The sequence below is a fragment of the Xanthomonas sp. F10 genome (assembly GCF_014206815.1).
In the GTDB taxonomy this organism is placed as follows: domain Bacteria; phylum Pseudomonadota; class Gammaproteobacteria; order Xanthomonadales; family Xanthomonadaceae; genus Xanthomonas_A; species Xanthomonas_A indica.
On the sequence record NZ_JACHNP010000001.1, the window covers coordinates 2,445,267 to 2,557,185 of the forward strand.

98 protein-coding genes, 11 tRNA genes, 1 other RNA gene and 1 pseudogene (2 of these 111 only partly in view) are annotated in these 111,919 nt (G+C 69.7%); 33 read left to right on the top strand and 78 right to left on the bottom strand.

The genetic code is table 11. From position 1 onward, the window contains the following. The 6 genes from FHR56_RS10675 to hflK form a co-directional block, all read right to left on the bottom strand. Window positions 1-315, bottom strand: the start of a protein-coding gene (locus FHR56_RS10675) for a GGDEF domain-containing protein (protein WP_160947601.1). It extends 1,914 nt beyond the left edge of the window; the window shows 315 of its 2,229 coding nt (coding positions 1-315); the start codon lies at window positions 313-315; the stop codon falls past the left edge of the window. A gap of 290 nt (window positions 316-605) precedes the next feature. Continuing rightward, entirely contained in the window at window positions 606-1,841 is a 1,236-nt protein-coding gene (locus FHR56_RS10680) for a hypothetical protein (protein WP_160947685.1), read from the bottom strand. 307 nt (window positions 1,842-2,148) lie between these two features. Next, window positions 2,149-3,441 (bottom strand): adenylosuccinate synthase, encoded by a 1,293-nt coding sequence (locus FHR56_RS10685; protein ID WP_010340110.1) that lies wholly within the window; start codon window positions 3,439-3,441, stop codon window positions 2,149-2,151. A 257-nt stretch (window positions 3,442-3,698) separates the two neighbouring features. Further along, complete coding sequence (locus FHR56_RS10690; protein WP_160947600.1) at window positions 3,699-3,884, bottom strand: DUF2065 domain-containing protein; 186 nt, start codon at window positions 3,882-3,884, stop codon at window positions 3,699-3,701. Between the two features lie 179 nt (window positions 3,885-4,063). Beyond that, on the bottom strand, window positions 4,064-4,930 hold the full coding sequence (locus FHR56_RS10695; protein WP_160946347.1) for a protease modulator HflC: 867 nt from the start codon (window positions 4,928-4,930) through the stop codon (window positions 4,064-4,066). Further along, entirely contained in the window at window positions 4,927-6,078 is a 1,152-nt protein-coding gene (gene hflK / locus FHR56_RS10700) for an FtsH protease activity modulator HflK (RefSeq protein WP_160946348.1), read from the bottom strand. Before hflK ends, FHR56_RS10695 begins: the two co-directional genes overlap by 4 nt. 142 nt (window positions 6,079-6,220) lie before the next feature. On the opposite strand from hflK, the gene FHR56_RS10705 reads away from it, so the two are divergent. Beyond that, entirely contained in the window at window positions 6,221-7,225 is a 1,005-nt protein-coding gene (locus FHR56_RS10705) for an acryloyl-CoA reductase (RefSeq protein ID WP_160946349.1), read from the top strand. Window positions 7,226-7,307: 82 nt separating this feature from the next. After that, entirely contained in the window at window positions 7,308-7,685 is a 378-nt protein-coding gene (gene pilH, locus FHR56_RS10710) for a twitching motility response regulator PilH (protein ID WP_010340114.1), read from the top strand. Window positions 7,686-7,903: 218 nt separating this feature from the next. Here the strand turns inward: pilH and FHR56_RS10715 are convergent, their stop codons facing one another. Both FHR56_RS10715 and FHR56_RS10720 read right to left on the bottom strand, forming a co-directional pair. After that, complete coding sequence (locus tag FHR56_RS10715) at window positions 7,904-8,791, bottom strand: DnaJ C-terminal domain-containing protein (RefSeq protein WP_160946350.1); 888 nt, start codon at window positions 8,789-8,791, stop codon at window positions 7,904-7,906. Window positions 8,792-8,927: 136 nt separating this feature from the next. After that, complete coding sequence (locus FHR56_RS10720) at window positions 8,928-9,395, bottom strand: Hsp20/alpha crystallin family protein (protein WP_160946351.1); 468 nt, start codon at window positions 9,393-9,395, stop codon at window positions 8,928-8,930. 169 nt (window positions 9,396-9,564) lie between these two features. Between FHR56_RS10720 and FHR56_RS10725 the strand changes: the two genes are divergently transcribed. Both FHR56_RS10725 and FHR56_RS10730 read left to right on the top strand, forming a co-directional pair. Then, a complete protein-coding gene (locus FHR56_RS10725) occupies window positions 9,565-10,047 on the top strand; it encodes a peroxiredoxin (RefSeq protein ID WP_160946352.1) in 483 nt (160 codons plus the stop codon). Window positions 10,048-10,080: 33 nt separating this feature from the next. Then, entirely contained in the window at window positions 10,081-10,665 is a 585-nt protein-coding gene (locus FHR56_RS10730; protein WP_160946353.1) for a ferritin-like domain-containing protein, read from the top strand. 558 nt (window positions 10,666-11,223) lie between these two features. On the opposite strand, the gene pbpC is transcribed toward FHR56_RS10730, so the two are convergent. The 16 genes and pseudogenes from pbpC to prpB all read right to left on the bottom strand — a co-directional run bounded on the left by pbpC (window position 11,224) and on the right by prpB (window position 38,381). Then, entirely contained in the window at window positions 11,224-13,617 is a 2,394-nt protein-coding gene (gene pbpC / locus FHR56_RS10735; protein WP_160946354.1) for a penicillin-binding protein 1C, read from the bottom strand. A 307-nt stretch (window positions 13,618-13,924) separates the two neighbouring features. Next, window positions 13,925-14,131: pseudogene (locus FHR56_RS10740) on the bottom strand (ATP-binding protein); the annotation flags it as partial. Window positions 14,132-14,298: 167 nt separating this feature from the next. Beyond that, on the bottom strand, window positions 14,299-15,240 hold the full coding sequence (locus FHR56_RS10745) for a glycerophosphodiester phosphodiesterase family protein (protein ID WP_160946355.1): 942 nt from the start codon (window positions 15,238-15,240) through the stop codon (window positions 14,299-14,301). Between the two features lie 19 nt (window positions 15,241-15,259). Further along, complete coding sequence (locus FHR56_RS10750; protein WP_160946356.1) at window positions 15,260-18,172, bottom strand: TonB-dependent receptor; 2,913 nt, start codon at window positions 18,170-18,172, stop codon at window positions 15,260-15,262. A 211-nt stretch (window positions 18,173-18,383) separates the two neighbouring features. Beyond that, window positions 18,384-19,175 (bottom strand): DeoR/GlpR family DNA-binding transcription regulator, encoded by a 792-nt coding sequence (locus FHR56_RS10755; RefSeq protein ID WP_160946357.1) that lies wholly within the window; start codon window positions 19,173-19,175, stop codon window positions 18,384-18,386. Then, window positions 19,172-19,831 carry an HAD family phosphatase gene (locus FHR56_RS10760; RefSeq protein ID WP_184502490.1) on the bottom strand — a complete coding sequence of 220 codons (660 nt, stop codon included), beginning with the start codon at window positions 19,829-19,831 and terminating at the stop codon, window positions 19,172-19,174. The genes FHR56_RS10755 and FHR56_RS10760 overlap by 4 nt, the downstream gene beginning before the upstream one ends. 28 nt (window positions 19,832-19,859) lie before the next feature. Next, window positions 19,860-21,020: an MFS transporter gene (locus FHR56_RS10765; protein ID WP_160946358.1), complete on the bottom strand. Its 1,161-nt coding sequence runs from the start codon at window positions 21,018-21,020 to the stop codon at window positions 19,860-19,862. Between the two features lie 459 nt (window positions 21,021-21,479). After that, a complete protein-coding gene (locus FHR56_RS10770; RefSeq protein ID WP_184502617.1) occupies window positions 21,480-26,369 on the bottom strand; it encodes an alpha-2-macroglobulin in 4,890 nt (1,629 codons plus the stop codon). 503 nt (window positions 26,370-26,872) lie between these two features. Beyond that, complete coding sequence (locus tag FHR56_RS10775; protein WP_160946360.1) at window positions 26,873-27,871, bottom strand: nucleoside hydrolase; 999 nt, start codon at window positions 27,869-27,871, stop codon at window positions 26,873-26,875. Window positions 27,872-27,941: 70 nt separating this feature from the next. Beyond that, a complete protein-coding gene (locus tag FHR56_RS10780) occupies window positions 27,942-30,161 on the bottom strand; it encodes a TonB-dependent receptor (protein WP_160946361.1) in 2,220 nt (739 codons plus the stop codon). 863 nt (window positions 30,162-31,024) lie between these two features. Continuing rightward, entirely contained in the window at window positions 31,025-32,218 is a 1,194-nt protein-coding gene (gene prpF, locus FHR56_RS10785) for a 2-methylaconitate cis-trans isomerase PrpF (protein WP_160946362.1), read from the bottom strand. A gap of 39 nt (window positions 32,219-32,257) precedes the next feature. After that, window positions 32,258-32,761, bottom strand: coding sequence for an SRPBCC family protein (locus FHR56_RS10790; RefSeq protein ID WP_160946363.1), 504 nt, complete (start codon window positions 32,759-32,761; stop codon window positions 32,258-32,260). A gap of 30 nt (window positions 32,762-32,791) precedes the next feature. Further along, entirely contained in the window at window positions 32,792-35,407 is a 2,616-nt protein-coding gene (acnD, locus tag FHR56_RS10795; protein WP_160946364.1) for a Fe/S-dependent 2-methylisocitrate dehydratase AcnD, read from the bottom strand. 242 nt (window positions 35,408-35,649) lie between these two features. Further along, a complete protein-coding gene (prpC, locus tag FHR56_RS10800; RefSeq protein WP_019800603.1) occupies window positions 35,650-36,813 on the bottom strand; it encodes a 2-methylcitrate synthase in 1,164 nt (387 codons plus the stop codon). A gap of 40 nt (window positions 36,814-36,853) precedes the next feature. Beyond that, on the bottom strand, window positions 36,854-37,462 hold the full coding sequence (locus FHR56_RS10805) for a DUF1003 domain-containing protein (protein ID WP_160946365.1): 609 nt from the start codon (window positions 37,460-37,462) through the stop codon (window positions 36,854-36,856). Between the two features lie 31 nt (window positions 37,463-37,493). Then, complete coding sequence (gene prpB / locus FHR56_RS10810) at window positions 37,494-38,381, bottom strand: methylisocitrate lyase (RefSeq protein WP_019796619.1); 888 nt, start codon at window positions 38,379-38,381, stop codon at window positions 37,494-37,496. Between the two features lie 118 nt (window positions 38,382-38,499). On the opposite strand from prpB, the gene FHR56_RS10815 reads away from it, so the two are divergent. The 5 genes from FHR56_RS10815 (at window position 38,500) to FHR56_RS10835 (ending at window position 45,687) form a co-directional block, all read left to right on the top strand. Continuing rightward, the gene (locus FHR56_RS10815; RefSeq protein WP_160946366.1) at window positions 38,500-39,741 is read left to right on the top strand and encodes a citrate synthase family protein; all 1,242 of its coding nucleotides are present in this window, start codon (window positions 38,500-38,502) and stop codon (window positions 39,739-39,741) included. 73 nt (window positions 39,742-39,814) lie between these two features. Beyond that, entirely contained in the window at window positions 39,815-40,423 is a 609-nt protein-coding gene (gene lexA, locus FHR56_RS10820) for a transcriptional repressor LexA (RefSeq protein WP_160946367.1), read from the top strand. Continuing rightward, window positions 40,423-41,043 carry a translesion DNA synthesis-associated protein ImuA gene (gene imuA / locus FHR56_RS10825; protein ID WP_160946368.1) on the top strand — a complete coding sequence of 207 codons (621 nt, stop codon included), beginning with the start codon at window positions 40,423-40,425 and terminating at the stop codon, window positions 41,041-41,043. Before lexA ends, imuA begins: the two co-directional genes overlap by 1 nt. A 10-nt stretch (window positions 41,044-41,053) precedes the next feature. Continuing rightward, window positions 41,054-42,478 carry a DNA polymerase Y family protein gene (locus FHR56_RS10830; protein ID WP_160946369.1) on the top strand — a complete coding sequence of 475 codons (1,425 nt, stop codon included), beginning with the start codon at window positions 41,054-41,056 and terminating at the stop codon, window positions 42,476-42,478. Further along, entirely contained in the window at window positions 42,475-45,687 is a 3,213-nt protein-coding gene (locus FHR56_RS10835) for an error-prone DNA polymerase (RefSeq protein WP_237473096.1), read from the top strand. The genes FHR56_RS10830 and FHR56_RS10835 overlap by 4 nt, the downstream gene beginning before the upstream one ends. Before the next feature lie 87 nt (window positions 45,688-45,774). On the opposite strand, the gene FHR56_RS10840 is transcribed toward FHR56_RS10835, so the two are convergent. Further along, window positions 45,775-46,224, bottom strand: a complete 450-nt coding sequence (locus tag FHR56_RS10840; RefSeq protein WP_160946370.1) for a nuclear transport factor 2 family protein — start codon at window positions 46,222-46,224, stop codon at window positions 45,775-45,777. 121 nt (window positions 46,225-46,345) lie between these two features. Here FHR56_RS10840 and FHR56_RS10845 point away from each other — a divergent pair, with 121 nt between their 5' ends. After that, a complete protein-coding gene (locus tag FHR56_RS10845) occupies window positions 46,346-47,071 on the top strand; it encodes a helix-turn-helix transcriptional regulator (RefSeq protein ID WP_160946371.1) in 726 nt (241 codons plus the stop codon). Between the two features lie 87 nt (window positions 47,072-47,158). Here the strand turns inward: FHR56_RS10845 and FHR56_RS10850 are convergent, their stop codons facing one another. Beyond that, window positions 47,159-47,917 (bottom strand): DNA-formamidopyrimidine glycosylase family protein, encoded by a 759-nt coding sequence (locus FHR56_RS10850; RefSeq protein WP_160946372.1) that lies wholly within the window; start codon window positions 47,915-47,917, stop codon window positions 47,159-47,161. A gap of 157 nt (window positions 47,918-48,074) precedes the next feature. Between FHR56_RS10850 and FHR56_RS10855 the strand changes: the two genes are divergently transcribed. Both FHR56_RS10855 and FHR56_RS10860 read left to right on the top strand, forming a co-directional pair. Beyond that, a complete protein-coding gene (locus FHR56_RS10855; RefSeq protein WP_017907919.1) occupies window positions 48,075-48,326 on the top strand; it encodes a type II toxin-antitoxin system prevent-host-death family antitoxin in 252 nt (83 codons plus the stop codon). Further along, on the top strand, window positions 48,323-48,580 hold the full coding sequence (locus tag FHR56_RS10860; RefSeq protein WP_017907918.1) for a Txe/YoeB family addiction module toxin: 258 nt from the start codon (window positions 48,323-48,325) through the stop codon (window positions 48,578-48,580). The genes FHR56_RS10855 and FHR56_RS10860 overlap by 4 nt, the downstream gene beginning before the upstream one ends. Before the next feature lie 102 nt (window positions 48,581-48,682). Here FHR56_RS10860 and FHR56_RS10865 read toward each other — a convergent pair. The 14 genes from FHR56_RS10865 to FHR56_RS10930 all read right to left on the bottom strand — a co-directional run bounded on the left by FHR56_RS10865 (window position 48,683) and on the right by FHR56_RS10930 (window position 60,184). Beyond that, a tRNA-Val gene (locus FHR56_RS10865) sits at window positions 48,683-48,757 on the bottom strand. An 87-nt stretch (window positions 48,758-48,844) separates the two neighbouring features. Beyond that, on the bottom strand, window positions 48,845-49,198 hold the full coding sequence (locus FHR56_RS10870) for a PilZ domain-containing protein (protein WP_010342469.1): 354 nt from the start codon (window positions 49,196-49,198) through the stop codon (window positions 48,845-48,847). Continuing rightward, a complete protein-coding gene (locus tag FHR56_RS10875) occupies window positions 49,195-50,157 on the bottom strand; it encodes a DNA polymerase III subunit delta' (RefSeq protein ID WP_160946373.1) in 963 nt (320 codons plus the stop codon). The genes FHR56_RS10870 and FHR56_RS10875 overlap by 4 nt, the downstream gene beginning before the upstream one ends. Next, window positions 50,154-50,825: a dTMP kinase gene (tmk, locus tag FHR56_RS10880; protein WP_160946374.1), complete on the bottom strand. Its 672-nt coding sequence runs from the start codon at window positions 50,823-50,825 to the stop codon at window positions 50,154-50,156. Before tmk ends, FHR56_RS10875 begins: the two co-directional genes overlap by 4 nt. Then, window positions 50,822-51,889, bottom strand: coding sequence for an endolytic transglycosylase MltG (gene mltG, locus FHR56_RS10885; protein WP_184502491.1), 1,068 nt, complete (start codon window positions 51,887-51,889; stop codon window positions 50,822-50,824). The genes tmk and mltG overlap by 4 nt, the downstream gene beginning before the upstream one ends. 68 nt (window positions 51,890-51,957) lie before the next feature. After that, complete coding sequence (locus FHR56_RS10890) at window positions 51,958-53,307, bottom strand: aminodeoxychorismate synthase component I (RefSeq protein WP_160946376.1); 1,350 nt, start codon at window positions 53,305-53,307, stop codon at window positions 51,958-51,960. A 185-nt stretch (window positions 53,308-53,492) separates the two neighbouring features. Beyond that, window positions 53,493-54,728: a beta-ketoacyl-ACP synthase II gene (fabF, locus tag FHR56_RS10895; RefSeq protein WP_160946377.1), complete on the bottom strand. Its 1,236-nt coding sequence runs from the start codon at window positions 54,726-54,728 to the stop codon at window positions 53,493-53,495. A 129-nt stretch (window positions 54,729-54,857) separates the two neighbouring features. After that, window positions 54,858-55,097, bottom strand: coding sequence for an acyl carrier protein (gene acpP, locus FHR56_RS10900; RefSeq protein WP_010342475.1), 240 nt, complete (start codon window positions 55,095-55,097; stop codon window positions 54,858-54,860). Between the two features lie 201 nt (window positions 55,098-55,298). Then, complete coding sequence (fabG, locus tag FHR56_RS10905) at window positions 55,299-56,042, bottom strand: 3-oxoacyl-ACP reductase FabG (RefSeq protein WP_160946378.1); 744 nt, start codon at window positions 56,040-56,042, stop codon at window positions 55,299-55,301. A gap of 91 nt (window positions 56,043-56,133) precedes the next feature. Next, entirely contained in the window at window positions 56,134-57,078 is a 945-nt protein-coding gene (gene fabD / locus FHR56_RS10910) for an ACP S-malonyltransferase (protein WP_043092930.1), read from the bottom strand. 342 nt (window positions 57,079-57,420) lie between these two features. Further along, window positions 57,421-58,209: a serine/threonine protein phosphatase gene (locus FHR56_RS10915; RefSeq protein WP_160946379.1), complete on the bottom strand. Its 789-nt coding sequence runs from the start codon at window positions 58,207-58,209 to the stop codon at window positions 57,421-57,423. 88 nt (window positions 58,210-58,297) lie between these two features. Further along, window positions 58,298-59,281 (bottom strand): beta-ketoacyl-ACP synthase III, encoded by a 984-nt coding sequence (locus tag FHR56_RS10920; RefSeq protein WP_160946380.1) that lies wholly within the window; start codon window positions 59,279-59,281, stop codon window positions 58,298-58,300. Between the two features lie 97 nt (window positions 59,282-59,378). Beyond that, window positions 59,379-59,573 carry a 50S ribosomal protein L32 gene (rpmF, locus tag FHR56_RS10925; RefSeq protein ID WP_010342479.1) on the bottom strand — a complete coding sequence of 65 codons (195 nt, stop codon included), beginning with the start codon at window positions 59,571-59,573 and terminating at the stop codon, window positions 59,379-59,381. A 101-nt stretch (window positions 59,574-59,674) separates the two neighbouring features. Then, complete coding sequence (locus tag FHR56_RS10930; protein WP_010342480.1) at window positions 59,675-60,184, bottom strand: YceD family protein; 510 nt, start codon at window positions 60,182-60,184, stop codon at window positions 59,675-59,677. A 131-nt stretch (window positions 60,185-60,315) separates the two neighbouring features. On the opposite strand from FHR56_RS10930, the gene FHR56_RS10935 reads away from it, so the two are divergent. Beyond that, on the top strand, window positions 60,316-60,888 hold the full coding sequence (locus FHR56_RS10935; protein ID WP_160946381.1) for a Maf family nucleotide pyrophosphatase: 573 nt from the start codon (window positions 60,316-60,318) through the stop codon (window positions 60,886-60,888). 1 nt (window position 60,889) lies between these two features. Here the strand turns inward: FHR56_RS10935 and FHR56_RS10940 are convergent, their stop codons facing one another. From FHR56_RS10940 to FHR56_RS10950, 3 genes are all read right to left on the bottom strand, one after another. After that, window positions 60,890-62,731 carry a glycosyltransferase 87 family protein gene (locus FHR56_RS10940; RefSeq protein WP_160946382.1) on the bottom strand — a complete coding sequence of 614 codons (1,842 nt, stop codon included), beginning with the start codon at window positions 62,729-62,731 and terminating at the stop codon, window positions 60,890-60,892. Continuing rightward, the gene (locus FHR56_RS10945) at window positions 62,728-63,714 is read right to left on the bottom strand and encodes a glycosyltransferase family 2 protein (RefSeq protein ID WP_160946383.1); all 987 of its coding nucleotides are present in this window, start codon (window positions 63,712-63,714) and stop codon (window positions 62,728-62,730) included. Before FHR56_RS10945 ends, FHR56_RS10940 begins: the two co-directional genes overlap by 4 nt. A 211-nt stretch (window positions 63,715-63,925) precedes the next feature. Beyond that, on the bottom strand, window positions 63,926-65,770 hold the full coding sequence (locus tag FHR56_RS10950) for a glycosyltransferase family 39 protein (RefSeq protein ID WP_160946384.1): 1,845 nt from the start codon (window positions 65,768-65,770) through the stop codon (window positions 63,926-63,928). A gap of 36 nt (window positions 65,771-65,806) precedes the next feature. On the opposite strand from FHR56_RS10950, the gene FHR56_RS10955 reads away from it, so the two are divergent. Genes FHR56_RS10955 through FHR56_RS10970 form a run of 4 tightly spaced genes read left to right on the top strand, consistent with a single transcriptional unit; the run spans window position 65,807 to window position 70,179 of the window. Then, window positions 65,807-66,760 carry a MoxR family ATPase gene (locus tag FHR56_RS10955; RefSeq protein WP_160946385.1) on the top strand — a complete coding sequence of 318 codons (954 nt, stop codon included), beginning with the start codon at window positions 65,807-65,809 and terminating at the stop codon, window positions 66,758-66,760. Window positions 66,761-66,765: 5 nt separating this feature from the next. Next, window positions 66,766-67,722: a DUF58 domain-containing protein gene (locus FHR56_RS10960; RefSeq protein ID WP_160946386.1), complete on the top strand. Its 957-nt coding sequence runs from the start codon at window positions 66,766-66,768 to the stop codon at window positions 67,720-67,722. After that, the gene (locus FHR56_RS10965; protein ID WP_184502492.1) at window positions 67,715-69,664 is read left to right on the top strand and encodes a DUF3488 and transglutaminase-like domain-containing protein; all 1,950 of its coding nucleotides are present in this window, start codon (window positions 67,715-67,717) and stop codon (window positions 69,662-69,664) included. The genes FHR56_RS10960 and FHR56_RS10965 overlap by 8 nt, the downstream gene beginning before the upstream one ends. After that, window positions 69,661-70,179 carry a Slp family lipoprotein gene (locus tag FHR56_RS10970; RefSeq protein ID WP_184502493.1) on the top strand — a complete coding sequence of 173 codons (519 nt, stop codon included), beginning with the start codon at window positions 69,661-69,663 and terminating at the stop codon, window positions 70,177-70,179. Before FHR56_RS10965 ends, FHR56_RS10970 begins: the two co-directional genes overlap by 4 nt. A gap of 83 nt (window positions 70,180-70,262) precedes the next feature. Here the strand turns inward: FHR56_RS10970 and FHR56_RS10975 are convergent, their stop codons facing one another. From FHR56_RS10975 to dnaX, 4 genes are all read right to left on the bottom strand, one after another. Beyond that, window positions 70,263-70,610: a histidine triad nucleotide-binding protein gene (locus tag FHR56_RS10975; protein WP_010342491.1), complete on the bottom strand. Its 348-nt coding sequence runs from the start codon at window positions 70,608-70,610 to the stop codon at window positions 70,263-70,265. A gap of 74 nt (window positions 70,611-70,684) precedes the next feature. Further along, complete coding sequence (gene recR / locus FHR56_RS10980; protein WP_019802203.1) at window positions 70,685-71,299, bottom strand: recombination mediator RecR; 615 nt, start codon at window positions 71,297-71,299, stop codon at window positions 70,685-70,687. 212 nt (window positions 71,300-71,511) lie between these two features. Continuing rightward, window positions 71,512-71,832 (bottom strand): YbaB/EbfC family nucleoid-associated protein, encoded by a 321-nt coding sequence (locus FHR56_RS10985; RefSeq protein ID WP_017909282.1) that lies wholly within the window; start codon window positions 71,830-71,832, stop codon window positions 71,512-71,514. 6 nt (window positions 71,833-71,838) lie between these two features. Next, window positions 71,839-73,692, bottom strand: coding sequence for a DNA polymerase III subunit gamma/tau (gene dnaX / locus FHR56_RS10990; protein WP_184502494.1), 1,854 nt, complete (start codon window positions 73,690-73,692; stop codon window positions 71,839-71,841). Between the two features lie 234 nt (window positions 73,693-73,926). On the opposite strand from dnaX, the gene FHR56_RS10995 reads away from it, so the two are divergent. Then, window positions 73,927-74,019: transfer RNA gene (locus FHR56_RS10995), tRNA-Ser, on the top strand. 257 nt (window positions 74,020-74,276) lie between these two features. Beyond that, an RNA gene (gene ffs / locus FHR56_RS11000) (signal recognition particle sRNA small type) lies at window positions 74,277-74,373 on the top strand. A gap of 437 nt (window positions 74,374-74,810) precedes the next feature. Here the strand turns inward: ffs and FHR56_RS11005 are convergent. The 7 genes from FHR56_RS11005 to FHR56_RS11035 are packed head-to-tail and all read right to left on the bottom strand — an operon-like array spanning window position 74,811 to window position 78,969. After that, window positions 74,811-75,257, bottom strand: coding sequence for a molybdenum cofactor biosynthesis protein MoaE (locus FHR56_RS11005; protein ID WP_184502495.1), 447 nt, complete (start codon window positions 75,255-75,257; stop codon window positions 74,811-74,813). 3 nt (window positions 75,258-75,260) lie between these two features. Further along, complete coding sequence (locus FHR56_RS11010) at window positions 75,261-75,506, bottom strand: MoaD/ThiS family protein (RefSeq protein WP_184502496.1); 246 nt, start codon at window positions 75,504-75,506, stop codon at window positions 75,261-75,263. Then, window positions 75,503-76,021, bottom strand: coding sequence for a cyclic pyranopterin monophosphate synthase MoaC (moaC, locus tag FHR56_RS11015; RefSeq protein ID WP_184502497.1), 519 nt, complete (start codon window positions 76,019-76,021; stop codon window positions 75,503-75,505). Before moaC ends, FHR56_RS11010 begins: the two co-directional genes overlap by 4 nt. Window positions 76,022-76,052: 31 nt before the next feature. Further along, complete coding sequence (locus FHR56_RS11020) at window positions 76,053-76,427, bottom strand: nuclear transport factor 2 family protein (protein ID WP_184502498.1); 375 nt, start codon at window positions 76,425-76,427, stop codon at window positions 76,053-76,055. Window positions 76,428-76,430: 3 nt separating this feature from the next. After that, window positions 76,431-77,465 (bottom strand): GTP 3',8-cyclase MoaA, encoded by a 1,035-nt coding sequence (gene moaA, locus FHR56_RS11025; protein WP_184502499.1) that lies wholly within the window; start codon window positions 77,463-77,465, stop codon window positions 76,431-76,433. Further along, entirely contained in the window at window positions 77,462-78,220 is a 759-nt protein-coding gene (locus tag FHR56_RS11030) for an MBL fold metallo-hydrolase (protein ID WP_184502500.1), read from the bottom strand. The genes moaA and FHR56_RS11030 overlap by 4 nt, the downstream gene beginning before the upstream one ends. After that, the gene (locus tag FHR56_RS11035; protein WP_184502501.1) at window positions 78,220-78,969 is read right to left on the bottom strand and encodes a 3-deoxy-D-manno-octulosonic acid kinase; all 750 of its coding nucleotides are present in this window, start codon (window positions 78,967-78,969) and stop codon (window positions 78,220-78,222) included. Before FHR56_RS11035 ends, FHR56_RS11030 begins: the two co-directional genes overlap by 1 nt. Before the next feature lie 20 nt (window positions 78,970-78,989). Here FHR56_RS11035 and FHR56_RS11040 point away from each other — a divergent pair, with 20 nt between their 5' ends. Continuing rightward, on the top strand, window positions 78,990-80,045 hold the full coding sequence (locus tag FHR56_RS11040) for a glycosyltransferase family 9 protein (protein ID WP_184502618.1): 1,056 nt from the start codon (window positions 78,990-78,992) through the stop codon (window positions 80,043-80,045). A gap of 199 nt (window positions 80,046-80,244) precedes the next feature. Beyond that, entirely contained in the window at window positions 80,245-80,499 is a 255-nt protein-coding gene (locus FHR56_RS11045; RefSeq protein ID WP_184502502.1) for a DUF2798 domain-containing protein, read from the top strand. 47 nt (window positions 80,500-80,546) lie between these two features. Here FHR56_RS11045 and FHR56_RS11050 read toward each other — a convergent pair whose 3' ends face one another. Then, window positions 80,547-80,951 carry a DUF6165 family protein gene (locus FHR56_RS11050; protein WP_184502503.1) on the bottom strand — a complete coding sequence of 135 codons (405 nt, stop codon included), beginning with the start codon at window positions 80,949-80,951 and terminating at the stop codon, window positions 80,547-80,549. Between the two features lie 283 nt (window positions 80,952-81,234). Next, window positions 81,235-81,325, bottom strand: a tRNA-Ser gene (locus FHR56_RS11055). 209 nt (window positions 81,326-81,534) lie between these two features. Here FHR56_RS11055 and FHR56_RS11060 point away from each other — a divergent pair. Continuing rightward, a complete protein-coding gene (locus FHR56_RS11060; protein ID WP_048490132.1) occupies window positions 81,535-82,239 on the top strand; it encodes a protein phosphatase 2C domain-containing protein in 705 nt (234 codons plus the stop codon). A 196-nt stretch (window positions 82,240-82,435) separates the two neighbouring features. On the opposite strand, the gene dnaQ is transcribed toward FHR56_RS11060, so the two are convergent. Genes dnaQ through FHR56_RS11075 form a run of 3 tightly spaced genes read right to left on the bottom strand, consistent with a single transcriptional unit; the run spans window position 82,436 to window position 84,334 of the window. Next, the gene (gene dnaQ / locus FHR56_RS11065) at window positions 82,436-83,173 is read right to left on the bottom strand and encodes a DNA polymerase III subunit epsilon (protein WP_184502504.1); all 738 of its coding nucleotides are present in this window, start codon (window positions 83,171-83,173) and stop codon (window positions 82,436-82,438) included. Window positions 83,174-83,202: 29 nt separating this feature from the next. Beyond that, window positions 83,203-83,661: a ribonuclease HI gene (gene rnhA, locus FHR56_RS11070; protein WP_017907823.1), complete on the bottom strand. Its 459-nt coding sequence runs from the start codon at window positions 83,659-83,661 to the stop codon at window positions 83,203-83,205. 13 nt (window positions 83,662-83,674) lie between these two features. Next, window positions 83,675-84,334, bottom strand: coding sequence for a hypothetical protein (locus FHR56_RS11075; protein WP_184502505.1), 660 nt, complete (start codon window positions 84,332-84,334; stop codon window positions 83,675-83,677). A 12-nt stretch (window positions 84,335-84,346) separates the two neighbouring features. Here FHR56_RS11075 and gloB point away from each other — a divergent pair, with 12 nt between their 5' ends. Together gloB and FHR56_RS11085 are read left to right on the top strand one after the other, a co-directional pair. Further along, window positions 84,347-85,114 (top strand): hydroxyacylglutathione hydrolase, encoded by a 768-nt coding sequence (gloB, locus tag FHR56_RS11080; protein ID WP_184502506.1) that lies wholly within the window; start codon window positions 84,347-84,349, stop codon window positions 85,112-85,114. Beyond that, window positions 85,111-86,322, top strand: coding sequence for a lytic transglycosylase domain-containing protein (locus tag FHR56_RS11085; protein WP_184502507.1), 1,212 nt, complete (start codon window positions 85,111-85,113; stop codon window positions 86,320-86,322). Before gloB ends, FHR56_RS11085 begins: the two co-directional genes overlap by 4 nt. A 432-nt stretch (window positions 86,323-86,754) precedes the next feature. On the opposite strand, the gene FHR56_RS11090 is transcribed toward FHR56_RS11085, so the two are convergent. The 14 genes from FHR56_RS11090 to FHR56_RS11155 form a co-directional block, all read right to left on the bottom strand. Continuing rightward, on the bottom strand, window positions 86,755-88,743 hold the full coding sequence (locus FHR56_RS11090) for a peptidylprolyl isomerase (protein ID WP_184502508.1): 1,989 nt from the start codon (window positions 88,741-88,743) through the stop codon (window positions 86,755-86,757). 185 nt (window positions 88,744-88,928) lie between these two features. Beyond that, a tRNA-Asp gene (locus FHR56_RS11095) sits at window positions 88,929-89,005 on the bottom strand. 117 nt (window positions 89,006-89,122) lie between these two features. After that, a tRNA-Asp gene (locus tag FHR56_RS11100) sits at window positions 89,123-89,199 on the bottom strand. Window positions 89,200-89,226: 27 nt separating this feature from the next. Further along, window positions 89,227-89,301: transfer RNA gene (locus FHR56_RS11105), tRNA-Val, on the bottom strand. Between the two features lie 11 nt (window positions 89,302-89,312). Continuing rightward, window positions 89,313-89,726, bottom strand: coding sequence for an HU family DNA-binding protein (locus FHR56_RS11110; RefSeq protein WP_157835168.1), 414 nt, complete (start codon window positions 89,724-89,726; stop codon window positions 89,313-89,315). Window positions 89,727-89,814: 88 nt separating this feature from the next. After that, window positions 89,815-92,283 carry an endopeptidase La gene (lon, locus tag FHR56_RS11115; RefSeq protein ID WP_184502509.1) on the bottom strand — a complete coding sequence of 823 codons (2,469 nt, stop codon included), beginning with the start codon at window positions 92,281-92,283 and terminating at the stop codon, window positions 89,815-89,817. A 177-nt stretch (window positions 92,284-92,460) separates the two neighbouring features. Then, window positions 92,461-93,747, bottom strand: coding sequence for an ATP-dependent Clp protease ATP-binding subunit ClpX (gene clpX / locus FHR56_RS11120; protein WP_184502510.1), 1,287 nt, complete (start codon window positions 93,745-93,747; stop codon window positions 92,461-92,463). A 128-nt stretch (window positions 93,748-93,875) separates the two neighbouring features. Next, on the bottom strand, window positions 93,876-94,502 hold the full coding sequence (gene clpP, locus FHR56_RS11125; RefSeq protein WP_017907831.1) for an ATP-dependent Clp endopeptidase proteolytic subunit ClpP: 627 nt from the start codon (window positions 94,500-94,502) through the stop codon (window positions 93,876-93,878). Window positions 94,503-94,643: 141 nt separating this feature from the next. Beyond that, entirely contained in the window at window positions 94,644-95,939 is a 1,296-nt protein-coding gene (tig, locus tag FHR56_RS11130) for a trigger factor (RefSeq protein WP_184502511.1), read from the bottom strand. A gap of 191 nt (window positions 95,940-96,130) precedes the next feature. Next, window positions 96,131-96,215: transfer RNA gene (locus FHR56_RS11135), tRNA-Leu, on the bottom strand. 89 nt (window positions 96,216-96,304) lie between these two features. Next, window positions 96,305-96,380: transfer RNA gene (locus FHR56_RS11140), tRNA-Lys, on the bottom strand. 76 nt (window positions 96,381-96,456) lie between these two features. Beyond that, window positions 96,457-96,533 (bottom strand) — tRNA-His (locus FHR56_RS11145). Between the two features lie 36 nt (window positions 96,534-96,569). Next, window positions 96,570-96,646, bottom strand: a tRNA-Arg gene (locus tag FHR56_RS11150). 44 nt (window positions 96,647-96,690) lie between these two features. Further along, window positions 96,691-96,767, bottom strand: a tRNA-Pro gene (locus tag FHR56_RS11155). 154 nt (window positions 96,768-96,921) lie between these two features. Here FHR56_RS11155 and FHR56_RS11160 point away from each other — a divergent pair. Beyond that, entirely contained in the window at window positions 96,922-97,722 is an 801-nt protein-coding gene (locus FHR56_RS11160; protein WP_184502512.1) for a Bax inhibitor-1/YccA family protein, read from the top strand. Window positions 97,723-97,865: 143 nt separating this feature from the next. On the opposite strand, the gene FHR56_RS11165 is transcribed toward FHR56_RS11160, so the two are convergent. The 3 genes from FHR56_RS11165 to grxC all read right to left on the bottom strand — a co-directional run bounded on the left by FHR56_RS11165 (window position 97,866) and on the right by grxC (window position 99,758). Then, a complete protein-coding gene (locus FHR56_RS11165; protein WP_019797148.1) occupies window positions 97,866-98,873 on the bottom strand; it encodes an isocitrate dehydrogenase in 1,008 nt (335 codons plus the stop codon). A gap of 163 nt (window positions 98,874-99,036) precedes the next feature. After that, window positions 99,037-99,450 carry a carboxymuconolactone decarboxylase family protein gene (locus FHR56_RS11170; RefSeq protein ID WP_184502513.1) on the bottom strand — a complete coding sequence of 138 codons (414 nt, stop codon included), beginning with the start codon at window positions 99,448-99,450 and terminating at the stop codon, window positions 99,037-99,039. Beyond that, window positions 99,447-99,758, bottom strand: a complete 312-nt coding sequence (gene grxC / locus FHR56_RS11175; RefSeq protein ID WP_017907836.1) for a glutaredoxin 3 — start codon at window positions 99,756-99,758, stop codon at window positions 99,447-99,449. Before grxC ends, FHR56_RS11170 begins: the two co-directional genes overlap by 4 nt. 149 nt (window positions 99,759-99,907) lie before the next feature. Between grxC and FHR56_RS11180 the strand changes: the two genes are divergently transcribed. From FHR56_RS11180 to lpxH, 8 genes are all read left to right on the top strand, one after another. Then, the gene (locus FHR56_RS11180; protein WP_184502514.1) at window positions 99,908-101,551 is read left to right on the top strand and encodes a M48 family metalloprotease; all 1,644 of its coding nucleotides are present in this window, start codon (window positions 99,908-99,910) and stop codon (window positions 101,549-101,551) included. Window positions 101,552-101,634: 83 nt separating this feature from the next. Then, window positions 101,635-102,324: a phosphate regulon transcriptional regulator PhoB gene (phoB, locus tag FHR56_RS11185; RefSeq protein ID WP_160959358.1), complete on the top strand. Its 690-nt coding sequence runs from the start codon at window positions 101,635-101,637 to the stop codon at window positions 102,322-102,324. Between the two features lie 64 nt (window positions 102,325-102,388). Next, window positions 102,389-103,714 (top strand): phosphate regulon sensor histidine kinase PhoR, encoded by a 1,326-nt coding sequence (gene phoR, locus FHR56_RS11190; RefSeq protein ID WP_184502515.1) that lies wholly within the window; start codon window positions 102,389-102,391, stop codon window positions 103,712-103,714. 11 nt (window positions 103,715-103,725) lie between these two features. Beyond that, complete coding sequence (gene ppk1 / locus FHR56_RS11195; RefSeq protein WP_184502516.1) at window positions 103,726-105,822, top strand: polyphosphate kinase 1; 2,097 nt, start codon at window positions 103,726-103,728, stop codon at window positions 105,820-105,822. A gap of 55 nt (window positions 105,823-105,877) precedes the next feature. After that, a complete protein-coding gene (ppx, locus tag FHR56_RS11200) occupies window positions 105,878-107,404 on the top strand; it encodes an exopolyphosphatase (protein ID WP_184502517.1) in 1,527 nt (508 codons plus the stop codon). A gap of 387 nt (window positions 107,405-107,791) precedes the next feature. Beyond that, a complete protein-coding gene (locus FHR56_RS11205) occupies window positions 107,792-108,925 on the top strand; it encodes a glycosyltransferase family 1 protein (protein ID WP_184502518.1) in 1,134 nt (377 codons plus the stop codon). Then, window positions 108,909-109,436, top strand: a complete 528-nt coding sequence (locus tag FHR56_RS11210; protein ID WP_184502519.1) for a phosphatase PAP2 family protein — start codon at window positions 108,909-108,911, stop codon at window positions 109,434-109,436. The genes FHR56_RS11205 and FHR56_RS11210 overlap by 17 nt, the downstream gene beginning before the upstream one ends. Window positions 109,437-109,602: 166 nt before the next feature. Beyond that, the gene (lpxH, locus tag FHR56_RS11215) at window positions 109,603-110,340 is read left to right on the top strand and encodes a UDP-2,3-diacylglucosamine diphosphatase (protein ID WP_184502520.1); all 738 of its coding nucleotides are present in this window, start codon (window positions 109,603-109,605) and stop codon (window positions 110,338-110,340) included. Window positions 110,341-110,628: 288 nt separating this feature from the next. On the opposite strand, the gene FHR56_RS11220 is transcribed toward lpxH, so the two are convergent. After that, on the bottom strand, window positions 110,629-111,114 hold the full coding sequence (locus tag FHR56_RS11220; RefSeq protein ID WP_184502619.1) for a hypothetical protein: 486 nt from the start codon (window positions 111,112-111,114) through the stop codon (window positions 110,629-110,631). Between the two features lie 141 nt (window positions 111,115-111,255). After that, a protein-coding gene (locus FHR56_RS11225; RefSeq protein WP_184502521.1) for a zinc-dependent metalloprotease crosses the window boundary here: on the bottom strand, window positions 111,256-111,919 show its 3' portion. It continues 581 nt past the right edge of the window; only the last 664 of its 1,245 coding nucleotides appear in the window; its start codon lies beyond the right edge, outside the window; the stop codon is at window positions 111,256-111,258.

The window sequence follows — 111,919 nt, forward strand, 5'->3', positions numbered from 1 at the left end:
CGGCGACAACGGCTGGGTGAGCAACGCCGAGCCGATGGACACCACGGTGTCCGGCTGACCCGCCGCGGACGCCGCGTCCACCAGTTCCAGGCCAAGGGGAATCAAACCTTGCTTGTCGGCCGCGGCCTCCCACGCCGGCAAGCCCATGCGCAGCGCAGCCGCCGGGTCTTCGGCGCGCACGGCCTCCACGCAGGCCGGCAAGGCCTGCGCCGGCGCGCATACGGGCGCTGACGCTGTCTGTGCCACCGCGCACGGCACCAGCACGCCCCACCACAGCAGCGCCCCGAGCGACTGCCAAACCAAGCGACTGCGCACTGCCTTCTCCCCCAAGATGCCGCGGCGCACGCCGGAGCCCTGGGCACGGCAACTGCCGGCGCAATCTGGTTCCCCGCGTGTCGCTGCCGATGTGCAGCGACGCCGACCCGTGCGCTGCTATCGGCCGCGAAGGCGATTTCTTGAGTCCCATCCCGCGCTGGAACCGACGTAGCGCACGCTATGCCCGCACCAGCCTGGACCGCAGCTAGCCCCTCTCCGGGCAGGAGAGGGGTTTGGGTGAGGGTCGGGAGCACGCCGCGCAACACATATCTCGGATCCCGACACCCCCATCACAGCGGCGTCAGCTGCCGGAGCTGTGCGTCGTCGGGAAACGCCCGCACCCGGTAGCGCGGCGGATACAGCGGCGGCTGCGGCTGCATCAAGTCGCCGAATGCAGTAATCGCCTCGTCCCAGGCCACCACGACGACCTCGTCCCCCTCGGCGTCGTCGCGCGGGACGATCAAGGCAATCCGGTCGGCCCTGGGCAGCAACGTCTCGACGCCCTTGGTCCAGGTACAGAGCGAAAACTGCCGTGCACCGTCGTCGCGCTCCTGGTAGACGCTGAACGATGCGACGAAGATGTCCTGGCCGGTGGCGTCGTGCAGCTTGTCCAGCGCCGCCTGCTGGTCGGCATAGGCAGGCGCGTCCAGCAGCCGGCGCAGGTCCGCCTGGCGCTGGCGCTGCTCGGGCAACGCCAGCGCGAACGGCACGATGCGGCGCGCTTCGTCGTAGGTGAACACCAGCGCCGACACGCTGCGACCGTGCGCGGCCGCTTCCACGCTCAGCTCCAGCATCGCGCCGATGGCGGCCGCGTCGCGATCCCCCACCACCAGCAGGCAATCGCGCGCCGGCAGCATGAACAGCGGATTGCCCGCCACCGGAACGCGGTACAGCACGTCGGGGAGCAAGGCACGACTGGTGTCGTAGGCGTCCTGCCATGCGCCGCGGAACACGCCCGGTGCGACTTCGACGAAATGGTCGGCGGTTGCCTCGCGCAGATTGTCGCGGGCGATGGCCAGGCCTTCGTCCAGGGTGATCCCCCATGCCGCACGCGGCCCCTGGAACAGCGTGGAAATGGTGTCCGGCAGATCCAGCGCCAGCAGCTCGACGCAATCCTCGGCAATGTCGCGCCATGCATACGGGAATGGCGCATCGAGGCCCTTCTCAAGGACGTGCTCCAGCCGCAGCTCCTCGAACATGCCGCGATTGCGGATCACCGGCATCAGCGTCGGGCGCACCTCTTCGAATGTCTTTTCCCGGCCACTCTCTTCCTGCGCGTTGAGCGATGACGTCACATAGCCGCGCAATGCCTCGGCGCGGCCCTTGCGCGGCGCGGTCTTGTAGGCCTGATAGGCGTTGTGCAGATAGATGGTGTAGCCGTTGCCGCCGACCAGCCGGAACGCGCCGGGCTGATAGACCAACTCCTCGCGATAGCCGCGCGCGCGCAGGGCGTCGGTATACATCCTGGCGAAGGCATCGGGGCTGGGCGTGCGGTTGAACAGCGTATCGAACAGTGCAGCGAACATCGGCGGTCGTCCTTGTCGAATGGCGGCATGCGGGTGCCGCGGAATGCTAGCGCAACTGTGCTGTCGCGCAGATGGACATGGGCTGCCGCTTGCGCGAAGGCAACCCGGCAACTCCGATAGCGCGAAGCCGCCAGCAGGCACGCGCGCGCTGTTCGATCAGCCGTCCACACGCCCGCACGCATTCCCGGCGCGATGCCTCACGCAGCTCGGTGCGTGCAAATAAAAAAGCCCCGCTGTCGCGGGGCTCTTTGGAGACTCGGCGCTTCCTTCTCCCGCGTACGGGAGAAGGAGCCGCGTGCCACCTGCGTCAGGCAAACGGATCCTGCAGCACCATGGTGTGCTCGCGGTCCGGGCCGGTGGAGACGATCGAGATCGGGCAGCCGGCCAGCTCCTCCAGCGCGCGCAGGTAGGCGCGGGCGGCGGGCGGCAACTCGTCCCACACGGTGATGCCGTGGGTGTTCTCGCTCCAGCCCGGGAACTCGAGATACACGGGGGTGCACTCTTCCCAGCCCTGCGCGTCCAGCGGCGCGTATTCGGTGCGCTTGCCACGGTATTCGTAAGCGATGCAGACCTTCAGCTTCTCCATGCCGTCGAGCACGTCGAGCTTGGTGATGCAGAGGCCGGAGATGCCGTTGATGGCCACCGCGCGCTTGAGCGCGACGATGTCCATCCAGCCGCAGCGGCGCGGGCGGCCGGTGGAGGCGCCATACTCGGCGCCACGGTCGCGGATGCCCTGGCCGATCTCGTCGTCCAGTTCGGTCGGGAACGGGCCGCCGCCGACGCGGGTGGCGTAGGCCTTGGCGATGCCCAGCACGTAGTCGATGTCCTGCGCGCCCACGCCGGTGCCGGCCAGCGCGCCGCCGACGGTGGTGTTGGAGCTGGTGACGTAGGGATAGGTGCCGTGGTCGATGTCCAGCAGCGCACCCTGCGCGCCTTCGAACAGCACGCGCTTCCCCTGCTTGCGCAGGTCGTGAAGGATGCCGGCGACGTCGGACTTCATCGGCTGCACGTACTCGCCGAAAGCGAGCGCTTCGTCGAAGGTCTTCTGGAAGTCGACCGCTTCCACGCCCAGGTACTTGGTCAGCACGAAGTTGTGATAGTCCAGCGCGGTGCGCAGCAGCTCTTCCAGCTGCGGCGGGTAATGCAGGTCGGCGACGCGGATGCCGCGGCGCGCCACCTTGTCTTCGTAGGCCGGACCGATGCCGCGGCCGGTGGTGCCGATGGCCTTGCCGCCGGCGGCCTTCTCGCGGGCCTGATCCAGGGCGATGTGGTACGGCATGATCAGTGGCGCGGCCGGCGAGATCTTCAGGCGCGAACGCACTTCCACGCCAGAGGTCTCCAGCTCCTCGATCTCCTTGCGCAGCGCGGCCGGGGAGATCACCACGCCATTGCCGATCAGGCACAGCGCGTCGGCGCGCAGGATGCCGGACGGGATCAGGTGCAGGACGGTCTTCTTGCCGTTGATGACGAGGGTGTGGCCGGCATTGTGGCCGCCCTGGAAGCGCACGACGGCGCCGATTTCCTCGGTGAGCAGATCGACGATCTTGCCTTTGCCTTCATCGCCCCACTGGGCGCCGAGCACGACAACTGACTGACCCATGGCTGGGTAACTCCTGGTTTGCTGCGCGACCGTCGGGGCCACGCGGATGTGGTGGCCGTGCGGGGACCGACTGCCGCCAGTGCGGTTGCTCCATCGGGGAGCGTCCAGGCGGCGGCGGACCCATACACGGAAAAAGCCGGTCGAGACGCTCGCGTGGAGCGGGCCCGGCCGGCTTTTGTGCATTATCCGGGTTTTGGGTGGCGGTCACCACCCCCTGGCCGGTTGCGTTCAGGCCCGGCGGTCGCAACCCGCCTGGCTCAGCCGCGCACCCACCACAGCGCCAGCAGGCCCAAGCCGACGGCAATGGCGCCGGCCCCACGCAACTGCCGCGGCGGCATGCTCAACATCTGCTGGACCATCCGCCGCCATGCCTCCGGCGCGGCGAACAGCAGCAGGCCTTCGAGGATCACCATCAGACAGACCGCGGCGATGAGATCCTGCATGGCGGTCTCCGGTGACGCTGGGCCGCAGCCCGGTGATGCCTGTAGGAGCGGCTTCAGCCGCGACCGGGCATTCCAAGTAACGCCTGTCGCGGCTGAAGCCGCTCCTACAGATGCCTGGCGACCGGGAACCCGCTCTTACGAATCCCCAATCCCGACTCCCCACTCCCCAATCCCACCCCTCAGCGATCGCTCTTGAGGTACTGCAGGAACGGATCGTTCTTGTCGAGCACGATCACGCCATTGCCGTCGGCCATGGCGCCACGGTAGGCCTCCAGGCTGCGGTAGAAGGCGTAGAACGACGGGTCGGCGGAGCCGGCCTTGCCGTAGACGCTGGCGGCCTCGGCATCGCCTTCGCCGCGCAGCTTCTGCGCGTCGCGCTCGGCCTCGGCGACCAGCACCGTGCTCTCGCGGTCGGCCTGGGCACGGATGGTCAGCGCCTGCTCCTCGCCCTCGGCGCGCAGCTTGGCGGCTTCCTGCTTGCGCTGCGCGCGCATGCGCTCGTACACGTCGGTGATCACCTGGCTGTCGGTCGGCAGGTCGATCTGCTTGATGCGCAGGTCGACGATCTGCATACCCAGGGTCTTGCTGGCCGCGTTGATCGCCACCAGCTGCTTGGCGATCAGTTCGCTGCGGTCGCCGGACACCAGCTGCTGCAGGGTGCGCGAGTTGATCTGGTTGCGCAGCGAGTCGGTGATGATCGGCGCCAGCAGGCTGTTGGCCACCTTCTCATCGCCGCCAGTGGTGGCGCGGTAGAAGGCGCGCACGTCGGAGATGTAGCCGATGGCGAAGAAGCTGACGCTGACGTCCTTCTGTTCGGCGGTGAAGTAGCGCGCGGGGGTGGTGTCGATCACCTGGAAGCGGCGGTCGAACATGCGCACCGACTCGACCAGCGGCACCTTGAAGTGCAGGCCCGGCTTGAGGTCGGCGCGTACCACACGGCCCAGGTTCAGCACCATCGCCGCCTTGTCCTCGGGCACCACGAACACCGAGCTGAGCAGCGCGAACAACGCGACGACGGCAATGCCCGCCCACAATGACAGTTTCATCGCTGGATCTCCTCACGACCGGTCGGGCGCGGCGTGCGCTCCGGGTTGCGGACACTCTCGGCCGAACTGCTGTTCAAGGACGGCATCAGCACCTCCTGCGGCACCGTCGGCAGCGATCCGCCGGTGGTCGGCGAGGTCGGCGGGGTCGACGTGGCCGGCGCCTTGCCCTCGGCCGGCATCGGCACGTAGATCAGCTGGCGGCCGTCGCCGCCGATGACCTTGCGGTTCTCCGCCAGCACCTGCTGCACGGTCTCCAGCCACAGCCGCTTGCGGGTGACCTCCGGCGCGTTCTGGTACTGCTGCTGCAGCAGGGTGAAGCGCTCGGCGTCGCCCTGCGCGCGGGCGATCGCCGCGTCCTTGTAGCCTTCGGCGACGGTGCGGGTGCGTGCCGCCTGGCCGCGCGCCTCCGGCACCACCTTGGCGGCGTAGGCCTGGGCCTCGTTGATCAGCCGCTCCTTGACCTGCTGGGCACCGTTGACCTCGTCGAAGGCCGACTTCACTTCCTCCGGCGGACGTGCGTCGGGCAGGGTCAGGCCGGTCACGATCAGGCCGGTGTGATAGGCCTTCAGCGCAGCCTGCAGGCGCTCGCGCGCGGCCACCGCCATCGGGCCGCGGTTGTTGAGCACCGTGTTGAGATCGGAACGGCCGATCTGTTCGCGCACCGCGCTCTGCGCGGCCTGCTCCAGCACCAGGTCGGCGTTACGCGCGCCGAACACGTAGGTACGCGGGTCCTCGACCCGGTACTGCACGTTGAGCGAGACGTTGACGATGTTCTCGTCGCCGGTCAGCACCGGCAGCTGGCTGTCGAAGGTCTTGATGCGGGTGGCATCGACCTTGCGCACGGTCTCGATCGGCCACGGCAGCTTGAAGTTCGGGCCGGGCTGCAGGATCCGCGAGAACTGGCCGAAGCGCAGCACCACGCCGCGCTGCTGCTCGCCGATCAGCTGGAAGCTGCTGAACAGCAGCAGCAGCACCACCGCGCCCAGGATCCAGCGGCCGATGCCGCCGCCGTCGCCGAACAGGTCCTTCAACGGACCGGGCAAGCCGCCCCACTTTCCTCCCCCACTGCCGCCACGCGGCGGCCAGGGACCGCGCCCGTGATTGTCCGGGCCGTCTCCGCCCTTGCCGCCAGGTGTGTTCCAGGCCATGCATGCTCCAAGAAGGAAGGTGGCGACGCGTCGGTCACGCGCCGGTCACCGGATAATGAGTCGCCGATTCTACAAGATGGGGCAGGCCCGCCGTTTCGAAAGGGTATCTTGGTGCATTCCTGCGTGCCGACCAAGGTGTTCCATGTCCGTTCCCGCCCAGTTCTCCGCCTTCCGCATCCACCAGGACACCAGCGGCTACCGCGCCGGCATCGCCCCGCTGTCGTTGGACCAGCTCAACGACGGCGAGGTGGTGATCCGTGCCGCCTGGTCCTCGGTGAACTTCAAGGACGCGCTGGCCGGCACCGGCCAGGGCAAGATCCTGCGCCGCTTCCCGCTGGTCGGCGGCATCGACGTGGCCGGGCACGTGGTGGCCTCCAGCGACCCGGCGTTCAAGGAAGGCGATGCGGTGCTGGTCACCGGCTGCGGCCTCAGCGAGACCCGCGACGGCGGCTACAGCGAGTACGTGCGCCTGGAGTCGAAGTGGGTGGTGCCGCTGCCGGCCGGGCTGAGCCTGCGCGAGAGCATGGTGCTGGGCACCGCCGGCTTCACCGCGGCGCTGGCGCTGCTGCGCCTGCTCGACAACCGCCAGACGCCGGCGCATGGCCCGCTGTGCGTGACCGGCGCCACCGGCGGGGTCGGCTCGCTGGCGATCGACATCTTCAGCCGCGCCGGCTTCGAGGTGCATGCGGTCAGCGGCAAGGCCGACCGCGCCGCGCAGCTCAAGGCCTGGGGCGCCACCCAGGTGCTGGGCCGCGAGGCCCTGCAGACCACGCGGCCGCTGGACTCGGTGCGCTTCGGCGGCGGCCTGGACAACGTGGGCGGGGCGATGCTGACCAGCCTGCTGGCGCAGACGGCGCCGTACGGCAACGTCGCCAGCGCCGGCCTGGCCGCGACCGCGGAGCTGGACATGACGGTGATGCCCTTCATCCTGCGCGGGGTGTCGCTGCTGGGCATCGGCTCGGCCGGCACCGCCCGCGACCTGCGCGACCGCATCTGGCAGCACCTGGGCAGCGACTGGAAGCCGCGCCACCTGGACACGATCTGCACCCGCGAGGTGGACCTGGCCGGGCTGCCGGAGGTGTTCGCCACGATGCTGGCCGGGCAGTCGTTCGGGCGCACCGTGGTGCGGCTGGATCCGAGCGCGTAGCCACGCCGACGCTTTGTGACACGCAACGCTTTCCGCCCTCGCGTTGCTGCCACTACACTCGGAGCCTCCTAGGGGGAACCACATGGCACGCATTCTGATCGTCGACGATTCGCCGTCGCAGTTGCTGGGCATCCAGCGCATCGTGGAAAAACTGGGGCACGAAACGATCACCGCCACCGACGGCGCCGCCGGCGTGGAAGCGGCCAAGGCAGCCTTGCCGGACCTGGTGCTGATGGACGTGGTGATGCCCAACCTCAACGGCTTCCAGGCCACCCGCACCCTGCGCCGCGAGCCGACCACGCAGAACATCCCGGTGATCCTGGTCACCACCAAGGACCAGGACACCGACCGCATGTGGGGCATGCGCCAGGGCGCCCGCGCCTACATCACCAAGCCGTTCTCCGAGGACGAGTTGTACGAGGTGATCGAGCGGGTGTTCAGCGGCGAGGATGCGCCGTAGAAGCCGGGATTGGGGATTGGGGATTGGGGATTCGTAAGGGCGGGTTTACGGGCAGCGTTTGAGTGCGCGGCGTAAGGCCGCATGTAATCGGCGCGCCTTGTAGGAGCGGCTTCAGCCGCGACAGGCGTTACCGGTAACGCCTGTCGCGGCTGAAGCCGCTCCTACGACGTTGCAGCGCGAAGGGAGCCGCTTTTGCGACTCCCCAATCCCGCCTCACTTCATACGGCTTCGCCAAACGCCTTGGCCAACCCGCGATACGCCTTGCGCTGCGCTTCGGTTTCCGGCGCGGGCGCCAGCACTTCCAGTTCGACGATCTGGTCGCCCGGCGGGGTGCCCGGCAGGCCGCGGCCGCGCAGGCGCAGCTTGCGGCCGGCGTCCGATTCCGGGGGAATCTTCAGTTCCACCGCCCCGCCCAGGGTCGGCACGCTGATGCTGGTGCCCAGCGCCGCCTGCCAGGGCGTCACCTGCAGGGTGTAGAGGATGTTGCGGCCGTCCACCTCGAACTGCGGGTGCGCGGCGTACTCGATCTCCAGCAGCAGGTTGCTGCCGCCGTTGCCCTGCCCGCTCAGCCGGATCACCTGGCCGGGGCGCACGCCCTTGGGCACGCGTACGTCCAGTTGCTTGCCGTTGATGGTGATGCGCACGCTGTCGCCGGCATACACCGCTTCCAGCGGCACCGCCAGCTTGGCGCGGGTATCGCCGCGCGGCGCGCCCGGCCCCGGACCCGGGCCGGCGCCGCCCTGGCGGGCGCGCTGCTGGCGGGCGAACAGGCTCTCGAAGAAATCGCTGAAGCCGCCGCCGGCGCCGCCGTTGCCGAACACTTCCTCGAAATCGAAGCCCTGCGCGCCGCCGTAGTTGGGCGGCGCGTGGAACTCCTCGCCCGGGCGGTAGCCCTGCGCGCGCAACTGGTCGTAGGCGGCGCGCTTGGGCGGGTCGCGCAAGGCCTCGTAGGCCTCGTTGACGGCCTTGAACTTTTCCTCGGCCCCAGGCTCTTTGCTGACGTCGGGATGGTACTTGCGCGCCAGCCGCCGGTACGCGGTCTTGATCTCGGCATCGCCGGCGCTGGGTTCCACGCCCAGGGTCGCGTAGTAATCCTTGAATTCCATCCATCACCTCAAAAAAGAGTCGGCCCGCCGCCTTGCGGCAACGGGCCGGTTGCATGCACTGCGCCATCGCCCGGCCATTCTACGGCCGGCGGCGAGGGCGCGGCGTCGCGAGGGCGACGCCGCTGCGGGCGGGCGCTTACTGCACGATCGTGGCCCCGGTATCGACCTGGATGCGACGCGGCGTGCTCGCCGGACGCTTGGGGATGCGCACTTCCAGCACGCCATGGTAGCCGGTGGCGGAAATGCCGTCCGGATCGGCGCTGTCGGGCAGCGCGAAGCGGCGGTGGAAGCTGCCGTAGCGGCGTTCGATACGCGAGAAGCGCTCGCTGTCGGCGGCCGATTCGCTCTTGCGCTCGCCCTTGATCGACAGGATGCCCTTGTCCATGGACACCTCGATCTCCGAGGGATCGATGCCCGGCAGGTCGGCATACAGCACGAAGCGCTCCGGCTCCTCCTTGATGTCCACGCGCGGCACCCACTGCGCGGTGACGACGGCCGATTCGTCGGTGCCGCCGTTGGGGTCGAAGAAGCGGTCGAACACCTGCTTGATCTCGTTCTGGAATGCGGCCTGGGCCGGCCACTGGCGATAACGGACGATGCTCATCGTGGTCTCCTGAAACGTGAATGAGGTACACCCCCGGAGGGGCGGTTCGCGGCGGCGGGACCGGCCCGCCGTCCATGCCCGTCAGATAGGCGTACCGCAGCGCTTTTCAAGGCGTTGACGCCACCTTCCCATTTCCGTTTCTAGACTCGGTTCATCCAAGGAGCCCGACATGCCCATCCAGACCGGCGAACGCATTCCCGAAGTGGTGCTGCAGCGCATCCGCGACGGCGTGGAAGCGGTGGATACGCGCACCCTGTTCGACGACCGCCGCGTCCTGCTGTTCGCGGTGCCCGGCGCCTTCACCCCGACCTGTTCGGAGAAGCACCTGCCCGGCTACGTGGAGCACTTCGAGGAGTTCCGCAAGCGCGGCATCGAGGTGTACTGCATGGCGGTCAACGACCCGTTCGTGATGCAGGCCTGGGGCAAGAGCCAGTTGGTGCCGGATGGCCTGCAGATGCTGTCCGACGGCAACGGCGACTTCGCCAAGGCGCTGGGCCTGGAACTGGACGCCAGCAGCTACGGCATGGGCGTGCGAGCGCGGCGCTTCGCGCTGTACGCCGACGACGGCGTGGTGCGTGCGCTGTTCGTCGAAGCGCCGGGCGAGTTCAAGGTCTCCGCCGCCGACTACGTGCTGCAGCACCTTCCCGACTGAAATCCCCTTACCCACCACAGGAAACGGCCAGCCATGTCCAACAAGCCAGCCACCCCGAACACCGACGCCAAGCCGCTGCAGCACACCGCCGGCCTCACCGACACCGCCACGCTGCGCGCCAACGCCCGCCAGAGCATCGAGGACGGCGCGATCACCAAGAGCTACAGCGCCGACCGCGAGGCGGTGATCAAGATGCTCAACGACGCGCTCGCCACCGAATACGTGTGCGTGCTGCGCTACTACCGCCACTACTTCATGGCCGCCGGCATGCTTGCCGATGCGGTCAAGGCCGAGTTCCTCGAGCACGCGCAGCAGGAGCAGGCGCACGCGCACAAGCTGGCCGAGCGCATCGTGCAGCTGGGCGGCGAGCCGGACCTCAATCCGGATACCCTGACGGCGCGTTCGCATGCCGAGTACAAGGAAGGCGAGGATCTGCGCGACATGGTCAAGGAAAACCTGATCGCCGAGCGCATCGCCATCGACAGCTACCGCGAGATGATCAACTTCGTCGGCGACAAGGACACCACCACCAAGCGCATCCTGGAAGAGATCCTGGCCCAGGAAGAAGAGCATGCCGACGAGTTCTCGGACATGCTGGAAGGCTGGATCGGCAAGTAAGCCGCTTCCGTTTTTAGCGCTGTCGTAGGAGCGGTTTCAACCGCGACAGGCCGTCCTGATGACGCCTGTCGCAGCTTAAGCCGCTCCTACGGTCTTTGTTGTCTGACGCGCAAAGTTGAAGCCAAAGCCAAGGCTTTCGCCTTGCGGCGAGTTACTTTTCTTTGCTTGTGCAAAGAAAAGTAACCAAAAGAAAGCACACCCTGCCTCGCGCCCTCCGCGCTGACGCGCTCCGGGTCCGCGTCCATCCCGGGGATCCGCGGAAGGGGCATCCTGCCCCTGCCGCGGACGGCGCACATCCATGTGCGCCGCCCTTTGGGTGTTTCCCCGCGATGGCCGCCGCTTCGGAAGGGAACCCGGCAAGTCAAAAGCAAGAGCAAGAGCGACAGCAGCAGCCAAAACCCAGCGACAGCCCCCCCCCACAGGGGCTCGCGGTTATCGGTGTCCGGGAGCGATGTGGGAGGGACTTCAGTCCCGACTGCTTCCGAGGTCGGATCGCCCGCCTACTCTGATCGTCGTGTTGCGTGACAGTTGGCTTCTACGAGCGCGCGCCACTGCTGCTCAACGCAACACCCGGAACCGCACCTGGGTCCAGGCGCCGTTGCTGGCGAGGGCGGTCAGGGTGTGGTCGCCGGCGTCGGCAAAGTCGCGCTGGAAGGTGCGCGCGCCCTCGGTGCGGGCGATCCAGCGGCCGTCCAGCAACCAGTCCACCGGCGTGCTCGTGCCCAGCGCGCGCACCTGCAGGCGCACGCTGGTGCTGCCCGGCGCGCGCGCGAGGGTGGCGCGGTCGTTGAGGCCTTCGATGCGCAAGACGTCGCTGCGGCCGCGGCCGTCGTCGCGGCAGTCCGGTGACAGCGCCGGCAATTGCCCGGCCTGACGCTCGCTGGCGTGCAGCCACGGCGTCAGCAGCGCCGGCCAGCGCGCCAGTTCGCGCGTCACCGCCACATGCGCTTGCGCGCAATCCGGCGACAGCCGCAGGCCGCTGTGCGCATCCACCTGCACGGTCTCGCGGCCGGCGCTCCACAGCCGCGCGTCGCGCTCGGCGAAGGTCGGCGGCACCGCGCCGTCGAGCGCGTACGCGGAGAAGCGGCGCTGGCACAACGACGGCGGGGTCTGCTCGGCGGCGATGCCCAGCGGCCAGCACACGTCCACCTGCTGCACCGTCGGCGGCATTGGCCGCGGGGCGTTGTCCCCGCGCCGGCGCGGCAGGCTGTCGATGGTCTCGAACATCAGCGGCAAGGCGGTCACCGCGCCGTACTGGCCGGGCAGCGGCGTGCCGTCGGGGCGGCCGACCCAGACGCCGACGGTGTAGCGGCGGGTACTGCCGATCGCCCAGGCATCGCGGTAGCCGTAGCTGGTGCCGGTCTTCCAGGCCACCCGCGGGCGCGTGCCGACGTCGAAGGTGCCGATGCCGTAGCCCGGACGCGGATTGGCCTCGAGCATTTCGCGCACGATCCAGGCCGCGCCGGGCGACATCAGCCGCCGCTCGATGCGCTGGTCGGCGGCGCTGTAGCGCACGTGGCCGGCGATGCCGTCACGGTTGAGCGCGGCGAAGGCGCCGACCAGTTCCTCCAGCTTCGCGCCGGTGCCGCCGAGGATCAGCGCCAGGTTGGGCGTGCTGCCGCGCGGGAACCGCAGGCCGATGCCGGCGTTGCTCAGGCGCGCGGCGAAGCGCGCCGGACCGACCCGGTCGAGCAGGTCCACCGCCGGCACGTTGAGCGACAGGCGCAGGGCGCTGGCGGCGCCGATCGGGCCGTTGAAGGCTTCGTCGAAATTGCCCGGGCGGTAGTCGCCGAAACTCTGCGGCGCGTCGACCAGCAGGCTTTCCGAATGGATCAGGCCATCGTCCAGGGCCATGCCGTACAGGAACGGCTTGAGCGTGGAGCCGGGCGAGCGCCAGGCCTGCACCATGTCCACGTCGCCGAGCCGGCGGCGGTCGCCGAACTGCACGGAGCCGATGTAGGCGCGCGCCTGCAGGTCGCGGTTGTCCACCACCAGCAAGGCCGCGGAGGTGCGCTCGGGCAGTTGCGAGAAGTAGGCGCTGACCCGGTCCTCCAGGGTGCGTTGCAGGTCGGCATCGAGGGTGGAGACGATGTGCGCGGCATGCGGGTGTTGCTGGCGCAGGCGCTCGGCCAGCAGCGCGGCGTGCAGCGGCGTCTGCAGCGAGCGCGCCACCACCGGTTCGATGCGCGCGTCGTCGACCTGCGCGCGCGGCCACACGCGCAGCGCGACCATGCGTTCGAGCACCTTGTCGCGCGCCACGCGCGCGGCCTCCGGATGCCGGTCCGGGCGCAGCCGGCTCGGCGCCTGCGGCAGCACCGCCAGCAGCGCCGCCTCGGCCTGCGAGAGGCGCGCAGCCGGCTTGCCCAGGTAGGCCCAGCTCGCCGCTTCCACGCCTTCGATGGTGCCGCCATAGGGCGCGCGCTCCAGGTACAACTGCAGGATCTGCCGCTTGCTCAGATGCGCCTCCAGCTGCAGCGCGCGCAGCGCCTGTTGCGCCTTGCCCCACGGCGTGCGCGTGCTGACCTCGGGCGGCATCAGGATGCGCGCCACCTGCATGGTCAGGGTGGAGCCACCGGAAACGATGTGGCGCGAGAACAGCCACTGCTTGGCCGCGCGCAGCAGCGCCCAGGGATTGACCCCGGGGTGATGCCAGAACCAGCGGTCCTCGTAGTTCAGCAGCGCCTGCAGATACAGCGGCGACACGCTGTCCGGCGTGGCCGGATAGCGCCAGACGCCGTTGCCGTCGGCGAAGGCGCGCAGCGGGCTACCGTCGGCGGCCACGACCAGGGTCGAGGTATCGCGCGACTTCGGCAGCGGCAGCGGGAACGCCAGGTCCAGCAACAACAGGCTCGACAGCAGTGCCACCGTGCCCCAGCGCAGCCACGGCAGCAGGCGCATCCAGCGCCGGGGGCGCCGCGCGGCGTGCGAGGCGGCGGTGTCGTCCAGTGGCATGCGGGCTCCCGATGGAAGCGGCCATTTTGCCTGGTGCGGTGGCGAGGCGGCGAGCGGGGTCGACCCGCCGCGTAGGGCGTCACCGGCGATCCATGGGGCCGGCGTCGGAACACCGCCAACAGTGCGCGGTTGCCCGCGACGCGATTGGACGCGCGGGTGTGTTGTAGGAGCGGCTTCAGCCGCGACGGGCGTTATCGGAAACCCGTCGCGGCTGAAGCCGCTCCTACAACGGCGTGGAGTCTCCCGGAGACGCGCAATGCCAGCACGTTGTGCAAGGGCGAGATCGCGCCGAACGTCCAACCCCACCCTACGCCAGCGGCAGGCGCAGCGTCGCCACGCTGCCGGACGCATCGGTGCGCGCCTCCAGGCGCAGGCTGTCGCCCTGCGCCTCCAGGATCTGCCGCGACAGCGCCAGGGCGATCCCCGAATCGCCGGGCTTGGTGGTGAAGAACGGCACGAACAGGTTGTCGCTGGACGGCAGGCCGGGAGCGCCGTTGCGCAGGCGCTATCGGGCGTCGCGCTGCTGCCGGCACCTTAGCGCCCCGGTCACCAGCAGCATGCACAACAAACCGCGTTAACCCATGGACTCGGCTGCGCGGCGACCGCGACGCGCGCGATCGCCGCGTCCGCAAACAGTCGCGCACCGACCGACTACGGACAGTGGCGCGGCCAGCTGCGGGGTCAGGGCTTTTCCAGCGAGGCGCGATAGCGCAGCAGCGCTTCCGGTTCGTCGGTCTGGAAGGCGCCGATGCCGGCGCGGTACAGCCGCCCCCACACGGCCTCCGGATCGCGCACCGCATCGGCATCGCCGCCGACGTCGGCGACGAAGCCGTCCCAGAGCGTATTGACCAGCAGCCGCACCTGCCGCTGCTTGGCCAAGGCCGCCACCGCCGGCAACTGGGCCAGGCGCATCCGCGGCAGTTCGATCGCCACCGGCCGCACCTTGCCGCCGGTCTGGGTGCGCACGGTCTGCACCAGGTCGTCGGTCCCCGGCGGGTTGAGCAGCACCGGGGTGAAGTTGATCCGGTCGAACGGCGGCATCGATGCCAGGTCCTGGCTGGCGACGCCGACTTCGGTCTTGACCACCACCTGGCGCTCCATGCCCGCACGGCGCACGGCGTCGACCACCTCTGCGTAGATCGGCGCCTTGACGTCAAGGTTGAGCATGATCCGGCCCTTGGCGGCGGCCAGCATCTGCTGCAGGGTCACTGGATGCTGGTCGGTGAGCGGCGCATCGGCGCCGCCCTCGTCGTCGCGCAGGCGCAGCCGCGCCAATTGCGGCCAGGTCAGTTCGGCGACCTTGCCGCTGCCGTCGGTGGTGCGGTCGACGGTGGCGTCATGGAACATCACCAGGGTGCCATCGCCCGCACGGCGGATGTCGGTTTCCAGCATGTCCACGCCCAACGCCACGCAGCGCTCCAGGCCCAGCAGCGAGTTCTCCGGCGCGTGCCCGGCGAAGCCGTGCGCAGGCGCAGGATTGTGGCAACCGCGGTGGGCGACGACGAAGATGCCGCCGTCGAGATGGGCCAGGCGCGCCTGGATTGGGGCGATGGCGGCGACGGCCGGGGCCGTGGCGGTCAGCAGTGCGGCAATGACCGCGCCGCGCGAGAAAAGCAGGTTCATGAGAGGTCTCCGACAACGGTCACAGCGACGGGGTGAAGCGCAGGCCGAGCCAGTAGGTGGTCGGCATCGAATAACTGTCCTTCAGCAGGTTCTCGCCGGGGCCGGTGAAGCTGGTGAGACGGCTGTGGGTGACATTGCTGATCTGGCCGACCACGCTGAGCTGCTTGCTCACCGCCCAGGTCGCCGACAGGTCCAGCTGCGAGCGCGGCGCCCAGTACAGGTCCTGCCAGGCGATGTTGCTGACGATGGCGCGCAGCGCCTTGCCCTGGCGGTTGTAGGCCGCACGCAGTTCCACCCCGCCGATGGTGTAGAACAGCGAGGCGTTGGCGGTGTAGTCCGGCTGCCCGACCAGGCGATCGACGGTGCGCTGGCGCTGCACCAGGTTGGGCGCGCTGCCGCTGGTGAACGGCACGTCCATGCCGCCGTCGAGCAGGGCCAGGTTGGCGCTGGCGCCCAGGCCGGACAGCGCCGGCACGCCCGGGAACAGGGTGTTGAGCACCGCGCTCAATTCCAGGCCGCGCACATGCGCCTTGGCGGCGTTGGCCGGGGTGCTGATCAGCACGTTGGAGTACGTGGTGCCGTTGAAGCTGAACTGGTCGGTGCGCGAGAGGGTGAAGATCTCGTCCTGGATGCGCTTGTCGAATAGCGCCGCGGCCAGCATGCCGTCGACGTCGTCGGGCAGGCGCCATTCCAGCGACAGGTCCAGGTTGGTGGACACGCGCGGCTTGATGTCGGGATTGCCGATGGTGACGGTGACGCCCTGCGCGTTGGGATTGCCCATGTCGCTGCTGTTGACGAAGCCGATCGAGGTGCGCGCGGCATAGGCGTCGTAGGGCGGGCGGCCGAGCGTGCGGCTGGCGCCGGCGCGCAGGTCGAGGCGGTCGTTGACGTGGTAGGTCATCACCGCGGACGGCAGTACCTTGGCATAACGCGAATCGGTGGGCGCATCGACGTAGACGTAGTTCCCGCTGGCCACGTCCAGTTGCCGCTGGCGGCCGACCGTGGATTGGTCGGTATGGTCGTAGTGCAGGCCGGCTTCCACATCGAAATCGTCGGTACGATAGCCGACCAGGCCGTAGGCGCCGAAGATTTCTTCGCGATGGCTGAAGTTGTCCTGGTTGCTGAAGGCGCTCTGGTCGGTGCGGTTGAACGCGCTCAGCGGCGTCGCCTCCAGCACCTGATTGGCCTTGTTCGGATCGATCGCGATCAGGTTCAGGCCCAGGTAGCGCATCGGCGCATTGGACGGCGCCAGCACGTCGGCAATCTTCAGCGGCGGCGCGCTGCGGTTGGGCTGGTACTCCACGCGGTAGATGTCGAAGCCGGGTTCGTCGCGGGTGTAGCTCAGGCCGCTGCCGAAGCCGAAACCGCGGTCCATCTCGCCGCGGTTGAAGGCGTAGTCCAGCCGCCCGGTGAGCACCTTGTCGCGCGCATTGCGCTGGTAGTCGGGACGCCAGTACAGCAGGCTGTAGTTGTCGTAGTCGTAGTACGCCTGCGCCGACATCGGGAAGCGCTGGTTGAGCGCGGAGGTGTCGTAGTTGAAGCCATAGGCCGCCGTCGGCACCACGGTGACGCCGGCGCCGGTCTGTCCTGTCGGCACCGCCGCCGGGCGCTGCGCACCGGTGACGTACTTGATCATCTTGATCGGCTCGGCATAGGTGGCATCGGACCAGGACGCGCGCGCCGACAGCACCTGCCGGTCGTCCGGTCGCCACTCGAAGCCGGTCTGGCCGAGCTTGGTGCGGGTGGTGGTGATCTGGTTGGAATAGCCCACTTCCACGTCGCCGACCGGGTACGTGCCGCTGGTGGCGGTCTGGTTGTAGACGCGATTGCGGTTGCGCGGATCGAGGATGATCTCGTTGCGCTCCATGTTGTCGCGGAAGTAGTAGTAGCCGGCCATGGCGTAGGCCTGGAGGGATGCGCTCAGCCGCGCCTCGAACTTGCCGGTGAGGCCGTAGCGGTCGCGCTTGTCCATCACGTACCAGTACTTGTCCTGCTGCGGCACGGCCCAGCCATTGCCCAGGTTGCTGCCGCTCTGCAGCGCGCCGGTGCTGTCGTAGAACCCGTAGTGCACCGTGTCGGTGGTCATGTGGGTTTCGGTGTAGCTGCTCAGCGTCTGGTAGTTGCCGGACAGGGTCAGGCCGTACTCGCCTTCGCTGCCGAAGGTGCGGCTGCCGGTGGCGAGCAGGCGGTAGCCCGGGTCGTCCTGGTCGCGCGGCTTGCCCACGTCGTTGGCGTGGCCCAGCGAGGCTTCGGCGGTGAAGAACGGCTTGCCGCCGTTCTCGAACGCGCTGCGGGTCTTGAGGTTGATCGCGCCGCCGGTGGCGTTCGGGTCCAGGTCCGGGGTGAAGGTCTTGATGACCTGCAGTTCGCTGACCATCGAGGCCGGCAGGATGTCCAGGCGCACGCCACGGGTGATCGAGCCGAGCGTGCCGTTGGGCGTGCCCGGCGAGGCGACGGTCAGGCCGTCGATGGTGACGTTGTTGTAGGACGGGCCGAGCCCGCGCAGCACCGGGGTGGCGGCTTCGTCGCGCGGATGTTCGTTGTCGGTGGCCGGCAGCACCGACAGGCCCGGGATGCGGCGCAGCGCCTCGACGATGGTGGTGTCCGGCAGCGCGCGCACGTCGGTGGAGCTGACCACGTCGGTGATGTTGGTGGCGGCACGCTTGCTTTCGATCGCGGCGGCATTGGCCTTGCGCACGCCGGTGACCTTCACGCTGGACAGCGTGGTGGTGCCGTCGTCGCTGGCGGCAGCGGGGGGCGCGGTGGTGGGGGTGGTGTCGCCGACGGCCGGCGCGCTGGTCGCCGCGACGGCGCTGGCGTCGGTGGCGACCGTCGCCGTGGTGGACGCGGCGTCCTGCGCCAGCGCGGCCTGGCAGCTGGCGGCGAGCGCGCAGACGATCAGCACGCGGCGCCGATGGGTGAGTGGTTGCATGACAATGTCCCCCGGTAGATTAAGTAACTTAAAGTTCGTTATTTAATCCCAGGGATATGACGACCCGATGGCGGCGAGCGGAAAGCGCGAAGACATCGCGATCCCCGGAGAGGCGAATGGGCCGCCCGTGCTGCGAGGGGCGTTGCGCGCACGCTGCAGCCACGTGCGCCGTGCCGGACACGGCCGAATCAGAGACAGTCTGGCGGGCGCCTCAGTCCGCCGCCGGAGGCACGGCGCGGTGCACCTGCACCGCCTGCGTGGCGAACGCGGCGAGCACGCCGGCCGGGGCGTCGTGTTCGACCACCAGCCGGTCGATCGCCTCCACGCCGACCACGCGGTGCGCGGCCAGGGTACCGAGCTTGTCGCTGGTCACCACCGCCACGGTCTCGGCGCTGGCCTCGACCATCGCCCGCTTGAACACGCTCTCCTCGTCGTCCACGCCCCACAGGCCGCGTTCGGGGTCGATCGCGCAGGCACCGAGGAAGCACAGGTCGGCGCGCAACTGCCGCAGTTGCTGCAGCGCCTGGGCACCGACCGCCGCGCCGCTGCGCGGATCCAGGCGTCCGCCGATGAGCAGGATCTCGATGCCTTCGCGGCGCAGCAGGAGGTGCGCGATCTCCGGCGCATTGGTGACCACGCTCAGCCCCTGCCTTGCCGGCAGCGCCGCGGCGATGGCGCTGTTGGTGGAGCCGGCATCGATCAGCAGCCGCTGCCCGGGCTTGACCAGCGCGACCGCGGCCAGCGCCAGCGCGTGCTTGCGCTCGGCGTGCTCGGCCTGGCGCTGCGGCAACGGCGCGAAGGTCGGGGTAGGCAGCAGCGCGCCGCCGTAGACGCGCCGGCACAGCCCCTGCGCGGCGAGTTCGCGCAGGTCGCGGCGGATCGAGTCCTCGGACACGGCGAAGCGCTCGGCCAGTTCCGCCGCCACCACCCGGCCGTGCTCGCGCAGGCGCCGCAGGATCGCCTGTTGCCGCTCCTGCGGCAGAGTATCGCGCTCGCCGCTCATGGCGCCGCGGCGTCGGTGCGCGGCGGCAGCAGGCCCAGCGCGACCAGGTCCTCGCGCAGCGTGGCGGCATCGCGGAACTGCAGCGCGTGCATGCCGGTGGCCGCGGCGGCATGCACGTTGCGCGGCGCGTCGTCGATGAACACCGCCCGCGCCGGCGCGATCGCGTAGCGTTCGCACAGCAGCGCGAAGATCGCCGGATCCGGTTTGACCAGGCGCTCCTCGCCCGACACCAGCACGCCCTCGAACCACTGCAGGAACGGGTAGCGTTCGCGCGCGATCGGGAAGGTCTCGTGCGACCAGTTGGTCAACGCGTACAGCCGCACGCCCTGCCCGCGCAGCTCCTCCAGCACCGCCACCGTGGCGTCCATTGCGCCGCCCAGCATCTCCGGCCAGCGCGCGTGGTAGGCGGCGATCATCGGCGCATGCGCCGGATGCAGCGCGCTCAGTTCGGCCACGGCGTCGTGCCACGGCCGTCCGGCGTCCTGGCGCTCGTTCCACTGCGGGCTGCACACCTCGCGCAGGAAGGCCTCCATCGCTGCCTCGTCGTCGAACAGGCGGCGATACAGATGGCGCGGGTTCCAGTCAATCAACACGCCGCCGAGATCGAACACCACGGTGTCCAGGGAAGAGGCGGCAGAGAGAGGGGACGACAGCATGACAGGCTCCTGCAGGCGAAAGTGGGGATCAACGACGCACCAGGCGCGCGCCGGCGGCGACCAGCAGCAACAGCGCCGCCACCGCGGCCAGCGCCAGCGGAAGGCCGATGGCGTGGGCCAGGAATCCGATCAGCGCCGGTCCGGCGAGCAGGCCGGTATACCCGAGCGTGGTCAAGGTCGCCAGCGCCAACGCCGGCGAGGTGCCGGGCATGCGCCCGGCGGCGCCGAACATCACCGGCACCAGGTTGGAGGCGCCCAGGCCGACCAGCACGCAGCCGAGCAGGCCGCTGCCCGGCCACGTGCCGATGCTGGCCAGCGCCAGTCCGGCCGCCGCCAGCAGCGCGCCGAGGGCGACGATGCGCACCGGCCCCAGCCAGGCCACCAGGCGATCCCCGCCGAGCCGGCCCAGCGCCATCGCCACCGAGAACGCGGCATAGCCCATCCCGGCCGCGCTGGGCGCCAGGCCGTGATGCTCGCGCAGCAGCACCGCGCTCCAGTCGAGCATGGCGCCCTCGGCCAGCAGGCAGACGAAGCACAGCGCGCCGAGCAGCAGCACCGGCCCCTGCGGCAGCCGCAGCGGCACCGCTTCGGTGGCCGACCCAGCGTGCCGCAGCAAGCCGCTGCGCTGCCACAGCAGCACGCCCAGCAACAGCGTGGCGACCAGCATGGCGCCGGCCAGCAGCGGCAGGCCGGCACCGAGCAAGGCGCTCATGCCGGCTGCGCCGATCAGCCCGCCGACGCTGAACAATCCATGGAAGCCGGACATCGCCGCCTTCTGCAGGCGCCGCTCCACCTCCACCGCATGCGCGTTCATCGAGACGTCGAGCGCGCCCAGCGCCGCGCTGAAGTACAGCAGCGCGGCCACCAGCAGCGGCACGCTGGGCGCCAGCGCCAGTGCCGGCAACGCCAGGCACAGCGCCAGCGCGCTGGCGACGATGACCGTGCGGGCGCCCAGGCGGTGGCTGAGCAGGCCGCCCAGCGGCATCGCCAGCACCGAGCCGGCGCCGAAGGCCAGCAGCACCATGCCCAACCGCGCATCGTCCAGCGCGAAACGCGCCTTGACGTAGGGAACCATCGGCGCCCAGGCGGCCATGGCCATGCCCGACAGCAGGAACATGCCGCGGGTGGCGGCGACGGCGCGGGAGACGGTGGGCGCTGGGGCTGGAGCGGGCGGCGAAGCGGACGGCATGCGGAAACCCTGGCGAACGGTGCCGGGCCAGCTTAGACGAACGTGCGTAATCGTGCAAAAACGTGAATCAATCGACATCAGAGACAGTGATGGCGGCTACCACTGCATGGGCTTGGCGGGATCCACGCATGCGGTGGCACCGAAACGACGACAGGACCCTGTCGGGTCCTGTCTGGGTGCTGCGAACGCGGGAATGTAGCTGCGGTGCGGCGGGCGCGGCGGTCTCCGCCGGACCCTCACCCCCGCCCCCTCTCCCGGGGGGAGAGGGGAGTTGGGCGGCTTCCATGGCGGCCTGACCCTCACCCCCGGCCCCTCTCCCGGAGGGAGGGGGAGTCAGCTGGCTTCCCTGGCGGCCGGACCCTCAGACCCGGCCCCTCTCCCGGGGGAGAGGGGAGTCAGGCGGCTCCGCTGGCGGTCATCCCCTCACCCCTCCGGCCTTCTCGCGGAGGGAGAGAGGAGTCAGGGCTGCACGACGTTGATCGTGCCGGGGTTGCTGCGCCCCACGCCGCGCAGGTCGGGGCGGTACATGTCCTCGACCAGCGAGGGCGGCACCGTGTAGGTGCCCGGGGTCACCGCGCGCACCAGGTAGAACACCTGCGCCTTGCTGCCCGCCGACAGGCTCAGCGCGGCCACGTAGCGGTCGTCGCGGAACTCCTCGTGCTTGACGTCCGCGGCGTTGGAGCGGTCGCTGATCTCGATGCCGTCCACCACCACGTCCGCCCACTGCTTGGCGTCGCCCAGGTTGAAGTTCTCGATCTCCAGGCCGGCCGGCAGCAGGTCGGTCAGCAGCGCGTCGGGCATGCTGGTATCGGAGGTGATGGTGACGCGCACGATCAGCGCCTCGCCCTCCTTCAGCGGCTGCGGCGTCCACGGCTTGCCGTCGGTGCCGTAGAAGCTGCGCTCCACCTTCAGCGTGCTGTCGTCCGCCGCCGGCGGGGTGCGCGGCACGCCGGCGATTTCCAGGCTAGCGTACAGCGGCGGCTGGCCCTGCGGCACGAAGTGCACGCCGCGCGCCAGCTCGGCCTCGTCGAACTGACGGCCGAAGGCCTTGGCCGGGGCGATCGCCTCGCTGCTGTCGCCGATGCTCAACTGCCCGGACACCTGCGCGGTCTGGCTGTTGAGCAAGGCCTTGCCCATGCGCGCCAGTGCCACCTGCTCCTGCGTGCTCAGCCACAGCCAGCCGCCGCGGCGGCGCGCGTCCAGCTCGCGGCCCAGCGCCACTACCCGCGCGTCGTACTCGGGCTTGGCCAGGCCGCGCTCGTGCAGCAGCGCGACCATCAGCGCATCGTCGCGGACCACGCTGCCGTAGTCGCCGAAGTAGCGCGGCCGGTCGGCGCTGTCCTTGGCGAAACCGGCAGCGATCGCCGCCTCGCCACGCTTCTTGTCGCCCTGCAGCGACAGCGCCACGCCCAGGTGCACCAGCGACAGGCCGGTCAGCGCCTTGCCACGGTCGTTGTCGTACAGCGCGCGCAGCGTGCCCAGCGGCGCGCGGTTGACCCGCGCCAGCACGTAGCCGGACCAGGCCTGGTTGGCGAACTTCAGGTTCTCGCGGCGGTCCTGGCCGTAGAAGTTGTTGCCGCCGGACAGCAGGTCCTCGCTGAGCCGGTTCAATGCCTTCTGCAACACGGTGTCGGGTACCGCGAAGCCGGCGTCCTTGGCGTCGAGCAGGAACTCGGCGACGTACGGGGTCAGGCCCGGATTGACGTAGCCGTCGTCGCCCCACATCGAGAAGTGGCCGCTGGAGACCTGCATCGAGGCCAGCCGCCCGAACGCGCCTTCCATGCGCGCGCGGCGCGTGGCCGCATCCAGGCCCTTGACCCCGAGCAGGCGCGCGGTGGCGTCGTCGAGCAGCAGCGCGGCGTAGCCCTTGCTGGTGGTCTGTTCGGCGCAGCCGTAGGGATACTGCAGCGCGCCCTGCAGGGCGCTGGCGAACGGAATCGGCGGCAAGGCGCTGACCAGCATGCGCGCGCTGACCGAACCGGCCATCAGGCCCTCGGCGTCGCTGGCGCCCAGCGTCACCGGCGCCAGCGTGTCCAGCACGCGGGTCTGCGTGCGCAGCACCGACGGCCACGCCGCGCGCACCGGCAGGTCGTAGCGGCGGTCGGCGGCATAGCCATTGCCCTCCACCCGCACCCGCACCTTGGCCACGGTGTAGCCCTCCTGCGCCACCAGCGGGAAGCTCAGGGTGGCCTTGCCGTCCTTGCCCAGCTTGGCACTGCGCGCATTGTCGGCGATCGCCAACGGGCCCTCGCCGTCGACCCGCACCTTGAACTCGCCCGGCTGGCCGGTGAAGTTCTGCACGTCCAGGGTCACGGTACTGCGGTCGCCCGGCGCCATCACCCGCGGCATGCTGGCCTCGGCCACGACCGGCGCGCGCACCAGCGTCTCCACGTCGCGATTGCCGTAGCGCTCGTCCGAATACACCAGCGCCGACACGCGCAGGGTGCCGTTGAAGTCCGGCACCGGCAGTTGCACGCGGGCGTTGCCCTTGGCGTCGAGCTGCACCGGGCCGGAGAACAGGTCCACGGTCTGTACCCGCGCGGTCGGGCGCTTGGCCTGCGGCAACGCCGCCAGCGCCATGTCGCCGCCGAAGCGCAGCTTGCCGGTGCCGCCCTCGAAGCTCTCGATGACCCGGCCGTAGATGTCGTAGGCGTCCACACCCAGGCGCCGCTGCGCGAAGAACTGCGCGTTGGCGTCGGGCACCGGGAAGCGGGTGATGTTGAGGATGCCCACGTCCACCGCGGAGATGGTCACGTGCGCCTGCTTGCCGGCCAGCTCCGGCACGCTCACCGTCACCGGCAGCGGCTGCTCCGGGCGCATCTGCTTGGGCGCGACCAGGCCGACCGCCACGCGCCGGGCCTTGCGCTCCATCGGCACGTAGGCCACGCCGACCGCGCGCGCCGGGGTGATCTTGCTCGGCGCCGAGCCGCCGCGGAACACCAGCGCGGTGACGTAGACGTCGTGGCGCTCCCAGTCCTTGGTCACCGGGATCTCGAAGCGGCTGCCCGGCTTCACGTCGATGTCCTGCACGTACAGCATGCGGTCGCTCTCGACCATCAGCAGGCCGGGGCCGGCGTGCGGCGGGGTCAGGGTGACCGTGAGCGTATCGCCGGCCTTGTAGCCGGTCTTGTCCAGCGCCAGCTTGACCTTGTCCGGGCGCGCGTCGAGGCCGCGGTTGTCGTCGTTCCAGCTCCAGCCGGCATGGAACGGATAGCGCGTGGTCAGGCCGGTGGCCGGGTCGAACACGTCCACCCGGTACTCGCCCCACTCCACCGGGAAATCGACCTTGGCGGCGCTGGCGCCGGCATCGACAGTGAGCGTCTGCTTGTTCTCGAAGCGGCGGGTGAAGTCGTAGTCCCAACGGTTGTCGGTGAACGCCCAGTGGTAGTCGCGCAGTTCGCGCACCAGGGTCACCTTCAGGCCCTTGGCCGGCTGCGGCTTGCCCTGCGCATCCACCCGCATCAGTTCGAAGCGCGCGTTGGCGTTGGCGTCGGCGCCGTCCTTGTCGTCGAACAGCGGGCGCACGCCGACCAGCGCCGGCGCCGGCCACAGCACGCGCTTGAGCGTGCGGGTGACGGTGCGGCCGCCGGTCTCGTACACGCTGGCCGAGACCAGCGCGGCGATGGTGCTGGTCGGCTTGGCCTCGTCGGGCAGCGCCAGGTCCTCGCTGAGCTTGCCGTCGGCGCCGAACTCGGTGTCGACCACGTCCTTGGCCTCGCGCGGCAACTGCAGCGTCGGGTCGCCGAAGAAGTAGCCCGGCAGCGCCTCCACCGGATGCTGCTCGACCGCCACCGCCAGCTTGGCGGTGAAGCGGTTGCCCGCGGCCGGCGCGCCGTACAGGTAGGCGGCGGTGGCCTGCAATTTGAACGGCTCGCCCGGCTTGAGCGTCTTCTGCGCGCTGTCCAGGTCCAGCTTCATGCGCTCGGGCAGGAACTCCTCGATGCGCAGGGTCATGCCCTGCACCGCTTCCTTGCTGGTCGGGTCGGTACGGAACTCCACCTGCCAGCGCCCGGTCGGCGCATCGGCGGGGATCAGTTGCTCGAAACTGAAATAGCCCTGCTCGCCCGGCTGCAGCCGGGTCTCGCGGAAGATCTTGCCGTCGGGCTGCTTCAGCCGCAGGAACACCGGCTGCGCGCCCTTGCCGGTGGTCGGCACCGGCTTGCCGTCGTTGTCGCGCAGCAGTGCCGAGACCCGCACGGTCTCGCCGGGGCGGTACAGGTCGCGGCCGGACCAGGCGAACACGTCGAACCAGGCGTTCTCGCGCCCGGCCACTGCGAACTCGCTCAGGTCCAGCGCCGGCTGGTTGAACGGCAGCATCGACAGGTCGGTACCGCTGCGCGCCACCAGCACCTGGCCGGCGTCGAGCGTGTAGTTCAGCAGCGCGTTGCCGTTGTCGTCGGTCTGGCCCTTGAGGAACAGCTCGCCGTCGGCGTTGAGCACGCGCAGCTCCACCTTCTTCAGCGGCTCGCCGCTCTGCAGCGAGGCGGTGTGCACGAACAGCTTGTCCTTGTAGGCGCGCGCGTGCAGGCCGATGTCGCTGACGGTGAAGAAGGCGGTGTCGTACTCGTTGTCGAACTTGCCGGGGCGGCGCAGCACTGCGAAGTACAGGCCGGGCGCCTGCAGCTCCTTGATCTCCTGGATCGGCAGGTAGGTCAGCGCACGCTCGTTCTTGTCGCCGCCGAGCACGAAGCGGTTGGTATAGACCGAGTCGGCCAGTTGCGAGATCGGGGTGTGGTCGCCGTAGTCGCTGTCCAGCTCCCAGGTGCCGCGGCGGCCACCACGCTGGTACTGGGCGAAGAACGCCGGCAGCGCGCTGTCCTTGACCCGCATGAACTCCACGTCCACTTCCGGCACGTTGAGCGAGACCACCGGCAGGCCGCGGCTCTCGCGCGCCGGCAGCACGCTGCCCTGCGAGGCGAAGCCGACCGCCGGCGTCAGTTCGCCGGTGTAGACCTTCTGCTTGAGCGGCTTGCCCAGGCGGCTGCCGTCGGCGGCCAGCAGGTCGGCCGAGATCACCACCGTGTAGTCCTTGGCCGCCTCCACGTAGGGATAGCGCAGGGTCTTGCCGTCGTCGGACAGCGACCAGGCGCTCTCGTCGGCGCCGACCTTCTCCTCGAAGCGCAGCAGCTTGTCGAAATCCTGGGTACCGACCAGCGGCCGCGAGAACTCCAGCGCCAGCGACAGCCCGTCGCCCTTCTGGTCGGGATAGGCGCGAACCAGGCCGAAGCCCTTCATCGCTTCCTTCTGCCCCTTCACCGGTTCGCCGCTGGCCTCGGGCAACTGCCCGGATTCATTGCGCTTGCAGCCGCCCAGCGCCAGCGCCAGGCCCAGCACCAGGAACGTCCCCATCAACCCCGCGCGCAGGCCCGCCCAGCGCCGCTTCGAATCCGTGTGCATGCGTTCGCTCCTTGAATGTGGCGCGAGTATAAAGCGCCGGCGCGACGGCTGGAGGGGCGAAGACGCGCCATCCGTCGGCATGTGCGCGGCAGGCCGCCGTCGGCGCGGATGTCCCTCCCGCCACGGCACCACCGATCGCCGTGGAGCCTCCGTAGGAGCGGCTTCAGCCGCGACGGGCATTCCCGGGAACGCCCGTCGCGGCTGAAGCCGCTCCTACCCCCTAAGCGAGTACCCGCGCCCTCGCCTCGAGGCCATGTAGGCGGACGTCGGTCCCGACGCGACGGCCTGGGTGCGCAGATGGCTCCACTCGTCGGGACTGAAGTCCCTCCCACATGAGGCTTGCGCCGTGGGTGCTGTCGGCATGGGCCATCGGATTGGCTCCCCTGTGAGAGGGACTTCAGTCCCGACTGCAGAGCAACGAATCAGCCAGCTGCCCCGGTCATCGCGACTACACGTCAGCGCAGTAACCGCTGCATGTACAACGCGATCAGCCGCGGCCGATCCAGCGCCAGGCACACCTGGGCGTTGGCCGCAGCTCCCGGCGCGTCCGCCACCGGTGCCTCGCGGGTGTAGCCCTTGTCGTCGACCACGATGCGCAGCGGCACGGTGGGGCACAGGCCCGGGTCGAGCAACTGCGCCACCGGCACCACGTCGAACAGGGTCGGGGTGGCACTGGCCCAGGGCTGGTCGGTGTCGCGCCACTGGTAGTAGAGCTGCGCCAGCGCGTCGGTCAGCGGCTCGCCATGGGCGAACAGCGCCACCCGCTCCGGCTCCTCCAGGGTCACCTGGGTGGCATCCAGCGGCAGCATCACGATCGGCACGCCGGCACCGAACACGCGCTGCGCGGCAGGGATATCGGCGGCGATGTTGTACTCGGCCGCCGGCGGATTGGGCGGACGGTAGCGCGACTTGCCGTAGCCCGCGCGCACCGAGCCGCCCATCAGAACCACCTGTTTGAGCTGGGCGAAGCCGGCCGGGTCGCGTTGCAACGCGCGCGCCGCGTCGGTCAGCGGGCCGAGCACCAGCAGGGTGACTTCGCCGGGATGACGACGCGCCTGATCCAGGATGAACTGCGCCGCATCCGGCGCCTTGCGCGGCAGCGTACCCTTCGCCGCCCAGCGCGCCTGGCTGAAGGGAATCGTGCTGTCGGTGCGCTGGCCGATCGCCAGCGGAATCTCGCTGCGGCCGGCCTGCTGCAGCAGCCGCTGCAGCAGTTGCGCGCGCAGGCCGGTATCGCCCCAGGCCGAGGCGATACCCAGCACCTGCAGTTCCGGGCTGCGCAACAGCAACGCCAGCGCGAACGCATCGTCGATGTCGTCGCCGACATCGGTGGACACCACCACCTTCTGTACCGGTGCGGTCACTGGCGACGATGCCGGGGCCGCCACCACATCGGTCGCCCAGGTCGCCACGATCAACAGTGCCAACGCTGCCCATTGCTTCAGCGCGCGCATGCGCATCTCCCAAAAAAAGAACCGCCGGCATGATAGCCGGCGGTCGGTCTTGCAACGGCGAGGTCGCCGATCAGAAGTTGGCGCGGAACTGCGCGCCGACGATGCGCGGATCGTTGATGAAGCCGGTGAGGTTGTTGAAATCGATCGCACCGGTGGCGCGGATCTGGTTGGTGCAGTTGCGGCAGAACACCGAGACCTCGTACGCGCCGGCGCCCCAGTTGTAGCCGATCTTGGCGCCGCCCTCGAGCAGCGGCTGGCCGACGAACTCGCGCGAGTCGTACAGGAAGAAGTTGATCTCGCTGCGGTAGGACCAGTCGGTGAAGAAGAAGAACTCGGCGTCGTCGCCGACCGGGATGCCGTAGCGCAGGGTCGCGTTGCCCATCCACTTGGCCGCCTGCGGCAGCACGTTGCCGTCGATCAGCGCGCGGCCGGAGGCGTTGATCGGATCGGTCACGGTGCAGGTACGGCACACGCCCACCGACAGGGTCGGGTCTTCGATGCGGGTCCAGTTGTAGGCGCCGCCCAGGGTCATGCGCAGGTTCTGGGTCAGCAGCGCTTCGAAGTCGAACTCGGCGCCGCGTGCCTTGGAGGCCTTGGCGTTGAGCAGGCGCACGTCGTTGGAGGCGCCGCCGACCGCGGTCAGCTGCTGGTTCTTCACCTTGAAGTCGTAGACGTCGAAGCTCAGGCGCGCGCGCTTGTCGAACAGGTCGGACTTGAGGCCGATTTCGTAGGAGTCCACGGTCTCCGGTTCGGCCACGGTCAGCGGCGCGGTGGCCGACGGCACGCCAAAGCTGGCGCCGCGGAAGCCGCGGGCGGCGCGCGCATAGACGTTGACGTTGTCGTTGATCGTGTAGGTGGCGCTGAGATCGCCGGTGACCTTGGAGTTGTCGGTGCTGCCGCTGGAGGGCTGCTGCAGGGTCACGCGGTCCAGCGCGAGCACGTCGAAGGTCTTCTTGTCGTAGGTGTAGCGAATGCCGGCACGCAGGTTCAGGCGCTCGGTGGCCGCGTAGTTCAGCGAGCCGAACGCCGCCCACGAGGTGTTGCGCTGGCGGGTCAGCTGGTAGCTGGACAGGGTGCCGCCGGCCAGGGTGTTGTAGGTGTAGTTCTCGCCTTCCACCGAATCGTGGAAGTAGTACAGACCCGCCTGCCAGTTCAGCGGACCGGCGTACTGCGACTCGGCGCGCAGCTCCTGCGAGTACTGGTCCAGGTTCTTGATGCCGCCGGCGGTCTCCACCGGGAACGGGATCACCCCGGGGCCGGACGGCGGCGCGAACACCGCGCCGTAGCCGCCGTCGATGTCGCCGCGGCTGTAGTACTTGCCGATGCCCTCGTAGCCGGTGATCGAGTGCAGCACGATGTCGCCCAGGTCCCAGGTCAGGTTGGCGCTGCCGCCGTAGGTCTGCAGTTCCTGGGTGTTCTTGCCGTCGATGGACACCTTGTCCGGGTCGAAGCCGGCGACCAGCTGGTTGGTGCCCGGCTGGAAGATGTTGGCGCGGAACAGACGCGCGGTGCCGTCGAGGTGGCGCGCGTGCGCGTTGAACAGCGCGCTGAAGTCCTCGCCCGGCTGGAACAGCAGCTGCAGGCGCACCGCCGAGTCCATGTAGCCTTCGAAGGAGCGGTTGTCGATGGTGTTGTCGACCCAGTCGCCGCGGCGCTGGCCCAGCGCCGACAGGCGCGCGGCCCACTTGTCGCCCATGGCCACGCTCAGGCCGGTTTCCATGGTCATGGTGCCGTAGGTGCCGTAGGACAGGCTGGCGTAGCCGTCGTTGGCGCCGATGGTCGGCTTGACCGAGTTGAACTTGACCACGCCGGCGGGGGTGTTGCGGCCGAACAGCGTGCCCTGCGGACCGCGCAGCACTTCCAGGCTCTGCAGGTCGAAGATCGGGAAGCCCTTCAGGAACGCGTTCTCGGCGACCACGTCGTCATAGATCAGCGAGACGGGCTGCGAGGCGTAGGTGTTGAAGTCGGTGTTGCCGTAGCCGCGGATGTAGAAGCGCGGGAACACGCGGCCGTTGGACGACTCGACGTTGAGGCTGGGCGCCTTGCCGGCCAGCACGCGCACGTCCGAACCGCTGGTGGCGATGGCGTCCAGGTATTCCGGGCGCAGCACGCTGGCCGACACCGGCACGTCCTTGGAGTCCTCGGCGCGGCGCTCGGCGGTGACCTTGATCGTGTCCAGACGGGCGACCCCGTCGGTGCTCTCCGCCTGCTGGGCGGCGGCGGGGAAGGAAAGCGCGGAAACGACGGCAACGGCAAGCGCACTGGCGCGCAGCGACCAACTGGCAGACATGGGAACTCCGGGATGGGTGGGCGTAATCGGGAGCGCGCCGAGTCCTTGCCGCGCCGCAGCATAATTAACACAAAATATACAAGCTGTGGCGGCTGGCGTCACCTGGGGAGGCGGGGATTTGGGATTGGGGAGTTGGGATTGGGGAGTTGGGATTGGGGAGTTGGGATTGGCGACGGCGGGGCTGGCGGCGACGTGCGCCTAGGACCGAGACGGGCTTCCCTCCTCCTTGTTGCGGCAGCCACCAGTCATCGCGTCGGGACTGAAGTCCCTCCCACAGGGCTTGCCTGCACATGACGCGTCCGCTGGCGCGATGCCACTGTGGGAGCGGCTTCAGCCGCGACGCGCGATGCAGTGAGCTCGCGGCCTCCTGCGGCGATCGCCCCGCATTGCGGCAGTCACCGGTCATCGGGTCGGGACTGAAGTCCCTCCCACATGGGGCTTGTCTGCACGTGACGCGTCCGCTGGCGCGATGCCACTGTGGGAGCGGCTTCAGCCGCGACGCGCGATGCAATGAACTCGCGGCTCCCTGCTGCGATCGCCCCGCATTGCGGTAGTCCACCGGTCATCGGGTCGGGACTGAAGTCCCTCCCACATGGGGCTTGTCTGCACATGACGCGTCCACCGCGCGATGCCACTGTGGGAGCGGCTTCAGCCGCGACGCGCGATGCAGTGAGCTCGCGGCCTCCTGCGGCGATCGCCCCGCATTGCGGCAGTCACCGGTCATCGGGTCGGGACTGAAGTCCCTCCCACAAGGCTTGCCTGCGCATGACGCATCCGCTGGCGCGATGGCCCCTGTAGGAGGGACGCGCGCAATGCGACAGGCCACTACGGCCCTTAAAACGCTCGCGACTGGAGCACCGGCCTCAACCAGCCGCCGTCTCCGGCACGCGCACCCAGCCTTCCATCAGCACGCGCGCGCTGCGGCTCATCAAGGCCTTGGTGACGCTCCACTGGCCGTCCACCTGGCGCGCCTCGGCGCCGACCCGCAAGGTGCCGGAGGGGTGGCCGAAGCGCACCGCAGTGCGCTCGCCGCCACCGGCGGCGCGGTTGACCAAGGTGCCGGAGATCGCCGCGGCGGTGCCGATCGCCACCGCCGCGGTGCCCATCATCGCGTGGTGCAGCTTGCCCATCGACATCGCCCGCACCAGCAGGTCGATGTCGGCGGCGGCCACCGGCTTGCCGCTGGAGGCGACGTAGTCGGCCGGCGGCGCGACGAAGGCGACCTTGGGCGTGTGCTGGCGCGTCGCTGCCTCGTCCAGGGTGGCGATCAGGCCCATGCGCAGCGCGCCGTACGCACGGATGGTTTCGAAACGCTGCAGCGCCTGCGCATCGCCGTTGATCGCGTCCTGCAGCTCGGTGCCGCGGTACCCCAGCGCCTGCGCCTCGAGGAAGATGGTGGGAATGCCGGCGTTGATCAGGGTCGCCTGGAAGCTGCCGACGCCGGGCACCTCCAGCGTGTCGACCAAGTGGCCGGTGGGGAACATGGCGCCGCCGGCGCCGTCCTCGTCGGCGGCCGGGTCGAGGAATTCCAGCGCGATCTCCGCCGCCGGGAAGGTCACCCCGTCCAGTTCGAAATCGCCGGTCTCCTGCACCGCGCCGTCGCTCATCGGCACCTGCGCGACGATGGTCTTGCCGATGTTAGCCTGCCAGATCCGCACCGTGGCGACGCCGTCGCGCGGAATCCGCGCCGGATCCACCAGCCCCGCAGCGATCGCGAACGGCCCCACCGCCGCCGACAGATTGCCGCAGTTGCCGCTCCAGTCCACGAATGCGCGCTCGATCGCCACCTGGCCGAACAAATAGTCCACGTCGTGGTCCGGGCGCGTGCTCGGCGCCACGATCACGGTCTTGCTGGTGCTGGAGGTGGCCCCGCCCATGCCGTCGATCTGCTTGGCGTAGGGATCGGGGCTGCCGATCACCCGCTGCAGCAGCGCGTCGCGCGCCGGGCCCGGCGTCTGCGCCGCCGCGGGCAGATCCTGCAGGCGGAAGAACACGCCCTTGGAGGTGCCGCCGCGCATGTAGGTGGCGGGGATGCGGAGTTGCGGAGCGTGTGCCATGGCGGTTCCGGGTGCGTACGAAAATGAAGAAACGGTGGATCAGGGCGAATCGGGAATCTCGGGCTCGACCAGTTGCGTCAGCAGGGCCAACGACTCCTGCCAGCCGAGATGGCAGAACTCCACCGGGATCTGCGGCGGGATGCCCTCCTGCACGATCTCCAGCGCGGTGCCGCAGGCCACCGGCCGCAGCCGCACGGTCACGATCATCTCGCCGGGCAGGTCCGGGTTGTCGAAGCGGTCGGTGTGGCGGATCAACTGCCCGGGCACCAGTTCCAGGTAGGTGCCACCGAAGGCGCTGCTGGTGCCGGTGCCGAGGTTGGTGAAGCTCATCCGGTAGCTGCCGCCCACGCGCGCCTCCAGCGCGTGCACGGTGGCGACGAAGCCATGCGGCGGCAGCCATTTGACCAGTGCCGCCGGTTCCAGGAAGGCACGGTAGACGCGTTCGGCCGGCGCGCGCAGCACGCGATGCAAGTGGACGGTCCCGGTGGTGGTGGCGGACGTGGGCATGGAGGTCTCCTGGGCGGTGGCGGGCGCAGCCAGCATGGCACGCGCCCGATGACAGCGGCAGCCGGCTCAGGCGCTGCGGGCATCCTCGAGGAAATCCTGGGCAAAGCGCTGCAACACGCCGCCGGCCTCGTAGATGGACACTTCCTCGTTGCTGTCCAGGCGGCACAGCACCGGCACGTCCACCACATCGCCGTCCTTGCGCACGATGCGCAGGGTCAGCGTGGCGCCCGGCGTGCGCGCGCCGACCACGTCGAAGGTCTCGCTGCCGTCGATGCCCAGGGTCGTGCGCGTGGTGCCGGGCAGGAACTGCAGCGGCAGCACGCCCATGCCGATCAGGTTGGTGCGATGGATGCGCTCGAAGCCTTCGGCGACGATCGCCTCGACCCCGGCCAGGCGCACACCCTTGGCCGCCCAGTCGCGCGAGGAACCCTGGCCGTAGTCGGCGCCGGCGATCACGATCAGCGGCTGCTTGCGCGCCATGTAGGTCTCGATCGCCTCCCACATGCGCAGCACCTGCCCGTCCGGCTCCAGCCGGGTCAGCGAGCCCTGCTTCACCTTGCCGTCGACCACCGCCATTTCGTTGATCAGCTTGGGGTTGGCGAAGGTGGCGCGCTGCGCGGTGAGGTGGTCGCCGCGATGCGTCGCGTAGGAATTGAAGTCCTCCTCCGGCACGCCCATGTGCGCCAGGTATTCGCCGGCGGCGCTGTCGGGCAGGATCGCGTTGGACGGCGACAGGTGGTCGGTGGTGATGTTGTCGCCGAGCACCGCCAGCGCGCGCATGCCACGCAGCGTGCGTTCGCCGGCCAGCGCGCCTTCCCAGTACGGCGGGCGGCGGATGTAGGTGCTGCGCGGGCGCCAGTCGTACAGCGGCGCCACCGGCGCGCCCTGCTCCACGCGCACGTTGAACATCGGCGCATAGACGCGGCGGAACTGCTCCGGCTTCACCGCGGCGCGCACCGCCGCATCGATCTCGGCGTCGCTGGGCCAGATGTCCTTCAGCCGCACCTCGCGGCCGTCGGCGTCGGTGCCCAGTACGTCCTTCTCGATGTCGAAGCGCACGCTGCCGGCGATGGCGTAGGCGATCACCAGCGGCGGCGAGGCAAGGAACGCCTGCTTGGCGTAGGGATGGATGCGCCCGTCGAAGTTGCGGTTGCCCGACAGCACCGCGGTGGCGTACAGGTCGCGCTCCACGATCTCCTGCTGGATGCGCGGATCCAGCGCACCGCTCATGCCGTTGCAGGTGGTGCAGGCGAAGGCGACGATGCCGAAGCCCAGCGCCTCCAGGTCCGGCAGCAGGCCGGCCTCTTCCAGATACAGCTGCACCGCCTTGGAACCCGGCGCCAGCGAAGTCTTCACCCACGGCTTGCGGGCCAGGCCGCGCGCGCGCGCATTGCGCGCCAGCAGGCCGGCGGCGATGACGTTGCGCGGGTTGGAGGTGTTCGTGCAGCTGGTGATGGCGGCGATGATCACCGCACCGTCGGGCATGCGCCCCTGCGCCTGCTCGGCCTGGCCGGCGGCCAGCTTGGCGGCGTCGGCGATGCCACGCGCGGCCAGTTCGGTGGTCGCCACGCGCTTGTGCGGATTGCTCGGGCCGGCCATGTTGCGCACCACCTGCGACAGGTCGAAGCGCAGCACGCGCTCGTACTGCGCGGTGGCCAGCGCATCGGCCCACAGCCCGGTGGTGCGCGCGTACTGCTCCACCAAGGCCACCTGCGCTTCCTCGCGCCCGGTCAGGCGCAGATAGTCCAGGGTCTGCTGGTCGATGTAGAACATCGCCGCGGTGGCGCCGTATTCCGGGCACATGTTGGAGATGGTGGCGCGGTCGCCGATGGTCAGCGCGGCGGCGCCTTCGCCGAAGAATTCCAGGTACGCGCCGACCACGCGCTCCTGGCGCAGGAACTCGGTCAGCGCCAGCACCACGTCGGTGGCGGTGATGCCGGGCTGCGGCTTGCCGCTCAGCTCCACGCCGACGATGTCCGGCAAACGCATCCACGAGGCGCGGCCGAGCATCACGCTCTCCGCTTCCAGCCCGCCGACGCCGATCGCGATCACGCCCAGCGCGTCCACGTGCGGGGTGTGGCTGTCGGTGCCCACGCAGGTATCCGGGAAGGCGACGCCGTCGTGCACGTAGATCACCGGCGACATCTTCTCCAGATTGATCTGGTGCATGATGCCGTTGCCCGGCGGGATCACGTCCACGTTGCGGAACGCGCGCTTGCTCCAGTCGATAAAGTGGAAGCGGTCCTCGTTGCGGCGATCCTCGATCGCGCGGTTCTTGGCGAAGGCCTGCGGATCATCGCCGCCGCACTCCACCGCCAGCGAGTGGTCGACGATCAACTGTACCGGCACCACCGGGTTGACCTTGGCCGGGTCGCCGCCCTGCTCGGCGATGGCATCGCGCAACCCGGCCAGGTCCACCAGCGCGGTCTGGCCGAGGATGTCGTGGCACACCACCCGCGCCGGAAACCACGGGAAATCCAGGTCGCGGCGACGCTCGATCAACTGCAGCAAGGCGTCGTGCAGCAGATCCGGATCGCAGCGGCGCACCAGGTTCTCGGCGAACACCCGCGAGACATAGGGCAAGCCGGCGTAGGCGCCCGGGCTGATCGCATCGACCGCGGCACGCGCGTCGACGTAATCCAGCGCGGTGCCGGGAAGGGATTTACGGTAGTGGCTGTTCATGGCTGGCTACAGTAGAAGAAGCGAAGACAAGACCCTTCTCCCACCGGGAGAAGGTGCCCCGAAGGGGCGGATGAGGGTACGGGGCGAAACCTAGTGCAATCCGATCCCTCATGCGGCCGGATGAAGGTCCAGGCGAAGCTCGTGCGACCGAACGCCACGAGGCTGCGCCCGTACCCTCACCCCCGGCCCCTCTCCCGACGGGAGAGGGGAGTGTCACTCGGAGTCGAGCGTGTGTCGGCGCATCACTTGCGCTGATCGATCGGCACGAACGCCTGATCCTCCGGTCCCACGTAGTTCGCGCTGGGGCGGATGATCTTGCCGTCGATGCGCTGTTCGATGATGTGCGCGCTCCAGCCGGCGGTGCGGGCGATCACGAACAGCGGAGTGAACATTGCCGTCGGCACGCCCATCATGTGGTAGCTGACCGCACTGAACCAGTCCAGGTTGGGGAACATCTTCTTGATGTCCCACATCACCGTCTCCAGGCGCTCGGCGATGTCGTACATCTTGCGGCTGCCCTGCGCCTCGGACAGCTCGCGCGCCACGTCCTTGATGACCTGGTTGCGCGGATCGGACACTGTGTACACCGGGTGGCCGAAACCGATGATCACTTCCTTGCGCTCGACCCGCGCGCGGATGTCGGCCTCGGCCTCGTCCGGGGTGTCGTAGCGCTTCTGCACCTCGAAGGCGACCTCGTTGGCGCCGCCGTGCTTGGGTCCGCGCAGCGCGCCGATGCCGCCGGCGATGGCGCTGTACATGTCGCTGCCGGTGCCGGCGATGACCCGGCAGGCGAAGGTGGAGGCGTTGAATTCGTGCTCGGCGTACAGGATCAGGCTGGTGTGCATCGCCTGCACCCATTCCTCGTGCGGCTTGAAGCCGTGCAGTAGGCGCAGGAAGTGCCCGCCGATCGAATCGTCGTCGGTCTCCACCTCGATGCGCCGGCCGTTGTGGCTGTAGTGGTACCAGTACAGCAGCATCGAACCGAGGCTGGCCATCAGCTTGTCGGCGATGTCGCGCGCGCCGGGATGGTTGTGGTCGTCCTTCTCCGGCTGCACGCAGCCCAGCACCGACACGCCGGTGCGCATCACGTCCATCGGATGCGCCGACGGCGGCAACTGCTCCAGCGCGGCCTTGACCGCGGCCGGGATGCCGCGCAGCGAGCGCAGCTTGGCCTTGTAGCCGCGCAGCTCGCTGTTGCTGGGCAGCTTGCCGTGCACCAGCAGGTAGGCGATCTCCTCGAACTGGCTGCTGCGCGCCAGGTCCAGGATGTCGTAGCCGCGGTAGTGCAGGTCGTTGCCGCTGCGGCCCACCGTGCACAGCGCGGTGTTGCCGGCGGCGGTGCCGGACAGGGCCACCGATTTCTTCGGCTTGAAGGCAGGGGCGGTCTGCGGAGCGGTGTCGTTCATGGCGAATCTCCCGGTGTTGCGGTCGGATGAGTGCAGTGGATCAGGTGGCCTGCGGTTGCGGCGGCGGCGAGACGCCGGCGCGCTCGAGCAGTTGCTGCAGCATGAGGATCTGGCGGTTCTGCAGTTCCACCAGCGTCGCCCAGTCCTGCTCGCGCAGCTGGTTGAGCTTCTCGTGCACCTGCAGGATTTCCAGTTCGGCCTTGATGTTCACTTCGTAATCGTTCTGCGCATGCAGGCGGTCCACCGCCGCCTGGCGGTTCTGGCTCATCATGATCACCGGCGCCTGGATCGCCGCCAGGCACGACAGGCACAGGTTGAGCAGGATGTAGGGATACGGATCGAAGGCGTGCGCCAGCACCAGGCTGTTGAGCACGATCCAGCCCAGCAGCACCACGCAAAAGCCGATGATGAAAGCCCAGCTGCCGCCGATCGCGGCGACGCGGTCGGCCACGCGCTCGCCCAGCGAGCGGTCGCGGTCGGCCTGCTTGACGATGTCGCGGGCCACGTGGCGCTTGGCGATGAAGCGCTCCACCACCTCGCGCTCGGTCTCGGACAGTTTGTCCAGTTCGGTCTGCAGCAGGTGCCGCGCGGTCTGGCGGCGATCGATGCGGCTGCGCAGGAACGACGCCGCGCTGGCTTGGGTATTCATGGGCAGGCCCGGGCAGGAAAATCGCCGCCGATCATGCGCCCTTGCCGGCGAACAGCGCATCCAGGCGCTGCTCGAAGGCGTGGTAGCCGATGCGCTCGTACAGTTCCTCGCGGGTCTGCATGCGCTCCAGCACTCCCTGCTGGTGGCCGTCGCGGCGGATCGCGGTGTACACGTCCTCGGCGGCCTTGTTGGCGGCGCGGAACGCCGACAGCGGGAACAACTGGATCGCCACGCCGGCCGAAGCCAGTTCGTCGCGGGTGAACAGCGGGGTCTTGCCGAACTCGGTGATGTTGGCCAGCACCGGCACCTTCACCGCATCGACGAAACGGCGGTAGGTATCCAGGTCGTAGGCGGCCTCGGCGAAGATGCCGTCGGCGCCGGCCTCCACGCAGGCGATGGCGCGTTCGATCGCCGCGTCCACGCCCTCGGTCTGGATCGCGTCGGTGCGCGCGATCAGGAAGAAATCCGGATCGGTCTTGGCATCGGCCGCGGCCTTGACCCGGTCCACCATCTCGCCCTGGCTGACGATCTCCTTGCCCGGGCGGTGGCCGCAGCGCTTGGCGCCGACCTGGTCCTCGATGTGGCAGGCGGCCGCGCCGGCCTTGATCAGCGACTTGATGGTGCGCTCGATGTTGAACGCACTCGGCCCGAAGCCGGTGTCGATGTCCACCAGCAGCGGCAGCGGGCACACGTCGGTGATGCGGCGCACATCGATCAGCACGTCCTCCAGGGTGTTGATGCCCAGGTCCGGCAAGCCCAGCGAGCCGGCGGCGACGCCGCCGCCGGACAGGTAGATCGCCTTGTAGCCGGCGCGCTGCGCCAGCAGCGCATGGTTGGCGTTGATCGCGCCGATCACCTGCAACGGCGCTTCGGCGGCCAGGGCGGCGCGGAAACCGGCGCCGGGGGAAACGAGGGACATGGCAGCTCCTGACGAAGAGGCGGCAGCGCCCCGCCGGGCGTTCCGCGATGGGCGCCAATCTGGCACTCTCGCCGGCACGGATCAATCTTGATTCAATGAATCAACCTATCGTCCCTTCATGTCCGACAGCCCCGACCGCAACCTGATCTCCGCCGCACAGGCCTGCGCCCTGCTCGGCATCAGCAGCGCCACCCTGTACGCCTACGTCAGCCGCGGCCTGCTCAGTTCGCGCGCCGGTCCCGACCACCGCAGCCGCGCCTACCTGCGCGCCGAAGTGGAGCGGCTGGCGCAGCGCAAGCGCGCCGGCCGCGGCGCCGCGCGTGGCGCCGCGCAGAGCCTGGACCGCGGACTGCCGGTGCTGGAGACGCGGATCTCGCTGATCCGCCCCGACGGCCCCTACTACCGCGGACGCTCGGCGGTGGCCATGGTGCGTGCCGGCGCCAGCCTGGAGGACGTCGCGCGGCTGCTGTGGGACTGCCCGGAGGGCGAAGACCCGTTCGCCAGCGCGCCGGTCGCGCCGTGGCCGGCGGTGCTGGCGCCACTGGCCGGGCATGCCGCGCTGCCGCCGCTGGAACGCGCCATGGCCTGCATCCCGCTGCTGGCCCTGGACTTGCGCCAGTCGCTCAACGCCGCCCCCGGCGTGCGCCGCGAGAGCGCCGCCACCCTGCTGCGGCAGAACGCCGCACTGCTGGTCGGCACCGCAGCGGACGCGCGCCCGCTGCATCGCCTGATCGCCGACCACTGGCGTCCCGGCGACGCCGGCTTCGCCGAGCTAGTGCGCGCCGCCCTGCTGCTGTGCGCCGACCACGAACTCAACGTCTCCGCCTTCGCCGCCCGCGTGGTCGCCTCCACCGGAGCGCCGCTGCACGCCACCGTCAGCGCGGGCCTGGCCGCGCTGTCCGGCCCGCGCCACGGCGGCGCCACCGCGCGCGCCCACGCCCTGCTGCGCGACGCCCAGGACGCGCCCAGCGCCACCGCCCTGATCGCCGAGCGCTGGCAGCGCGGCGACGACCTGCCCGGCTTCCACCACGCCCTGTACCCCGACGGCGACCCGCGCGCGGCCGAAGTGCTGCGCCTGCTGCGCGAACGCAGCGGCGGCAGCACGCGCATGCAGCACGTGGAAGCGGTGATCGCCGCCGCCCAGGACTGCAGCGGCCAGCGCCCGAACATCGACTGCCTGCTCGCCGCACTCTGCTTCGTCCACGACCTGCCCGCCGCGCACGCGCTGGTGCTGTTCGCCGCCGCCCGCCAGGCCGGCTGGCTGGCCCACGCCCTGGAGCAGCAGGCCCTGGGCAAGCTGATCCGCCCCCGCGCCCGCTATGCCGGGGCGATGCCGGAGGATGGCGCCGCGCGCAGCTGACACGTCGGGAGACGCCAACCCATTCAGCGCCCCATCTCGCCAAGGTCACGCCAGCGGTGTACAAATGTACACCATGACCACCCTGTCCCCGCAGCGCGCCGCCATCCTCGCCTACGTCCACGCCTGCGCCGAGCAGGACGGGCGGCCGCCGAGCCTGGCCGAGATCGCCGAACGCTTCGGCTTCGCCTCGCGCAATGCCGCGCGCAAGCACGTGCAGGCGCTGGTCGAGGCCGGACTGCTGGCGCAGGTGCCGCAGCAGGCGCGCAGCCTGCGCCCGGCGCAGGCCGGCACGCGCAGCGAACTGCTGCAGCTGCCGGTGCTGGGCCGGGTCGCCGCCGGTGCGCCGATCGGCGCCGACATCGGCCTGGACCAGCAGCTGCGCCTGGACCGCGCGGTGTTCGCGCTGCGCCCGGACTACCTGCTGCGGGTGCAGGGCGACTCGATGATCGACGACGGCATCCTCGACGGCGACCTGGTCGGGGTGCGCCGCGCCGCCGATGCGCGCAACGGGCAGATCGTGGTGGCGCGGCTGGACGGCGAACTCACCATCAAGCGCTACCGCGCCGATGGCGACGGCATCGCGCTGCTACCGCGCAATCCCGCCTATGCGCCGATCGTGGTCGGTCCCGGGCAGGACTTCGCCATCGAAGGGCATTACTGCGGCCTGATCCGGCCAGGCTGATGGCCGCCGTCGTCGCCCTCGACCGCCTGCTGGCCGAGCGCCGGGTCTGGCGCGGCCAGCCGACGGCGCTGCCGCCCAGCGCGCAGCCCACCGGGCACGCCGCGCTGGACGCGGTGCTGCCCGCGCGCGGCTGGCCGGAGATGGCGCTGACCGAGCTGCTGCACGCCGCCGACGGCATCGGCGAATTGCAACTGCTGTGGCCGACGCTGGCGCGGCTGTCGCAGGGCGGCGGCCGCATCGTGCTGGTCGATCCGCCGTACCTGCCCTACCCCGCCGCCTGGGCCCAGGCCGGGGTGGCGCTAGCGCAGCTGCAGATCGTCCGCGCCGGTGCGGATGCGGCCTGGGCCGCCGAGCAGTGCCTGCGCGCCGGCAGTTGCGCGGCGGTGCTGTGCTGGCCGGGGCTGGCCGCCGACAAGACCCTGCGCCGGCTGCAGGTAGCCGCCGAGACCGGACGCACCCTGGGCTTCGCCTACCGGCCGCTGAAGGCCGCCGCCAATCCGTCGCCGGCCGCGCTGCGCATCGCCATCGATGGCGCGCCGGCGCAACTGCGCGTGCTCAAGTGCCGCGGCGGGCTGCCGCCGGCGCAGCCGATCGCCCTGTCCATCCTGGCGACCGGGTGAGGCCGCCACCATGCGCTGGGCCTGCATCCTGTTGCCGCAACTGGCGCTGGACACCGTCCTGCGTCGCTGGCCGTCGCCGGACGAGCCGCTGGCGCTGCTCGACGGCCCGCCGCAGCGGCGCACGCTGAAGGCGGTCAACGCCGCCGCGCGCGCCCGTGGCCTACGTCCCGGGCAATCGCTGGTCACCGCGCAGGCGCTGTGCGACCGCTTCGCCACCGCCCTGCACGATGCCGAAGAAAGCCGCCGCAGCCAGCAGTTCCTCGCGGCGTGGGCGTACCGCTTCAGTTCGCTGGTCAGCACCGACTACCCCGGCGCGCTGCTGCTGGAGATCGAGGCCAGCCTCGGCCTGTTCGGGCCATGGCCGCGCTTCGAGGCGCGGCTGCGCGAGGAGCTGACCGCGCTGGGCTTCCGCCACCGCATCGTGGTCGCACCGCATCCGCTGGCCGCGCGTGCGCTGGTCAATGCGCACGACGGCATCGCCTTGCTCGACAACGCCGCACTGCAGCGCGCGCTGGGGCAGTTGCCGATCGCCCGCGCCGGACTGCCGCCCGCGCTGGCCGACGGGTTCGCGCGGATGGGCCTGCGCCGCCTGCAGCAGGTGTTCGCGCTGCCGCGCACCGGGCTGGCACGGCGCTATCCGCCGGCCCTGTTGCAGCACCTGGACGCGCTGCGCGGGCAGGCGCCGCTGCCACTGCAGTACTACCTGCCGCCGGACCGCTTCGATGCGCGCGTGGAACTGGGCTATGCCACCGAATCCAACCAGGCGCTGCTGTTCCCGCTGCGCCGCCTGACCCAGGACCTGGCCGCGTTCCTGGCCGGACGCGACGGCGGCGTGCAGCGTTTCCGCCTGCTGCTGGAACACGAGGACCTGGAGCCCAGCGTGGTGCCAGTGGGATTGCTCGCCGCCGAACGCGATGCGGCGATGCTGTTCGAACTGGCGCGCGGGCGCCTGCAGCAGGCCAGCGTGCCGGCGCCGGTGCAAGCCCTGCGCCTGTGCGCCGACGAACTGCCACCGTTCGTGCCGGCCGCGCGCGAACTGTTCGACGAACGCGCGCAGCAGGCGCTGCCGTGGGAGCAACTGCGCGAACGCCTGCGCGCACGCCTGGGCGACGACGCCGTGCATGGCCTGCGCGCGCACGCCGACCATCGCCCGGAACTGGCCTGGCGCGCCGAATCCAGCACGGCGCGCAGCACAGCCACACCCGCCGCCAACGCGCCGCCACGGCCCGGCTGGCTGCTCGCGCGGCCGATCCCACTGCGCGAACGCGCGCCCGAACGCCTGACCGGACCGGAACGCATCGAGAGCGGCTGGTGGGACGACGGCGACGTGCGTCGCGACTACTACGTGGTGCGCACCCGCCAGGGCCAGCGCGCCTGGGCATTCGCCCCGGCCGATGCGCCGGACGCGCTGATGCTGCACGGCTGGTTCGCATGAGCCACACCCCGCCGCATCCGCGCATGCCGCCGCGCCTGCGGCTGCTGCCGACGCCGACCCCTGCTCCGTCCAACGCACCCGCCGCCAACGTGCCGTGCGCGCCAGCAGACCCTACCCTGCCCGACTACGCCGAACTGCATTGCCTGTCCAACTTCAGCTTCCAGCGCGGCGCCTCGCACCCCTGGGAACTGTGCGAACGCGCGCTGCGCCACGGCTACCGTGCGCTGGCGATCACCGACGAATGCAGCCTGGCCGGCATCGTGCGCGCGTGGCAGGCGGCCCGGGACATGGGCCTGCACCTCATCGTCGGCAGCGAGATCCAGTTCGAACACGGGCCCAAGCTGGTGCTGCTGGCCGAGACCCTGCATGGTTACCAGCGCCTGTGCCGGCTGATCACCCTGGCCCGGCGTCGCGCCGACAAGGGCAACTACCGCGCGCTGCGCGAGGATCTCGCAAGCGCGGACGACGGCGCCGACCTGCTGTGCCTATGGCTGCCGCGCGGCGACGGCGACGATGCAGCGGACGGTGCCTGGCTGCAAGCACGTTTCCCGCAGCGGCTATGGCTGGCGGTGGAACTGCTGCGCGGCCCCGACGACGCCGCGCTGTTGCAGGCACGCCTGCAGTTGGCGCATGCGCTGCAGCTACCGGCCGTGGCCAGCGGCGACGTGCACATGCATGCACGCGGCCGCCGCGCGCTGCAGGACACCTTGACTGCGATCCGCCAGCGCCTGCCGCTGCACGAAGCCGGTGCCCACCTGTATCCCAATGGCGAACGCCACCTACGCCCGCGCGCCACGCTGGCGACGCTGTATCCGCCGGAACTGCTGGCCGAAACGGTACGCATCGCGCAGCGCTGCACGTTCAACCTCAGGCACCTGCAGTACGAATACCCCCACGAACTGGTACCGCCCGGGCACACGCCCACGCAATGGCTACGCATCCTCACCGAACGCGGCGCGGCCGAGCGCTGGCCGCAGGGCGTGCCGGATAAGGCGCGGCGCCTGATCGAACACGAACTCGGCGTGATCGAGCGGCTGAAGTACGAGTCCTACTTCCTCACCGTCTACGACCTGGTGCGCTTCGCACGCTCGAAGGACATCCTGTGCCAGGGCCGCGGCTCGGCGGCGAACTCGGCGGTGTGCTACGCACTGGGCATCACCGCGATCGATCCGGACCGCATCGGCATGCTGTTCGAGCGCTTCATTTCCGAAGAGCGCAAGGAACGGCCGGACATCGACATCGATTTCGAGCACGACCGCCGCGAGGAAGTGATCCAGTACATCTTCAGCCACTACGGCCGCGAGCGCGCCGCACTGGCCGCGGTGGCGATCAGCTACCACACGCGCAGCGCGGTGCGCGATGTGGCGCGCGCACTGGGCCTGCCCAGCGACACCGTCGACGCGCTGTCCTCCGCACTGGGCCAGCGCGATCCGGTGGAGTCGGCGCAGGAGCTGCTGCGCGAACGCGGCTTCGATCCGGACACGCCGGTGATGCGCCGGCTGCTGGTGCTCGCCAGCCAACTGATCGGCTTCCCGCGGCACCTGTCGCAGCATCCCGGCGGCTTCGTCATCTCCGAGCATGCGCTGCACACGCTGGTGCCGGTGGAGAACGCGACCATGGTCAATCGCACGGTGATCCAGTGGGACAAGGACGACCTGGAACTGGTCGGGCTGATGAAGGTCGATGTGCTCGCGTTGGGCATGCTCAGCGCACTGCGGCGCACCCTGGACCTGCTGACCACGCACCGCGGCCACGATTACACACTCGCCACCATCCCCGCCGAAGACCCGCAGACCTACGAGATGATCCGGCGCGCCGACACCATCGGCGTGTTCCAGATCGAATCGCGCGCGCAGATGGCGATGCTGCCGCGGCTGCAGCCGAAAGAGTTCTACGACCTGGTCATCCAGGTGGCGATCGTGCGCCCCGGCCCGATCCAGGGCGGCATGGTGCACCCATACCTGCGCCGGCGCAGCGGCGAGGAAGAGCCCGATGCCTTGCCCGAGGAACTGCGTGAGGTATTCAAGCGCACCCTTGGCGTTCCCTTGTTCCAGGAACAGGTCATGCAACTGGCGGTCAACGCTGCCGGCTATACACCTGGCGAAGCCGATCAGCTGCGACGCTCGATGGCGGCCTGGAAACGCCACGGCGGGCTGGAACCACATCGCGACAAGTTGCTGCAGGGCATGCTGGAGAGGAACTACACCGCCGAATTCGCCGAACGTATCTTCGAGCAGATCAAGGGCTTCGGCAGCTACGGCTTTCCCGAAAGCCACGCCGCCAGTTTCGCCCTGCTCACCTACGCCAGTTGCTGGCTCAAGTGCCACGAACCGGCGGCGTTCACCTGCGCGCTGATCAACAGTTGGCCGATGGGGTTCTACAGCCCCGATCAGTTGCTGCAGGACGCGCGCCGCCACGGCCTGCAGGTGCGGCCGGTGGACGTGCGCTACAGCGACTGGGATTGCAGCCTAGAAGCGTACAGCCGCGATCCGCAGGTGCAGCCGGCGATCCGCCTGGGCCTGCGCCTGGTCCGCGGCCTGGCCGAGGACGCCGCACTGCGCCTGCAGCAGGCGCGCGCGCAGGCGCCGTTCCACGACATCGCCGACCTGTGCCACCGCGCCGCGCTCGACGACAAGGCCCGCGCTGCGCTCGCCGACGCCGGCGCGTTGAAAGCGCTGGCCGGCCATCGCCACCGCGCCCGCTGGGCCGTGGCCGGCGTCGAGGCGCAGCGCCCGCTGTTCGAAGCGCTCGCAGCGACGCCCGAACAGCAGGTGGCGCTGCCGCTGCCCAGCCAGGGCGACGACATCCGTGCCGACTACGCGACGATCGGTACCACCCTGGGCAAGCATCCGCTGACCCTGCTGCGCGCGCAGCTCCGCGCGCGCCGCTACCGCCATTCCGGCGAACTGCGCGCGCTGCCACATGCCAGCGCCGTCGCCATGGCCGGCCTGGTCACCATGCGCCAGCGCCCGCAGACCGCCAGCGGCGTCACCTTCGTCACCCTCGAGGACGAGCACGGCCTGGTCAACGTGGTGGTGTGGCGACGCCTGGCCGAGCGCCAGCGCCAGGCCCTGCTCGAATCGCGGCTGCTGCTGGTGCGCGGTCGCATGGAAACCGCCGATGGCGTGCGCCACCTGATCGCCGGCCATCTCGAGGACCTGACGCCCATGCTGCTCGGCCTGGACATCCGCAGCCGGGATTTTCATTGAGGTCGCGGCCAAGGCGGCGTGCCGGATCGAGGCGACGCCTGTGCACGCGCAGCCACGCGCTGCCGCGCGATCGGACCATCTGCAAGCTCAGGACGGCTTACCCAATGCCGCCAGCAGCGTCTGCACGCCTTTCCAGCCCCAATACACGCGGTGGCAGGCGATCAATCCGGCAGCGTCCAGGTCCATCACTTCCACCAGATCGACCTGATCGCCCTGCGGCGTGTCGCGCGGATACTCCCAGACCAATTGCCGCCCCGCGACATGACAGCGGCCGCTGCGATACCAGCGCCCCAGGCCGTTCTCCGGCTGCGCGAAGGACCCGGCGAAGAACGCCGCGATGGCGTCGCGGCCCTGCAGCCGCCCGTGCTGTCGCGTCGCCGAGGCCACATAGGCCAACGGCGATTCCAACTGCGCATCCGGCGCATACAGCGCCATCAACGCCGGCAGATCGCGTGCGACCACATGCCGATGCCAGCGTTCGAACACCACGTGGGCATCGCGCTCGGCGGGGTTCGGCGGCGTTTCGTTCGTCTGCATCGACAGGCTCCGGTGGGAATCCGCGCAGTCTAGGAATCCGCCAGGGACATCGTTTCGATACGCAGCGAAACGTCGCGGCAGGGGCGGTCCTATGATGGCCACGTCCATCGGGAGCGCGGCGATGCATCTGGAACACCCCAAGCTGGCGGCGACCGCCTTTCTGATCGCCGATCCGGCCCGCGCCGCCATGCTGATGGCGCTGCTCGATGGACGCGCACTGCCGGCCGGCGAACTGGCCTTCGCCGGCGGCGTCACCCCACAGACCGCGAGCGCGCACCTGGCAAAGCTGCTGGAGGGCGGCCTGCTCGCGGTCGAGATCCAGGGCCGCCACCGCTACTACCGGCTGGCCAGCGCGCATGTCGCCACCGTGCTCGAAACCCTGGCCACCCTCGCGCCGCCGCAGGCGTCGCGCTGCCGCCGCCCGCACCGCGACGCCCAGACGCTGCGCTTGGCGCGCTGCTGCTACGACCACCTCGCCGGGCGCCTCGGCGTAGCCGTCACCGAGGCACTGGAACAGCGCGCCTGGCTGATCGCCCACGACGACACCACCCGCTACGCCGTCTCCCCCGAAGGCGCGGCGTGGTTCACGCGCATGGGCGTGGACCTGCCGCACCTCGCCCAGGGCCGCCGCGCCCTGGCCCGGCGCTGCCTGGACTGGACCGAACGTCGCCACCACCTCGCCGGCGCGTTGGGCGCCGCCCTGCTCGACCAGTTATCCGCCCGACACTGGCTGCGCCGCATCGACGGCTCGCGCGCATGCGTCGTGACCGATCTCGGCTGGGCCGGCCTGCTTGCCGAACTGGGTGTTCGCCGGTGCGAAGACGAGGCGGTGGCACTGCACTCCTGAAGAAGACAAGCAGCGTGCGGTGTGTAATGAGTGGCAGGGCCTCACCCGCCGCCTGGCGCATCTGAGCCAGGAGGCCGCACCGACCTACTAGGTGTCCGCCGCCTCGTCCAACGCATACCGCTTTTGGCAATACTCGCAGAAGAACGCACGCCGCTGCGCCTTGCCGAGTTGCTTGCGATAAGTGAGCAGATGGCCGTCGCGCGGGCAGACCGTCTTGGTGTGCACCTGATAGTGCTTCTTCAGTTCGTAGGCTTTCTTCCAGCGGTAGAAATCGAAGCTGTACTCGCGCGCCTGCGTCACCAGCTCGCCCAGCTTGCGCGGTGGCAACGCACCGATCTCGCTCTCCGGATGCACACGGATCCGGTGCAGCACCTCGTTCTTGATGATGTTGCCGACCCCGGCGAACACGTCCTGATCGAGCAAGGCATCGGCGGCGAGCGTCCGCGGCCGCAGCCGCAACTTGCGCCGCGCTTGCGCCGCATCCCAATCGGGATTCATCACGTCCGCCGTCCAGTCGTAGGCCGCATCCAGCGGACCGTCGATGAACTTGATCGAACACGCGTAGAAGTTCAGCTCCTCGCCCTTGGCGAAGCCCAGACTCAAGCGCGCCGGCGCGTCCTTGCGCGCATTGATCCGGTAGCTGCCGAACAACAGGAAATGGATGCGCACACTGAACGCATCGAACTCGATCAGGAAGTGCTTGCCCCAGCTGCGCAGCGACAGGATCTTGCGCCCGCGCATCCGCTCCAGGTCCAGCTTGCTGTTGCCGGAGACTCGCAACACCTTGCGACCCGCAAACGCGGCGGCTTCTTCCTTGAGGATGACGATCGAAGGACCTTCGGGCATGGCCCCAGTATCGAGCGATGCCGTGAGCGGATCGTGAGCCGATCGCATCCTGGTGCGTCATCGCTCGCTGACTCTACCCAGAATCCAGGCCTCCGGCCAGGGCCCGTTGACAGGGAAACGAGCAAGCGTACAATTTATTGTACAACTCGGAGCCATTATGGACACCATCACCTACAGCGCCGCACGTGCCGCTCTTGCGGACACCATGGACCGCGTGGTCAACAACCACGAGCCGGTGATCATCACGCGCAGCCGCGAGCAAGCCGTGGTCATGCTGTCGCTGGAGGACTACAAGGCGATGGAGGAAACCGCCTATCTGCTGCGCAGTCCGAAGAACGCGCAGCGCCTGCTGGAATCCATCGCCCAACTCGAATCCGGTCGCGGCAAGGCACGGGAACTGAGCGAGTGACGCTGCAGTTCTCAGACAACGCTTGGGAGGATTATCTCTACTGGCAACAGGCCGACAAAAAGATGCTCAAGCGCATCAACGACCTGATCAAGGCCATTCAACGCGATCCCTTCCAGGGCATCGGCAAACCCGAACCGCTACGCCATGCACTTGCAGGCTACTGGTCGCGACGCATCAACGACGAACACCGGATCGTCTATAAGGTCGAGCATGGCGTCCTGCTGATTGCACAGGTCCGATATCACTACGTGTAACTTCAATGCCTGTGTGAGGCACGCAATTCCTGATAGAACTCCATCTCGCAACTACGAAAAAAGCCGGCACTAGGCCGGCTTTTTCGTTAACGCTCAAATTCGTGGTGGGCGGTGCAGGGTTCGAACCTGCGACCCTTGCCGTGTGAAGGCAATGCTCTACCGCTGAGCTAACCGCCCGTGTCGCGAGCCGCACATTATAGGGCTGTGGCGCGCGGCGTCAATGGGTCCTGTCGAGGTCGGTGGCGCGACGTCGCCGCGCAGCCGCTACATGGTCTGGGTGGGCTTGTCGGCGTTGAGGATGCCGGCCAGCTGGGTCTCGATCTTGGTGCGGATGGTCTCGCCTTCGCTGTTGTCGGGCAGCTGCACGCCGATGCCGGCGGCGCGGTTGCCCTGGGCGCCGACCGGGGTCACCCAGATCACCTTGCCGGCCACCGGCAGGCGCTCGCTGGAATCGGGCAGGGTCAGCAGCAGGAACACTTCGTCGCCGAGGAAGTAGCGCTTGGGGGTGGGCACGAAGATGCCGCCGTTCTTCACGAACGGCATGTAGGCGTTGTACAGCGCCGCCTTGTCCTTCACCGCCAGCGACAGGATGCCCTGGCGTCCGCTCATCGCGCTCATCGTTGTGCCCCTCTCCGGGCCGGGCGATCGCCATCGCGCCAGGCCAGCAACAGTTCCGCGATCGCCAGGTCGGCGCGCACGGTGGTGCGCAGCAGATCGCGGGTGCGATTGGCTGCGTCGAACCACGCGGCCAGCTTGTGCAATCGCGCCGGGTCGGTCAAGCCGGCCTGCGAGGCCTGCGCCAGCGCCAGGTCGGCGGCATGGCCCAGGCGCTGCTCGGCGAGGTCGTCGCCGCTCCAGCGCTGCGCGGCCTCCAGCGTGCCGAGCTTGCCGGCGGCGACCTGCTCCAGGTCGGCGGCCACCTGCCGGCGCAGCTTCAATCCGTCCTCGCGCAGCCACTGCGCGGCCAGGCCGGGATGGCCGCGCGCGGCGTCCAGCGCTTCGCGCGCGGTCTTCTCCGGGAAGTCCTGGGCCAGCAGCCAGGCGAGCGCTTCCTCGGCCGGCGGCAGCTTGAACTCCAGGCGCTGGCAACGGCTGCGGATGGTCGCCGGCAGGCGCGCCGGCTGCGCGCTGATCAGCCACAGGTAGCGGCCGGGCTGCGGCTCTTCCAAGGTCTTCAGCAGCGCGTTGCAGGCGGCGCGGTTGATCGCGTCGGCCGGGTCCACTACCACCACCTGGGCCACGCCGTACTGCGGGGTCAGCGCCAGCTTCTGCGAGATCTCGCGCACCTGCTCGATGACGATCTCGGTGCGCAGCTTGTCGCCGGTGCGGTTGGGAATGAACGAGATCAGCTGCAGGTCGGGATGGGTGCCGGCGGCGATCAGCTGCGCGCTGCGCAGGGCCGCGGCCGGCTCACCCTGGCCCAGCACGTGCGCGGCCAGCTTCAGCGCCACCGCACGCTTGCCCAGGCCTTCCGGCCCGCAGATCAGCAGGCCGTGGCCGAGGCGGCCGGCGTCGAGCGCGGCCACGGTCTGGTCGTAGGCGCGCTGCTGCCACGGCGCGAACGGCACATCGCTCATGGCGTCGGCTCCTGTTGCTGCTGCACCCACGCCGCCAGCGCGGCGGCCACCGCCTGCGCCACCGCCTGCGGCGGCTGGCTGGCGTCGACGACGCGGAAGCGTTGCGGGTCCTGCGCGGCGCGCTGGCGGAAGCCGGCACGCACGCGCTGGAAGAAATCGTCCTGCTCGCTCTCGATCCGGTCCGGCCACAGGTCGCGGCCGCTGGTGCGGGCGCGGCCGATCTGCACGTCCAGGTCCAGCAGCAGGGTCAGACCGGGCTGCAGGCCGACCACGCGGCGCTCCAGGTCGGCGATCCAGGCGCGGTCCAGGCCGCGGCCTTCGCCTTGGTAGGCATAGCTGGAATCGGTGAAGCGGTCGCTGACCACGTAGGCGCCGCGCTGCAGCGCCGGGCGGATCACCTCGCGCACGTGCTGCGCGCGCGCGGCGAACACCAGCAGCAGTTCGGTCTCGGCAGCCAGCGGCTCGACGACCTCGCCGGGCGTCTTGTCCAGCAGCAGCCCGCGGATGCGTTCGGCCAGCGGCGTGCCGCCCGGTTCGCGGGTCAGCACCACCTCGTGGCCCTGCGCCTGCAGCCAGTCGCGGATCGCGTTGATCGCGGTGGTCTTGCCGGCGCCCTCGCCGCCTTCCAGGCTGACGAAGCGATGATGACGCAGCACGGCCTCGCTCATGGCGACACCGCCGCATCGTTGCGCGCCTGGCGCAGGCGCTGCAGGTAGCGCGCCACCGCCGCGTTGTGCTCGGCGTAGCTGGAGGAAAACGCATGCGCCCCGCTGCCGTCGCCGATGGCCACGAAGTACAGGCTGTCGCCGGGCGCCGGGTTGGTGGCGGCACGCAGCGCCTCGCGCCCGGGCATGGCGATCGGGGTCGGGGTCAGGCCGGTGCGGGTGTAGGTGTTGTACGGCGTATCGGTCTCCAGGTCGCGCTTGCGGATGTTGCCGTCGTAGGCGCTGCCGATGCCGTAGATCACGGTCGGGTCGGTCTGCAGTTTCATGCCCAGTTGCAGGCGGCGCACGAACACGCCGGCGATCTGCGGGCGCTCGGCGGCCAGGCCGGTCTCCTTCTCCACGATCGAGGCCAGGATCAGCGCCTGCTCCGGCGACTGCAGCGGCAGGTCCTTGGCGCGCGCGTCCCAGGCGTCGGCCAGGGCCTTGTCCATCGCCGCATGCGCGCGGCGCAGCAGCTGCAGGTCGGTGTCGCCGCGCTGGTAGAGATAGGTCTCGGGCAGGAAGCGGCCTTCCGGGTGCTGGCCGGGCTGGCCGAGCTTGGCCATCAGTTCGCTGTCGCTGAGGTCGGCGGTGGTGTGCACCAGCGGCGTGGCCGCGTTCAAGGCGCTGCGCAGTTGGCGCACGTTCCAGCCTTCGACGATGGTGAAGCGGTACTGGATCACCTGGCCCTTGCGCATGCGCAGCAGCAGCTCGCGCGGGCTCAGCGCCGGCTGCAGCGCGTACTCGCCGAACTTGAGCTTGCCGGCCACGCCCAGTTCGCGCGCCAGCACCTGCCATTGCAGGTCGCTGCCCTGGGTCACGCCCGCGGCACGCAGCTTGCGCAGCACGCCGTTGAGCGAGGCGCCGCGCGCCACTTCCACGCTGGGCTGGGTCGCCCGCAGCGGCTGCTCGGCGAAGGCGCGATAACTGTGCCACCACCAGGCGCCGGCCGCGGCCAACAGCAGTGTCAGCACCAGCAATGTTCCCAGCAGGGTCAGACACCCGCGTTTAGCCCAAGCCACGGCCACCTCGAAACGACGTCAATGGCGTGCAGGATACCGCGCGGCCGGCGCCGCCCGGTATCGCGTCGCCCCGCTCACGGCTCCAGCGCGCGCAGCAGGCCGCGCGCCTTGGCCCGGGTCTCGTCGAGTTCGCGCGCCGGGTCCGAATCGAACACGATGCCGGCGCCGGTGCGGAAATGCACGTGCGCGCCGTCCACCTCGGCGGTACGAATCAGGATGTTCAGGTCCATGTCGCCGTCGCGGTTGAGCCAGCCGAACGCGCCGGTGTAGGCGCCACGCGGGGTCTGCTCCAGCTCGGCGATGATCTGCATGCAGCGCACCTTGGGGCAGCCGGTGATGGTGCCGCCGGGGAAGGTGGCGCGGATCGTCTCGCCGGGCGTGGTGCCCGCGCGCAGCCGGCCGCGCACGTTGCTGACGATGTGGTGCACGTGGGCGTAGCTCTCCACGGTCATCAGTTCGTCAACCTCGACGCTGCCCGGCGTGCAGATCCGCCCCAGGTCGTTGCGCTCCAGGTCGATCAGCATCACGTGCTCGGCGCGCTCCTTGGGATGCCCGACCAGTTCGCGGATGCGCGCTGCCTCGTCATCGCCCGGCGCGCGTGAGCGGGTGCCGGCGATCGGCCGGGTCTCGACCACGTCGCCGCGTACCGACACCAGCCGTTCCGGCGAGGAACTGACCACGGCACGGCCGTGGCCGACGAACAGGCCGGCGAACGGCGCCGGGTTGGCGCGGCGCAGCTGCGCGTACAGCGTGTCCGGCGCCAGCGGCGCGGCGAAGCGCGCCGACCAACGCCGCGACAGGTTGACCTGGAACACGTCGCCGGCGCGCAGGTAGTCGAGGATGCGGCGCACGCCGTCGACGAAGCGCTGCGGCGGGTCTTCTTCGATGGCCAGCGGCGCCTGCCAGGCCGGCGCCGGCGCCGCCGCGGGCAGCGCCTGCAGATCGGCGAGCACGGCCTCCAGCAGCGCCGCATGCGCGGGCTCAGCCAGCGCCACGCAGTCGCCGCTTACATGGTCGCGCAGCAGTGCGGCAGGACAGCGCAAGGCCAGCGCCGCAGGCGTGGTCGCAGCGGAGGGCGGCAGTTGCAACACCGGCTCCACCTGCGCGGCCAGTTCGTAATCCAGCAGCAGCGCCCAGCCGCCGCGGAACGGCCAGCGCGGTTCGTCGCGTTCGCAGCGTTCGGCCTGCCAGCGCGCGTCCAGCGCATCGAGGAAATCGCCGTCGACCGCCGCGCCCTCCAGCTCGCGAGTGACCCCATCGGGATCCAGCCGCAGGCCCTGCCCGTCGGCGACCAGCAACAGATCCCAGCGCCCCTGCGCCGTGCCCGACGCCGCCGATTCCAGCAACACCGGATACCGCTGCGGCGCCAGGCGATGCAGCGCCAGCAGATCGACCTCGGCCGGCAAGGGAACGGTACGCAGCATCGAAGATCCGCTGGAAGAATGAAAACGTGAGGCGGCAGAAGCGCCGCCAGGCGATGCGGCGCCGGAGAATCGCAGCGCAGACACGCCGCGCATCCGTGTCAGGGAGAAAAGCGCGACATCAATCAGGCGCCGGCGTTACCCAATCCCGAATCCCGACTCCCGACTCCCAAGGGGGCTACGCCCCCTCAGACCCGCTTGAACACCAACGTCCCGTTGGTCCCGCCGAAGCCGAACCCATTGGACATCGCCACGTCGATCTTCTTCTCGCGCGCCACGTTCGGCACGTAGTCCAGATCGCAGCCTTCGCCCGGCTCGTGCAGGTTGATGGTCGGCGGAATGATGCCGGCATGGATCGCCATCACCGAGAAGATCGCTTCGGCACCGCCGGCAGCGCCGAGCAGGTGGCCGGTCATCGACTTGGTCGAGCTGACCATGGTCTTGTAGGCGTGATCGCCGAGCGCGCGCTTCATCGCCAGGGTCTCGGCCAGGTCGCCCAGCGGCGTGGAGGTGCCGTGCGCGTTGAGGTAGTCGACCTGGTCCGGGTTGAGCTTGGCGTCCTTCATCGCCGCCACCATGCTGCGCGCGGCGCCTTCGCCGTCCTCGCTCGGGGCGGTCATGTGGAAGGCGTCGGAGCTGGCGCCGAAACCGACCAGCTCGGCGTAGATGCGCGCGCCGCGCGCCTTGGCGTGTTCGTACTCTTCCAGCACCAGCACGCCGGCGCCGTCGCCGAGCACGAAACCGTCGCGCTCCTTGTCCCACGGGCGCGAGGCGGCGGCGGGATCGTCGTTGCGGGTGGACATCGCCTTCATCGAGCAGAAGCCGCCCACCGAAGTCGGCGAGGAGCCGCGCTCGGCGCCGCCGGCCAGCATCACGTCGGCGTCGCCGTGCTGGATCATGCGCATCGCGGTGCCGATGGAATGGTTGGAGGTGGCGCAGGCCGAGACCGCGGAGAAGGTCGGCCCCTTCAGCCCTTTGATCAGGCTCACCTGACCCGGCAGCATGTTGATGATGGTGCTGGGCACGTAGAACGGCGAGATCTTGCGTGCGCCGCCCTCGTGGAATTTGACGGTCTGCTCCTCGATGCCGAGCAGCCCACCGATGCCGGAGCCGAGGATCGCGCCGATGCGTTCGGCATTGGCCTCGGTGATCTCCAGGCCGGAATCGTCCAGCGCCATGAACGAGGCGCCGACGCCGTAATGGATGAACGAATCCATCTTGCGCGCGTCCTTGGACGAGATGAATTTGGTCGGATCGAAATCCTTGATCTCGCCGGCGATCTTGGTGGTGAACTGAGACGCATCGATCTGGGTGATCGGGCCGATGCCGGAGCGTCCGTTGACGATCCCTTCCCAACTGCTGGCCAGGTCATTGCCCAACGGCGACACCAGGCCCATGCCGGTTACGACGACACGACGGCTCATTGCGAAATCTCCTCACCGCGATGCGCGCGGCCTTGACGCTGTAAAAACACAGGGCCGCATGCGCGGCCCCATGGGATTGTCACGCGCATCGGGCCCACGCAGGCGCCGATGGCGATCGAGGACGCAGCATCAGCTCTTGACGTGCGCCTTGACGTAGTCGATGGCCTGCTGCACCGAGGTGATCTTCTCGGCTTCTTCGTCCGGAATTTCGCACTCGAACTCTTCTTCCAGGGCCATCACCAGCTCGACGGTGTCCAGCGAGTCGGCACCCAGGTCATCGACGAACGATGCGTTGTTGGTGACTTCTTCTTCCTTGACGCCGAGCTGTTCGACGACGATTTTCTTGACGCGTTCTTCGATGGTGCTCATTGGGATATCGCTCCAGATGGAGTAGTGGTGGTTCGAGTTGAGGATCCCGCACATGGATGCGCGGTACTCCTGAGGGACTCACAAAACGCCATCGGGCTGCGATGGCCGCGTTGGATAGTGTAGTGGAAACCGACTGGCCCTTGCAGCGCTGCACAAATGCCGGCCGATCAGCCACTTAGGCGCGTCCGCTGCGCCGCAGGCTCACGGCATGTACATCCCGCCGTTCACGTGCAGGGTTTCGCCGGTGATGTAGCCGGCGCCGGGGCCGGCCAGGAACGCCACCGCATGGGCGATGTCCGACGGCTGGCCGAACTGCCCGAGTGCGATCTGCTGCATCAGCGCGGCGCGCTGCGCCTCCGGCAAGGCCTTGGTCATGTCGGTATCGATGAAGCCCGGCGCCACCACGTTGACGGTGATGCCGCGCGAACCGATCTCCTTGGCCATCGACTTGGAGAAGGCGATGATGCCGGCCTTGGCCGCGGCGTAGTTGGTCTGGCCCGGGTTGCCGGTCACGCCGACCACCGAGGCGATGTTGACGATGCGGCCCTTGCGCGCCTTCATCATGCCGCGCAGCACCGCCTTGGAGGTGCGGAACACGCTGGTCAGGTTGGTGTCGATGATCGCCTGCCAGTCGTCGTCCTTCATCCGCATCAACAGGTTGTCGCGGGTGATGCCGGCGTTGTTGACCAGGATCGAGACCGGGCCGAATTCCTTGGCGATCGCCTCGATCAGCGCCTCGACCGCGGCGCCGTCGGTGACGTCCAGCGCACGGCCCTGGCCGCCGTGGCCGGCCAGGCGCGCGCCGATCGCCTGCGCGCCGGCGTCGGAGGTGGCGGTGCCGATGACGGTGGCGCCCTGCGCGGCCAGTTCGTCGGCGATGGCGGCGCCGATCCCGCGGCTGGCGCCGGTGACCAGCGCGATCTCGCCCTGCAATGGCTTGCTCATCTGCGTTTCCTTGGAGACGGACGGCGCGTGGCGCCGGGGAAGGAGAAGGAGGCCGGCGCGGGCGAAACACGCACCACGCGGCGACCGGCGATCAGGAGGCCCAGGCCTCGCGCGCGCCGGCGAACTCGGCGGGCGTGCCCAGGGCGCGGCCGTCGAGCGACTTGTCGATGCGCTTGACCAGCCCGGTCAGCACCTTGCCCGGGCCGCACTCGGCCAGGCGGGTGGCGCCGCCGGCGGCCAGCGCCTGCACGCAGCCGGTCCAGCGCACCGGCAGGTACAACTGCTCGACCAGCGCCTGGCGGATCGCCTCGACGCCCTCGTGCACCTGCGCATCGGCGTTCTGCACCACCGGCAGCTGCGGCGCCTGCCAGGCCAGCCCGCGCATCGCCTCGGCCAGGCGGTTGGCCGCCTCGCGCATCAGCGGGGTGTGCGAGGGCACGCTGACCGCCAGCTTCACCGCCTTGCGCACGCCACGCTCGGCCAGCAACGCCAGCGCGCGGTCGACCGCCGCGGCATCGCCGCCGATCACCACCTGCCCCGGCGAGTTGTAGTTGGCCGGCACCACCACCTGGCTGCCCGCGGCCTGCGCGCAGACCTCTTCGACCAGCGCGTCCTCGGCGCCGAGCACGGCGGCCATCGCGCCCACGCCGGCCGGCGCGGCGTCCTGCATCAGTTGCCCGCGCAGCCGCACCAGGTGCGCGCCGTCGTGCAGCGACAAGGCACCGGCGGCGACCAGCGCGCTGTACTCGCCCAGGCTGTGCCCGGCCAGCTGCGCCGGGCGCGCCCCGCCCTCGGCCAGCCACAGCCGCCACAGCGCCACGCTCGCGGCCAGCAGCGCCGGCTGGGTGTACTCGGTGCGGTTGAGCATCTCTTCCGGGCCGCCCTGGCTCAGCGCCCACAGGTCCACGCCGGCGCCCTCGGAGGCTTCGGCGAAGCTGTCGCGCAGCTGCGGATGCAATTCGGCCAGTTCGGCCAGCATGCCCAGCGATTGCGAACCCTGGCCGGGGAAGACGAAGGCGAGTGTGGAATCGGTCACGCGGTTGGCCCTGCGAAAATCGAGCGGGGATGATACGGGCGAAACCGGCCGGGCGTCTGTACCCGGGCGTATGTGAAGACCTCCCGCGCTGCACGCCAGCGGGCGATCGCCCCGGGAGTCGCCCGCGCGGCGCATGCCCGGCGCGCGCTGTGGACGGCACGGTCGCCCCATGCAGACCGCGTTGCCACCGATGGCCAGCCGCATCGCCCTCGGCCACCCTGCAGCGACCTGCCGCACGTGCTGCGGCCGTTGCCGCAAACTGTCAGGTGCGTGCGCCGCACGTGCCACCACGCCCGCGCACCACGCCATGCCTTGCGCCACGAAGCAGCGCCGCTCGGCACGCTAGAGCAGCCACTGCAGCAGGTCGAGATCGCCGTCGCTGCACCAATCCGCCAGCACTGCCAGGGCCACCCCCACGCGCGCCACGCTGGCGGCATGCAGCACCAGGATCGCGTGCGCCAGCGCGCGTGCCGACCGCCCGCAGCGCGCCGCAGCCCGCGCCAGCCGCTGCAGGCGTGTGGTCACCTGGTGGGTCTGGTCGCGCACCGGCGCACGCGCATCGCACAACGCGGCCCGCATCAGGCCGGCCAGCGCCTGCGGTCGGGTGTCGTAGTACTTGGCCACGCCGTAGCCGAACAGCAACCAATCGCGGGCCTGCGCCTGTTCCAGCGTCATCACTTCCAGCGGGTCTTCCTCGAAATCCAGGAAGCCCACGCAGGCGCCGTCGTAGGTCATGTTGCGCGGCAACGGCTGGCCCAGGTAGGCCCCCCGGCGATGTGCGGCAGCGATCGCCGCCACGGCGGCGGCGACCAAGGCGTCCAGCCGTCGCGGCGCGCACTGCGCCTGGCGCAGGCAGTGCGCCAGCGATTGCCCGTTGTCGCTGATGACCAGCGCGGCATGCCCGCCACCGAGCACGTCCGGCACATGCACCGCCTGCCCGCGCAACTCGGCCAGGCGCCGCGCCTCGACCTGCCGCGCACGCTCGCCACCATGGTGCGGCGGCGGCCGCAAGGGATGCAGATGCAGGCAACGCGCGACCAGGCGCAATGCCGCCAACGCCAGCCGCCGCGACTGCATGCCGTACTGTTTGAGCCAGACGCGCTGGCCGTCGATGAGGATGGGCTCGGCCATCGCATCGCTCCTTGGATCGTGCGACGGCGCACCGTCATCGGTGTGCCGTCGCGTGCGCGGCGCCATCGGCGCCGCGCACAGGGGTCTCTCAGTAGCGCAGCAGCGCCGAGCCCCAGGTGAAGCCGCCGCCGAAGGCTTCCAGCAGCAGCAGTTGGCCGCGCTGCACGCGGCCCGAGCGCACCGCCACGTCCAGCGCCATCGGCACCGAGGCGGAGGAGGTGTTGCCGTGGATGTCCACCGTGACCACCACCTGCTCCATCGGCAGGTCCAGACGCTTGGCGGTGGCTTCGATGATGCGCAGGTTGGCCTGGTGCGGGATCAGCCAGTCCAGGTCGTGCTTGTCCAGGCCGTTGGCCTCGAGGGTCTCGTCGACCACCGCGTCCAGCGCCTTGACCGCGTACTTGAATACTTCGCTGCCCTTCATCTGGATGCCGCCGGCGGCCGGGTCGCCGGTGCCGTCGCCCAGGCCGGTGGCGATGCCGACCGGATTCCACAGCAGTTCCTTCTTGCTGCCGTCGGCATGCAGATGGGTGCTGAGGATGCCGGTGTCGTCATCGGCGCGCAGGACCACCGCGCCGGCGCCGTCGCCGAACAGCACGCAGGTGGTGCGCTCGGTCCAGTCGACGATGCGGCTGAGGGTTTCGGTGCCGATCACCAGCACGGTCTTGGCATCGCCGCTGCGGATGAACTTGTCGGCCACGCTGAGCGCGTAGACGAAGCCGGAGCAGGCCGCGTTGACGTCCAGCGCCGGGCAGCCGACCACGCCGAGGCGGGCCTGGATCAGGCAGGCGGTGGACGGGAAGATCAGATCCGGGGTGGTGGTGCCGACCACGATCATGTCGAGTTCGGCGGCATCGATGCCGGCCGCTTCGATCGCCTTCAGCGCGGCCTCGTAGCCCAGGTCGCCGGCGGTCTGGCCGGCCGCGGCGATGTGCCGCTCGCGGATGCCGGTACGGCTGCGGATCCATTCGTCGCTGGTGTCGACCATCTGCGACAGATCGTCGTTGGTCAACACCTTTTCAGGCAAATAGCTGCCGGTGCCCGCGATCCTGGAATAGATCCGCTTGCTCATGCTGGTTCCTGTTGCCTGTTACGCAGGCCGCCCCGGTGCGGCGCGGCCTGTGAAGATGGGTGACTCCGTCCGCCGCAGCGCGGTGGACGGGCACGGATCAATCTTCTTCGACCTGCGCGGTCTTGGTGGCGATCACCTTCTTGCCACGGTAGTAACCGTCGGCGGTGACGTGGTGGCGCAGGTGGATCTCGCCGCTGGTCGGATCGGTCGACAACTGCTTGGCGCTGAGGGCGTCGTGCGAACGGCGCTGGCCGCGGCGGGACGGGGTGACACGGGATTTCTGCACAGCCATGGGATTGCTCCAAACTCGGTTCGTTTACATCTGTCGTCATTACGTCGCGCAGGACGCGCGCGTCCGGCAACAACCTCAGGCAGCGGCAGGCGGACCGACCGCTACTGTTTCTTCAGCGCCGCCAACGCCGCGAACGGGTTGACCTTGCTCGTTTCTTCCTCGGTCGCCGGCCAGTCGCGATCGACCGCCTCGCTTCCGGGCGCCACCGGCACCAGCGGCACCGCCAGCACCAGCTCGTCCTCGACCAGATCGGCCGGCCGCAGCATGCCGTCTTCCGGCACCAGCAAGGCCTCGTGATCCGGCGGCAGCGCGGCTTCTTCTTCCTCGCTGCGGATCAGCCCCAGCCGCTGTACGCTCGACACCGGCAGCAGGAAGCGCTGCAGGCTGCGCTGGCAGATCAGCGGCAGCTCGGTTTCGATCTTCAGTTCGACATAGGACACTTGCAGTACAGCGTCGCGGCCGAATTCCAGCGTGTAGCGGCATTCGCCTTCGGTGTCGGCCAGGCTGCCTTGCAGACGGGTCATCGCCGAGAGCGGCAGGCGGTCTTCGAAGACCCTGCGCGCTGCGACCATCCGCCAGGCATCCAACAGTTCGGGCACGTTCGCGGACATAAGCCGCAGAATGTTAAGGACTACAGGCGCCCCTGTCAAACCGCCCCAACCCGGTCCCGGGTTGGCTTGCCGGTCCGCGCCGGCCGCCGCAGACTGCCGGCCCCGGCCCGCCGCCGCCTGCCCCACCGCCGATGCCGCTACTGATCCTGGCTTCCACCTCCGCCTACCGCCGCGAACTGCTGCAGCGGCTGCGCCTGCCCTTCGAGTGCGTGCGCCCGCAGGTCGACGAGACCCCGCTGCCCGGCGAAGCGCCGCTGGCGCTGGCGCAGCGGCTGGCGGCAGCCAAGGCCGCGGCGGTCGCGTCCAGCATGCCGGAGGCCTGGGTGATCGGCTCGGACCAGGTGGCCGAACTGGATGGCCGACCGCTGGGCAAGCCCGGCGAGGTGGCCGCGGCGCACGCGCAGCTGGCGGCCATGTCCGGGCGCAGCGTGCGTTTTCACACCGCCGTATGCCTGCAACGCGGCACGCGCACGCTGCAGGCCTGCGACCTCACCGAGGTCCAGTTCCGCGACCTGCAGCCCGACGCCATCGCCCGCTACGTCGCCGCCGAACAGCCGCTGGACTGCGCCGGCAGCTTCAAGTGCGAAGGCCTGGGGATCAGCCTGTTCCGCGCGATCCGCAACCAGGATCCGACCGCGCTGATCGGCCTGCCGCTGATCGCGCTGTCCGAACTGCTGCGCGAGGCCGGCTACGCCCTGCCCTAGCTCACTGCAGCCGGCACCACTGGTACGGGAAGCGCGCCTGCCCGACCCAGGATTGGTGGAGCTGACAGGACCCCGGCCGCAGCGCCAGGCCGTAGCGCGCCAGTTGCTGCGCGGCCAGCGCCTGGGTCTGGCGGTCCGCAGCGGCGACATCCACCGCACGCTCCGGCAGCAGCACCCAGCGGCAGCGACCGGCATCGACGTCCACGCCCGCACGCACCGGGCGATGCGCCAGCCGCCGCATCAGCGCGCAGTCGGGGCCGCGATCCAGGCCCAGGCGCGCGGCCACCGCATTGAGCCGTTGCAGGCGCTCGACATTGCGATCCACTTCCGCCGGCAGCATCGCGTAGCCCTGCCCGCGCGCCGCCAGCATCTCGCGTACCCGCGCGGCGTAGGCCGGCGTTTCCGGGAAATTGGAGGCGACCGACGCGTAGGCCGCCCGTTCGGGCAGGAACGGGATGCGCCAGGACTCCGGCGCATCGCCGACCAGCAGCACCAGGCTGCGCTCGGGCTGCGGCATGGCCGGCGCCTGCACCCGGAACGCCTCGCGCGCCCAGCGCTCGTGTCCCCACTCGCCCCAGCCGTACAGCGCAAAGGCCGCACAGGCGATCAGGGTCCAACGCGCCGCCGGAGCGGCGATGCGCGCCGGCAACAGCCGCCGCAGCCCCACCCACAGCAGCAGCGGCGCCAGCAGCTCCGGCACCACCAGGTAGCGCTGGATGCTGAAGACCGCCTGCCAGGCGAGGAACGCGACCAGCACGAACACCAGCACCGCGCGCCAGGCCGGCGCGACCACCTCGACGGACGCCGAAGTGCGCGGGCGCCGCAGCACCCAGCGCAGCAACGCGACCAGGCCCAGCAGATACAGCAGCGGCCACACCAGTTGCCGCAGGCGCACCTCGCTGACCCGGTTCGGCGCCAGCGAGAACTGCAGCGGCCAGGTCAGCCACTCCCACAGCGTCTTCGGCAACCAGCGCGTGTCGCTGACCGCCACCGGTTGCGCCAGCGGCGCCAGGAAATGGCTGTTGAACTGCGGGAACAGCGGATTGCCGAAGGTCTGCCACACCCGCAGCAGCCACGGCCCGGCCAGCAGCGCGAAGCTGAGCAGGGTCACCGCGGTCAGCACCGCGGCGCCGCCGATCCGCTGCCGCGGGCGACCGCCGGCGACCAGCGCGGCCACGCCCAGGGCCAGCGCGAACAGGGCATTGGTCAACTTGCAGGCCATCGCCAGCCCGAGCAAGGCGCCAGCCAGCGTCCACCAGCCCAGCGCCACGCCCTGCCCCGCCGCCTGTTGGCGGCGTTGCGCATGCAGTGCGGCGAGCAGCGCGCCCAGCACCGGCAGCGCGCTGGTGTTGTCGGCCATGGTGCCGGCGAACTCGGACAGGAACGCGGCGCTGCACAGGCCGGCCAGCGCCAGCCACGGCACCAACCGTGCGCGATCCAACCGCGGGTCCAGCACCCGCCAGACGATGCCGGCCAGCAGCAGGAATGCCAGCGCGTGCAGCACCCCCATCGCGAACCCGGCCAGCGGCGCCGGCAGGCCGGTGAACAGCGCGTAATGCAGCACATCCAGCAGCGGATTGAAGTAGCTCTGCATCTGCGCCGGCGCCAGGTCGATGCCGAGGCGGCCGTGTAGTGCGGCGTAACCGTTGTACAGGTGGTAGTTGCGCAGGTCCCAGTTGGCGTCCTGGCCCAGCCACAGCGACAGCAGTCCGCCCAGCAGCGCGACCGCCACGCCGGCGGCGATCACGTTGCCGCGGCTGTGGAAGGCGAAGCGGCGATCCAGCGCGGCCAGCAGGCGCTGGCGGCGCGTGGCGCGCGGCGCCATCGCAATGGTTGCGCTCATGCGGTGTCGCCCCGCTGCGCACCCTGCGCATCCACAGGCCAGGCCGGGATCGCCAGGTAGGCCAGGCGCTTGGCCTCGATGCGACCGCGCGTGACCGTGTCCAGGATCAGTCCGCAGGCCAGCAGCAACACGCCGAGCAGGACCAGCGCCGAGCACAGGATCGCGGTGGGGAACCGCGGCACCAAGCCGGTCTGCAGGTAAGTCTGCAACAACGGCACCGCCAGCCCCAGTGCCAGCAGCACGCAGGCGCCGAAGCCCAGCGAGAAGAAAAGCAAGGGCCGCTCGGTCTTGAACAGGCGCAGGATGGTCAACAGGATGCGGGTGCCGTCGTGCCAGGTGCGCAGCTTGCTCTGCGACCCTTCCGGACGCGCCCCGTAGGCGGTGTCCACCTCCGCCACCGGCATGCGCAGTTGCAGCGCGTGCACCGCCAGTTCGGTCTCGGTCTCGAAGCCGGCGGCATGCGCGGGAAACGACTTTACGTAGCGCCGCGAGAACACCCGGTAGCCGGACAGCATGTCGTCGAAGCTGCGCCCGAACAGGAAGCCCACGCAGCGGGTCAGCAGCACGTTGCCGGTGCGATGACCGGCGCGGTAGGCCGCCGCCGCGTCGCTGCGGCGCGCCCCCACCACCATGTCCAGCCCGTCGCGCAACAGGCGCTCGACCAGCGCCGGCGCCATCGCCGCATCGTAGGTCGCATCGCCGTCGACCAGTACGTAGACGTCGGCCTCGATGTCGGCGAACAGGCGCCGCACCACGTTGCCCTTGCCCTGCAGCGCGACCTCGCGCACCACCGCGCCGGCCGCACGCGCCCGGGCGATGGTGGCGTCGCTGGAGTTGTTGTCGAACACGTGGATGCGCGCGCCCGGCAGATGCGCGGCGAAATCGGCCACGACCTGGCCGATGGTGGCCGCTTCGTTGTGGCACGGCACCAGGACCGCGATCCGCGGCGCGACCGCGGGGCGTTCGGAAGGGGAACTGGACATGAGCGGCGTGCGGTCCTGCGCGACGGCGTGGAAAGGCGCGCCATTCTAGGGCGGATCATCGCTCCCCGAGCACGCCGCGCCGCGGTTGCGCGCGCCTGTGGCGACAAGCATGAGGAAGTGGACGTCGGTCCAGGTCAGGTCGATGGCGCGCGGCTACGCGCGCGCAACTAGACCGAACGCGGATCCTCGGGGAGCGACGAGACGCCCCGGCTCAGCGCGGGCGCAGCACGATCGGTTGTTCCCACCAATCCTCGACACTGCCGTCGCGGCCGTGCAGGCGCAGGCCCAGCCAGTGCGTGCCCGGCGCCAGGCCGCCGGCATCGACGGTGGCACGGAAGCCGATGTTCGGATGGCCCGGATCGGTGGAGATCTTCCAGAACTTGGTGACGTCGTAGAAGTCGCCGTAATGCGCCTGCGCCGCGACCTTGCCGTCGAGCAGCACCTCGACCCGGTCGATCCCCACCCCGTCCTTGAACGCCCAGCCGGAGACGTCGAAGCGGCGGCCGACGCTGGCGTCCACGTCCGGCGTGTTGAACCAGGCCATCGCCGGCGTGGTGCACGGGCCGGTCGCACGCTGCGCCGGCAGCGCGAACAGCAGGAAGCGCTGGCTGCCATGGTCGCTGGACACCACCCGCGGCGGCGGCAGCGGGCCGACCAGGTCGCAGACCGCGTGGTAGCGCTGCAGCAGCAGCCGGTACTTCATGTCGCTGGGCGAGAGCACCAGCAGCCGCGGCCCGTCGCGGCGTCCGTCGCCGAGCAGTCCCCACTGCTGCAGCTGCGCGCTGCGCCCGTGCTTGTCGTTCAACGGATGCGGCAGCACCTGGATGTCCGGGTCGCGCAGTTCGAAGCCGAGTTCGGCGCCGACCTTGAAGTTGTCCGCCAGCACCTGGGTGCCGCGCGGCATGGTCGCCAGTTCACGACGCACCGCGGTGGCCAACGGCCGCCAGCCGGCGAAGTTGCGCGGGTAGTACTTGTCGCCGGCGGTGTGCTCGCGCACCGCCGGCACCGACACCGCCAGGTAGTAGCCGAACGCGCCGACCAGGCCGAGCCCGGCCAGCAGCCAGGTGGCGCGGCGCAACGGCTTGCTCCAGCCGTTGAGGATCACCGGCGTGGCGATCAGCAGCGCCAGATAGCCCGGCAGCGGCCAGTGGAAACTGACCCGCTCGGCGTCGGTGAAGAACCCGAGCAGGAAGATGCCCAGCGTGGACACGCCACCGAGCAGGCCGAAGTAGCGCCACTGCACGCGCGTGCCGCTGCTGCCGCCGCGCGTGGCCATCAGCGCCACCTTGGTCATCGCCACCGCCAGCAGCGGCGTGACCAGCAGCAACTGGATCAGCAGGAAAGCGATGCCGGCGGGCTGGAAACTCCAGGGATGGCGGTCGACCAACTGGAACTTGAGACCGGCCTCGCCGTTGTCCGCGTTCCAGGCCAGCAGCGGCAACCAGGCGACCATGCCCAGCGCCAGCGCCACCCACACCTGCGGATCGCGCAGCATGCGCCGGCCCTGCGGGATCAGCAGCAGGGCGATCGCGCCGACGCCGATCACGCCGACGAAGCGGTAATGGCTCAGTGCGCCGATGACCAGACCCAGCGCCAGTTCCACCGCGCTCAGCGCCTCGGTCTGGCGCAGCAGCCGCGCCGTGGCGTCGATGCACAGGATCGTCGCCAGCGCCATCGGCACGTCAGGCAGCGCCAGGATGCCCAGGGTGCCGGACAGCGGCATCAGCAACACCAGGCTGCCGGCGCGCCAGCCCGCCACCGCGCCGAACCAGCGCGTGGCGATGCGTGCGACCAGCCAGGGCAGGGCCGCGCCCAGCAGCAGGAACGGCGCGCGCAGCGCCAGCAGATGGTCGCCGCCGAGCGCCACGCCCAACCGCGCCAGCCACGCGGTCAGCCCGGGCAGATCCGAGTAGGCCAGCGCCAGGTGCTGGCCTTCCTGCCAATAGAATGCCTCGTCGACGAACAACGGCAGGCGCGCGGCGACCAGCAGTTTGGCGGCGGTGACGAGCGTCCACAGCACGATGAAGACACTGCGTGCACGTTGTTCCCCTTGCATTGCCCGTACACTCCCTGAAACCGTTGCGAGACTGCGATGCCTACTCCGCTCCGCTTGCCGGAAATGCTAACCGATACCTTGCGCGAGGCGCTCACGCGCGCCCAGCAGCAGGTCAACGCGCTGGTCCTGGGCAAGCCGCAACAGGTGCGCATGGCCTTTGTCGCCCTGCTGTCCGGCGGACATCTGCTGATCGAGGACCTGCCCGGCCTGGGCAAGACCACGCTGGCGCATGCGCTGGCGGCGAGCCTGGGACTGGGTTTCCAACGCGTGCAGTTCACCTCCGACCTGCTGCCGGCCGACGTGCTCGGCGTATCGGTGTACGACGCGCAGTCGCGCCAGTTCCAGTTCCATCCGGGCCCGGTGTTCACCCACGTACTGCTCGCCGACGAGATCAATCGCGCGCCGCCGCGCACCCAGAGCGCGCTGCTGGAAGCGATGGCCGAGCAGCAGGTCACCCTCGACGGCACCACCCATCCGCTGCCGTCGCCGTTCTTCGTCATCGCCACGCAGAACCCGGTGGACCTGTCGGGCACCTTCCCCCTGCCCGACTCGCAACTGGACCGCTTCCTGCTGCGCCTGGCACTGGGCTATCCCAACGCCGAGGCCGAACGCGCGCTGCTCAGCGGCAGCGACCGCCGCGACCTGATCGCGCAGGCGCAGCCGCTGCTCGGCGAGGCCGACATGGCCACCCTGCGGCAAAGTGTGGAACAGATCCACGCCAGCGAGGCGCTGGTCGGCTACGTGCAGGCGCTGCTGGCGCGCAGCCGGCAGCATCCCGGCGTGCGCGTGGGGCTGTCGCCGCGCGCCGGCATCGCCCTGCTGCGCGCGGCCAAGGCGCATGCGCTGCTGCTCGGGCGCGGGCACGTGCTGCCCGACGACGTGCAGGCGCTGTTCGTGGCCGTCGCCGAGCACCGCCTGGTGGCCGAGCAGGAATCGGCCTCCGGCCAGGCGCTGGCCAAGGCGATCCTGCACAGCGTCGCGGTGGACTGACGCCGATGCCGGGCGGGCGGCGCGACTGGCGGCAGCGACTGGCGCAGTTGGCCGCGCCGCGCGCGCCGGAAGTCCTGCCGGTGCAATTGGACCGGCGCCGCATCTACATCCTGCCGACGCCGTTCGGCGGCTTCCTGGCACTGCTGCTGGCGGCGATGCTGCTCGGCGCGCTGAACTACAACAACAACCCGGCGCTGCTGCTGGCGATGCTGCTCGGCGCGGCCGCGATGGCCAGCGCCATCGTCGCCCACCTGCAGTTGTCCGGACTGCGGCTGGAGGCGCTGTCGGCCGAACCGGTCGCCGCCGGGCAACCGCTGCGCCTGCGGTTGGCGCTGGCCACCGCCGACGGCCGCCGCCGACGCGGCCTGCGCGTGCGCCACGGCGATGCGCACACCTACCTGGACCTGCAACGCGACGACCGCAACGAAGCCGACCTGGAGGTGCCTACCGAGCGCCGCGGCTGGCTCGACCTGCAGCGCGTGCAGGTGTCCACCACCCAGCCGCTGGGCCTGCTGCGCGCCTGGGCCTGGTTCTGGCCGGACACTGCGCTGCTGGTCTATCCGCAACCGGAAGCCGATGGCCCGCCGCTGCCGGCCGGCGCCGGCACGCCGACCCAGACCCGCCTGCACGCGCTCGGCGAGGAACTGCACCAGTTGCGTCCCTATCGCGCCGGCGACGCGCCGCGGGCGATCGCCTGGAAGCACTCGGCACGCCGCGACACCCTGCTGGTGCGCGAGTACGAACGCCCGATCGGGGTGGACGTGGTGCTGGACTGGCGCACGCTGCCGGCCTTGCCGCACGAACGCCGCATCGCACGGCTGGCGCGCTGGGTCGAGGAAGCCGAACGCGACGGCCGCCGCTACCGTTTGCTGTTGCCGGGGCAGCCGGCGCTGGGCCCGGGCCGCGGCCCGCAGCACCGGCACCTGTGCCTGCGCGCGCTGGCGCTGCTGCCGCATGGCTGAGCCGCGCTCGCCCGCGCTGCATGCCGCCAGCCGCGCCTGGGCGCTGGGCGCGGCGCTGCTGGCCTTGCTGCCACTGCTGCTGCAGTTGCCCGCGACGCTGGCCTGGCTGATCGCGTTGTCGGCGCTGCTGATCGGCGCCAGTTCGGCGTGGCGGCCGATGCCGGCGCTGCTGCGCCTGGCCCTGGTCGCGCTGATGCTCGCGGCGCTGTACTGGCAGGTCGGCCTGCGCTTCGGCCGCGACACCGGCTGCGCGCTGCTGGCGGCGATGCTGGCGATCAAACCCTCGGAACTGAATAGCCTGCGCGATGCGCGCAGCCTGCTCGGCTTCGCCCTGTTCGCGCCGTTCGCCGCCTTCCTGCTCGACCAGGGGCCGGTGACGATGGCGCTGGGGCTGGCGGCGGTGATCGCGGCGCTGCTGTGCATGCAGCGCCTGGCCGACCAGGAAGGCCACAGCACGCGACGGCCGCTGCGCGGGCAACTGCGCGGCGTCGGCCGCCTGCTGGCGCTGGGCCTGCCGCTGGCGCTGGCCGCGTTCTGGCTGTTCCCGCGGCTGGGCTCGCCGCTGTGGGGCGTGCCGGAACGCGCCATGGGCCGCCCCGGCCTGTCCGACACGATGAGTCCGGGGCAATGGCTGGACCTGATGGCCGACGACACCCCGGCGCTGCGCGTGCAGTTCTTCGGCCCGGTGCCGGCCCCGGCGCAGCGCTACTGGCGGGGCCCGGTGCTGTGGGATTTCGACGGCCGCACCTGGCGTGCGCGCCGCGACAACGTCTTCGCGCCGGCACCCCCGATCCAACTCGCACCAGGCGGCTGGGACTACCAGCTCGAAATGGAACCGACCGACCGCCGGCAACTGGTCGCCCTGGACCTGCCGCGGCAGGCGCCGGCCGGCACCCGGCTCAGCGCCGACGCGGTGCTGCAGACCGAGCGCCCGCTCAGCGCACTGACCCGCTGGCGGCTGCGCTCGGCGCCGCCGCAGCGGGTCGAGGCCGATCTGGACGCGGCGCAGCGCCAGCGCGCGCTGGCGCTGCCGCCCGGCTACAACCCGCGCACGCTGGCGCTGGCCCGGCAATGGCGGCAGCAGGCCGGCACCGACGACGCGGCGATCGTCGCCCGCGCCCTGCAATGGATCCGCCGCGACTTCGCCTACACCCTGCAGACGCCGCTGCCCGGCCGCAACGGCGTGGACGAGTTCCTGTTCCAGCAGAAGGCCGGGTTCTGCGAACACTTCAGCTCGGCGTTCGTGGTGCTGATGCGCGGCGCCGGCATTCCCGCGCGGGTGGTCACCGGCTATGCCGGCGGCACCCGCAACCCGTTCGGCGGCTACTGGGTGGTGCGGCGCATGGACGCGCACGCCTGGGCCGAGGTGTGGCTGCCGCAACGCGGCTGGGTGCGGGTGGACCCGACCGCGGCGGTGGCGCCGGAACGCATCTACGACACCCTGGAGGACCGCCTCGGCAACGGCGCCGGCGCGCAGGGCGGTGACGCCGACTGGCGCTGGCGCGACCTCGCCGACTGGGCGCGGCGCGGCTGGAACGACCTGGTGCTGTCCTTCGACGCCAACCGCCAGCAGCGCCTGCTCAGCCAGTTCGGCGTGGCGAAGCTGGAGCCGGGCCAATTGGTGGCGCTGTTCGCCGGATTCGCCGTGCTGCTGCTCGGCGCGATGGCATGGTGGCTGGCCCGCGGCGAGCGCGAGCGCGATCCCTTGCTGCGTGCCTGGCGCGGCCTGGGCCGGCGCTACGCCAAGCGCGGCCAGGGCCGCGAACCGCACGAACCGGCAGTGGCATGGGCGGCGCGCGTGCAGCGGGAAACCGGCGATGCGAGCCTGATTCCGCTCAGCCGGCGTTTCGCCGATGCGCGCTACGCTGGCGCTGATTCGGACAGCGCTTCATTGTTGCGCGACCTGCGCAGGCACCGTCCGCCCACTGGAGCATCCCGATGAAGATTCGCCTGCTGTTCCCCGTGATCGCTGCGTTGGCGCTCGGCGCCTGCGCCACCGCCCCCAAGCCGCTGCAGGGCCAGTTCGCGCCCGTCAGCCCGCGCGACTCGGTCGCCGGCCAGCAGGCCGGCGCGCCGGTGCGCTGGGGCGGCAAGATCATCAAGACCACCCCCGGCCAAGGCCAGACCTGCTTCCAGATGCTGTCGCGTCCGCTCAATGCCAGCGGCCGCCCGGACAGCGATGCGGCCGACGCCAGCGATGGCCGCTTCATCGCCTGCCGCGCCGGCTTCTACGACCCGGCGGTGTTCGAACCCGGCCGCGAGGTGACCTTCATCGGCCACGTGTCCGGCTACGACAACACCCGCATCGGCGAGTACGACTACCGCCTGCCGAAGATGGACGCGGACGTGGTCTACCTGTGGCCGGTGGTGCGCCAGGTCGAAGTGGTGCCCGCCTACCCGTACGGCCCCTGGGGCCCGGGCTGGGGCCCGTGGGGTCCGCGCTGGGGCTGGTGGTAAGCCTGCCGCGTGCGCCGCAACGAAAAACGCCGCTGATCCAGCGGCGTTTTTTTATGCCTGCCGGTTGGCGCAGGCCACGCGACTCAGGGCGTGCCGAAGCGTCCCAGCGGCGCGCCGGCGAGCAGATGCAGGTGCAGATGGAACACCGTCTGCCCGGCGTGCTCGCGGCAGTTGATCACCACTCGGTAGCCGTCCTGGGCCAGGCCCTGCTCGCGCGCATAGCTGGCCGCGGCCAGCACCAGCCGGCCGACCAGGGTCGCCTGCTCCGGCGCCAGGTCGTCCAGGGTCGGAATCTCCACCTGCTTGGGGATGAAGAGCACATGCACCGGCGCCTGCGGCGCGATGTCCTTGAAGCCGAGCACGGCGTCGTCCTCGTAGACGATGCTGGCCGGAATTTCGCGACGGATGATCTTGCCGAAGATGGTGTCCATGGAGCGCGCCCGGAACGAAAGAATGGGCCGCCGTTATAGCCCAATTCGGCCTCGCGCCGCAGCCACGTGCGGCGTCACTCGCCGGCGCCGGCGCGCGGCACTTCGCTGCGGCTGCCGAAGGCATGCGAGAGCGTGCCGCGATCCACGTACTCCAGTTCACCGCCCAGCGGCAGGCCCTGCGCCAGCCGGCTCGGCCGTACGCCGTGCTGGCGCGCCAGTTGCGCCAGGTAATGCGCGGTGGCCTCGCCTTCGACCGTGGAATTGGTGGCGATGATCAGCTCGGCCACCTCGCCCTGCGCCAGCCGCGCGCCGAGCCGGTCCAGGCCCAGTTCGCGCGGGCCGATGCCGTCCAGCGGCGACAGCCGGCCCTGCAGGATGAAGTACAGGCCGCGGTAACCGGTGGCGTGCTCGATCGCCAAACGGTCGGCCGGCGACTCCACCGCGCACAGCTGCTGGCGGTCGCGGGCGGGACTGGCGCAGATCGCGCAGACCTCGGTTTCGCTGAAATCGCGGCACTGCGCGCAATGGCCGATGCGCTCGATCGCCTCGTGCAACCGCTCGGCCAGCCGCTGCCCACCCTCGCGCTCGCGCTCGAGCACGTGGTAGGCCATGCGCTGCGCGGTCTTCTGGCCGACGCCAGGCAACACGCGGAACGCATCGATCAGTTGTTCGAGCAGCGGCGAGCTCATGTGGTTGGGGATTCGGGAGTGGGGATTGGGGATTCGTAAGGGAAACATCGCTGTCACGCGATGTTTTCGTAGGAGCGGCTTCAGCCGCGACGGTTTGATCTGACCGGTCGCGGCTGAAGCCGCTCCTACAAGAGGAATTCACCGAAGCAGGAAGGGCAGCGCACTCGCGAAAAACCGCGAATCCCCACTCCCGAATCCCGAATCCCGGCCCTTCAGAACGGCAGCTTCATGCCCGGCGGGATCGGCATGCCGGCCGTGGCCGCACCCATGCGCGCCTTGGATTCGGCGTCGATCTTGTTGGAGGCGTCGTTGAACGCGGCGGCGATCAGGTCCTCGGCCATTTCCTGGTCGGCCAGGATGCTCGGATCGATCCGCACCTTGCGGCACTCCTTGGCGCCGGTCAGGGTCACGTTGACCATGCCGCCGCCGGCGCTGCCGGTGACTTCCAGCTTGGCCAGTTCTTCCTGGGCGCGCTGCAGGTTTTCCTGCATCTTCTGCGCCTGTTGCATCAGTTGGGCGATATTGCCGCGCATCGTGGTTCACTCATCGTAGGGACGGATGGAATCGGGGACGACCCGCGCGCCTTGCTGCTGGATCAGCGCCTGCACCGCCGGGTCGTTCATGAACGCGGTCTCGGCCGCGTTCTGGCGCTCGCCGCGTTGCCGGTGCGAGCGCTCATGCAGGGTTTCGGCATCGACCGCGATGCCGCTTTCGATGACGATCTTCGGGCGCTGGCCCAGCGCATCGGCCAGGGCCGCGGCCAGTTCGCCGAGCGAGCGCTCGGACTGCAGGTATTCGAAGCCCGGCGACAGCGACAGCCGCAGCACGCCTTCAGCATGGCTGACGAAGGCGGCATTGGCGGCGAGCTGCCGCGACGGGCCGCTCAGCCCGCAATCGGCGACCAGTTCGAGCCAGTCCTCGGCGCTGTGCAGCGCGCGCGGCGTGTCGGACACGGCGGCATGGGTGCGCGGCGGCGGTGCCAGCGGCGGCACCATCGCCATTTCCGGTTCGGCGGCGGCGGCCGGGACCACCGCTGGCGCCGGCGTCGCGACGGACGCGGACGGCGCCGGGCGTGCTGCCGGCGGATCCCAGGGCGGATCCAGCGGGGCCGGGGCCGCACTGGGCGCAGCCGCCATGGGCGCGGCAGGAACCGGCGCCGGCGCGGCGGCGACGGGCGCAGCCGGCACGGCGGTGGTCACCGCGACAGGGGCCGCCATCGCCGCGGCGGGCGCGCTGGCAGCGGCCGCGGACGCATGGCCGTGTCCTTGCGTGGCCGTACCGGTCGCGGTGCCGGCCGGCAGCGCCGCGGCACCCATCGGGCGGAACGCCAGCATGCGCAACACCGCCATCTCGAACCCGGCGCGCGGACTCGGCGCCAGGTACAGGTCGCGGCGCCCGTTCAGCGCCATCTGGTACCACAGCTGCACGATCTCCGGACGCAGGCGCTCGGCCAGCGGTGCCGGGTCCAGGCCATCCAGCGCGGGCGTGGCCGCGCCCGGCACCAGTTGCCGCACCTGGATGCGGTGCAGGGCCTCGGCCAGCGCCTCCAGCACCCCGCCCCAGTCGGGCGAGAACTCGGCCAGGCCGGCCACCACCTGCAGCAACCGCTGCCCGTCGGCATCGGCCAGCGCGTCGAGCATCGCCCCGACCTGGGTGCGATCGACCGTGCCCAGCATCGCCCGCACCACCGCGTCGCGCAGCGCACCGCCGGCGTAGGCGATGGCCTGGTCGAGCAGCGACAGACCATCGCGCAGGCTGCCATCGGCCGCCTTGGCCAGCTGCACGATCGCCGAGGCATCCACCTCGATCTGCTCGGCGGCCAGGATCTTGGTCATCTGCCCCTGGATCTGCTCCTCGTCCAGGCGCTTGAGGTTGAACTGCAGGCAGCGCGACAGCACCGTCACCGGCAGCTTCTGCGGGTCGGTGGTGGCGAGCAGGAACTTCACGTGCTCCGGCGGCTCTTCCAGCGTCTTCAGCAGCGCGTTGAACGCCGCCTTGGAGAGCATGTGCACTTCGTCGATCAGGTAGACCTTGAACTTGCCGCGCGAGGGCATGTACTGCGCGTTCTCGATCACCTCGCGCACGTCGTCCACGCCGGTGTTGGACGCGGCGTCGATCTCCAGCAGGTCGATGTAGCGCCCGGCATCGATGTCCAGGCAGGCCGCGCACTGACCGCACGGGTCGGCGCTGGTGCCCTGCTCGCAGTTGAGCGACTTGGCGAAGATGCGCGCGATGGTGGTCTTGCCGACACCGCGGGTACCGGTGAACAGGAACGCGTGATGCACCCGGCCGCTGTCCAGCGCGTTGGTGAGCGCGCGGACCACATGCTCCTGCCCCACCAACTCGGCGAAACGCTTGGGGCGCCACTTGCGGGCGAGAACGAGATAGGACATCAGGCGACCGTCTTCATCTGAACCGCCATTGTGCCACGCCGGGCCAGCGCGATCGTTCAGCCGCCCGGTCAGCCGGCGTCACGCGCGCGCCGGCCGTCGTGCAGGGCTGCCTGCCACGATGAACAGGGTGAAGATGAGCGCAGTTCACGCCCCGGCGTCGTTCGCCTTGTGAACAGCGGCCATGACGGCTAGAATTCCCGCCCTTGCCCGGACCGCATGGCCTGCGCAAGACCCGGAGAGGTGTCCGAGTGGTTGAAGGAGCACGCCTGGAAAGTGTGTAAGCGTCTAAACCGCGCTTCGGGGGTTCGAATCCCCCTCTCTCCGCCAGATTGAAAGTGTTGAGATGGCCCAGTCGCGTGAGTTTCGCCGGCGCCTGGGAGGGGGTGAGAACCCCCGGGTTCGACAGGTGGCGTAGCTACCTGCACGGCGAAGCCGCCCGAAGGGCGAGGCATCGAAGATGCCGAGTGAATCCCCCTCTCTCCGCCAGATTCGAATGCGTTTCCCTCGCAGAGTTGCTTCGCCGTTGGCGTAAGACTCAAAGGGAAAGACCACGCCACTGGCGCGGTTTCGTCTCTATGGTGGCCCCGTCGGCCCCTCGCGACGCTAGGTCGAAAACCCCGCCAGGGCCGGAAGGCAGCAACGGTATCGATCGACGCGGGCGCCGAGGTCAGCCGGCGGGGTTACCACCCCCTTCTGCAACGCTGCCTGCCGCATGGAGACACATCGCCTGCGCGATGCGTCCTGCCAGACATGAGCATCCTTGCGGTACGCCACGCCTTCCGCCCGCGTCGGGTCCCTGGCTAGTCGTTGGCACCGGCCGTGGCGACGGCGCAAGCATCTCTACAACGGCGGCGCTACTTCGGCGCGTATCGATCGACGCGGGCGCCGAGGTCAGCCGGCGGGGTTACCACCCTTCTACGACGACGAACGATCAGCCTAGATCGCGTGCAGCGGTTGCGCCTGCAGAAAGCAACAGCCATCCCGGCCTGTCATTCGTTCCGGCCGTGGCGACGACACAGAGAGTCTTACGGCGGCGGGATATGCCTGGCGCGGTCAGCCGGCGGGATTACCACCCCCTCCCCTACGAAGACACGATCAACACCTGATCGCGCGCGCCGCTAATCGGGTTGCGCCGCCTGCGTCTCCGGATGCAGCCATCCCGCATCGCCGTCGCGATAGCGTTCGCGCTTCCAGATCGGCACGCGCGCCTTGACCTCGTCGATGAGGTAGCGGCAGGCATCGAACGCGGCGCCACGGTGCGCAGCGACCACGCCGACCCAGACCGCCAGGTCGCCGATCGCCAGTTCGCCGACGCGGTGCACGCAGCGCAGGTCGAGGATGGCGAAGCGGGCCAGCGCCTCGTCGACGATGCGCTGGCCCTCGGCCTCGGCCAGCGCGGCGTAGGCCTCGTAGTGCAGGCCGTCGACCGCACGGCCGTCGTTGTGGTCGCGCACCCAGCCTTCGAAGCTGGCATAGGCACCAGCCTGGGCGTGCGCCAGCGGGGCGCGCAGCGTGGCGATGTCGAGCGGATGGTCGGCCAGGCGGAAACGCGGTTCGGTGGACATGGCTCAGCCTCCCGAGACCGGCGGGATGAACACCACTTCGCTACCGTCGCGCACCGCTTCGTCCCAGCCCGCGAAGGCACCGTCGACCGCCACCCGCAACCGCTCCGCCGGCCAGCGCAGGCCGTGGCGGGCATCGCGTTCGGCGTACAGCGCACGCAGATCGGGCGCATCGGTACTCACCTGTTCGCGCTCCAGGCCCGCGGCCTCGCGCAGGCTGGCGAAGTACAGCACGGTCACCGAGGCGCTCATGCCACGCTCCCGACATCGCGCTTGCCGCCGCGCTTGCCGACCAGTCGCACCGGGCCGATGGTCATCGCGTGGGTCAAGGCCTTGCACATGTCGTAGACGGTCAACGCGGCGACGCTGGCGCCGGTCAGCGCCTCCATCTCCACGCCGGTGCGGTGCACGGTGCGCACCGTGCATTCGATGCCCAGCACCTGCGGCGAGCGCCAGTCGATGGCGAAGCGGCAGCCGTCGATCGGCAGCGGATGGCAGAACGGAATCAGTTCGTGGGTGCGCTTGACCGCCATGGTGCCGGCGATCACCGCGGTGTCGACGATGCCGCCCTTCACGCTGCGCAGCGCGTCGGCGCGCAACTGCGCAGCCACGGCCGCGGGAAAGCGCACCTGCGCCTGCGCCACCGCCACGCGCGCGGTGGCGGTCTTGGCGGAGACGTCGACCATGGTCGGCAGCCCCTGCGGGTCCAGGTGGGTCAGCGCCGGCGCGGCGGCGCGCGCGGACGTGGCGGAGGTCTTCTTGGTCATGGACTGCGCTGCCGCTCCCACGGCGCGATCTTCAAGCGCCGCCGGGGATCGGCGTGCCCTGGTGGAACAGCATGCGCCATCTGTCGTCACGGCGCTGCCACAGCGAACTGCGCAGCGCCTGCCGCGGCGGCTCGCCGCCGCCGCTGCGCTCGCTGCGATAGCGCACTTGCGCAAGATCCGGCGCCAGCGACTGCACCTGGATGTCGAAGGCGCGGTAGCGGAAGTCGCCCGACTCCACCGCCAACGCCTGCAGCACCGCCGGCCTGTCGAAGCAGCGCCCGGAGGCGCCGAACTCGACGAAGGCGTCGTCGAGCAGTTCAGCCACGCGCGTCGCCGAGGCACGCACCGCCGGCTCCAGCAAGTCCAGCTCCAGCGCGACCAGCGCGTCTTGCACTGCGGCGTCCATCGCTCAACCGCCGATCAGGAACATTTCGACGTGCTTGCCGCGCGTGGCCGACGCCGCGCCCCGCAGTTCGCTGTAGCGATCGTCGCGACGCTCCCACAGCGCACGCACACGCTCGGCCAGCATCTCTTCGCCACCGGCCAGCGCCGGCCGCAGGTCGGTGCCCTCGCCCGCGAACAGGCAGGTGTATAGATGGCCATCGGCCGAGACGCGGGCACGGTGGCAATCGCCGCAGAACGGCGCGCTGACCGAAGTGACGAAGCCGATCTCGCCGCCGCCGTCGGCGAAGGCGTAGCGCGCGGCGACCTCGCCTGAGTAATGCGGCGCCAGCGCCTGCAGCGGCCAGCGCGCGGCGATGCGATCGCGCAGTTCGGCGGCCGGCACCACCCGCTCGCGGCGCCAGGCATTGCAGGTGCCCACGTCCATGTATTCGATGAAGCGCAGCACATGGCCGCTGCCGCGAAAATGCGCCAGCAACGGCAGCACCTGGTCGTCGTTGATGCCGCGCTGGACCACGCAGTTGAGCTTGACCGGCCCAAGCCCGGCCGCCACCGCCGCGTCGATGCCCTCCAACACTTGCGCGATCTCGCCACGGCCGCCGGACAGCTGCCGGAACACCGCCGGCTCGATCGCATCCAGGCTGACCGTGACCCGGCGCAGGCCGGCCTCGCGCAAGGCGTGCGCGTGCCGCGCCAGCAGCGCGCCGTTGGTGGTCATGGCCAGATCGTCCACGCCAGGGATGCGCGCCAGCCGCCGCACCAACTCGGGCAGATCGCGGCGCAGCAGCGGCTCGCCGCCGGTCAAGCGCAGCTTGTTGACGCCGTTGCGGACGAAGGCGCGGGCAAGGGTCTCCAGTTGCGCGAACGACAGCCGCGACGCGGCGTCGAAGCCGTAGTCGTCCGGCACCTTGTCGGCGGGCATGCAGTAGCCGCAGCGGAAGTTGCAGGCCTCGATCACCGACAGGCGCAGGTCGCGCAACGGCCGCCCGCGCCGGTCCGCAGGCGTCGCCGACGCGAGCGGCAGACGCGGCAGCGCGTTCATCCCGCCGGTACCTGCGGCGCGCGCGGCGCTGCCAGCGCCACGCACTGGCCCGGGCGCGCCACGCGGTGGCCGCGCGCGCGCAGGGCCTCGGCATCTTCGTCGCTGGCGTAGTGGTAGAGCATCGTCCGTTGCAGCAGCTCGGCGGGGTATTCCCGCTCCAGGTCGTCGACCCCAGTATGCGACGGGTTGCCGTGAAGACCGCAGTCGTGCGCCACCAGCTCGCCGTCGTCGGCATAGCGGTTCAGCATTTCCGGGATCGGCCGGGTATCACCGCTCCATACCAGCGCGCCCTGCAAGCGCAGGCCGTAGGCGGTCTCCGGCCAGTGGTGGCGCGCCGGGAACACCTCCAGGCGCACGCCCTCGTGCCAGAACGCATCGCCCACCGCGATCAATTGGAACGCGTCCCAGAAGTTGGCGCCACCCTCGGCCAGCACGTTCGGATAGTCGGCCACCCGCCGGTGCAGCAGCGACACCACCGTGGCCGGCACGTACAGCCGCACCTTGCCGCGGCGCGCAGAGAAATAGCTGTCCACGAACAGCCGTTCGAAGCCGGCCACATGGTCCATATGCACGTGGGTGACGAACAGCGCCTGCGGCATCACCCCGTAGTGCGCCTGGTAAGCGGTCAGCCCTTCGCCGCCGCAGTCGATGGTCAGCCACGGCCGGCCATCGCGCTCGATGGTGGCCATCGGCGAACCCAACGTCACCGCCGAGGCATTGCCCACGCCCTGGAAGCGCAGCGCCCAGTCCGTCATCAGCAGCCGCGCTCCCAGGCCAGGTCGTAGGCGCGGCGCAGCCGCGCGTAATCCTTCTCCACCGCATCGACGCTGCGCTCGCCGCGCAGCTTCAGCAGCGAACGACGCAGCCGCTTGAGGTTGCGCTCGCGCCAGCGGGTGGCGGGAATGCGCAGCACGCCGCGATCGAAATCGATCAGCCAGCCGCGGCCGTTGCCGTCGAACAGGATGTTCTGCGCATTGAGGTCGGCGTGGTCGAGACCGGCGCGATGGAAGCGCGCGATCAGCCGCCCCGCTTCCTCCCACGGCGCGCCGCGGCCGGCCAGATGCGCGCGATCGGCCAGCGAGCGCACGCCTTCCAGCCGCTCCATCAGGATCGCTGCGCGATAGCGCAATCCCTGGCGCAGGTAGCAGGCCGCCAGCGGGCGCGGCACCGGCAGCTTGCGCGCGATCAACGCACGCATCAGCCGGAACTCGGCGAAGCTGCGGGTGCGATCGGCGCCGGTCCACAGGTAACGGTCGCGGACCAGCTTGGCGACCAGCCCGCCGCGGCGGTACTGGCGCAGCACGCAGCTGCCGAACGGGGCATCGACGAACCAGGCGCCGCCGCGGCCGCCGGCATCCACCGGGCGAGCGCGTTCGCCCCAGGCGACGGCGGAGAACAGCGACGGCTCGGCTTGCCGCAGTCGTTCGCGGTCGAACAGAATGGCCCCGTATCCGCGGCCCTCGCGGTACGGCGTCAGCGCTTCGGTGGCGTCGAATGCAACCATCCAGCGAGTCTAACAACACCATGCCGGCAACGCTCCCTTCGTTGTGCCTGTTGCGCCTGTCGGCGCTGGGGGACGTGACCCACGTGGTGCCGCTGGTGCGGACCCTGCAGCGCGCCTGGCCGCAGGCGCCGGCGCCGGCGCTGCACTGGATCATCGACAAAGCCGGGCACAAGCTGCTGGAGGGCCTGCCGGGCGTTGCGTTCCACACCTACGACAAGCGCAGCGGCCTGGCCGGCATGCGCGCCTTGCGCCACGAGCTGCCGGCACAAGGCTTCGACGCGCTGCTGCAGATGCAGGTGGCGCTGCGCGCCAACGTGCTGTCGGCGTTCGTGCCGGCGCGCCGCCGCATCGGCTACGACCGCAGCCGCTCCAAGGATCTGCACGGCCTGTTCGTCAACGAGCGCATCCCCGACCGCCCCGGCATCCACGTGCTGGATGCGATCGGCAGCTTCTGCGAGCCGCTGGGCCTGCGCCAGACCGAGGTGCGCTGGGACCTGCCGGTGCCCGACGACGCCCATGCCTGGGCGCGCGCGCAATGGCCCGACGACGGCCGTCCGGCGCTGCTGATCTCGCCCTGCTCCAGCCACCAGCGCCGCAACTGGTATGCCGAGCGCTACGCCGCGGTGGCCGACCATGCCGCCGCGCAGGGCTGGCGGGTGGTGCTGTGCGGCGGCCGCAGCGATCTGGAGCGCAGTACCGCCGACGCCATCGTCGCCACGGCGCGCACGCCGGTGCTCGACCTGGTCGGCCGCGACACGCTCAAGCAACTGCCGGCGCTGCTGCAGCGCGCGGCGTTGGTCATGACACCCGACTCCGGCCCCATGCACATCGCCAACGCGATGGGCACCAAGGTGCTGGGCCTGCACGCGGCGAGCAACCCGCGCCGCAGCGGCCCGTATTCGGATATCCGCTACTGCGTGGACAAGTACGACGCTGCCGCGCGCAAGTACCTGGGAAAGCCGGCCGCGCAGCTGAAGTGGGGCAGCAAGATCGAATTCGACGGGATAATGGACCTCATCGCGGTGGACGATGCGATCGCCGCGTTCGAGCGCTACCGCGCCGACCACGGCCACTGAAGCCATTGCGGCGGCGCTGGCGTCGCTCTACCATCCGCCGCGCGTCCTGCCGCCGAACTGGCCCGCAGGAGCCGCCGTAAGCGTTTACGTCAATCAACGCGCCAACTGCGCCGGATCCGTCCGGGGCTGTTTCCCGTCCAGGCCTGGCAGGCCAATGGCGGGTGGCGCCTTCGATCGACCGGCTTACGGAGAGTCCGCAATGTCACGTTCCCCGCTGTTTGCCCGCAAGCTGTCCCCGCGCCATGCTGCCTGGGTGACCCCGCTGCTGCTGTCGGTGCTGATGACCTGCATCGTCTCGATGATCAGCACCCTGCGCAGCGTCGGCTTGGCGCCCGGCGTCGGCACGCTCTGGCTCGGCGCCTGGGCGCTGTCCTGGCTGGTCGCCTTCCCGACCCTGCTGCTGGTCCTGCCGCTGGTGCGGCGCCTGACCGGCCTGCTGGTTGCGCGCGACTGAAGGCAGTCCCGTGCCCGGGAGACGGCAACGCCTCCCGGGCACCACTCTCAGGCCGAGGCGTTGCGGTAGTCCTGGTAGGACTTCTCTTCCACGTAGCTGGAGCCCAGGGCCAGGTTGATGTCCTTCTTGAGCCGCGCGCGCTCGTCGTTTTCGTAGTACACGCTGCGCGCGAGCTTGATGAACTCCTCGTCGAAGGCCTGCGCCTTCTCCTTGATCCGGATCTCATCTTCGATCACCCACAGGCGCTCGTTGACCGCCTTCAGCTCCGCGCGCAGGCGCGCCACGTCGCCGCCGGCCGCCGGATGCGCCATCCAGGTCTTTTCCAGCGCCGACAGTTCGGCGTGCACATTGGCCAGCTTGGTCGGATCCTCGATGCGCTCGGACTTGATTTGCAGGATGGCGATCTTGTCGAGCAGTTCGCCGAAGGACACGGGCACCAGGATTTCGGACATGGCAGACACCACAAACAGGAGAAGGGAGAGTGTAACGGCCGCGTCTTAAAGCGGCGTCGGCACGCTGTCGCGCGCATCAAAAAAGCAAAAGGCCCCTGACGGGGCCTCATGCGGAACTGGCGGGAAGGGGGGATGCACTCGGTGCATGCTGCACCTCGCCCTGCGGGCGGCTGCGCCGTGCGCATCGGCTGTCGCCGATGGGTCGAACCCGCGGGGCTTCTCCCCACCCACACCTGCGCTGATCACGCTCTGCGACCGCTGAAGGGCCTGTGCGCGATAGAACTGGCGGGAAGGGGGGGATTCGAACCCCCGAGGCGCTATAAACGCCTGCCTGATTTCGAGTCAGGTACATTCAACCACTCTGCCACCTTCCCGGGTGGTCCCCGGCGGACCGGGGGCGTGCATCATACGGTTCCCGCCGCGCGCGGACAAGCGGCCCGGCGCCGACGCCTCCACAGGCGCCCGGCGGCGCGGGGCGATGAACCCCGCCTGCTTGGCGCTGCGCCCGGCGATTGCCTGATCCGCGCGCGACCGCGATGATGCCCCTCGACCCCAGAAAACACCGGCCGGCCGCAGGCGCGCAATGATCGAATTCGGACACCTCACCCACGTCGGCCTGCGCCGCGACCTCAACGAGGACACCTACTACGGCGACCACGAACTGGGGCTGTGGCTGGTGGCCGATGGCATGGGCGGCCATGCCTGCGGCGAGGTCGCCAGCGCCCTGGCGCGCGAGGCCATCGTCCGCGAAGTGCGCGGCGGCACCGCGCTGGCGCAGGCCATCCGCATCGCCGACGAGGAAATCATCCGCGCCTCGCAGCGCCGCAACGACACCCTGCCGATGGGTACCACGGTGGTGGCCGCGCGGGTACAGGGCAACCGCTTCGAGGTGGCCTGGGTCGGCGACAGCCGCGCCTACCTGTGGCGCGACGGCAAGCTGGCCCAGCTCAGCCAGGACCACAGCTACGTGCAGGAACTGATCGCCCAGGGCGCCCTCACCGCCGAGCAGGCCCGCGCGCATCCGCACCGCAACGTGGTCACCCAGGCATTGGGCGTCACCGACCCGCAGCACCTGAACGTGGCCACGATGACCGGCGAACTGCGCCCGGGCATGCGCCTGCTGCTGTGCAGCGACGGGCTGACCGAGGAAGTGGACGATGCCGGCCTGGCCAGCGCGTTGGGCCACGACGACTGCAGCGCGCAGGAGTGCGTGGACATGCTGGTCGCCGCTGCGCTCGACGAAGGCGGCTCGGACAACATCACCGCGATCCTGGTGCGCTGCCACTGAATTCGGTGCGGCGCGGCCGCCGCTCCGTCCGCGCAACCCACGTCAGGGCACCGCTGGATACTTGCAGTCTTAACGCTCAAGTCGGCCAGGCTGGCCTGTAGGAGCGGCTGCAGCCGCGACGGGGCTTTACCGGGAACGCTCCATCGCGGCTGAAGCCGCTCCTACAACATCCGTCCCGTCGTCATTCGAGGCGTCCTCAGCCGGCCACCGCTTCCGCCACGACCGGTTCGGCGTCGTCCCACAGCGCGCGGCCGGCCTTCTTGCGCAGCTTCTCCAGCCGCGCCTGGTGCGCCTCCAGCTCCGAGGCGGTCGGCAACACCCGCGGCCGCGGCAGCAGCATCGTCATGTCGAACGCCGGCCCCTGCGCGGCCGCATGCGCGGCGCCGTCCTCGGCCAGGGCGAAACCGATCTCTTCCTGACCCGAGGTCAGCGCGATGTACACGTCGCTGAGGATCTGCGCATCGAGCAGCGCGCCATGCAGCTGCCGGTGCGAGTTGTCCACGCCCAGCCGCTTGCACAGCGCGTCCAGCGAATTGCGCTGGCCGGGGAAGCGCTCCCGCGCCAGCAGCAGGGTGTCGATCACCGTGGCGCGGTCGAGGATGCGGCCGTAGGACTCGCCCAGCCGCGACAGCTCGTAGTCCAGGAACCCCAGGTCGAACGACGCGTTGTGGATGATCAGCTCGGCGCCGTCGATGAACTCCAGGAATTCATCGACCACCTCGTGGAATTCCGGCTTGTCGGCGAGGAAGTCCAGGGTCAGGCCGGTGACTTCCTGCGCGCCGGGTTCGAAATCGCAGTCCGGGCGCAGGTAGCGGTGGAAGTTGCGCCCGCTGGGGCGGCGTTCGAGCAGTTCCACCGCGCCGATTTCGACGACGCGGTTGCCCTTCTTCCATTCCAGGCCGGTGGTTTCGGTATCGAGGATGATCTGACGCATGGGACTCGCAGCTGAGAAGGAAGACAGGATCAGGTCGCGACCGCGGCGCCGCCGGCGCGCACGTGCAGGGCCTGGTTGCGCGCCAGCTGGTCGACCCGCTCGTTGTCCGGGTCGCCGTTGTGGCCCTTGACCCAGCGCCAGTCGATCGTATGCCGCTGCGCGGCGGCGTGCAGCCGTTCCCACAGGTCGCGGTTCTTGACCGGATCGCCGCCGGCGGTCTTCCACTGCCGCCGCACCCAGCCCGGCATCCATTCAGTGATGCCCTGGCGCACGTACTGCGAGTCGGTGTGCAGCACGATCTGGCACGGCTCGTTGAGCGTCTCCAGGGCCATGATCGCGGCCATCAGCTCCATGCGGTTGTTGGTGGTGTGCGCCTCGGCGCCGGCCACTTCGCGCTCCAGTCCCTTGTAGCGCAGCAACGCGGCCCAGCCGCCGGGGCCGGGATTGCCGAGGCAGGCGCCATCGGTATGGATGTCGACAGTCTTCATGAAACTCCGCAAATCAAATGGAAGCGATCGAGCCGCGCCAGCGGACCGGCGCGCGCAACGGGATGGGGCCGATGCCGGCGGCGGTGCGTTTCTCGGCCTGCAGCAGGCAGACCGCGCGCAGCGGTGCGGCGGAGGTGGCCGGGCCGACGCCGCCGCGGGTCGGCCATACCGGCCCGAGATAGCGCAGTTGCTCCACGCACGGCAGGCCGGTCTGCTCGAGCAGGCCGCGCCAGCTGCCCGGCGGGCGCGCCACCAGGCCCTGCCGCCGCCAGCGCAGCCGGTACGGGCTCATCGCGTTGAGCGCGAACAGCCACAGGCGGCCGCCCGGCATCAGGATGCGCTCGCATTCCTCCAGCAGCGCCGCCGCGTCGGCGGCGAGCACGTGCTGCAGGACGATCGCGTTGACGCTCTCCGACGGCAGCGGCAGCGGCAAGGTGCACACCAGGTCGCCGGCATAGCCGCGGGCGCTGCGGTGCAGGCGCACACCCCGCCCCGGCAACTCGCGCCCCGGGGGCGGCAGCGGCACCGGCGCCAACCACAGCCAGGGCTGCGCGGGGCGCTTGAGCAGGGCGTCGAGGATCAGCGGCTGCTCGGCCTGGAGCAGCGCCTGCGCCCCGGCCGTATCAAACCAGGATGAGACGTTGGCTTGACGGGGGAGCGACACGGCAGGCATGGTGCCAATTCTATGCGACTGATCGCCCTGCCCGCATTCCAGGATAACTACATCTGGGCGATCGCCACGGACGACGGGCGTGCGCTGCTGGTCGACCCCGGCCAGGCCGAGCCGGTGCTGGAGGCCGCGGCACAGGGGCTGCAGCCCGCCGCCATCCTGCTCACCCACCACCACGACGACCACATCGGCGGCGTCGCCACGCTGCGCGAGCGCTGGCCGGACCTGCCGGTGTACGCGCCGGACGATCCGCGGATCGCCGGATTTCCGTGCGAGCGGGTCGGCGACGGCGACATCGTGAAGGTGCTGGACTGGCAGTTCGATACCCTGGCCGTCCCCGGCCACACCCGCTCGCATCTGGCGTACGTCGGCCAGGGCCACCTGTTCAGCGGCGATACGCTGTTCAGCCTGGGCTGTGGGCGCATGTTCGAAGGTACGCCCTCCCAGATGTTGGGTTCGCTGCAGCGCCTGTCCGCCCTCCCGGGGCAGACGCTGGTCTGCTGCGGACACGAATACACCTTGGCCAATGCGGCATTCGCCGTCACGGTCGATCCCACCAACGCTGCCCTGCGGCAGCGCCATCAGGAAGCCCAGGCCATGCGTCATGCTGCCCGCCCCACCGTTCCCGTCACACTCGCCAGCGAACTGGCGACCAATCCGTTCCTGCGCACCGCCTCGGCGGCGATCCAGCAGGCGATCGGCGCCCGGCTCGGCCGGGGGGTGTCCGACGAGGTGGAAGTCTTCGCCGAACTGAGGCGCTGGAAAGACGATTTCCGCGCATGAGGGCGCTGGCGTTGACGGCGGCGCTGACGCTGGCGATGGCGTCGGCGGCGCCCCCCGCGGCGGCCGCGACCCCGCTTGCGGCGGCACTCGAGCAGACCGTGGCCGGCCTGAACGGTCTGCCGACGGATGCGGCGGCGCTACCGCCGCCCACCACCCGTAACGGGCACGACATCCTCGCCCGCTTCCGCGACGGCCTGGCCGACGCGCGTTGCGACGCCGGCGCCACTGATGCGCGCTGGCAGCAGCAGTTCTCGCGCGCGCCCTCGCGTCTGGCCGACGAGGATGAGGACGTACTGCCGCTGTTCGGCTACGTGGTCGACGAACTGCGCGCGGCCAACCTGCCGACCGAGTTCGCGCTGATCCCGTTCGTGGAGAGCGGCTACCGCCCGGCCGCGCGCAACAGCAGCGGCCCCGCAGGCCTATGGCAGTTCATCCCCGGCACCGCGCGCAACCACGATGTCCCGCTGGAGAACGGCTACGACGGCCGCCTGTCCGCGGTGGACTCCACCCGCGCCGCGGTGCGCTACCTGAAGACCCTGCACGGCATGTTCGGCGGCGACTGGCGCCTGGCGATCATGGCCTACAACGCCGGCGAGTACCGCGTGCTGCAGTCGATGCGCCGCGCCGGCATGAATGCGCAGAACGCCCAGCCGGACAAGCTGCCCGGGCTGTCCTCGGTCACCTATGCCTACGTCGAGAAGCTGCACGCGCTGGCCTGCGTGCTGGAACAGGCGCAGACCCGCGACGAATGGATGGCGTCCCTGGATCGCGACGTGCCGATCCTGCAGGCGCAGACGCTGCCGGCCGGGATGGCGCTGGACGACTGGGCACGGCGCCAGGCGCTGCAGGGCAACCAGCTCGCACGGCTGAATCCGGCCCTGGGCAGCGGCCGCAGCGCCAAGCGCGCGCTGCCGGTGCTGGCGCCCCGCAGCCTGGGCGGCCCCGTGCTGGCCCAGGACACCGCACTGCCGGCGCAGGACGACGCCCCGGTCGTCGCCACCGTGGCCAGCACCGACGACAGCCCCGCGCCGCGCCGTGGCGCACGCGCTGGTGCGCGCTCCCGCCACACCCACACCGTGCGCGACGGCGACACCGCCTGGAACATCGCCAAGCGCTACGGCATCACCGTACAGGCGCTGTTGATGAAGAACGGCCTGTCCGCACGCAGCGTGCTGCGCCCCGGCATGGTGCTGAGCTACGAGGACTGACGCGTTCCCGCCACGGCGGGACGACGTCCGTTACAGGCGACAACGCCGGCGGTTGTGCCCATGCCGCGGAGACGGCCGCCCATTGCCGCCGGCCCGAACGGCGCCTACACCGCCACGCGCGTCTGCAATGCAGGCTGGTACCGGGCCCAGCACCGACGGCAACCGCGCGCACTGACCCTCCAAGAGCAAGTCCGGCCTCGATCACCGCTTAGCGCGCAGGGCCTCGCGCCAGCCGAAGCGGCGGCCGTACCGCCTGCCGCCCATTCACGCCACCACTCGAACCTGCCGGCGATCGACAGGCGCACGCCGCGCACTTGCGCGCCAACGTTGCGCACTTCCCGCGGCAACGCGCGCATGTGGACACCCCTGAAACGCAACAGGCCCGGCAAAGCCGGGCCTGTTGCGTCATCTCCCGCGTCGGCGGCGCCGCTGTTACAGCTGCGACTCCTGCACGCTGATCTTGTAGTGCTTGCGCATCGCATCGACGTAGGCCTTGGCATCGGCCGCGCCGTCGATCTGCGCCAGCTGCTGCTGGAACATGGTCTGCTGCTCGGCCGGTACCTTGCTCAGGTCGCCCGGCGTCACCTTGGTGACCGCGAACAGCGCATAGCGCTTGCCCACCGTGCCCGGGGCCGCAGGCAGTTCGACCTTGCCCACCGACGGCTTGCCGTCGACCGGCTGCGGTGCGCTGAAGATCGCCTGGCTGGCCTGCGCGCTCGGCATCGGCACGTTGCGCGGCAAACCCGGCATCGGGTTGATCTGCAGCTTCTCCGCGCCGGCCAGGGCCTGCAGGCTCTCGCCCTTGCGCAGGCGCGCCAGCAGCGCGTCGGCCTTGGCGGCGGCGGCCTTGGCGGTGCGGTCGGCATGCACCGCGGCCACCACCTGCTCGTGCACCTTGGCCAGCGGCTGGATCTGCTCCGGCTGGTGCTGGGTCACGCGGATCAGCACGCTGTGGTTCGGCCCGAGGTTGATCGGGTCGCTGACCGTGCCGTCCTGCACCAGGGTGTCGGAGAACGCGGCGCGCAGCACCGCCGGCTGTGCGGCGATGCCGCTGGCGTTGGCGCGCGAGAACGGCCCCAGCGTCTGCACCGGCAGACCCACTTCCTTCGCGGCCGAGGCCAGCGCGGTCGGGTTCTTGTAGACCAGGTCCACCAGCTTGCCGCTCAACTCGCTGAAGGCCTTCTCGCTGTCGGCCTTCAACTGCTCGCTGGCGAGCTGGTCGCGCACCTGCTCGAACGACTTGCCTTCGCCGCCCTTGACCTGGCGCAGCTGGATGATGTGATAGCCGAATTCGCTCTTCACCGGGCCGACGATCTCGCCGGGCTTCATCGCGAACAGCGCATCCTCGAACGGCTTCACCATCACGCCCTTCTCCACCCAGCCCAGATCGCCACCGGCGTTCTTGGAGCCCGGGTCGTCGGAGTTGGCGCGGGCCAGCGCGGCGAAATCGGCGCCGGGCTGCTTGGCTTCGGCCGCCAGCTTGGCCGCCTTGGCCTCGGCCGCCTTCTGCGAGGCCGCGTCCTTGCCGGCGCTGATCAGGATGTGCGAGGCCAGTCGCTGGTCGGGCTCGACGAAGCGCGCCTTCTCATCGTCGTAGCGCTTGCGCAGCGTCGCCTCGTCGGCCGGCTTGACCGGCGGCAGGTTGGCCGCATTGAGGTCGACGTACTCGATCGTCACGGTTTCCGGCTGCTTGAAGTCGGACTTGTGCGAGTCGTACCACTGCTGCACCTGCGCGTCGCTCACCGGCGCGGTATCGGCCGGCATCTCCGGCAGCAACGCCATTTCCACGTCGCGGGTCTCGCCCAGCATCTTCAGCAGGCGATCGGTCTCCTGCTTGGTGGCGAACGCCGATTCTGCGAGGCCGGACGGAATCACCGACTGCTGCAGCGCATCGCGCACCAACTGCTGGAACATGGTCGGCGTGCGCGGCGGCGTGCCCGAGGCCAGGGCCAGGCGGTAGCGCTCCGGATCGAACTTGCCGTCGTTCTGGAACGCAGGCATGGCGCTGATGTAATCGCGTACCGCGGCATCGCCGATGACCACGCCGGCGCGTTCGGCCGACAGCTTGGCCACCTGCTCGTCGATCAACTGATCGAGCAGCTTGCGCTTGTTGTCGATGCTTTCGAACGCACGCGGATCGAAATCCTCGCCCTGTTGCTCGCGCGCCTGGATGCGCGCCTGCTCGAAGCGGGTACGGAACTGTTCCGTGCTCACTTCGTGGTGCTGCCACAGCAGCGACACCGGCCACCACGACGGCGCCGACGACCACCACGAGGGCGGTGCCTGCACCTTGGCGACATTGTTGGCACCGACGCCACCGAGGTAGCTGTTGTCGATGACGAACAGGAACGGAATCATCAACAGACCGATGATCGCGGTGGCGATCCAGCCCGAGGTCTTTTCGCGAAGTTTCTGCAGCATTGGGAACCGACGGCCTATTGGCGAGCCGCGCAGTTTAACCCGCTTCACGCCCTGCGGCAGAACCGCCGGCCCGGCCCCCGCGCCGGTCATGCGCCGCGGCGGCGGATCGGGAGCGGGCAGCGGACGAAAACAGGCGTGACGCAGAAAAAAGAAACCCCCGATCGCTCGGGGGTTTCGCGTACAAATGGCGGAGTGGACGGGACTCGAACCCGCGACCTCCGGCGTGACAGGCCAGCATTCTAACCGACTGAACTACCACTCCGCGTTTGAACGGAGGCGGGCGCGAGGCCCGCTTTCCCGAAGTGGCCGGGCCAACGCTGGTGCGTGGCGGCGACTGCGAGAAACGAAACCCCCGATCGCTCGGGGGCTTCGGTACAACTGGCGGAGTGGACGGGACTCGAACCCGCGACCTCCGGCGTGACAGGCCAGCATTCTAACCGACTGAACTACCACTCCGCTTTTGAAACTTGTCGCTTGGTGCTCTGGTGGGTGCTGAGGGTTTCGAACCCCCGACCCTCTCCGTGTAAAGGAGACGCTCTACCGCTGAGCTAAGCACCCTAGCGAGTCGATTAGTTTACGGCATCCTTCAGCGCTTTACCAGCCTTGAACGTCGGATTCTTCGACGCGGCGATCTTGATGGAGTCGCCGGTCTTCGGGTTGCGGCCGGTGCGCTCGGCACGGTCGCGCACCTGGAAGGTGCCGAAGCCCACGAGCGTGACGCTGTCGCCCTTCTTCAGGGCCTTGGTCACTTCCGACACGAAGGCGTCGATGGCACGACCGGCTTCGGCCTTGGAAATATCGGCGGCAGCGGCGATCGCGTCGTTCAGTTCGGCTTTATTCATTTCTTGATGACTCCATGTGCGGCAGAAGACCGCGGATTGAGGATCGGGTGTCGGCGTGGCCTGCCTCGCCTGAGCGAGACCCCGATGGATATGTTTTGCACTACCAAGCACGCCCGTTCGCGGTGCTCGCAAGCGCTGCATTTATACCAGCGGGCCCATACCCGCGCAAGCCGAAAAGCCAACAACGGCGCGGGTTTGGGCCGTTTGCGCGGGTGCGGTTCAGCGCGCGTCAGTGCTTGACGCGCGGGTTCGAGGATGCTTTCTGCTTGCGCCGCGACGGCGCCTGGTCGGCATCGGCGACAGGCTTCGGCGCAAGCGGACGCTCCAGCGCCAGATCCAGCACTTCGTCGATCCACTTCACCGGCACGATCTTCAGATCGCGGGTGACGTTCTCCGGGATGTCGGCCAGATCCTTGCGGTTCTCCTCCGGGATCAGCACGGTACGGATGCCGCCGCGCAGCGCGGCCAGCAGCTTCTCCTTGAGGCCACCGATCGCCGAGACGCGGCCACGCAGGGTGATCTCACCGGTCATCGCCACGTCCGCCTTCACCGGCACCTTGGTCAGCATCGACACCAGCGAGGTCACCATCGCGATGCCGGCACTGGGGCCGTCCTTCGGCGTCGCGCCATCGGGCACGTGCAGATGCACGTCGTGCTTCTGCAGGAAGTCCGCCTCGATGCCGAGCCGCTCGGCGCGCGAACGCACCACCGACAACGCCGCCGACGCCGATTCCTTCATCACATCGCCGAGCTGGCCGGTCAGGATCACCGCGCCCTTGCCCGGGACCAGGGTCGATTCGATCTGCAGCAGATCGCCACCGACCTCGGTCCAGGCCAGGCCGGTCACCAGGCCGATCTCGTTCTGCTCCTCGGCACGGCCGAAGTCGTAGCGGCGCACGCCCAGGTACTTGTCCAGGTTCTTCGAGCCGACGACGACCCGCGCCTTGTCCTTGCGCGCGACGCCCTTCTTCGCCGCAGCCTTCTTCGCCAGGGCTGCCGGCTGCGGACCGGCCAGGGCGATTTCCTTGACCACCTTGCGGCAGATCTTGGCGACTTCACGCTCGAGGTTGCGCACGCCGGATTCGCGCGTGTAGTAGCGCACGACGTCGCGGATCGCGTCGGCACCGATCTCCAGCTCATCCTGCTTCAGGCCATTGGCCTTGAGCTGCTTGGGTACCAAGTAGCGCGTGGCGATGTTGAGCTTCTCGTCCTCGGTGTAGCCGGGGATACGGATCACTTCCATGCGGTCCAGCAGCGGACCGGGGATGTTCAGCGAATTGGAGGTCGCCACGAACATCACTTCGGACAGGTCCAGGTCCACTTCCAGGTAATGGTCGTTGAAGGCGTTGTTCTGCTCGGGGTCGAGCACTTCCAGCAGCGCCGACGACGGATCGCCACGGAAGTCCATCGACATCTTGTCGATTTCGTCGAGCACGAACAGCGGATTCTTGCTGCCGACCTTGTTGAGGTTCTGCACGATGCGGCCCGGCATCGAGCCGACATAGGTACGGCGGTGACCGCGGATCTCCGCCTCGTCGCGCACGCCGCCCAGCGACATGCGCACGAACTTGCGGTTGGTCGCCTTGGCGATGGACTGGCCCAGCGAGGTCTTGCCCACGCCCGGCGGTCCGACCAGGCACAGGATCGGCCCCTTCATCTGCTTCACCCGCGACTGCACCGCGAGGTACTCGAGGATGCGGTCCTTGACCTTCTCCAGGCCGTAGTGATCGGCGTCGAGGGTTTCCTGCGCGACCTTGAGGTCCTTGCGCACCTTGCTGCGCTTCTTCCACGGCACGCCCAGCAGCCAGTCGAGGTAGTTGCGCACCACCGCGGCTTCGGCCGACATCGGCGACATCTGCTTGAGCTTGTTGAGTTCGGCCTTGGCCTTGGTCTCCACCGGCTTGGGCATGCCGGCCTCGGCGATCTTGCGCGCCAGCTCCTCCAGCTCGCCCGGCGCGTCGTCGAGGTCGCCCAGTTCCTTCTGGATCGCCTTCATCTGCTCGTTGAGGTAGTACTCGCGCTGGCTCTTCTCCATCTGCGACTTGACCCGGCCGCGGATGCGCTTCTCCAGCTGCTGCACGTCGATCTCGCCGTCGACCAGGCCGACCAGCATCTCCAGGCGCTCGCCCACTTCCAGCGTTTCCAGCAGGCGCTGCTTGTCGGCCAGGCGCACGCCGATGTGCGCGGCGATGGTGTCGGCCAGGCGGCCGGGCTCGTCGATGCCGGACAGGGTCTGCAGCAGTTCCGGCGGCAGCTTGCGGTTGGTCTTGACGTACTGCTCGAACAGCGACATCAGCGAACGCGCGATCGCCTCGACCTCGCGCTCCTCGCGCGATTCGGCGGCATCGATCTCGCGGCCTTCGCCCTGCAGCGCGCCGTCGCGCTCGGCGACCTTGTCGACGCTGACCCGCGACAGGCCCTCGACCAGCACCTTGATGGTGCCGTCGGGCAGCTTCAGCAGTTGCAGCACCTGCGCCAGCGTGCCGACGTTGTACAGGTCGGCCGCCGCCGGATCGTCGGTCTCGGCGGATTTCTGCGCGACCAGCAGGATGCGCTTGTCGGCCTCCATCGCGTGCTCGAGCGCGCGCATGGATTTGTCGCGACCGACGAACAGCGGGATGACCATGTGCGGGAAGACCACGACGTCGCGCAACGGCAGGACCGGCAGGTCGAGGACTTCGGATTGGGACTGGGCCATGAGGATTCCGATTTGGGAGGCGGGAACGCGATGCGGGCGGCCATAAAAACGCCGATGGCCCCGTTATGGGGCCATCGGCTGGACGATGCAAGGGGAGCGCAGAACCCCTTTATGTTTCAGCGACTTACCGGCAGGCCTGGGGCACGCGACGGGGTCGCCGCGCAGCACCGGCCCGGGTCACTCCGCGGAGGCGACCTTGGGCGGCGCCGGCGGGGTCTGGTAGATCAGGTACGGCTCGGACTTGTGCTCGATCACCGACTCATCCACCACCACCTTGCTGACGTTCTCCTGCGACGGCAGCTCGTACATCGTGTCCAGCAGCACCGACTCGACGATGGTGCGCAGGCCGCGCGCGCCGGTCTTGCGCTTGAGCGCCTTCTTGGCGATGGCCAGCAGCGCGTCCTGGCGGAACTCCAACTCCACGCCTTCCATCTCGAACAGCTTCTTGAACTGCTTGGTGATGGCGTTCTTGGGCTCGGTCAGGATCTTGATCAGCGCCGGCTCGTCCAGTTCCTCGAGCGTGGCGACCACCGGCAGGCGGCCGACGAACTCGGGGATCAGGCCGAACTTGATCAGGTCTTCCGGCTCGACGTCGGCCAGGATCTTGCCGACCTCGCGCTTGCGCTCGGCGCTCTTGACCTTGGCGCCGAAGCCGATGCCGCCAGCATCGTTGGAGCGCTGCTGGATCACCTTGTCCAGGCCGGCGAACGCGCCGCCGCAGATGAACAGGATGTTCTTGGTGTCCACCTGCAGGAATTCCTGCTGCGGATGCTTGCGCCCGCCCTGCGGCGGCACCGAGGCGACCGTGCCTTCGATCAGCTTCAGCAGCGCCTGCTGCACGCCTTCGCCAGACACGTCACGGGTGATCGACGGGTTCTCGCTCTTGCGCGAGATCTTGTCGATCTCGTCGATGTAGACGATGCCCTGCTGCGCCTTGTCGACATCGTAGTCGCACTTCTGCAGCAGCTTCTGGATGATGTTCTCCACGTCCTCGCCGACGTAGCCGGCTTCGGTCAGCGTGGTCGCATCGGCGATGGTGAACGGCACGTTGAGCAGGCGCGCCAGCGTCTCGGCCAGCAGCGTCTTGCCCGAGCCGGTCGGACCGACCAGCAGGATGTTGGACTTGGCCAGTTCGACCTCGTCGTTCTTCTGCCGGCTCTCGATGCGCTTGTAGTGGTTGTACACGGCCACGGCGAGCGTGCGCTTGGCGCGCTGCTGGCCGATCACGTACTGGTCGAGCACCTCGAGGATCTCGCGCGGCTTGGGCAGGCTGCTGCGTGCCGACTGCGCCTTCTCCTCAAGCTCCTCGCGGATGATGTCGTTGCACAACTCGACGCATTCGTCGCAGATGAACACGCTGGGCCCGGCGATCAGCTTACGGACCTCGTGTTGACTCTTGCCGCAGAACGAGCAGTACAGGATCTTGTTGCTGTCGCCGGAACGGCCTTGCCGGTCTTCGCTCATTGCTTCGCTTACCCAGTTACCCCACCCGATGAACGGGGGTTCGATTTCGAGAATAGCACAGGGCCGGGAGGACGCTAGCCCGACCCCGGCCCTGCGGAATACGCTGCGTTTTGCAGTACATGCAAGCCTTATGCCGGCTGGATGGACTCGTCCGGGCGACGCTCCAGCACCTGGTCGACGAGGCCGTAGGCCTGCGCGTCGACGGCGCTCTTGAAGTTGTCGCGCTCGGTGTCGCGGGCGATGGTTTCCAGCGACTGGCCGGTGTGCTTGGCCAGGATTTCGTTCAGCCGCGCGCGCAGGGTCAGGATCTCGCGGGCGTGGATGTCGATGTCGGTGGCCTGGCCCTGGAAGCCGCCCAGCGGCTGGTGGATCATCACCCGCGAGTTCGGCAGCGCATAACGCTTGCCGGCCGCGCCCGACGCCAGCAGCAGCGCGCCCATCGAGGCGGCCTGGCCGACGCAGATGGTGCTCACGTCCGGCTTGATGTACTGCATGGTGTCGTAGATCGCCATGCCGGCGGTGACCACGCCGCCCGGCGAGTTGATGTAGATGCTGATGTCCTTCTCCGGATTGTCCGCTTCCAGGAACAGCAGCTGGGCCACGATCACGTTGGCCATGTGGTCGTCGATCGGGCCGACCAGGAAGATCAGGCGCTCCTTCAACAGACGCGAATAGATGTCGTAGGCGCGCTCGCCGCGGCTGGTCTGCTCGACCACCATCGGAACCAGATTCAAGGCCTTGGTCACATTGTCCACGCGGTGATCTCCTGCTGCTCGGGGTCCGTCCCTGCACGGGGGTGTACAGGGCTTCGCATCGTGTTGCGCCCCGCCGCCGCGGGGAGGTGAAACGGGATCCGCGTCGCGCAGGCCGGCTGCGCAACGCGGCGACGCGTCGTCTTATTGACGGATCGCGTCCTGAAACGACATCGCCTGCTCGGTGTGCTGGGCGCGCTCGGCGATCCAGTCGATCACCTGCTCTTCCATCACACGGCTCTGCAGTCCTCCCATCAATTGGGGATCGTTGCGGTACATCTCAATGACCTGCTCCGGCTCTTCGTAGGTCGAGGCGATCAGGCGCAGCGTCTCCGAAACCCGCTTCGGGTCCAGGCGCAGTTCGTTGCGGCGGGCGACCTCGCCGACCAGCAGGCCGACCAGCACGCGCTTGCGCGCGGCGTCCATGAAGCCCTGGTGGGCGTCCTCCGGCACCTGGCCCGGGTCGCGGCCGGAACGGCGCAGTTGCTCGACCTGCTGCGCCAGCATGGCGCGCGCCTCGTTCTCGACCAGGCGCGGCGGCATTTCCACCGAGGCATAGGCGGCGATCAGCTGCTCGCCGACTTCGCGACGCAGGCGATTCATCAGCGCGCCCTTGAGCTCGCGCTCCAGGTTGATGCGGATGTCCTTGCGGAACTGCTCGGCATCGCCGCTCTTCACGCCGAAGCTCTTGATGAACTCCTTGTCCACCTCCGGCAGCACCGGCGCGGCCACATCGACCGCCTTCACGTGCACCTGGACCTGCTTGCCGGCGAACTGCGGCACGCGCCAGTCGGCCGGGAAGTCGACCGTCAGCGTCTTCTCTTCGTCCTTGGACAGGCCGATCAGGCCCTGCTCGATCGCCGGGAACATCACGCCCGAGCCGATCACGCTGCTGCCCTTCTCCACGCCTTCGGCCGGCAGGCGCTCGTCGCCGACCTGCGACCAGGTCTCCAGGGTCACCAGGTCGCCGTCCTGCGCCGGACGCGCGGCCGGCTGCCAGGTGCGGCGCTGCAGGCGCAGGTTCTCGATCATCTGCTCGATGTCGGCGTCGGTGACCTCGGCGGTGTGGCGGATCACCTGCAGCGTCGAGACGTCGATGTCGCCAAAGTCCGGCACCACTTCGAAGGTGGCCACGAACTGCAGCTCGTTGTCGCCGGCGCGATCGATGCGCGGGTTGCCGGCCAGGCGCAGCTCGTGCTCGCGCACGGCCGAGTCGAAGGTCTCGCGCAGCAGGCCGTCCAGCGCCTCGGCGCGGATCTGCGGCCCGAAGCGCTGCTCGATCACCTTGGCCGGAATCTTGCCCGGACGGAAGCCCTTGATCCGCGCGGTACGCGCGACTTCGCGCAGGCGGCCGCCGACATGGGTTTCCAGGCGATCCTCCGGCAGGGTGAAGGTCAGACGCCGTTCCAGGGTACCGGTGGTTTCGATCGAAGCTTGCATGTGGACTCCTGCCACCGGGAGCCCACGGCTCTCGGCACGATGTAGAAAAGTACGGGTTGGCGCGGGCACGGGACAGCCGCCGCAGCCGGATAGTTTCGCCTATTCCCGCGGCGCCTGCCAGCGCAGGGCCGGGCGGCCGCCGTGGCGACGCCGAACCCGCCATCGCCGCGAGGGGCCGTGGGGGGGTTGGATGGTGCGAAAGAGGGGACTCGAACCCCTACGCCTTGCGGCACTGGTACCTAAAACCAGGGCGTCTACCAATTCCGCCACTTTCGCGCTGCGGCGCCGGAGGGCGCCTGCCGGCACATTGTTGCAGGCCGGCCGACAAAGAAAAAGGCACCTGCCGGAGCAGGTGCCTTTCGTTTTGGTGGGCCGTCAAGGATTCGAACCTTGGACCTATTGATTAAGAGTCAACTGCTCTACCAACTGAGCTAACGGCCCTGAAACTGAGTCGCACATTCTATGTGCTTTTTTGCTTCGTTGCAACACCCCGCGAAGCATCGGGTCACGCGATCAATGGGGTGGCTGAGGGGACTCGAACCCCCGACATCTGGAATCACAATCCAGTACTCTAACCAACTGAGCTACAGCCACCATTGAAACCTTGCATCTCCTGCCCGGCGCCGGTGTTGGCGCGCCCGACAGGAATCGAACCTGTAACCGCCGGCTTAGAAGGCCGGTGCTCTATCCAGTTGAGCTACGGGCGCCCTGGCTGGATTGTCGCATTCCTTTCCGCCGTTGGACATCGGATTGGTCGGGGTAGAGGGATTCGAACCCCCGACATCCTGCTCCCAAAGCAGGCGCGCTACCAGACTGCGCTATACCCCGGCGGAACATCCCTCGCGGCCAAGGCCGGAAAGGTCGGCTATTGTGGGAAGCTTGCGGCCTGCTGTCAACGTCGCATGCACGCAACATCGCCTGCGCTATGCTCAAGCCTTGCCATCGGCATCGGCCGAGCGCCTTTTTTGAAGGAGAAAACAGCATGCTTCGCAGCGGCAATCCCGCCCTGAAGGAATCCACCTTCCTCGATCTGCGCAGCGGCACCGTGGTCTCGCCCGGGAGCAGCGCGGTCGCCGCGCGCGACAGCGGCGCGATGACACTGAACGGTACCGCCAACAAGACCGGCATCCTGCTGATGCTGACGGCGCTCACCGCCGTATTCGCCTGGAGCCAGTCGGTTTCGATCGATGCCGCGGGCAACGCGATGATCGCCCCGGGCGTGGCCGGCTACGCGCTGGGCGGCCTGATCGGCGGCTTCATCCTGGCTCTGATCACGATCTTCAAGAAGGAATGGTCGCCGATCACCGCCCCACTGTACGCGCTGGTGGAAGGCTTCTTCCTGGGATCGATCTCGGCAATGTACGAAGTGCGCTTCAACGGCATCGTGCTGCAGGCGGTGATGCTGACCTTCGGTACCCTGTTCGCGATGCTGTTCGCCTACCGCAGCGGCATGATCAAGGCCACCGAGAACTTCAAACTGGGCGTGGTCGCAGCCACCGGCGGCATCGCCCTGGTGTACCTGGCGACCATGGTGCTGGGCTTCTTCAACATCCAGATCCCCTACATCCACGCCTCCGGCACGGTCGGCATCCTGTTCAGCCTGTTCGTGGTGGTGGTGGCGGCGCTGAACCTGGTGCTGGACTTCGACTTCATCGAAAGCGGCGTCGAACAGGGCGCGCCCAAGTACATGGAGTGGTACGGCGCGTTCGGCCTGATGGTGACCCTGGTGTGGCTGTACCTGGAGTTCCTGCGCCTGCTGTCGAAGCTGCAGTCGCGGAATTGAGGCCGGGAGTCGGGAATCGGGATTGGGGAATCGCAAGAGCGACTCCCCTTTCTCGATGAGCGGACGTGGCTTCAGACAACTTGCAAGCAAAAGAAAAGGGCGCCCTGGGGCGCCCCTTCTGTTTGTGCGATCTTGCGGCGGGCTCAGAGGCGGCCGGCGATGGCCTTGGCGAAGCCCATGGTGTTGCCGCTGCCGCCCAGGTCCGGGGTCAGCCCGTCCTTGGCTTCCAGCGTGGCGACGATGGCGTTGCGCAGGCGCTCGGCGTTCTGCGGCTGGCCGATGTGGTCCAGCAGCTGCGCCGCGCCCAGCAGCAGCGCGCACGGGTTGGCCTTGCCCTGCCCGGCGATATCCGGGGCCGAGCCGTGCACGGCTTCGAAGATCGCCGCGTCCACGCCGATGTTGGCACCCGGGGCCAGGCCCAGGCCGCCGACCAGGCCGGCGCACAGATCCGACAGGATGTCGCCGAACAGGTTGGTGGTGACGATGACGTCGAACTGCTCCGGACGCATCACCAGCTGCATGCAGGCGTTGTCGACGATCATTTCCTGGAATTCGATCTCCGGGTAGTTGGCCGCCACTTCGCGCGCCACCTTCAGGAACAGGCCCGAGGTGGACTTGATGATGTTGGCCTTGTGCACCGCGGTGACCTTCTTGCGGCCGGTCGCGCGGGCCAGGTCGAAGGCGTAGCGGACGATGCGCTCGGAACCCTTGCGGGTCACCTTGGCCATCGACAGCGCGGTCTCGCCATCGGCGGACACTTCCTGGCCTTCGCTCAGGTAGGCGCCTTCGGTGTTCTCGCGCACGGTGATCAGGTCCACGCCGGCGCCGAAGCGCGACTTGGTGTTCGGGAACGACTTGGCCGGACGCACGTTGGCGTACAGGTCGAACTGGCGGCGCATGGCCACGTTGATCGAGCTGAAGCCCTCGCCCACCGGCGTGGTCAGCGGGCTCTTCAGCGCCACCTTGTTCTTTCGGATCGACTCCAACGTGGCGGCCGGCAGTAGGTCGCCGTGCTTCTCCAACGCCACCAGGCCCGCGTCGGCGTATTCGTAGGTGAGGCCGGCGTTCAGCGCGTCGAGCACGAACAGCGTGGCGTCCATGATCTCCGGGCCGATGCCATCGCCACGGATGACCGTGATTGTCTGCGTCATAGGGTTGCGGTTTCCGTACAAGAGGGGGGAGCGCCGCCCGGGAACCGGGGCTGCAGGCGCAAGGAGGTTTCAGCGGTAATTATGCCCGAAGCCGGTGAAGGCGCCCAAAACCGGGCAGCCTTCGGCAACCGGCGCCGGCGGCCGCCGGCCGACCGGGGCGGGCTCAGTCGTGCGCGTGCTGCGCCGGGGCGGCGGCCTCGCCGGCCTCCAGCGTGTCGAGGAAGTCCACGGCGCGGCGCAGGTGCGGGATCACGATCGATCCGCCGACCACCAGGCCCACCGAGAAGGTCTCGAAGAACTCCTCGCGGCTGACCCCGGCCTCCTTGCACTGGGCCACGTGGTAGCTGATGCAGTCGTCGCAGCGCAGCACCAGCGAGGCGACCAGGCCGAGCAGTTCCTTGGTCTTCACGTCCAGCGCGCCGGCCTGGTAGGTCTGGGTGTCCAGCGCGAAGAAACGCCGCACCACCTGGTTCGGCTCGGCCAGGATGCGCTGGTTCATGCGCTGGCGGAACTCGGTGAACGCGCGGACCCGGTCCTGCCCGGCCCCACCGCCCTCGCCCGTCTCGGCGCCGCTCATGCCTGCGCCTCCGGGGCGTGGCCGTCGAGCAGCGGCTCCAGCTTGCCGGCGCGGTGCAGCGCCATCATGTCGTCGTAGCCGCCGACATGGACGTCGCCGACGAAGATCTGCGGCACGCTGGTGCGCCGCGCCAGGGCCACCATCTTCTCGCGCTCGGCCGGATCCAGATCGATCCGCACCTCGTTCCAGGTCCGCCCCTTGCTCTTGAGGAAGTTCTTGGCCGCCACGCAGTACGGGCAGATCGCGGTGGAATAGAGGGTGATCGGCGGGCCGCCGGCGTGGCCGGTGTCGGCAGTTGGGTTGTCCACGGGAAACTCCGGGCGGTGTAGAAGGTCCAAGCCACTATGGTAGCGGCCGGGTGGATTTTCGAGGCCGCTGCCGCAACACTGCGAATCATCCCGGATTCACCGTCGTCCCGGACGCTCCCCGGCGTCCGCCAGCCCTCTTGGAGCCCGTCTTGCGCCTGCTGCCGCTCGCCTTCGCGATCACCCTGGCCACCGCCTGCGCCGTGGCGCCGGCCCAGGAGAACAAGCTCCCGGACATCGGCTCCTCGGCCGGCGAGCTGCTGACCCCGGCGCGCCAGGCCGAGTACGGCAAGATGATGCTGGCCGAACTGCGCAGCTACGGCTACGTGCTCGAGGACCCGCTGATCGACGACTGGCTGCAGACCATGGGCACCCGGCTCGGCGCCAACAGCGACCAGCCGCAGCAGAAATTCACCTTCTTCATGCTGCGCGACCGCCAGATCAACGCCTTCGCCACCCTCGGCGGCTACGTCGCGGTCAACGCCGGCCTGGTACTGACCGCCGAGCGCGAGGACGAGGTGGCCGCGGTGCTGTCGCACGAAATCGCCCACGTCACCCAGCAGCACGTGCTGCGCGGGGTGGAGCGGGCGCAGCGCGACCAGATCCCGATCCTGCTGGGCATGCTCGCCGCGGTGGTCGCGGCGCAGCAGGCCGGCGGGCGCTCCAGCGGCGACGCCACCCAGGCGGCGATCGCCAGCGGCCTGGGGCTGATGCAGCAGCGGCAGATCGACTACACCCGCTCCAACGAATCCGAAGCCGACCGCCTGGGCATCCGCACCCTGGCGCGCAGCGGCTACGACGTCGATGCGATGGCCGGCTTCTTCGAGCGCATGTCGCTGGCGATGCGCGGCAACCAGGGCGGCTACAGCACCCCGGACTTCCTGATGACCCACCCGGTCACCACCACCCGCATCAGCGAGGCGCGCGAGCGCGCCGAGCAGATGAAGAAGAACACCCTGACCGTGACCACCAGCGTGCCCGGCGGCACCCTGCAGGAGCGGGTCGATCCGAACGACGTGTCGCTGAGCCAGCCACTGGGCGCGCCCAGCAACCCGCTGCTGCCGGGTGGCCTGCAGTTGCCGTTCGCCAACTACGCGCGCGGCCCCAGCGGCCAGTTCGAATGGGCCCGCGAGCGGTTGCGGGTGTTCAGCGCCAACACCCCGGCCGATGCGATCCGCGAGTACGAGGGCCTGCGCCAGGGCAGCAAGCAGGGCCTGAGCGATGCCCAGCGCTACGGCCTGGCGCTGGCGCGGCTGCGCGCCGGCGGCGCCGCAAAGGACGTCGCGCAGACCCTGGAGGGCCTGCTGCAGGCGCACCCGGACAACTGGTGGCTGACCGTGGCGGTCGCCGAGGCCGAGGCCAAGGCTGGCCGCAGCCAGGCCGCCGACCAGCGCTTCGAGGCGCTGGTCAAGCGCATGCCCAGCAACCGGGCGGTGGCGCTGAGCTATGCGAGCACCCTCAACGAACAGGGCGGCCGCCAGGCCGGCCAGCGCGCCCAGGCGGTGCTGCGGCCGCTACTTGGCGCGGCCGCGGAGGACCCGGTGTTCCAGCGCACCTTCGCCCGCGCCTGCGAACTGGCCGGCGACGACACCCGCGCCGGCGAGGCCTATGCCGAGGCGGCCTATCTGAACGGGCATCCGGAGCAGGCCCTGATCCAGCTCAACAACCTCAAGAAGCGCAGCGACCTGGACTACGTGGCGCGCGCGCGCATCGATGCGCGCATCGCTGCGATCACCCCGACGGTGCTGGAACTGCGCCGCCAGGGCGTGCAGGACCCGGACATGCAACGGCGCTGAAACGCGCCCATGGCAGGCGTCACTTAAACGTAATAAAACCGTAGTCTACTGGCGACCTTCCTCCCCAGTTCCACGGTGCCGTTGTGCAGAAACGCATCCTGATCGTCGACGACGAACCGGCCATCCGCGACATGGTCGCGTTCGCCCTGCGCAAGGGCGACTTCGAGCCGGTGCATGCCGGCGATGCCCGCGAGGCGCAGACCTCGATCGCCGACCGGGTCCCGGACCTGATCCTGCTGGACTGGATGCTGCCCGGCACCAGCGGCCTGGAGCTGGCCCGGCGCTGGCGCAAGGATGCGATGACCCGCGAAGTGCCGATCATCATGCTCACCGCCCGCGGCGAGGAGAACGATCGCGTCGGCGGCCTGGAGGCCGGCGTCGACGACTACGTGGTCAAGCCGTTCTCCGCGCGCGAGCTGCTGGCGCGGATCCGCGCGGTGATGCGCCGCACCCGCGAGGACGACGAGGACGGCAGCGTCTCGGTCGGCAGCCTGCGCATCGACGGCGCCGCGCACCGGGTGTTCGCCGGCGAGGCGCCGGTGCCGATCGGCCCGACCGAGTACCGCCTGCTGCACTTCTTCATGACCCATCCCGAGCGCGTGTACAGCCGCGCGCAGCTGCTCGACCACGTCTGGGGCGGCAGCGTGTACGTGGAAGAGCGCACCATCGACGTGCACATCCGTCGCCTGCGCAAGACGCTGGAGCCGTTCGCGGTGGAAAACATGGTGCAGACCGTCCGCGGTTCCGGCTATCGCTTCTCTGCGTCCATCTGACCGCCGGCTGCGCCTGCTATAACGGCGGACGGATCACGATCCTTTGCGACAGAGTGCGTTCCCGATGCCCCGCCACATCCGCTCCGCCTGGTTGAAGACCCTCGGCACGCTCGCCGGCCTGCTGTTGCTGGCGTTGCTGATCGGCTGGATCGGCGGCCACGTGTGGATGGCGCTGACTCTGATGTCGCTGGGGGTGATGGGCTGGCACTACTGGCGGCTGCGGCGCGTGCTGCGGCGGCTGACCGCACGCCAGCGCTGGGAGCCGCCGGCCGGCACCGGGGTGTGGAACGAGCTGGACCGGCTGCTGTACCGCAGCCAGGCGGAAATGCGCGTGCGCAAGCGGCGCCTGCTGGACATGCTGCGCGCCTACCGTGCCGCCGCCGCGGCGCTGCCCGACGCGGTGGTGGTGGTGGACCGCAACAGCCAGCGCATCCAGTGGTTCAACGAGGCGGCCGGCACCCTGCTCGGCCTGCGCCATCCCGGCGACCTCGGCGCACCGGTGGTGGAACGCCTGCAGCCGATGCCGCTGGCGCACTGGCTCAGTGCCGGCCGCAACGCCGAGCCGATGCTGGACATGCCCTCGCCGGTCGATGAGCGCCTGCGCCTGAACCTGCGCCTGATCCCCTATTCCGAGGACCACTGGCTGCTGGTCGCGCGCGACGTCAGCAAGCTGCTGCAACTGGAGCAGGTGCGCCGCGATTTCGTCGCCAACGTCTCGCACGAACTGCGCACGCCGCTGACCGTGGTGCATGGCTACCTGGACATGCTGGACCCGGAGGACTTTCCGGATTCGGGGCCGATGATCGCCGAGATGCGCAAGCAGTCGCAGCGCATGACCCAACTGGTCGAGGACCTGCTGACCCTGTCGCGGCTGGAATCGCAGGAGCACGCCAACGAGGAGTCGATCGCGATGGCGCCGATGCTGGCCACGCTGCGCCGCGAGGCCGAAGCGCACAGCCAGGGCCGGCACCGCATCGAGGTCCACGACGAGGCCGATTGCGACCTGGTCGGCTCCAACAAGGAACTGCACAGCGCCTTCTCCAACCTGGTCACCAACGCGGTGCGCTACACCGCGGCCGGCGGCACCATCCGCATCCGCTTCGCCCGCGAAGGCGATGGCGCGGTGCTGTCGGTGCGCGACAGCGGCTACGGCATTCCCGCGCATCACCTGCCGCGGATCACCGAACGCTTCTACCGCGTCTCCAGCAGCCGCTCGCGCGAGAGCGGCGGCACCGGCCTGGGCCTGTCGATCGTCAAGCACGTGCTCGGCCTGCACCAGGCACGGCTGGAGATCGAGAGCGAGGTCGGCAAGGGCAGCACCTTCTCCTGCCACTTCGGTGCCGGGCGCGTGCATCCGCGGCACGACCATGCCACCCTGACCTCCGTCTAACGAGTACCGCCATGCCCCGCGCCGCCGCCCTGCCGCCCACGCCGCCACCGGACGTTCCCAGCGACCCGCTGCGCGACCCTGCGCTGTACCTCAACCGCGAACTGTCGCAACTGGACTTCAATTTCCGGGTGCTGGCGCAGGCGCAGGATCCGCAGGTGCCGTTGCTGGAGCGGCTGCGCTTCCTGTGCATCTCCTGCACCAACCTCGACGAGTTCTTCGAGATCCGCGCCGCCACCGTACGCCACGCCCAGGAGTTCGGGCTGCCGCCGGCGCCGGACGGCATGAGCCCCAACGCCATCCTCAACGCGATCCACGACCGCGCCGCGCAACTGGTCGACCAGCAGTACCGCTGCTGGAACGAGGTGCTGCGTCCGGCGCTGAAGGACGCCGGCATCGGCGTGCTCGGCCGGCATTCCTGGAACGCGCGGCAGAAGCGCTGGCTGCGCGCCTACTTCCGCAACGAGATCATGCCGGTGCTGTCGCCGCTGGGCCTGGATCCGGCGCATCCATTCCCGAAGATCCTCAACAAGTCGCTCAACATCGTGGTGGTGCTCAAGGGCACCGACGCGTTCGGCCGCGTCGGCCACCTGGCGATCGTGCGCGCGCCGCGTTCGTTGCCGCGCATCATCCAGTTGCCGGAAAGCCTGGCCGAGGGCGGCCAGAGCTTCGTGTTCCTGTCCTCGGTGCTGTCCACCTTCGTCGACGAGCTGTTCCCGGGCATGGAGGTGATGGGCTCCTACCAGTTCCGCGTCACCCGCAACTCGGAACTGGTGGTGGACGAGGAGGAAGTGGAGAACCTGGCGCTGGCGCTGCGCGACGAACTGGTCAACCGCGGCTATCGGCCGGCGGTGCGGCTGGAGATCGCCGAGGACTGCCCGAAGTCGATCGTGCGCACCCTGCTGCAGAACTTCGAACTGCCGGAGAACGCGGTCTACCGGATCAACGGCCCGGTCAACCTGAGCCGGGTCAACCAGGTCTACGACCTGGTGCAGCGCCCGGACCTGAAGTATCCGCCGATGAACCCGCGCACCCTGCGCGACAGCGAAGGCATCTTCGAGATCGCCGCCGCCGGCGACGTGCTGCTGCATCATCCGTTCGACGCCTTCACCGCGGTGCTGGACTTGATCAAGCAGGCCGCAATCGACCCCAACGTGCTGGCGATCAAGCAGACCCTGTACCGTACCGGCAAGGACTCGGCGATCGTCGATGCGCTGGTGCTGGCCGCGCGCAACGGCAAGGACGTCACCGTGGTGGTGGAGCTGCGCGCGCGCTTCGACGAAGAGGCCAACCTGGGCCTGGCCGATCGCCTGCAGGAAGCCGGCGTGCAGGTGGTGTACGGCGTGGTCGGCTACAAGACCCACGCCAAGATGCTGCTGATCGTGCGCCGCGAGGGCCGCAAGCTGCGCCGCTACGTGCACCTGGGCACCGGCAACTACCACAGCGGCACCGCGCGCGCCTACACCGACCTGAGCCTGATCACCGCCGACGTGGACATCGGCAACGATGTACACCTGCTGTTCCAGCAGCTGTCCGGCCTGGCGCCGAAGATCCGCCTCAAGCGCCTGCTGCAATCGCCCTTCACCCTGCACCCGGGCGTGCTGCACCGGATCGAACGCGAGACCAAGCTGGCGCATGCCGGCCGCCCGGGCCGCATCATCGCCAAGATGAACGCGCTCAACGAGCCGCAGGTGATCCGTGCGCTGTACGCGGCCTCGCAGGCCGGCGTGAAGATCGACCTGATCGTGCGCGGCGCCTGCACCCTGCGCCCCGGCGTGCCGGGCGTATCCGACAACATCCGGGTGCGCTCGATCGTCGGCCGTTTCCTCGAGCACAGCCGGGTCTACTGGTTCGGCAACGACGGGGCGCCGGAACTGTTCTGCGCCAGCGCCGACTGGCTGGAGCGCAACCTGCTGCGGCGCGTGGAGACCGGCTTCCCGATCCTCGATCCGGATCTGGTCAAGCGCATCCACCGCGAGGTGCTGCAGAACTACCTGGCGGACAATCTCAACGCCTGGGAACTGGACGCCGACGGCAACTACCGCAAGCTGGCCCCGGGCCAGGACCAGCCGCCGCATTCGGCGCAACTGGCCCTGCTCGACGGGCTCTGAGCACAGCGCGGCGCCGTCTCCACGGCGTGCGCCGCGCATCGGCTACCATTCCGCCATGCCTGCCACCTCCCCCACTCATCCGCCGCTGCGCGACGGCGACCTGCTGGCCGCCATCGACCTGGGTTCCAACAGTTTCCACATGGTCATCGCCCGCTATCAGCTCGGACAGCTGCGGGTGGTGGACCGCCTGCGCGAGACCGTGCGCATGGCCGACGGCCTGGACAACAAGGGCGGGCTGTCCGCCGAGGCGCGGCAGCGCGCGCTGGAATGCCTGGCGCGGTTCGGCCAGCGCATTCGCGACCTGCCCTCGCTGCGCGTGCGCGCGCTGGCCACCAACACCGTGCGCCAGCTGCGCTCGCCGCAGACCTTCCTGATTCCCGGCGAGACCGCGCTCGGCCATCCGATCGAAGTGGTCAGCGGCCGCGAGGAAGCGCGCCTGATCTACCTGGGCGTGGCCCACGCGCAACCGCCCAAGCCCGACCAGCGGCGCCTGGTGATCGACATCGGCGGCGGCTCCACCGAGTTCATCATCGGCAGCGGCTTCCAGACCCTGGAACGCGAGAGCCTGCAGGCCGGCTGCATCGCCAGCACGCGGCGCTTCTTCCCCGGCGGCAAGCTGTCCAAGAAGAAGTGGAAGGACGCGCTGACCGAGATCGGCGCCGAGTTCCAGCAGTTCGCCGGACAGTACCGGGCGCTGGGCTGGCACGAGGCGCTGGGTTCGTCCGGCACGCACAAGGCGATCGGCGAGATCTGCGCGGCGATGAAGCTGACCAAGGGCGCGATCACCGCCGAGGCGCTGCCGCAACTGCGCGAGCGCCTGCTGCTGGCCAAGCGCATCGAGGACATCGACCTGCCGGGCCTGTCCGCCGACCGCCGGCCGATCATCGCCGGCGGCGTGCTGGTGCTGGAGGCGGCATTCCAGGCGCTGGGCCTGCAACGGCTGATGGTGAGCAAGGCGGCCATGCGCGAAGGCATCCTCTACGACATGCTCGGCCGCGCCGGCCAGAACGATCCGCGCGAGAGCGCGATCGCCGCGCTGACCCGGCGTTACGGCATCGACGAGGCGCAGGCCGCGCGCGTGGAGCACACGGCCATGGCGCTGTTCGAGCAGGTCGCCGGCGACTGGGCGCTGGATGCCGACGACGGCCGCATGCTCAGCTGGGCCGCGCGCCTGCACGAACTCGGCCAGGCCATCGCGCACAGCCAGTACCACGTGCATGGCGCCTACGTGCTGGAGCATTCGGACATCGCCGGCTTTTCGCGGCAGGAGCAGCAGGTGCTGGCCACGCTGGTGCGCACGCACCGCCGCAACGTGGCCAAGACCGCCTTCGACGCGCTGCCCGACCGCCTGCTGCTCAGCGCCAAGCGCAAGGCCGCGCTGCTGCGCCTGGCGGTGCTGCTGCACCGCGCGCACGAGGCCGACCCGATCCCGGCGCTGGAACTGAAGGCCGACGGCGCCAACCTGCACCTGATCCTGTCGCAGCCGTGGATCGAATCGCGGCCGCTGCAGCGCGCCGACCTGATCGGCGAGGTCGAGGGCATGGCGGGATTGGGGATCAATTTCCGCCCATTTGTGGCTTGAAGGCTGGGATTCGGGATTCGGGATTCGGGATTCGGGATTCGGGATTCGGGATTCGGGATTCGGGATTCGGGATTCGGGATGGCAGCATGCTGTCCACGGTCAAATCGCGGTCAAGCGATTTCATGAAAAATGTGCCGGTTTTTGAAAGAAAAACCGCCCTCCCTGAAACCGCCGCGACACCGTGGCTTTTTTGTGGGAGAGGCTTCAGCCCCGACGCCTTACCGATACCGCATCGGGACTGAAGCCCCCCACAGAAAAGCGGCACGGCGACGAACTCGCGAAAATCCCGAATCCCGAATCCCGGCTTTTGGCGTCATCGTTCCTACATGCGCTGGACATGTTCGCTTCACTGCGGTGCGCGAGGCTTTGTCAAACCGGAGCCCCCGCATGCGCTACGCGATCGTCACCGAGACGTATCCCCCTGAGGTCAACGGCGTCGCGCTGACCGTGCAGGGGCTGGAACTGGGGCTGCGCGCACGCGGCCATACCGTCGACGTGGTGCGCCCGCGCCAGGCCGGCGACGCCGACCCGGCGGACCTGCGGCTGGTGCGCGGCGCGGCGCTGCCGCGCTACCCCGGACTGAAGTTCGGCCTGCCGGCACCACGCCGCCTGACCCGACTGTGGCAGGCGGCGCCGCCGGATGCGGTGTACATCGCCACCGAGGGCCCGCTGGGTTGGTCGGCGCTACGCAGCGCGCGGCGCCTGGGCATTCCGATCGCCACCGGCTTCCACACCCGTTTCGACGAATACCTGCCGCAGTACGGCGCGGCCTGGCTGCAGTCGACCGCGCTGCGCTGGATGCGGCGCTTCCACAACCAGGCCCAGGCGACCCTGGTGCCGACCCGCGAGTTGCGCAACTTCCTTGCCACCCAGGGCTTCGAGCGGGTACGCCTGCTGGCGCGGGCGGTGGACAGCAAGCAGTTCGAGCCGCAGCGCCGCGATGCGCAGTTGCGCGCGCAGTGGGGCCTGCACGACGACGATTGCGCGGTGCTGTACGTGGGCCGCATCGCCTCGGAGAAGAACCTGCCGCTGGCGGTGCGTGCGTTCCGCCAGTTGCAGCAGCTGCGCCCGCGCGCGCGCTTCGTCTGGGTCGGCGACGGCCCGCTGCGCGAGCGCCTGGCGCAGGAGAACCCGGACTTCATTTTCTGCGGCATCCAGCGCGGCGACGCGCTGGCGCGGCATTTCGCCAGCGGCGACCTGTTCCTGTTCCCCAGCCGCAGCGAGACCTTCGGCAACGTGACCCTGGAGGCGATGGCCAGCGGCGTGGCCACGGTCGCCTTCGACTACGGCGCGGCACGCGAATACCTGCGCGACGGCCTCAACGGTGCGGCGGTGGCCGACGACGACGCCTTCATCGCCGCCGCCTTGCGCCTGGGCAGCGACGACGCGCTGCGCCGGCGCCTGGGCGAGGCCGCCTGCGCGTCGATGCAGCAACTGCGCCCGGAGCGGGTGGTGGCCGATTTCGATGCGCTGCTCGACCAACTGGCACAGACCCGGAGGACGCATGTCGACGCGGCTTGAGATCCTGCGCGGGCACGAGACCCGCTGGTGCCGGCGCGCCAATCATTGGTGCCGGCGGCGCTCGGTGCGGCGCTTCTTCTCGGCGATCAGCCGGCTCGGCGACGGCGTGTTCTGGTATGCGCTGATGACCCTGCTGGTGCTGTGCGACGGCATGGACGGCGTGTTCGCCTCCGCGCACATGGCCGCCACCGGCGTGGTCGCGCTGAGCCTGTACAAGGGCCTGAAGCGCTGGACCCGCCGCCCGCGCCCGTACGCCGCCGACCTGCGCATCCGCGCCTGGGTGGCGCCGCTGGACGAGTTCAGCTTCCCCTCCGGCCATACCCTGCACGCGGTGTCCTTCGGCATCGTCGCCCTCGCCTACTACCCCTGGCTGGCGCCGCTGCTGGTGCCCTTCATCGCCTGCGTGGCGCTGTCGCGGGTGGTGCTGGGCCTGCACTACCCCAGCGACGTGCTCGCGGCCACTGGCATCGGCGCGCTGCTGGCGGGCGTGTCGTTGTGGTTCGTGGGGTGAGGAAAAGTCGGGACCCGGGACCCGGGGCCCGGGACCCGGAAAAGCAGGACAGCGCGGCCTCGCAGTAAGCGCGGTAGCGAACGGCATCAACCCGCGCGCGCCCGGCGGCGTCATGGCGCCGCTGTTCCGGGCCCCGGGTCCCGGGTCCCGGCCTTACAATGCTCCCATGACCACGCTGTTCATCTCCGACCTGCATCTGGATCCGGCACGGCCGGCGATCACCGCGCTGTTTCTGGATTTCCTGCGCGGGGAGGCGCGCCAGGCCGAGGTGCTGTACATCCTCGGCGACCTGTTCGAGGCCTGGATCGGCGACGACACGCCGTCCGAAGCGGCCGATGCGGTGGCGTTGGAGTTGCACGCGCTGCACGAGGCCGGGGTGCCGGTGTTCTTCATGCACGGCAACCGCGACTTCCTGCTCGGCGTCGACTATGCGCAGCGCGCCGGCCTGCGCCTGCTGCCCGACCCCTGCGTGATCGACCTGTACGACGAGCCGACCCTGCTGCTGCACGGCGACCTGCTGTGCACCGACGACACCGCCTACCAGGCATTCCGCGCGCAGACCCGCGACCCGGCCTTCCAGCAGCAGTTCCTGGCGCAGCCGCTGGCCGCGCGCATCGCCTACGCGCAACAGGCGCGCGCCGCCAGCCAGGCGCGCCAGGCCGACCTGAAACAGGGCGACCGCGCGCAGTTCGAGACCGTCACCGACGTGGCGCCGGCCGAAGTCGCCGCCACCTTGGCCCGCTACGGCGTGGCGCGGATGATCCATGGCCACACCCATCGGCCGGCAGTACATGCGCTGGACGTGGACGGCCGCGCCTGCACCCGCATCGTGCTCGGCGACTGGTACGAGCAGGGCTCGGTGCTGCGCGTGGACGCGCAGGGCTGCCAACTGCAACAGCTCTAGCGCACGCTTCCGGCGCCGTCGCGCGGCGCAGCACTCTCCTGCGGCGAACGCGCGACCGCAGGACGACACCCAACTACGCTTCGATCCGGAATTCCACGGGGCCGCCGAGTCCAGCACTTGAACGCAGCAGATGGCCACGGCCTGCCTCATGGAACGCCGCAACCGGCGTGGCAGTGACGCGCGACGTCGCCTCGTCCGCGTGCGCGTCGCCTCCATCCATCCGCATTTCCTTGCCGCGTCCCGCGGCAACCACGCGTCGGCCACGGCGCGAAGCCACGTCGCTCAGCGCTAGCCGCCGCTGGCTTGCTGCTGCCGCCATTGCGCGTAATCGACGAAGTCGCCATCGACCACGTCGTACCAGCGGATCGCGCCGGAGCGCTCGACGCGGAAGCGGTCGCGAACCGGTTCGGTCTGCGGGTCGCCGGGGCAGCCGTCGCCGTGTTTCTCACGCACCGCGATCTCGATCGCCGCCGGCGCGACGGGCTTGGAAGCGGCCGCTGCAGACGCGGTCGCGGAGGCGGCCTCGTCCTCGTCGTTCTCGATGGCGTAGCCCAGGCACGGCAGGTCGGGATAGGCGCGATCGGCGGTCAGGCGCGCCTGCAGCAGGTCCATCGCACGGTTTTCGTCGAAGGTGTCGGCCGGCGGGGTCGCCCGCGGCGCGTCGGTCTTGGCGGTCGGCGACGGAGTCTCGGTCTGCCGATCCGGGGCGGGGCCGCAGCCCGCGCTGAGCATCGCCAGCAGCAGCGCGGCCGGCAGTCGCATGCGCTTGAACATCGTCGCTCCCAGGAAGTCGGTCGGCACCGGCCGCGCCGGCGCCGCTTCCCAGCATAGCCGAAGCGGACGCCGCCGCGCCCGCTCCGGCCGTCTTCGCCGCACGTGGCGCAGGCATGCAGCCTGCACCACGTGCGCGCCGGCTCAACGGAACCCGGCCACCGTCGCCTTGGTGTTGACCAGCACGCGCTGGTTGTCGGCGCTGCTGGCATTGCCCATCGGCACGCCGTTGTAGGACACGTTCGGGTTGGACCAGTAGTTCAGCCGCGGGCAGCTGCTGCTGCAGTTGTAGGCCATGATCGTGCGCCAGCTGTTGCCATAGCGATAGCCGTGGCCGTAGGCGTAGGGCGAGGTGCTGGAGTCGGTGGCCACATCGTGGCGCGCGCTCTGCAGGTGCCCGATCTCGTGGGCGAAGCTGTAGTAGCCGGTGGCGCAATCCCAGTACACCGCCGCGAACGCGGTGGCGGCGGTGGAGCCGATGCCCGAGGCCAGGCCGCAGTAGCTGGAATTGTCGATGATCAGCACGCCGACGTCGGCGGCGGTGCTGTTGCGCGAGGTATGGATGCTGTCCATGTAGCCGTCGCTGGTGCCGCGGAAGCGGGTCAGGTCGGTGTTGAAGTCGCCGGACTCGGTGTAGTTGGTGGTCTCGTAGCCGGCCAGCTGCATGGTGATGCCGACGTTGCTGTTGCTGTAGCCCTGGTTGGACTCGGCCACCGCCAGTTGCACCAGCGACTGCATGTTGCCGCCGTAGCTGGTCACCGCCTTGTTGGTCGCCACCACCAGCACGCGGATGGTCGCAGGCGAACCG

Bases quoted from the DNA above. Each gene is read 5' to 3' on its own strand.
- FHR56_RS10680 (WP_160947685.1), bottom strand. From the start codon at position 1,841: ATGTTCGCTGCACTGTTCGATACGCTGTTCAACCGCACGCCCAGCCCC.
- FHR56_RS10685 (WP_010340110.1), bottom strand. From the start codon at position 3,441: ATGGGTCAGTCAGTTGTCGTGCTCGGCGCCCAGTGGGGCGATGAAGGC.
- FHR56_RS10690 (WP_160947600.1), bottom strand. From the start codon at position 3,884: ATGCAGGATCTCATCGCCGCGGTCTGTCTGATGGTGATCCTCGAAGGC.
- FHR56_RS10695 (WP_160946347.1), bottom strand. From the start codon at position 4,930: ATGAAACTGTCATTGTGGGCGGGCATTGCCGTCGTCGCGTTGTTCGCG.
- hflK (WP_160946348.1), bottom strand. From the start codon at position 6,078: ATGGCCTGGAACACACCTGGCGGCAAGGGCGGAGACGGCCCGGACAAT.
- FHR56_RS10705 (WP_160946349.1), top strand. From the start codon at position 6,221: ATGTCCGTTCCCGCCCAGTTCTCCGCCTTCCGCATCCACCAGGACACC.
- pilH (WP_010340114.1), top strand. From the start codon at position 7,308: ATGGCACGCATTCTGATCGTCGACGATTCGCCGTCGCAGTTGCTGGGC.
- FHR56_RS10715 (WP_160946350.1), bottom strand. From the start codon at position 8,791: ATGGAATTCAAGGATTACTACGCGACCCTGGGCGTGGAACCCAGCGCC.
- FHR56_RS10720 (WP_160946351.1), bottom strand. From the start codon at position 9,395: ATGAGCATCGTCCGTTATCGCCAGTGGCCGGCCCAGGCCGCATTCCAG.
- FHR56_RS10725 (WP_160946352.1), top strand. From the start codon at position 9,565: ATGCCCATCCAGACCGGCGAACGCATTCCCGAAGTGGTGCTGCAGCGC.
- FHR56_RS10730 (WP_160946353.1), top strand. From the start codon at position 10,081: ATGTCCAACAAGCCAGCCACCCCGAACACCGACGCCAAGCCGCTGCAG.
- pbpC (WP_160946354.1), bottom strand. From the start codon at position 13,617: ATGCCACTGGACGACACCGCCGCCTCGCACGCCGCGCGGCGCCCCCGG.
- FHR56_RS10745 (WP_160946355.1), bottom strand. From the start codon at position 15,240: ATGAACCTGCTTTTCTCGCGCGGCGCGGTCATTGCCGCACTGCTGACC.
- FHR56_RS10750 (WP_160946356.1), bottom strand. From the start codon at position 18,172: ATGCAACCACTCACCCATCGGCGCCGCGTGCTGATCGTCTGCGCGCTC.
- FHR56_RS10755 (WP_160946357.1), bottom strand. From the start codon at position 19,175: ATGAGCGGCGAGCGCGATACTCTGCCGCAGGAGCGGCAACAGGCGATC.
- FHR56_RS10760 (WP_184502490.1), bottom strand. From the start codon at position 19,831: ATGCTGTCGTCCCCTCTCTCTGCCGCCTCTTCCCTGGACACCGTGGTG.
- FHR56_RS10765 (WP_160946358.1), bottom strand. From the start codon at position 21,020: ATGCCGTCCGCTTCGCCGCCCGCTCCAGCCCCAGCGCCCACCGTCTCC.
- FHR56_RS10770 (WP_184502617.1), bottom strand. From the start codon at position 26,369: ATGGGGACGTTCCTGGTGCTGGGCCTGGCGCTGGCGCTGGGCGGCTGC.
- FHR56_RS10775 (WP_160946360.1), bottom strand. From the start codon at position 27,871: ATGCGCGCGCTGAAGCAATGGGCAGCGTTGGCACTGTTGATCGTGGCG.
- FHR56_RS10780 (WP_160946361.1), bottom strand. From the start codon at position 30,161: ATGTCTGCCAGTTGGTCGCTGCGCGCCAGTGCGCTTGCCGTTGCCGTC.
- prpF (WP_160946362.1), bottom strand. From the start codon at position 32,218: ATGGCACACGCTCCGCAACTCCGCATCCCCGCCACCTACATGCGCGGC.
- FHR56_RS10790 (WP_160946363.1), bottom strand. From the start codon at position 32,761: ATGCTGGCTGCGCCCGCCACCGCCCAGGAGACCTCCATGCCCACGTCC.
- acnD (WP_160946364.1), bottom strand. From the start codon at position 35,407: ATGAACAGCCACTACCGTAAATCCCTTCCCGGCACCGCGCTGGATTAC.
- prpC (WP_019800603.1), bottom strand. From the start codon at position 36,813: ATGAACGACACCGCTCCGCAGACCGCCCCTGCCTTCAAGCCGAAGAAA.
- FHR56_RS10805 (WP_160946365.1), bottom strand. From the start codon at position 37,462: ATGAATACCCAAGCCAGCGCGGCGTCGTTCCTGCGCAGCCGCATCGAT.
- prpB (WP_019796619.1), bottom strand. From the start codon at position 38,381: ATGTCCCTCGTTTCCCCCGGCGCCGGTTTCCGCGCCGCCCTGGCCGCC.
- FHR56_RS10815 (WP_160946366.1), top strand. From the start codon at position 38,500: ATGTCCGACAGCCCCGACCGCAACCTGATCTCCGCCGCACAGGCCTGC.
- lexA (WP_160946367.1), top strand. From the start codon at position 39,815: ATGACCACCCTGTCCCCGCAGCGCGCCGCCATCCTCGCCTACGTCCAC.
- imuA (WP_160946368.1), top strand. From the start codon at position 40,423: ATGGCCGCCGTCGTCGCCCTCGACCGCCTGCTGGCCGAGCGCCGGGTC.
- FHR56_RS10830 (WP_160946369.1), top strand. From the start codon at position 41,054: ATGCGCTGGGCCTGCATCCTGTTGCCGCAACTGGCGCTGGACACCGTC.
- FHR56_RS10835 (WP_237473096.1), top strand. From the start codon at position 42,475: ATGAGCCACACCCCGCCGCATCCGCGCATGCCGCCGCGCCTGCGGCTG.
- FHR56_RS10840 (WP_160946370.1), bottom strand. From the start codon at position 46,224: ATGCAGACGAACGAAACGCCGCCGAACCCCGCCGAGCGCGATGCCCAC.
- FHR56_RS10845 (WP_160946371.1), top strand. From the start codon at position 46,346: ATGCATCTGGAACACCCCAAGCTGGCGGCGACCGCCTTTCTGATCGCC.
- FHR56_RS10850 (WP_160946372.1), bottom strand. From the start codon at position 47,917: ATGCCCGAAGGTCCTTCGATCGTCATCCTCAAGGAAGAAGCCGCCGCG.
- FHR56_RS10855 (WP_017907919.1), top strand. From the start codon at position 48,075: ATGGACACCATCACCTACAGCGCCGCACGTGCCGCTCTTGCGGACACC.
- FHR56_RS10870 (WP_010342469.1), bottom strand. From the start codon at position 49,198: ATGAGCGCGATGAGCGGACGCCAGGGCATCCTGTCGCTGGCGGTGAAG.
- FHR56_RS10875 (WP_160946373.1), bottom strand. From the start codon at position 50,157: ATGAGCGATGTGCCGTTCGCGCCGTGGCAGCAGCGCGCCTACGACCAG.
- tmk (WP_160946374.1), bottom strand. From the start codon at position 50,825: ATGAGCGAGGCCGTGCTGCGTCATCATCGCTTCGTCAGCCTGGAAGGC.
- FHR56_RS10890 (WP_160946376.1), bottom strand. From the start codon at position 53,307: ATGCTGCGTACCGTTCCCTTGCCGGCCGAGGTCGATCTGCTGGCGCTG.
- fabF (WP_160946377.1), bottom strand. From the start codon at position 54,728: ATGAGCCGTCGTGTCGTCGTAACCGGCATGGGCCTGGTGTCGCCGTTG.
- acpP (WP_010342475.1), bottom strand. From the start codon at position 55,097: ATGAGCACCATCGAAGAACGCGTCAAGAAAATCGTCGTCGAACAGCTC.
- fabG (WP_160946378.1), bottom strand. From the start codon at position 56,042: ATGAGCAAGCCATTGCAGGGCGAGATCGCGCTGGTCACCGGCGCCAGC.
- FHR56_RS10915 (WP_160946379.1), bottom strand. From the start codon at position 58,209: ATGGCCGAGCCCATCCTCATCGACGGCCAGCGCGTCTGGCTCAAACAG.
- FHR56_RS10920 (WP_160946380.1), bottom strand. From the start codon at position 59,281: ATGAGCAAGCGGATCTATTCCAGGATCGCGGGCACCGGCAGCTATTTG.
- rpmF (WP_010342479.1), bottom strand. From the start codon at position 59,573: ATGGCTGTGCAGAAATCCCGTGTCACCCCGTCCCGCCGCGGCCAGCGC.
- FHR56_RS10930 (WP_010342480.1), bottom strand. From the start codon at position 60,184: ATGTCCGCGAACGTGCCCGAACTGTTGGATGCCTGGCGGATGGTCGCA.
- FHR56_RS10935 (WP_160946381.1), top strand. From the start codon at position 60,316: ATGCCGCTACTGATCCTGGCTTCCACCTCCGCCTACCGCCGCGAACTG.
- FHR56_RS10940 (WP_160946382.1), bottom strand. From the start codon at position 62,731: ATGAGCGCAACCATTGCGATGGCGCCGCGCGCCACGCGCCGCCAGCGC.
- FHR56_RS10945 (WP_160946383.1), bottom strand. From the start codon at position 63,714: ATGTCCAGTTCCCCTTCCGAACGCCCCGCGGTCGCGCCGCGGATCGCG.
- FHR56_RS10950 (WP_160946384.1), bottom strand. From the start codon at position 65,770: ATGCAAGGGGAACAACGTGCACGCAGTGTCTTCATCGTGCTGTGGACG.
- FHR56_RS10955 (WP_160946385.1), top strand. From the start codon at position 65,807: ATGCCTACTCCGCTCCGCTTGCCGGAAATGCTAACCGATACCTTGCGC.
- FHR56_RS10960 (WP_160946386.1), top strand. From the start codon at position 66,766: ATGCCGGGCGGGCGGCGCGACTGGCGGCAGCGACTGGCGCAGTTGGCC.
- FHR56_RS10965 (WP_184502492.1), top strand. From the start codon at position 67,715: ATGGCTGAGCCGCGCTCGCCCGCGCTGCATGCCGCCAGCCGCGCCTGG.
- FHR56_RS10970 (WP_184502493.1), top strand. From the start codon at position 69,661: ATGAAGATTCGCCTGCTGTTCCCCGTGATCGCTGCGTTGGCGCTCGGC.
- FHR56_RS10975 (WP_010342491.1), bottom strand. From the start codon at position 70,610: ATGGACACCATCTTCGGCAAGATCATCCGTCGCGAAATTCCGGCCAGC.
- recR (WP_019802203.1), bottom strand. From the start codon at position 71,299: ATGAGCTCGCCGCTGCTCGAACAACTGATCGATGCGTTCCGCGTGTTG.
- FHR56_RS10985 (WP_017909282.1), bottom strand. From the start codon at position 71,832: ATGCGCGGCAATATCGCCCAACTGATGCAACAGGCGCAGAAGATGCAG.
- dnaX (WP_184502494.1), bottom strand. From the start codon at position 73,692: ATGTCCTATCTCGTTCTCGCCCGCAAGTGGCGCCCCAAGCGTTTCGCC.
- FHR56_RS11005 (WP_184502495.1), bottom strand. From the start codon at position 75,257: ATGTCCACCGAACCGCGTTTCCGCCTGGCCGACCATCCGCTCGACATC.
- FHR56_RS11010 (WP_184502496.1), bottom strand. From the start codon at position 75,506: ATGAGCGCCTCGGTGACCGTGCTGTACTTCGCCAGCCTGCGCGAGGCC.
- moaC (WP_184502497.1), bottom strand. From the start codon at position 76,021: ATGACCAAGAAGACCTCCGCCACGTCCGCGCGCGCCGCCGCGCCGGCG.
- FHR56_RS11020 (WP_184502498.1), bottom strand. From the start codon at position 76,427: ATGGACGCCGCAGTGCAAGACGCGCTGGTCGCGCTGGAGCTGGACTTG.
- moaA (WP_184502499.1), bottom strand. From the start codon at position 77,465: ATGAACGCGCTGCCGCGTCTGCCGCTCGCGTCGGCGACGCCTGCGGAC.
- FHR56_RS11030 (WP_184502500.1), bottom strand. From the start codon at position 78,220: ATGACGGACTGGGCGCTGCGCTTCCAGGGCGTGGGCAATGCCTCGGCG.
- FHR56_RS11035 (WP_184502501.1), bottom strand. From the start codon at position 78,969: ATGGTTGCATTCGACGCCACCGAAGCGCTGACGCCGTACCGCGAGGGC.
- FHR56_RS11040 (WP_184502618.1), top strand. From the start codon at position 78,990: ATGCCGGCAACGCTCCCTTCGTTGTGCCTGTTGCGCCTGTCGGCGCTG.
- FHR56_RS11045 (WP_184502502.1), top strand. From the start codon at position 80,245: ATGTCACGTTCCCCGCTGTTTGCCCGCAAGCTGTCCCCGCGCCATGCT.
- FHR56_RS11050 (WP_184502503.1), bottom strand. From the start codon at position 80,951: ATGTCCGAAATCCTGGTGCCCGTGTCCTTCGGCGAACTGCTCGACAAG.
- FHR56_RS11060 (WP_048490132.1), top strand. From the start codon at position 81,535: ATGATCGAATTCGGACACCTCACCCACGTCGGCCTGCGCCGCGACCTC.
- dnaQ (WP_184502504.1), bottom strand. From the start codon at position 83,173: ATGCGTCAGATCATCCTCGATACCGAAACCACCGGCCTGGAATGGAAG.
- rnhA (WP_017907823.1), bottom strand. From the start codon at position 83,661: ATGAAGACTGTCGACATCCATACCGATGGCGCCTGCCTCGGCAATCCC.
- FHR56_RS11075 (WP_184502505.1), bottom strand. From the start codon at position 84,334: ATGCCTGCCGTGTCGCTCCCCCGTCAAGCCAACGTCTCATCCTGGTTT.
- gloB (WP_184502506.1), top strand. From the start codon at position 84,347: ATGCGACTGATCGCCCTGCCCGCATTCCAGGATAACTACATCTGGGCG.
- FHR56_RS11085 (WP_184502507.1), top strand. From the start codon at position 85,111: ATGAGGGCGCTGGCGTTGACGGCGGCGCTGACGCTGGCGATGGCGTCG.
- FHR56_RS11090 (WP_184502508.1), bottom strand. From the start codon at position 88,743: ATGCTGCAGAAACTTCGCGAAAAGACCTCGGGCTGGATCGCCACCGCG.
- FHR56_RS11110 (WP_157835168.1), bottom strand. From the start codon at position 89,726: ATGCAGCGCTTGCGAGCACCGCGAACGGGCGTGCTTGGTAGTGCAAAA.
- lon (WP_184502509.1), bottom strand. From the start codon at position 92,283: ATGGCCCAGTCCCAATCCGAAGTCCTCGACCTGCCGGTCCTGCCGTTG.
- clpX (WP_184502510.1), bottom strand. From the start codon at position 93,747: ATGAGCGAAGACCGGCAAGGCCGTTCCGGCGACAGCAACAAGATCCTG.
- tig (WP_184502511.1), bottom strand. From the start codon at position 95,939: ATGCAAGCTTCGATCGAAACCACCGGTACCCTGGAACGGCGTCTGACC.
- FHR56_RS11160 (WP_184502512.1), top strand. From the start codon at position 96,922: ATGCTTCGCAGCGGCAATCCCGCCCTGAAGGAATCCACCTTCCTCGAT.
- FHR56_RS11165 (WP_019797148.1), bottom strand. From the start codon at position 98,873: ATGACGCAGACAATCACGGTCATCCGTGGCGATGGCATCGGCCCGGAG.
- FHR56_RS11170 (WP_184502513.1), bottom strand. From the start codon at position 99,450: ATGAGCGGCGCCGAGACGGGCGAGGGCGGTGGGGCCGGGCAGGACCGG.
- phoR (WP_184502515.1), top strand. From the start codon at position 102,389: ATGCCCCGCCACATCCGCTCCGCCTGGTTGAAGACCCTCGGCACGCTC.
- ppk1 (WP_184502516.1), top strand. From the start codon at position 103,726: ATGCCCCGCGCCGCCGCCCTGCCGCCCACGCCGCCACCGGACGTTCCC.
- ppx (WP_184502517.1), top strand. From the start codon at position 105,878: ATGCCTGCCACCTCCCCCACTCATCCGCCGCTGCGCGACGGCGACCTG.
- FHR56_RS11205 (WP_184502518.1), top strand. From the start codon at position 107,792: ATGCGCTACGCGATCGTCACCGAGACGTATCCCCCTGAGGTCAACGGC.
- FHR56_RS11210 (WP_184502519.1), top strand. From the start codon at position 108,909: ATGTCGACGCGGCTTGAGATCCTGCGCGGGCACGAGACCCGCTGGTGC.
- lpxH (WP_184502520.1), top strand. From the start codon at position 109,603: ATGACCACGCTGTTCATCTCCGACCTGCATCTGGATCCGGCACGGCCG.
- FHR56_RS11220 (WP_184502619.1), bottom strand. From the start codon at position 111,114: ATGTTCAAGCGCATGCGACTGCCGGCCGCGCTGCTGCTGGCGATGCTC.